Source organism: Janthinobacterium sp. GW821-FHT03C10 (assembly GCF_059420865.1).
Genome location: NZ_JBWKUN010000010.1, coordinates 1 through 115343 on the forward strand (window position 1 = coordinate 1; position 115343 = coordinate 115343).

The 115343-nt window shown below is 63.6% G+C and carries 97 protein-coding genes, 2 tRNA genes and 1 pseudogene (1 of these 100 running past the window's edge); 29 read left to right on the top strand and 71 right to left on the bottom strand.

The annotated features are described in order from the left end of the window. From AC07VH_RS26110 to xsc (AC07VH_RS26160), 11 genes are all read right to left on the bottom strand, one after another. Nucleotides 1-5883, bottom strand: a 5883-nt coding sequence (locus AC07VH_RS26110) for a YDG domain-containing protein (RefSeq protein WP_494804037.1), incomplete at its 3' end; no start/stop codon positions are given. A 34-nt stretch (nucleotides 5884-5917) separates the two neighbouring features. After that, nucleotides 5918-7576, bottom strand: coding sequence for a ShlB/FhaC/HecB family hemolysin secretion/activation protein (locus AC07VH_RS26115; RefSeq protein WP_494789498.1), 1659 nt, complete (start codon nucleotides 7574-7576; stop codon nucleotides 5918-5920). A 603-nt stretch (nucleotides 7577-8179) separates the two neighbouring features. Beyond that, complete coding sequence (gene sorB / locus AC07VH_RS26120; RefSeq protein WP_494789497.1) at nucleotides 8180-8797, bottom strand: SorB family sulfite dehydrogenase c-type cytochrome subunit; 618 nt, start codon at nucleotides 8795-8797, stop codon at nucleotides 8180-8182. A 10-nt stretch (nucleotides 8798-8807) separates the two neighbouring features. After that, nucleotides 8808-10040, bottom strand: a complete 1233-nt coding sequence (gene sorA, locus AC07VH_RS26125) for a SorA family sulfite dehydrogenase catalytic subunit (RefSeq protein ID WP_494789496.1) — start codon at nucleotides 10038-10040, stop codon at nucleotides 8808-8810. Next, complete coding sequence (locus tag AC07VH_RS26130) at nucleotides 10033-11466, bottom strand: amino acid permease (protein WP_475413608.1); 1434 nt, start codon at nucleotides 11464-11466, stop codon at nucleotides 10033-10035. The genes sorA and AC07VH_RS26130 overlap by 8 nt, the downstream gene beginning before the upstream one ends. A gap of 416 nt (nucleotides 11467-11882) precedes the next feature. Next, entirely contained in the window at nucleotides 11883-12677 is a 795-nt protein-coding gene (locus tag AC07VH_RS26135; protein WP_475413723.1) for an ABC transporter permease subunit, read from the bottom strand. Between the two features lie 79 nt (nucleotides 12678-12756). Further along, nucleotides 12757-13572: a taurine ABC transporter ATP-binding protein gene (locus AC07VH_RS26140; RefSeq protein WP_494789495.1), complete on the bottom strand. Its 816-nt coding sequence runs from the start codon at nucleotides 13570-13572 to the stop codon at nucleotides 12757-12759. A 71-nt stretch (nucleotides 13573-13643) separates the two neighbouring features. Next, complete coding sequence (gene tauA, locus AC07VH_RS26145) at nucleotides 13644-14693, bottom strand: taurine ABC transporter substrate-binding protein (RefSeq protein WP_489628185.1); 1050 nt, start codon at nucleotides 14691-14693, stop codon at nucleotides 13644-13646. 113 nt (nucleotides 14694-14806) lie between these two features. Continuing rightward, a complete protein-coding gene (locus AC07VH_RS26150) occupies nucleotides 14807-16246 on the bottom strand; it encodes an NAD(P)/FAD-dependent oxidoreductase (RefSeq protein ID WP_489628186.1) in 1440 nt (479 codons plus the stop codon). A 25-nt stretch (nucleotides 16247-16271) separates the two neighbouring features. Further along, nucleotides 16272-16679: a nuclear transport factor 2 family protein gene (locus tag AC07VH_RS26155; RefSeq protein ID WP_494789494.1), complete on the bottom strand. Its 408-nt coding sequence runs from the start codon at nucleotides 16677-16679 to the stop codon at nucleotides 16272-16274. 290 nt (nucleotides 16680-16969) lie between these two features. Continuing rightward, the gene (gene xsc, locus AC07VH_RS26160; RefSeq protein WP_494804038.1) at nucleotides 16970-18778 is read right to left on the bottom strand and encodes a sulfoacetaldehyde acetyltransferase; all 1809 of its coding nucleotides are present in this window, start codon (nucleotides 18776-18778) and stop codon (nucleotides 16970-16972) included. A 223-nt stretch (nucleotides 18779-19001) separates the two neighbouring features. Here xsc (AC07VH_RS26160) and AC07VH_RS26165 point away from each other — a divergent pair, with 223 nt between their 5' ends. From AC07VH_RS26165 to AC07VH_RS26175, 3 genes are read left to right on the top strand one after another with little or no spacing between them, the layout of a single operon-like run. Then, a complete protein-coding gene (locus AC07VH_RS26165) occupies nucleotides 19002-19838 on the top strand; it encodes an IclR family transcriptional regulator (protein ID WP_475413612.1) in 837 nt (278 codons plus the stop codon). Nucleotides 19839-19879: 41 nt separating this feature from the next. Continuing rightward, nucleotides 19880-20854, top strand: coding sequence for an AAA family ATPase (locus AC07VH_RS26170; protein ID WP_475413613.1), 975 nt, complete (start codon nucleotides 19880-19882; stop codon nucleotides 20852-20854). Next, nucleotides 20851-22584 (top strand): cobaltochelatase CobT-related protein, encoded by a 1734-nt coding sequence (locus tag AC07VH_RS26175; protein WP_494789493.1) that lies wholly within the window; start codon nucleotides 20851-20853, stop codon nucleotides 22582-22584. Before AC07VH_RS26170 ends, AC07VH_RS26175 begins: the two co-directional genes overlap by 4 nt. Here the strand turns inward: AC07VH_RS26175 and AC07VH_RS26180 are convergent, their stop codons facing one another. The 3 genes from AC07VH_RS26180 to AC07VH_RS26190 form a co-directional block, all read right to left on the bottom strand. Further along, the gene (locus tag AC07VH_RS26180; protein WP_489628189.1) at nucleotides 22585-23277 is read right to left on the bottom strand and encodes a choice-of-anchor E domain-containing protein; all 693 of its coding nucleotides are present in this window, start codon (nucleotides 23275-23277) and stop codon (nucleotides 22585-22587) included. Between the two features lie 242 nt (nucleotides 23278-23519). After that, nucleotides 23520-24662 carry an AAA family ATPase gene (locus AC07VH_RS26185; protein WP_494789492.1) on the bottom strand — a complete coding sequence of 381 codons (1143 nt, stop codon included), beginning with the start codon at nucleotides 24660-24662 and terminating at the stop codon, nucleotides 23520-23522. After that, entirely contained in the window at nucleotides 24659-25546 is an 888-nt protein-coding gene (locus AC07VH_RS26190) for an RNA ligase family protein (RefSeq protein WP_494789491.1), read from the bottom strand. Before AC07VH_RS26190 ends, AC07VH_RS26185 begins: the two co-directional genes overlap by 4 nt. Before the next feature lie 425 nt (nucleotides 25547-25971). On the opposite strand from AC07VH_RS26190, the gene AC07VH_RS26195 reads away from it, so the two are divergent. Next, nucleotides 25972-27378 carry an RtcB family protein gene (locus tag AC07VH_RS26195; RefSeq protein WP_494789490.1) on the top strand — a complete coding sequence of 469 codons (1407 nt, stop codon included), beginning with the start codon at nucleotides 25972-25974 and terminating at the stop codon, nucleotides 27376-27378. On the opposite strand, the gene AC07VH_RS26200 is transcribed toward AC07VH_RS26195, so the two are convergent. The 10 genes from AC07VH_RS26200 to hisC all read right to left on the bottom strand — a co-directional run bounded on the left by AC07VH_RS26200 (nucleotide 27375) and on the right by hisC (nucleotide 38379). Beyond that, nucleotides 27375-28148: a TSUP family transporter gene (locus AC07VH_RS26200; RefSeq protein ID WP_494789489.1), complete on the bottom strand. Its 774-nt coding sequence runs from the start codon at nucleotides 28146-28148 to the stop codon at nucleotides 27375-27377. The two genes, AC07VH_RS26195 and AC07VH_RS26200, sit on opposite strands and share 4 nt — an antisense overlap. Then, the gene (gene pta, locus AC07VH_RS26205; protein WP_494789488.1) at nucleotides 28138-29139 is read right to left on the bottom strand and encodes a phosphate acetyltransferase; all 1002 of its coding nucleotides are present in this window, start codon (nucleotides 29137-29139) and stop codon (nucleotides 28138-28140) included. Before pta ends, AC07VH_RS26200 begins: the two co-directional genes overlap by 11 nt. A gap of 257 nt (nucleotides 29140-29396) precedes the next feature. Then, the gene (xsc, locus tag AC07VH_RS26210; protein ID WP_494804039.1) at nucleotides 29397-31151 is read right to left on the bottom strand and encodes a sulfoacetaldehyde acetyltransferase; all 1755 of its coding nucleotides are present in this window, start codon (nucleotides 31149-31151) and stop codon (nucleotides 29397-29399) included. Nucleotides 31152-31451: 300 nt separating this feature from the next. Continuing rightward, a complete protein-coding gene (locus AC07VH_RS26215; RefSeq protein ID WP_494789487.1) occupies nucleotides 31452-32462 on the bottom strand; it encodes a porin in 1011 nt (336 codons plus the stop codon). An 82-nt stretch (nucleotides 32463-32544) separates the two neighbouring features. After that, nucleotides 32545-33360: a thiazole synthase gene (locus AC07VH_RS26220; RefSeq protein WP_494789486.1), complete on the bottom strand. Its 816-nt coding sequence runs from the start codon at nucleotides 33358-33360 to the stop codon at nucleotides 32545-32547. Beyond that, complete coding sequence (locus AC07VH_RS26225; RefSeq protein ID WP_494789485.1) at nucleotides 33357-34661, bottom strand: D-amino acid dehydrogenase; 1305 nt, start codon at nucleotides 34659-34661, stop codon at nucleotides 33357-33359. Before AC07VH_RS26225 ends, AC07VH_RS26220 begins: the two co-directional genes overlap by 4 nt. 16 nt (nucleotides 34662-34677) lie before the next feature. Beyond that, nucleotides 34678-35742, bottom strand: coding sequence for a YeiH family protein (locus AC07VH_RS26230; protein ID WP_083287284.1), 1065 nt, complete (start codon nucleotides 35740-35742; stop codon nucleotides 34678-34680). A gap of 206 nt (nucleotides 35743-35948) precedes the next feature. Then, nucleotides 35949-36818 carry an NAD(P)-dependent oxidoreductase gene (locus tag AC07VH_RS26235; RefSeq protein WP_494789484.1) on the bottom strand — a complete coding sequence of 290 codons (870 nt, stop codon included), beginning with the start codon at nucleotides 36816-36818 and terminating at the stop codon, nucleotides 35949-35951. Nucleotides 36819-36881: 63 nt separating this feature from the next. Further along, nucleotides 36882-37319, bottom strand: coding sequence for a GNAT family N-acetyltransferase (locus AC07VH_RS26240; protein ID WP_489628196.1), 438 nt, complete (start codon nucleotides 37317-37319; stop codon nucleotides 36882-36884). 4 nt (nucleotides 37320-37323) lie between these two features. Next, a complete protein-coding gene (gene hisC / locus AC07VH_RS26245; RefSeq protein WP_494789483.1) occupies nucleotides 37324-38379 on the bottom strand; it encodes a histidinol-phosphate transaminase in 1056 nt (351 codons plus the stop codon). A gap of 193 nt (nucleotides 38380-38572) precedes the next feature. Between hisC and AC07VH_RS26250 the strand changes: the two genes are divergently transcribed. Then, nucleotides 38573-38749, top strand: a complete 177-nt coding sequence (locus tag AC07VH_RS26250) for a hypothetical protein (RefSeq protein WP_230517721.1) — start codon at nucleotides 38573-38575, stop codon at nucleotides 38747-38749. Between the two features lie 166 nt (nucleotides 38750-38915). Here AC07VH_RS26250 and AC07VH_RS26255 read toward each other — a convergent pair. The 5 genes from AC07VH_RS26255 to AC07VH_RS26275 form a co-directional block, all read right to left on the bottom strand. Further along, nucleotides 38916-39005 (bottom strand) — tRNA-Ser (locus AC07VH_RS26255). A 346-nt stretch (nucleotides 39006-39351) separates the two neighbouring features. After that, nucleotides 39352-39442, bottom strand: a tRNA-Ser gene (locus AC07VH_RS26260). 113 nt (nucleotides 39443-39555) lie between these two features. Next, entirely contained in the window at nucleotides 39556-40845 is a 1290-nt protein-coding gene (serS, locus tag AC07VH_RS26265; protein ID WP_475413627.1) for a serine--tRNA ligase, read from the bottom strand. Between the two features lie 134 nt (nucleotides 40846-40979). Continuing rightward, on the bottom strand, nucleotides 40980-41183 hold the full coding sequence (locus AC07VH_RS26270) for a hypothetical protein (protein ID WP_475413628.1): 204 nt from the start codon (nucleotides 41181-41183) through the stop codon (nucleotides 40980-40982). 149 nt (nucleotides 41184-41332) lie between these two features. Then, nucleotides 41333-42754 carry an aminotransferase-like domain-containing protein gene (locus tag AC07VH_RS26275; protein ID WP_494789482.1) on the bottom strand — a complete coding sequence of 474 codons (1422 nt, stop codon included), beginning with the start codon at nucleotides 42752-42754 and terminating at the stop codon, nucleotides 41333-41335. 180 nt (nucleotides 42755-42934) lie between these two features. Here AC07VH_RS26275 and AC07VH_RS26280 point away from each other — a divergent pair, with 180 nt between their 5' ends. Next, on the top strand, nucleotides 42935-43225 hold the full coding sequence (locus AC07VH_RS26280; RefSeq protein WP_489628199.1) for a DUF2917 domain-containing protein: 291 nt from the start codon (nucleotides 42935-42937) through the stop codon (nucleotides 43223-43225). Beyond that, on the top strand, nucleotides 43222-43959 hold the full coding sequence (locus tag AC07VH_RS26285) for an NAD-dependent epimerase/dehydratase family protein (protein ID WP_494789481.1): 738 nt from the start codon (nucleotides 43222-43224) through the stop codon (nucleotides 43957-43959). Before AC07VH_RS26280 ends, AC07VH_RS26285 begins: the two co-directional genes overlap by 4 nt. Before the next feature lie 2 nt (nucleotides 43960-43961). Here the strand turns inward: AC07VH_RS26285 and AC07VH_RS26290 are convergent, their stop codons facing one another. The 3 genes from AC07VH_RS26290 to AC07VH_RS26300 form a co-directional block, all read right to left on the bottom strand. After that, the gene (locus tag AC07VH_RS26290; protein WP_494789480.1) at nucleotides 43962-45281 is read right to left on the bottom strand and encodes a replication-associated recombination protein A; all 1320 of its coding nucleotides are present in this window, start codon (nucleotides 45279-45281) and stop codon (nucleotides 43962-43964) included. Between the two features lie 72 nt (nucleotides 45282-45353). Next, nucleotides 45354-46010 carry an outer membrane lipoprotein chaperone LolA gene (lolA, locus tag AC07VH_RS26295; protein ID WP_475413632.1) on the bottom strand — a complete coding sequence of 219 codons (657 nt, stop codon included), beginning with the start codon at nucleotides 46008-46010 and terminating at the stop codon, nucleotides 45354-45356. Between the two features lie 6 nt (nucleotides 46011-46016). After that, nucleotides 46017-48377, bottom strand: a complete 2361-nt coding sequence (locus tag AC07VH_RS26300) for a DNA translocase FtsK (protein WP_494789479.1) — start codon at nucleotides 48375-48377, stop codon at nucleotides 46017-46019. 215 nt (nucleotides 48378-48592) lie between these two features. On the opposite strand from AC07VH_RS26300, the gene trxB reads away from it, so the two are divergent. The 3 genes from trxB (at nucleotide 48593) to AC07VH_RS26315 (ending at nucleotide 50993) form a co-directional block, all read left to right on the top strand. Beyond that, complete coding sequence (trxB, locus tag AC07VH_RS26305) at nucleotides 48593-49546, top strand: thioredoxin-disulfide reductase (RefSeq protein ID WP_034786153.1); 954 nt, start codon at nucleotides 48593-48595, stop codon at nucleotides 49544-49546. A 7-nt stretch (nucleotides 49547-49553) separates the two neighbouring features. Continuing rightward, entirely contained in the window at nucleotides 49554-50228 is a 675-nt protein-coding gene (locus AC07VH_RS26310; protein WP_494789478.1) for a Smr/MutS family protein, read from the top strand. A gap of 135 nt (nucleotides 50229-50363) precedes the next feature. Then, nucleotides 50364-50993 (top strand): trimeric intracellular cation channel family protein, encoded by a 630-nt coding sequence (locus AC07VH_RS26315; protein WP_034786156.1) that lies wholly within the window; start codon nucleotides 50364-50366, stop codon nucleotides 50991-50993. A 157-nt stretch (nucleotides 50994-51150) separates the two neighbouring features. Here the strand turns inward: AC07VH_RS26315 and AC07VH_RS26320 are convergent, their stop codons facing one another. Together AC07VH_RS26320 and AC07VH_RS26325 are read right to left on the bottom strand one after the other, a co-directional pair. Beyond that, the gene (locus AC07VH_RS26320) at nucleotides 51151-51489 is read right to left on the bottom strand and encodes a P-II family nitrogen regulator (RefSeq protein ID WP_034758685.1); all 339 of its coding nucleotides are present in this window, start codon (nucleotides 51487-51489) and stop codon (nucleotides 51151-51153) included. 173 nt (nucleotides 51490-51662) lie between these two features. Continuing rightward, nucleotides 51663-53279 carry an NAD+ synthase gene (locus AC07VH_RS26325; RefSeq protein WP_494789477.1) on the bottom strand — a complete coding sequence of 539 codons (1617 nt, stop codon included), beginning with the start codon at nucleotides 53277-53279 and terminating at the stop codon, nucleotides 51663-51665. Between the two features lie 90 nt (nucleotides 53280-53369). On the opposite strand from AC07VH_RS26325, the gene AC07VH_RS26330 reads away from it, so the two are divergent. Further along, nucleotides 53370-54503, top strand: coding sequence for a GNAT family N-acetyltransferase (locus AC07VH_RS26330; protein ID WP_494789500.1), 1134 nt, complete (start codon nucleotides 53370-53372; stop codon nucleotides 54501-54503). Nucleotides 54504-54555: 52 nt separating this feature from the next. Here AC07VH_RS26330 and ppa read toward each other — a convergent pair whose 3' ends face one another. Continuing rightward, complete coding sequence (gene ppa / locus AC07VH_RS26335) at nucleotides 54556-55098, bottom strand: inorganic diphosphatase (RefSeq protein WP_086139428.1); 543 nt, start codon at nucleotides 55096-55098, stop codon at nucleotides 54556-54558. Nucleotides 55099-55723: 625 nt separating this feature from the next. Between ppa and AC07VH_RS26340 the strand changes: the two genes are divergently transcribed. Beyond that, nucleotides 55724-58150, top strand: a complete 2427-nt coding sequence (locus AC07VH_RS26340) for a membrane-bound PQQ-dependent dehydrogenase, glucose/quinate/shikimate family (protein ID WP_494789476.1) — start codon at nucleotides 55724-55726, stop codon at nucleotides 58148-58150. A 96-nt stretch (nucleotides 58151-58246) separates the two neighbouring features. Here the strand turns inward: AC07VH_RS26340 and AC07VH_RS26345 are convergent, their stop codons facing one another. From AC07VH_RS26345 to hemC, 4 genes are read right to left on the bottom strand one after another with little or no spacing between them, the layout of a single operon-like run. After that, nucleotides 58247-59443 (bottom strand): heme biosynthesis protein HemY, encoded by a 1197-nt coding sequence (locus tag AC07VH_RS26345; RefSeq protein WP_475413637.1) that lies wholly within the window; start codon nucleotides 59441-59443, stop codon nucleotides 58247-58249. A 4-nt stretch (nucleotides 59444-59447) separates the two neighbouring features. Next, nucleotides 59448-60596, bottom strand: a complete 1149-nt coding sequence (locus tag AC07VH_RS26350) for a uroporphyrinogen-III C-methyltransferase (RefSeq protein WP_475413638.1) — start codon at nucleotides 60594-60596, stop codon at nucleotides 59448-59450. Continuing rightward, nucleotides 60593-61375 carry a uroporphyrinogen-III synthase gene (locus tag AC07VH_RS26355; protein ID WP_494789475.1) on the bottom strand — a complete coding sequence of 261 codons (783 nt, stop codon included), beginning with the start codon at nucleotides 61373-61375 and terminating at the stop codon, nucleotides 60593-60595. Before AC07VH_RS26355 ends, AC07VH_RS26350 begins: the two co-directional genes overlap by 4 nt. Continuing rightward, a complete protein-coding gene (gene hemC, locus AC07VH_RS26360) occupies nucleotides 61368-62378 on the bottom strand; it encodes a hydroxymethylbilane synthase (RefSeq protein WP_494789474.1) in 1011 nt (336 codons plus the stop codon). Before hemC ends, AC07VH_RS26355 begins: the two co-directional genes overlap by 8 nt. Before the next feature lie 243 nt (nucleotides 62379-62621). On the opposite strand from hemC, the gene ppc reads away from it, so the two are divergent. The 3 genes from ppc to AC07VH_RS26375 all read left to right on the top strand — a co-directional run bounded on the left by ppc (nucleotide 62622) and on the right by AC07VH_RS26375 (nucleotide 68629). Beyond that, nucleotides 62622-65462 carry a phosphoenolpyruvate carboxylase gene (ppc, locus tag AC07VH_RS26365; RefSeq protein ID WP_494789473.1) on the top strand — a complete coding sequence of 947 codons (2841 nt, stop codon included), beginning with the start codon at nucleotides 62622-62624 and terminating at the stop codon, nucleotides 65460-65462. A gap of 176 nt (nucleotides 65463-65638) precedes the next feature. Next, entirely contained in the window at nucleotides 65639-67426 is a 1788-nt protein-coding gene (locus AC07VH_RS26370; protein WP_494789472.1) for a PAS domain-containing sensor histidine kinase, read from the top strand. Between the two features lie 63 nt (nucleotides 67427-67489). After that, a complete protein-coding gene (locus AC07VH_RS26375) occupies nucleotides 67490-68629 on the top strand; it encodes an HAF repeat-containing protein (RefSeq protein ID WP_494789471.1) in 1140 nt (379 codons plus the stop codon). Nucleotides 68630-68693: 64 nt separating this feature from the next. Here AC07VH_RS26375 and rpoD read toward each other — a convergent pair whose 3' ends face one another. Then, a complete protein-coding gene (gene rpoD, locus AC07VH_RS26380) occupies nucleotides 68694-71246 on the bottom strand; it encodes an RNA polymerase sigma factor RpoD (RefSeq protein WP_494789470.1) in 2553 nt (850 codons plus the stop codon). 570 nt (nucleotides 71247-71816) lie between these two features. On the opposite strand from rpoD, the gene AC07VH_RS26385 reads away from it, so the two are divergent. From AC07VH_RS26385 to AC07VH_RS26395, 3 genes are read left to right on the top strand one after another with little or no spacing between them, the layout of a single operon-like run. Continuing rightward, the gene (locus AC07VH_RS26385) at nucleotides 71817-72320 is read left to right on the top strand and encodes a ProQ/FINO family protein (protein ID WP_475413645.1); all 504 of its coding nucleotides are present in this window, start codon (nucleotides 71817-71819) and stop codon (nucleotides 72318-72320) included. Between the two features lie 9 nt (nucleotides 72321-72329). Further along, the gene (locus AC07VH_RS26390; protein ID WP_494789469.1) at nucleotides 72330-72977 is read left to right on the top strand and encodes a 3'-5' exonuclease; all 648 of its coding nucleotides are present in this window, start codon (nucleotides 72330-72332) and stop codon (nucleotides 72975-72977) included. A 21-nt stretch (nucleotides 72978-72998) separates the two neighbouring features. Beyond that, nucleotides 72999-73427: an SMI1/KNR4 family protein gene (locus AC07VH_RS26395; RefSeq protein ID WP_494789468.1), complete on the top strand. Its 429-nt coding sequence runs from the start codon at nucleotides 72999-73001 to the stop codon at nucleotides 73425-73427. Between the two features lie 21 nt (nucleotides 73428-73448). Here the strand turns inward: AC07VH_RS26395 and AC07VH_RS26400 are convergent, their stop codons facing one another. Together AC07VH_RS26400 and AC07VH_RS26405 are read right to left on the bottom strand one after the other, a co-directional pair. Then, a complete protein-coding gene (locus tag AC07VH_RS26400; protein ID WP_494789467.1) occupies nucleotides 73449-73796 on the bottom strand; it encodes a DUF4870 domain-containing protein in 348 nt (115 codons plus the stop codon). Nucleotides 73797-73886: 90 nt separating this feature from the next. Further along, the gene (locus AC07VH_RS26405) at nucleotides 73887-75299 is read right to left on the bottom strand and encodes an aminotransferase-like domain-containing protein (RefSeq protein ID WP_489628213.1); all 1413 of its coding nucleotides are present in this window, start codon (nucleotides 75297-75299) and stop codon (nucleotides 73887-73889) included. Nucleotides 75300-75451: 152 nt separating this feature from the next. On the opposite strand from AC07VH_RS26405, the gene AC07VH_RS26410 reads away from it, so the two are divergent. Both AC07VH_RS26410 and AC07VH_RS26415 read left to right on the top strand, forming a co-directional pair. Beyond that, nucleotides 75452-76180: a c-type cytochrome gene (locus tag AC07VH_RS26410; RefSeq protein ID WP_494789466.1), complete on the top strand. Its 729-nt coding sequence runs from the start codon at nucleotides 75452-75454 to the stop codon at nucleotides 76178-76180. Further along, on the top strand, nucleotides 76177-77454 hold the full coding sequence (locus tag AC07VH_RS26415) for a c-type cytochrome (protein ID WP_494789465.1): 1278 nt from the start codon (nucleotides 76177-76179) through the stop codon (nucleotides 77452-77454). The genes AC07VH_RS26410 and AC07VH_RS26415 overlap by 4 nt, the downstream gene beginning before the upstream one ends. Before the next feature lie 127 nt (nucleotides 77455-77581). Here the strand turns inward: AC07VH_RS26415 and AC07VH_RS26420 are convergent. Then, a pseudogene (locus AC07VH_RS26420) lies at nucleotides 77582-78955 on the bottom strand (IS3 family transposase). 76 nt (nucleotides 78956-79031) lie between these two features. After that, nucleotides 79032-79667 carry a class I SAM-dependent rRNA methyltransferase gene (locus AC07VH_RS26425; RefSeq protein WP_475413651.1) on the bottom strand — a complete coding sequence of 212 codons (636 nt, stop codon included), beginning with the start codon at nucleotides 79665-79667 and terminating at the stop codon, nucleotides 79032-79034. Nucleotides 79668-79853: 186 nt separating this feature from the next. Between AC07VH_RS26425 and AC07VH_RS26430 the strand changes: the two genes are divergently transcribed. Beyond that, nucleotides 79854-80639 carry a head GIN domain-containing protein gene (locus tag AC07VH_RS26430; protein WP_494789229.1) on the top strand — a complete coding sequence of 262 codons (786 nt, stop codon included), beginning with the start codon at nucleotides 79854-79856 and terminating at the stop codon, nucleotides 80637-80639. A gap of 60 nt (nucleotides 80640-80699) precedes the next feature. On the opposite strand, the gene AC07VH_RS26435 is transcribed toward AC07VH_RS26430, so the two are convergent. After that, nucleotides 80700-81242, bottom strand: a complete 543-nt coding sequence (locus tag AC07VH_RS26435; protein WP_070291303.1) for a YaeQ family protein — start codon at nucleotides 81240-81242, stop codon at nucleotides 80700-80702. 39 nt (nucleotides 81243-81281) lie between these two features. Further along, nucleotides 81282-82163 (bottom strand): formyltetrahydrofolate deformylase, encoded by an 882-nt coding sequence (gene purU / locus AC07VH_RS26440; RefSeq protein WP_494789230.1) that lies wholly within the window; start codon nucleotides 82161-82163, stop codon nucleotides 81282-81284. A gap of 345 nt (nucleotides 82164-82508) precedes the next feature. Here purU and AC07VH_RS26445 point away from each other — a divergent pair, with 345 nt between their 5' ends. The 3 genes from AC07VH_RS26445 (at nucleotide 82509) to AC07VH_RS26455 (ending at nucleotide 84136) form a co-directional block, all read left to right on the top strand. Then, a complete protein-coding gene (locus AC07VH_RS26445; protein ID WP_475413654.1) occupies nucleotides 82509-83021 on the top strand; it encodes a phasin family protein in 513 nt (170 codons plus the stop codon). Between the two features lie 48 nt (nucleotides 83022-83069). Continuing rightward, a complete protein-coding gene (locus AC07VH_RS26450) occupies nucleotides 83070-83468 on the top strand; it encodes a KGG domain-containing protein (RefSeq protein WP_475413655.1) in 399 nt (132 codons plus the stop codon). 155 nt (nucleotides 83469-83623) lie between these two features. Then, nucleotides 83624-84136 (top strand): YgjP-like metallopeptidase domain-containing protein, encoded by a 513-nt coding sequence (locus AC07VH_RS26455; RefSeq protein ID WP_070304061.1) that lies wholly within the window; start codon nucleotides 83624-83626, stop codon nucleotides 84134-84136. Nucleotides 84137-84273: 137 nt separating this feature from the next. Here the strand turns inward: AC07VH_RS26455 and AC07VH_RS26460 are convergent, their stop codons facing one another. The 12 genes from AC07VH_RS26460 to AC07VH_RS26515 form a co-directional block, all read right to left on the bottom strand. Further along, a complete protein-coding gene (locus tag AC07VH_RS26460) occupies nucleotides 84274-84870 on the bottom strand; it encodes a PEP-CTERM sorting domain-containing protein (protein ID WP_475413657.1) in 597 nt (198 codons plus the stop codon). 345 nt (nucleotides 84871-85215) lie between these two features. After that, nucleotides 85216-85761, bottom strand: a complete 546-nt coding sequence (locus AC07VH_RS26465) for an LOG family protein (RefSeq protein WP_489630869.1) — start codon at nucleotides 85759-85761, stop codon at nucleotides 85216-85218. 11 nt (nucleotides 85762-85772) lie between these two features. Continuing rightward, complete coding sequence (locus AC07VH_RS26470) at nucleotides 85773-86546, bottom strand: tetratricopeptide repeat protein (protein ID WP_489628218.1); 774 nt, start codon at nucleotides 86544-86546, stop codon at nucleotides 85773-85775. A gap of 41 nt (nucleotides 86547-86587) precedes the next feature. Beyond that, nucleotides 86588-87259: a TetR/AcrR family transcriptional regulator gene (locus tag AC07VH_RS26475; RefSeq protein ID WP_034758777.1), complete on the bottom strand. Its 672-nt coding sequence runs from the start codon at nucleotides 87257-87259 to the stop codon at nucleotides 86588-86590. A gap of 137 nt (nucleotides 87260-87396) precedes the next feature. Beyond that, entirely contained in the window at nucleotides 87397-87966 is a 570-nt protein-coding gene (locus tag AC07VH_RS26480) for a phasin family protein (RefSeq protein WP_494789231.1), read from the bottom strand. 152 nt (nucleotides 87967-88118) lie between these two features. Beyond that, entirely contained in the window at nucleotides 88119-91757 is a 3639-nt protein-coding gene (locus tag AC07VH_RS26485; protein WP_494789232.1) for an EAL domain-containing protein, read from the bottom strand. Nucleotides 91758-92058: 301 nt separating this feature from the next. Next, a complete protein-coding gene (locus AC07VH_RS26490) occupies nucleotides 92059-93015 on the bottom strand; it encodes an esterase/lipase family protein (protein WP_494789233.1) in 957 nt (318 codons plus the stop codon). Beyond that, nucleotides 93012-94652 carry a GMC family oxidoreductase gene (locus AC07VH_RS26495; RefSeq protein WP_494789234.1) on the bottom strand — a complete coding sequence of 547 codons (1641 nt, stop codon included), beginning with the start codon at nucleotides 94650-94652 and terminating at the stop codon, nucleotides 93012-93014. The genes AC07VH_RS26490 and AC07VH_RS26495 overlap by 4 nt, the downstream gene beginning before the upstream one ends. Before the next feature lie 7 nt (nucleotides 94653-94659). Further along, the gene (locus AC07VH_RS26500) at nucleotides 94660-95187 is read right to left on the bottom strand and encodes a hypothetical protein (protein ID WP_494789235.1); all 528 of its coding nucleotides are present in this window, start codon (nucleotides 95185-95187) and stop codon (nucleotides 94660-94662) included. Nucleotides 95188-95259: 72 nt separating this feature from the next. Then, nucleotides 95260-96453 carry an MFS transporter gene (locus AC07VH_RS26505; protein WP_494789236.1) on the bottom strand — a complete coding sequence of 398 codons (1194 nt, stop codon included), beginning with the start codon at nucleotides 96451-96453 and terminating at the stop codon, nucleotides 95260-95262. A 90-nt stretch (nucleotides 96454-96543) separates the two neighbouring features. Beyond that, complete coding sequence (locus AC07VH_RS26510; protein ID WP_494789237.1) at nucleotides 96544-97446, bottom strand: LysR substrate-binding domain-containing protein; 903 nt, start codon at nucleotides 97444-97446, stop codon at nucleotides 96544-96546. After that, on the bottom strand, nucleotides 97443-98216 hold the full coding sequence (locus tag AC07VH_RS26515; RefSeq protein WP_475413666.1) for an RNA methyltransferase: 774 nt from the start codon (nucleotides 98214-98216) through the stop codon (nucleotides 97443-97445). The genes AC07VH_RS26510 and AC07VH_RS26515 overlap by 4 nt, the downstream gene beginning before the upstream one ends. 195 nt (nucleotides 98217-98411) lie before the next feature. Here AC07VH_RS26515 and AC07VH_RS26520 point away from each other — a divergent pair, with 195 nt between their 5' ends. Beyond that, the gene (locus AC07VH_RS26520; RefSeq protein WP_475413728.1) at nucleotides 98412-99191 is read left to right on the top strand and encodes an inositol monophosphatase family protein; all 780 of its coding nucleotides are present in this window, start codon (nucleotides 98412-98414) and stop codon (nucleotides 99189-99191) included. A 73-nt stretch (nucleotides 99192-99264) separates the two neighbouring features. Here the strand turns inward: AC07VH_RS26520 and AC07VH_RS26525 are convergent, their stop codons facing one another. The 10 genes from AC07VH_RS26525 to AC07VH_RS26570 all read right to left on the bottom strand — a co-directional run bounded on the left by AC07VH_RS26525 (nucleotide 99265) and on the right by AC07VH_RS26570 (nucleotide 108264). After that, complete coding sequence (locus AC07VH_RS26525; protein ID WP_494789318.1) at nucleotides 99265-100197, bottom strand: type II secretion system F family protein; 933 nt, start codon at nucleotides 100195-100197, stop codon at nucleotides 99265-99267. A 27-nt stretch (nucleotides 100198-100224) separates the two neighbouring features. Then, a complete protein-coding gene (locus AC07VH_RS26530; RefSeq protein ID WP_494789238.1) occupies nucleotides 100225-101193 on the bottom strand; it encodes a type II secretion system F family protein in 969 nt (322 codons plus the stop codon). A gap of 6 nt (nucleotides 101194-101199) precedes the next feature. Further along, nucleotides 101200-102546, bottom strand: coding sequence for a TadA family conjugal transfer-associated ATPase (locus AC07VH_RS26535; protein WP_494789319.1), 1347 nt, complete (start codon nucleotides 102544-102546; stop codon nucleotides 101200-101202). A gap of 63 nt (nucleotides 102547-102609) precedes the next feature. Beyond that, entirely contained in the window at nucleotides 102610-103770 is a 1161-nt protein-coding gene (locus tag AC07VH_RS26540; protein ID WP_475413668.1) for a CpaE/TadZ family protein, read from the bottom strand. Nucleotides 103771-103807: 37 nt separating this feature from the next. Beyond that, nucleotides 103808-104080: a hypothetical protein gene (locus AC07VH_RS26545; protein ID WP_494789239.1), complete on the bottom strand. Its 273-nt coding sequence runs from the start codon at nucleotides 104078-104080 to the stop codon at nucleotides 103808-103810. Nucleotides 104081-104089: 9 nt separating this feature from the next. Further along, entirely contained in the window at nucleotides 104090-105604 is a 1515-nt protein-coding gene (locus AC07VH_RS26550) for a type II and III secretion system protein family protein (RefSeq protein ID WP_494789240.1), read from the bottom strand. A gap of 25 nt (nucleotides 105605-105629) precedes the next feature. Next, on the bottom strand, nucleotides 105630-106457 hold the full coding sequence (gene cpaB, locus AC07VH_RS26555) for a Flp pilus assembly protein CpaB (RefSeq protein WP_489628230.1): 828 nt from the start codon (nucleotides 106455-106457) through the stop codon (nucleotides 105630-105632). Between the two features lie 63 nt (nucleotides 106458-106520). Beyond that, the gene (locus AC07VH_RS26560; RefSeq protein WP_494789241.1) at nucleotides 106521-107081 is read right to left on the bottom strand and encodes an A24 family peptidase; all 561 of its coding nucleotides are present in this window, start codon (nucleotides 107079-107081) and stop codon (nucleotides 106521-106523) included. A 115-nt stretch (nucleotides 107082-107196) separates the two neighbouring features. Continuing rightward, complete coding sequence (locus AC07VH_RS26565) at nucleotides 107197-107370, bottom strand: Flp family type IVb pilin (RefSeq protein WP_070304077.1); 174 nt, start codon at nucleotides 107368-107370, stop codon at nucleotides 107197-107199. A gap of 204 nt (nucleotides 107371-107574) precedes the next feature. After that, nucleotides 107575-108264: a LuxR C-terminal-related transcriptional regulator gene (locus tag AC07VH_RS26570; protein WP_494789242.1), complete on the bottom strand. Its 690-nt coding sequence runs from the start codon at nucleotides 108262-108264 to the stop codon at nucleotides 107575-107577. Nucleotides 108265-108822: 558 nt separating this feature from the next. Between AC07VH_RS26570 and AC07VH_RS26575 the strand changes: the two genes are divergently transcribed. From AC07VH_RS26575 to AC07VH_RS26585, 3 genes are read left to right on the top strand one after another with little or no spacing between them, the layout of a single operon-like run. After that, complete coding sequence (locus tag AC07VH_RS26575) at nucleotides 108823-109311, top strand: TadE family protein (protein WP_475413674.1); 489 nt, start codon at nucleotides 108823-108825, stop codon at nucleotides 109309-109311. After that, a complete protein-coding gene (locus AC07VH_RS26580; protein WP_489628233.1) occupies nucleotides 109311-109916 on the top strand; it encodes a TadE/TadG family type IV pilus assembly protein in 606 nt (201 codons plus the stop codon). The genes AC07VH_RS26575 and AC07VH_RS26580 overlap by 1 nt, the downstream gene beginning before the upstream one ends. Then, nucleotides 109916-111256 (top strand): vWA domain-containing protein, encoded by a 1341-nt coding sequence (locus AC07VH_RS26585; protein WP_494789243.1) that lies wholly within the window; start codon nucleotides 109916-109918, stop codon nucleotides 111254-111256. Before AC07VH_RS26580 ends, AC07VH_RS26585 begins: the two co-directional genes overlap by 1 nt. 14 nt (nucleotides 111257-111270) lie before the next feature. Here AC07VH_RS26585 and AC07VH_RS26590 read toward each other — a convergent pair whose 3' ends face one another. Next, nucleotides 111271-113127 (bottom strand): amidohydrolase, encoded by a 1857-nt coding sequence (locus tag AC07VH_RS26590; RefSeq protein WP_494789244.1) that lies wholly within the window; start codon nucleotides 113125-113127, stop codon nucleotides 111271-111273. Nucleotides 113128-113197: 70 nt separating this feature from the next. Then, nucleotides 113198-113851: a hydrolase gene (locus AC07VH_RS26595; RefSeq protein WP_489628236.1), complete on the bottom strand. Its 654-nt coding sequence runs from the start codon at nucleotides 113849-113851 to the stop codon at nucleotides 113198-113200. Nucleotides 113852-114067: 216 nt separating this feature from the next. Between AC07VH_RS26595 and AC07VH_RS26600 the strand changes: the two genes are divergently transcribed. Further along, complete coding sequence (locus AC07VH_RS26600) at nucleotides 114068-114322, top strand: hypothetical protein (RefSeq protein WP_489628237.1); 255 nt, start codon at nucleotides 114068-114070, stop codon at nucleotides 114320-114322. A 5-nt stretch (nucleotides 114323-114327) separates the two neighbouring features. Here the strand turns inward: AC07VH_RS26600 and AC07VH_RS26605 are convergent, their stop codons facing one another. Beyond that, a protein-coding gene (locus tag AC07VH_RS26605; RefSeq protein WP_494789245.1) for a TonB-dependent receptor plug domain-containing protein crosses the window boundary here: on the bottom strand, nucleotides 114328-115343 show its 3' end. The gene runs 1129 nt beyond the window's last position; the window shows 1016 of its 2145 coding nt (coding positions 1130-2145); its start codon lies beyond the right edge, outside the window — the gene reads right to left on this strand; it ends in the stop codon at nucleotides 114328-114330.

The following is a 115343-nucleotide window of genomic DNA, read 5'->3' on the forward strand; positions in this document are numbered from 1 at the left end:
ACCCGTCACCGTCAGGGCTTTCGGCGTGATGCTGGCCGTCAAGCCGGTCGGATTGGCCACCGTGTAGTTGCTGGCCGCACCCGAGCCGTCGAGCAAGGTGGTGCCGCTGACCGTCACGGCTTTCGCATTGCCCACGTTCTTGTCGCCGAAGGCCGCCGTCTGGCCGCCGATGGCCAGGGTCTCGTCGCCCACCAGGCCGGCCAGGCTGCCGCCGATCAGTTGCGCCACCGCATTGCCATCGTAGACCTTGTTGCCCGCCACCTGGCCCGTCACCGTCAGGGCTTTGGGCGTGATATCGGCCGTGCCGCTGGATACATTGCTAGCCAGAATGTAGTTACCGGCATCCGCACCAGCCAGCGTGAGGCCGCTGACCGAGACCACCTTGCCCGTGCCCGCATTCTTGTCGCTGAACAAGCCAGAGCCTGCAACACTCAAGCTGTCGTTGCCAACAATACCATCGAAGGTCGCCGTGCCATTCAAGGTGGCGGTTCTCAAGCCATCATAAATCTTTTTGTTGACGCCCACGTTCGACACGCTGCCGATGCTGGCCTTGGCAATGTCGGCCACGCCGCTGGCTGTCGTGCTGCCCAGGATGTAGTTGCCCGCGTCCGCGCCGCCCAGGGTGATGCCGCTGACGTTGACGCTCTTGCCCGTGCCCGCATTCTTGTCGCTGAACAAGCCATTACCGGCGACACTCAGGCTGTCGGCGCCGATGATGCCGGTGAAGGTCGCCGTGCCATTCAGCGTGGCTGTGGCGGAACCATCATAGGTCTTGTTGTTGATGCCCACGTTGGTCACGCCGGTGATGCTTGCCTTGCTGATGTCGGCAGTCACGTTGCCCGGACTGGTGAAAGTGTAGTTGCTGGCCAGGCCTGTGCCATCCTGCAAGGCCGTGCCGCTGATCGTGACCACCTTGCCCGTGCCGGCGTTCTTGTCGCTGAAGCTGCCGACACCGCCGATGAAGTTCAGCGTTTCACCCGCGACCATGCCGCTCAAGGTGCCACCCGACAAGACTGCCGCCGCCGTGCCATCGTATACTTTATTGCCCGCAGTCACACCGGAGAGCGTGACGGCCTTGGGCGTGATACTGGCCGTGGCGCTGGCCGTATTGTTGAGGAAGTCATAATTGACCAGATCGCTGCCGGACAAGGTGATATTGCTGACATTGACGGCCTTGTTGGTCCCCACGTTCTTATCCGTGAAGGCGCCATTCGCACTAAACAATTGCACGTCGTCGCCGGCAATCTTGCCATTGATCACGGCCAAGCTGGCACTGAGGCTGGCGCTGACGTTGCCGTTATAGACCTTGTCATCGGCGCTCAAGCCAGTGATGCCCGTAATCGTTGCCTTCGCGATATCACCCGTCAGGCCGCCAGGCGCGCTCAGCGTATAGTTGCCGGCCAGGCCGCTGCCATCGCTCAAGGTCACGCCGCCGATTGTGATGGTCTTGCCGGTTCCCGCGTTCTTGTCGTTGTAGCTGGCGCCCTGCACGGTAAAGCCCAGGGTTTCCGCATTGACCAGGCCATTCAAGGTGCCGCCGCTCAGGTTCGCACCGGCTGTGCCGTCGTAGACTTTATTGTTGCCGCCCAAGCCCGTCAAGGTCAGGGTCTTCGGCGTGATGCTGGCCGTTCCGGCCGACGAACTGCCGACCGTGTAGTTGCTGGCCAGGCCCGTGCCATCGCCCAGACTGGCGCCCGTGACGGTGACGGCCTTGCCATTGCCCGCGTTCTGGTTATTGAAGACGCCGCTGGCGCTGTTCAAGACCAGCGTTTCCGAACCGACCAGTCCGCTCAGGACGCCGCCCGTGAGGGCCGCCGTGGCGTTGCCGTCATAGGTCTTGTCCGCCGCCGTCGCGCCCGTCACCGTCAGCGCCTTCGGCGTGATGTTCGCCGTTCCGGCCGACGAACTGCCGACCGTGTAGTTGCTGGCCAGGCCAGTGCCATCGCCCAGGCTGGCGCCCGTGACGGTGACGGCCTTGCCATTGCCCGCGTTCTGGTTATTGAAGACGCCGCTGGCGCTGTTCAAGACCAGCGTTTCGCCATTCACCAAGCCGCTCAGCGCGCCACCTGTGATGGCCGCCGTGGCGTTGCCGTCATAGGTCTTGTCCACCGCCGTCGCGCCCGTCACCGTCAGGGCTTTCGGCGTGATCACCAGGCCGCCATCGATATAGCTGATCGCATAGCCGGCCTGGCCGCCCGACGAATACAGGCCGCTGGCCGACACGCCATACGTGCCCGCATTGACGGCGCCTGTGGCATTGCCCGCATACGCGACCGTACCGAGCAGGCTGGCGCCATCCACCGTGTTCGAGTAGGTGACGCTATTGCTGCCGCCAGCGTAGGCCACGCCGTCATACACCTTGCTGTCGTAGGAAACGCGCACGGCGACCTGCTTCATGAACGAGCGCAGGAAAGGCGCGCTCTGGCCGTCGTAGACCACCCACATCTGCGCCAGTTCCCAGCCGGCGCCCGTGTAATTCGACAGGTTCTTCAGCAGCGCCGTCGTCATGCCCGTGCCGCCCGCGCTGGCCGCCTGGCCGCTGCTCACCGTGTCCCAGTAGCTGCCCGTGACGCTGCCCGCACCGGCGCCCACCAGGCCGCCCACATTGCTGGAACCGCTCACGCTGCCGTTCGCGTAGCTGTTGGCGACGCTGCCGCCATTGCTGCCCACCAGGCCGCCGACGGCGCTCGTACCGTTCACGGCGCCGCTGGCATAGCTGTCCACCACCGTGCCTGTATTGCTGCCCACCAGGCCGCCTCCGGTGGACGTGCTCGTCACGCCGCTGGTGGCAAAGCTGCCGCTGATCGTGCCCGCATTGCTGCCGGCCAGTGCGCCCACATTGGTGCCGCCCGCCACGCTGCCGCCGGACAAGCCCACGTTCGCCACCACGCCCCCGCTGCCGATGGTGCCGAACAGGCCCACGTCGCTCACGCCCGCCTTGGCGATGTTCAGACTGGAAATGATATGGCCGGTGCCATCCAGGCTGCCCGTGAAGGCCGAAGCCGCCGTGCCGACGGGGATGAAGCCCGTGCTGCCCCAGATATCCTTGCCATTGGCCGCCGTCGTGGCGGCGCTGAAACTGCTGCCCAGCGTGTAGCTGGCAGCCTTGTTCATCGCCATCAATTGCAGCTGGTGCGTGGAATTGATGGTATTCGACCACTCCGACGCCAGCATGGGGCGCGTGCCGGCGCTTGCGCCATTGATCGCGCCATCGCCGCTGACGAGGACCCAGTTGTTGCCCGTCGCGCCGCCCGTGGTCGTGAAATTGAAGCCCACATAATTACTCGATACCAGCATCTGCGCTGTGCTCAGCCCTTGCGCATTCGAGGTGGCGCCATTGAAGCTTTGGCCGATGCCATTCAGGCCGGAATTAATCGTGCTGTCAAAATAGGCGCGGTTGACGCTACCGCCGTTATGCTCGCCGACGATGGCGCCCACGCTGGCGCCGCCCCCCGTCACCTTGCCTGTGGTGTACACATTCGTGATGGTGCCGCCCACGTTGTAGCCGACGATGCCGCCCGCCAGCGAGGTGTTCTGCACGTCGCCGGTCGCATAGCTGTTGCTCAAGGTGCCGCGCAACAGGCCCACCAGGCCGCCGACGTAGCCGCCGGTGGAGATGACCTTGCCTGTCGCATAACTGTTGCTGATGCTTGACTCAGAGCTGTCGCTCGTGCCAACCAGGCCGCCAGCACTGCCCGAGGCATTCATCGTCCCGGTGGCGTAACTGTTACTGATACTGCCCGTATTCACGCTGACCAGGCCTCCGCCGTAGTTGCCGCCAGAATTGACCGTGCCGGTGGCATAGCTGTCGCTGATCGCGCCGCGGTTAATCACAACCATGCCGGCCGCCATGTAATGCGGCGTGGTGACGGTAGCGGCGCTGGAGCTGTTCTTGACAAAGGCGCCCAAGGCATTGGTGCCCACCAGGCCGCCCGCCGCCGCATAGCCGCCGGCCGTCACCGTGCCTGCGCTGGCACTGTTGCTGATCGTGCCATTGTTAATGCCCACGAGGCCACCGAGATTGACATAACCTGAGCCGGTGACGCCGCCGCTGCTGCGCACATTATCGATCTTGCCGCTGTTGACGGCAGCCAGTGCGCCTATGCCCGCATAGGTGCTGCTATAGTTGGCGGCCGATCCGGCAACGCTGACGCCGCTAAAACCCAGATTGCGCACGGCAGCGGCAGCGCCGATATTGCCGAACATCCCGACAGGCACTTCAGGACGGTTGATCGTCAATCCCACGATTTCATGGCCCAGGCCATCGAGCGTGCCCGTGAATGGCGTCGCATCGCTGCCGATGGGCGCGAAGCCCTTGCCGCCATCCCAGCCGGAGGTGCCGCGCGCATCGATATTGCTGCCCAGCACATACTTGCCGGACAAATTGCCCTGCATGCCCTGCACGTCGCTGCCGGTCGTGCTGTTGAACGCGCCCAGGCTGTTGATCACCTGATACACGACGACGCTGCCATTGCTGCCCAGCTTGGTGCTGAAGTTATTCCCCGATGGCAAGTCCACTTCGGCCTTGACGTTGTACGTGGACAAGTTACCGGCGGCGAGCCCGCTCTGTCCGTATTCGAGGGCCAGGCTGGCCGTGCCCGCGCCGCGCATGGCCTTGTTGATATTGATATTGTTCTGTGCCGTCAGGGTCAGCTTGTTGGCCGTCCAGTTGACGTTGTCGTTGACGTTGATGTTGCCCTGCGTGCCGCTGCCGCCGGACACGCTCTGGATCTGCACATTGCCCGACTTCAAGGAGTTGCTGAGGAAAGCGCCCGTCATGTCGCCGCCGGAAACGGCGATATTGAAGTCGGTCGGGTCGATCAGCCAGGTGCCGGCCAGGCCCTTGCTCGATGCCGTCGTCACCTTCAGCCCATCGTCGATCTTCACGTGCGCGGCCGAGGTGTCGATGAAGCCGCCATTGCCTTCAGCGGGCGCGCTGGCGTCCAGCGTGCCGCCCGCGTGCACCGTGCCGCTCTGCATGTCACCGAGCAACTTGATCGTGCCGCCGCGCGTGTCGATGGTATGCGCCTCGATCACGCCCGTGTTGTTGACCACGGTTTTCAGCAAGTCGCCCGCCGCCTGCGCCGTCAGGACGACGCTGCCGCCGTCAGCCTGGATCATCCCGCCATTGTTGACCAGCGCGCCCACGGCGCCCTGGTCCACCGCCACGTTCAGCAAACCGTCACCGGCCACGTCCAGGGTGATGGCGCGGCCCGCCGCCAGGGCCACCGAGCCCAGGCGCGCCTGGATCGTGCCTTCGTTCGAGACGTTGGCGCCCAGCAAGGCCACATAGCCGCCCGGCGCGTTGATGCTGCCCTGGTTCAAGACCTTGCCGCTGCCGTTGCCGGAAAACTGGTATTTGCCCGCCATGAAGTCGCTATTCGAGATGTCCAGGGTGGAGGCCACCAGGCCCGCCGTGTTCACGGACGCGCCCTGCCCGAACAGCACGCCGTTCGGGTTGACGATGAACACCTTGCCGTTGGCCGACAAGTTGCCCAGGATGGTAGTACCGTCGCCGCCCAGCACGCGGTTCAGGGCCACCGCATTGCTGTTGGGCTGCTGGAACTGCACCGACTCGCCCTTGCCGATATTGAAACTGGCCCAGTTGATGACGGCGTTCTGGCTGCCCTGCTGGATGACGGTGGAGCCGGGCGCGCCGTTGATCGTTGCCTGGCCCGCCACCACCGTGCCGCCCGCCGGCCCCGCCAGGGCCAGCGAGCCGTAACCGAGCATCAGCGCCGCCGCCATGCTCTTCAAGGCGAAATGCGCCCCGCCCCCGCTGCATCCGGGCATCGAGCGCTTGCCTGCGGATTTGACGTTTTCGGAAACGGCGGCGTAAGCGCCGGTGGCCTGGTTCCAGATGGAGCGGTAGATGCGGTTCATGGCAATGTCCTGATGTCTTTATTGATGTAGTAATTTAGAAATATTTGATCGCTTGCAGCCAGAAGCGGCCTGCCGCATCGGGTGCCGAGGTCGCCTTGGCATTGCCCAGCTTGTGCGCGTAATACGCTTTCAGGACGAGCGCATTGGCGCCCGTCCACGTCACGCCCACGCCGGCGCCGCTGAGGGTGCGGCGGTTCTCGCCCGCACTCCAGGCGTCGCGGTTCAGCTTGACGGTGCCCGTATCGGCAAAGGCCAGCACCTGCAGCTGGCCGGGAAACGCCGTGAACGCCGTCACGTTCTGGCGCAGCTCCAGGTTCAGCACGTAACCCTGGTCGCCATACGCCTCGCCGCCCGGATAGGCGCGCACGCCGCCCACGCCGCCGATACCCATCTTTTCGGAAACATCGAGGTTTTTCGACGCCGCCTGGCCGCTGATGATGCCGAACAAGCTCGTCTCGCCGCCCAGGCTTTGCACGCGCGCCGCGTTGAAGGCAAGCTTGTTGAAGTGGCCGTTGCTTTTCACCGTCAGCTGGTCGATCAGCAAGGCTACCGGCGTCTCGATATCGATCTTGCCCGTGGTGTACGTGACGGAATAGGTGCTGACGCCACCGCCGCCCCAGCCGTCCTTGCTGTCGCCATTCAGGTTCAGCATCCACACTTTGGCCGTCTTGTCGTTGACGCTGCCCGTCGATTCCGTCCTGTCCTGGAATTTCTTGTCGTCGTAGCTCACTTGCGCATACAGATTGTTGCTGCGCGAGCGGATCAGCGGATAACTGCCATACGCGCTGGCGATCTTCGCCGTTCCCTTGGCGTCGAGCACGGCAAATTCCTTGCCCAGCTTGTAATCCATATACGTGTAGGCGCCGCCCAGACGCAACAGGCCCGCCTGTCCCTGATAGGCCAGGCGGCCGTAGTTCAAGCCGTCAGCCGAGGTAAAGGCGCGCACGGTGGCCACGTCGCCGATGCCGGCCAGTTCATTGATGTTCAGGGTGGCGCCGATGCGGTTGCGGCCCGTGTAGCGGTTGCCCTGGTTGTCCAGGTCGATGCTGCCGTTGAAGCGCGAGCCCGGCTGCACGTCGACGATCAGGTCGGACGCACCCAGGGACGCCCCCGGCGCCAGGGTCGAGCTGACCTGCACGCCCGGCAAGTCCGACAGCAGCAGCAAGCGCCGCTCCAGTGGCGGCGTGGCGATCACCTGCCCATCCAGGCCGGCCAGTATCGTGCCGGCCAGGCCGTCAGACAACTTGCTCTGATTGCGCAACTGCACCTGGCCATATTGGCCCGGCAGCACGTGGATGGCGACGATGCCATCGTGGATATCTTGCGCGGGCAGATAGGCCTGCGCAAGGAAATAACCGCGGTTCTGATAATAGCTGGCAATTTTTGACGCCATCCCGCGCAGTTCGCCCAGGGTCAGCTCGCTGCCCGGGACAAAACCCGTGGCGGCGACCAGTTCGCTCTCGGCAAAGACGGGCGGCGCCGTGATCTGCAGGCGCCGTACCGTGATGCGCGTGGTATCGCCCACCGTGGTGGCCGGCACATTACCCTGCTGCACGCGGATGGCCGGCGGCGCTTTCGGCAACTGTGGCGCGGCGGGGATCTGCTGCAATTGGCTACCGGAACTTGGCGGATCGACGGCCCAGGCGGTCTGGATCAGCGCCAGCAAGGTCAATGGAAGTAATTTGGTATTCAAGGTCATCCTTTCAGGCGGCGCGCCCGCGCCAGGCACGCCGTTTCCGGCTGCACTGGCGGGGAATACAAGAGCTTGAAGAAAAATATTCTTTTGCTACCAATGTTAAATAGAATGGCAACTAAAAAATAAAATTCTCAACGGCAACATTGCTCCATTTTAGCGCGTCATGAGACGCGAAAATACCTGTCTGAGGGAGTGATTCACTCTGTTGGTGCAGCCAAAACACGTGCGTCAGCAAAATCCGTAAAATCACCTGAAAACGCATCTTTCCGCTCAGAAATTCGTTGTCTTCATGCAACAAACTTCCCTGATGCTTACTATCGAGATGCTACTTTTCACTGCCCAAATATTGGTTTCAATGATGAATTATTGATATTGTCGCAAGATAAAACAATGTTACTATTTTGCATACACCGCTTCTATTCCAGCGACGCAATTTCTTGCGCCATCAGCGCATGTAACATTCTTGCAAAAATGAATTTCCAATGAATCAATATCGATAGTGGAAATGACTGAAAAAAACAGGCGGGACAGCCAGCTCGCATGTCGGGCACAGGGCCGACATGCGAGCTGGCTGCGGATAGGAAGAGAAGGTGAAGTGCGTTACCTGTTCAGCACGTATTTCGCCAGGGTCGCCGCATCGGCTACACTGAGCTGGCTGAATGGCGGCATGGGCACGGACCCCCATTTGCCGGCGCCGCCATTGCGGATGTTGGCCGCCACGGCGGCAACGCTGTCCTTGCCCTTGTATCTGGCCGCCACTTCCGCAAAGCCGGGCCCGACGACTTTCTGGTCGAGGGCGTGGCACGCCATGCAGCCGTTCGCCGCCAGCAAGGTTTTCACATCCTTGCCGCCGGCGGCCGGGACAGCCGCTGCGGCGGGCTTCGTTGCGACGGCAGGCGCCGCGGCGCCCCGCTCCGCGCCATAGGTTTTCACCAGGTAGTCGACCATGGCCGGCATGTCCGCATCGTCAAACTGGGCGCCGAACGGCTTCTTCATCTTCTTGACGGTCGCTTCCCAGTAGGCGCGCGGCGAAGCGGGCGGCTGGCTCGATGCATACTGGGCCGCGTGACACGTCATGCAGTTGCGCTGCACCAGCTGGTAGCCGGGCAATTCGCTGGGTTTGTAGGTGGCCGTTTCCGGCGGCAAATGAATTTCCAGCGCGCCCGCGCTGCCGGCAAGCGCCAGGGTCACGGCGGTGGCAAGTGTTCTGATCAGCATCTGGTTCTCCTCACACTGCGTCGATGCGCGTGGTTTCCACCACGTTGCGCATATAACCCATGGGATTCCACAGGGCTTTCATAGGCTGGCTCTGGCCGATGCGGTTGACGGCGCGCACCATCAGCACGTGCTTGCCCTTGCGCGGCGCCTTCATGACCATGGTCCACTCGCGAAACGAGAAGCGGCCCAGGTCCTTGCCCAGCTTCGCTTCCTGCCACGTCTGGCCGCCGTCCACCGACACCGTCACCTCGCTGATGCCCTGCCCGCCATCGAAGGCGATGCCGCGCAAGGCCAGGTCGCGCCCCGCCTTCACCCGCGCGCCATTCTGCACGCTGGTAATAAAAGAGCGCACGTTGAGGCGGCTGATCGGCGTCGTCTTGCCCACGGGGGCGCCCGGCTCGATGAAGCCGGAGCCGTTGTCGGGAATGCGGTAGCCCGTGCTCATCCAGAAGCCGTCGAAGGGCTTGTCGAGCACGGTGATGTCGCTCAGGTGCTTGACCCAGTAAGTGCCATAGTAGCCCGGCACGATCAGGCGCAGCGGATAGCCGTTGAGGAAAGGGATGTCCTCGCCATTCATGGCCCAGGCCAGCATCACGTCGCCGGCCATGATGTGCTCGACGGACAAGGCTTTCTGGAAGTCGGGACCGTCGCCCACGGGCGGCGTTTCCAGGCCATTGAAGGCCACCTGCACGGCACTGGCAGCGATGCCGGCCTTTTCCAGCACGGTTTTCAGGGGGATGCCCGTCCAGCGGGCGTTGCCCATGGCGCCATTGCCCAGCTGCCCGCCGTTGGCGCGCGGGGCGAAGAAGCCGCGGCTGTTGCCCGAACATTGGGTCACGGCCACCACGTCGACGGGGTCGGCCAGCTGTTTGAGTTCGGCCAGCGACAGTTCCAGCGGCGTCTTGACGAGGCCGCCGATGCGCAGGCGGTAGCTGCCGCCATCTATGCTGGTCGGCAAGCCGCTCCAGTGATAGCGCACGAAAAACGCGTCGTTGGGCGTGATCGCGCCTTCATTGAAGACGCTGAACGGCGTTTCCAGCTGGGGCGGACGGCTGGTCAGCAGGATCAGCGGGCGCTTTTGCGGGAAGGCCACCAGTTCGCGCTCGCCATTTTCAAACGGCAAAGTAAGGGAAGCGGAGGCAGCCAAGGCTGACCCAGGGCCCGCCACGGCGGCGGCGCCCAGGGCGGCCGTCGTGCGCAGGAAGCGGCGCCGGCCTGCAGGCAACAGGGTCGTATCAGACATGTTTGAGCTCCACTTTGGTGTCGGCCGCTTCGCCGCCGTTGCGGTCATCGTTGACCAGTTTCTTGATGTAGTACATGACGCTCATGATGACCACGCTCAACAGGCCGAACCAGAACGACACGCGCTGCTCCGTATCGGACGACACGCTCATGGCGCCCAGGATCACCAGCATGGCGATGATGGTGAAATACGTCAGGTAGGGGAACAGCCACATGCGCACCTTGATGCGTTCCGGGCATTCGCGCTCCAGGCGGCGGCGCAAACGCAATTGAGATATCGCAATCAGCAGGTAGACAAACAGGATCAGGATGCCGTAGGAGTTGACGATGAAGGGGAAGACCAGGTCGGCCGACACATACGAGACGGCAATGGCGAAGTAGGCGAACAAGGTGCTGAACAGGATGGCGCGAATGGGCACGCCATTCTTGCTCAGCTTGACCAGGCCCGTCGGTGCGTCACCGCGGCGCGTCAGCGCAAAGATCATGCGCGACGAGGCGTACAGACTGGAGTTCAGGGCCGACAGCACGGCCGTCAAAATGATGGCGTTCATGATGTGGGCCGCGTACGGAATGTTCATGACGGTCAGGGCGCTGACGAAAGGCGTGGCGATGGCCGGCGAGTCCCAGGGCACGATGCAGACGACGACGAACATGGAACCGACATAGAACATCAGCACGCGCGTGACGACGGAATTGGTGGCGCGGGCGATGGCCTTGGCCGGGTCCGACGTTTCGGCGGCGGCGATGGTGACGATTTCGGCGCCCGAATAAAAGGCCGTGGCGGCGACGGCGCCGCTCAGTACGGGGCCCCAGCCGTGGGGCATGAAGCCGCCATGGCTGGTCAAAAAGCCCAGGCTTGGGATGCTGTTAGGCAAGCTGCCCGTGATGAACAGGGCGCCGACGAACAGGAAGACGATGATGGCGACCACCTTGATCGAGGCAAACCAGAATTCGAATTCGCCGAAGGCTTTCACCGAGAACAGGTTGAGCACCGTCATCGACACGAGCAAGACCAGGCTGATGGCCCACGAAGGCACGTCGGGCAGCCAGAAGTTGACCAGCTTGGCGCCGGCGATGGCTTCCAGCGCCACCACGACGACCCAGAAATACCAGTACATCCAGCCGCTCATGAAGCCGAGGAATTTCGAGACCTTCGGCTTGTCGTCGAAGGCCAGGCGCGCATATTCGTAAAAGGAGCCGACCACGGGCAGGGACGAGGCCAGCTCGCCCAGCATGCGCATGATCAGGACGACCAGGCCGCCCGTGAGCAGGAAGGATAGGATGGCGGCCGGGCCGGCGGCCTTGGCGATGACGCCGCTGCCGACAAAGAGGCCGGCGCCGATCACGCCGCCGATGGCGATCATGCTCATGTGGCGTTGCTTCAGCGAGTGCTGCAAGCCCGTGTTGTTGTGGTTGTCGCTAATCATGTTTGTCTCCTGTTAAAACACCTGACAACGCCTACTGCGCGTCGCGATTTGCGGCCTCCGATGCTCACTGTGCATCCGCACAGCTCCGCTTCTCAGCCACAACTCACTGCCGCTCGCTACGGCGATTGTCATGTGTTGTCAATATCTGAAGCTCGGTGCGCCCTGGCCTGCTGCGGCTTGTTCTTGCCGCGCGGCTTTGTTTTATTTGAGCAACACCGTCAAGCAGCATCGATACATCATCAAATCAGTCTGGTTGGCTGCATGCCATAAGTCAATCTGGAAATGCAGCGGCCCGGCGCGGCGCCCAAGGGGCAAGCGCGCTGGAGGATACGTACGGGGTATGGCTGAGTTATTGCTGGTTAAAAAATGGGAGCGGCGGCAACACTTGTGGCATTAGCGCCACTCCCGGGAACGTCTTACACCTTGCCCTTCCATGGCACGAGAGTACGTTCGAGGTAGCGCATCATCAAATCAAACAGGAAAGCGAAGAAGCCGATCACGATGATGCCCATGATCACCACATCGCTGGCCAGGAACTCGGAAGCGCTGAGCACCATGTAGCCGAGACCGCGCGTGGCCGCCACCATCTCGCCCGCCACCAGGGTGGTCCAGCCCACGCCGATGCCGATGCGCATGCCGGTGAGGATTTCCGGAATCGCCGCGCGCAGGATCACGTGCACGATCACCTGGAAACGGGTGGCGCCCATCGAGTAGGCCGCGTGGATTTGCTCCAGCGACACGGAGCTGACGCCGGCGCGGGCCGCGATGGCCATCGGCGCGAAGATGGCCAGGAAGATCAGGTAGACCTTCGAAAACTCGCCGATGCCGAACCAGATGATGACCAGTGGCAAGTAAGCGAGCGGCGGCAACGGACGGTAGAACTCGATCAAGGGATCGAAGATGCCGCGCGCCACGCGGTTCACGCCCATCATCACGCCGATGGGAATGGCCAGCACACAGGCCAGGCCGAATGCGCCAAACACCCGCACCAGACTGGCGACAGTGTGTTCCCACAGGGTGGCGCCGCCGAAACCGGTGGTGGCCGCCATGATGAATTTTTCATAGACAGCTTGCGGCGACGGCAGGAACAGGGGTTTCACGAGGCCGCTGGCCGTCACGCCAAACCACAGCAGCAGCACGGCGATGACGGTGACGGTGGCGATGCGGCTGGAATTGCCCTGCCCCGGCGCGCCGAACGCTTCGCCGGGCATGGCGCAGCGGGGAGCGAACAGGCGGCCAAAGAAACCGGCGCGCTTGGCGCTGGCGAGAGGAAATCCCACGACGGATGGGCTATGCATGGGACACCTCCAGCTCTTTGTTGACTGCGCGCTCGTCGCCATAAATGATGTTGAGCACCGTTTCACGCATCTTGATGAAGTCCGGACTCGATTTCACGGCGCGCGCATCGCGGCATTCGAGGAAGCGCTTGTTGAAATCGAGTTCATACGTGTGCGTGATGCGGCCCGGACGGGGCGACATGACGATCAGCCGGTTCGCCAGGAACAGCGCCTCGTCGACGCTGTGGGTAATGAAGAAGAACATGGTGCTGGACTTGGCCCAGATATCGAGTAGCAACTCCTGGATGGTTTCGCGCGTCAGCGCATCGAGCGCCGCCATCGGCTCATCCATCAGCAGCATGGCGGGATTGCACGTCAGCGCGCGGGCGATGCCCACCCTTTGCTGCATGCCGCCCGACAACTGATAAATCATATTGTCGTGAAAGTCCTTCAAGCCCACGAGCGCCAGGTTCTTGGCCGCCTGTTCGCGCCGCACGGCTTTCGGCACGCCTTGCAGCTTCAGGCCGAATTCCACGTTTTCCATCACGTCCAGCCACGGCAGCAAGGCGTGTTTCTGGAACACGACGCCACGGTCGGCGCCAGGCCCTTCCACCTTATTGTCCCCGAGCATGATTTCCCCCTTGGACGGGGCAATAAAGCCCGCCATCAGGCTCAGCAAGGTTGTCTTGCCGCAACCGGAAGCACCGAGCGCGACGACGAAGTCGCCGCTATTGATGGTGAGATTGATATTATTTAAGGCATGTACGCGTTCACCGGCCGTCTTGCCCGGATAAATCACGCTGACATCCTTGACGTACAGATTTTCCATCGTGTCCCCACAGTTCTGTTCAACGCACTCTGTTCAGTCAGCGCGCCCGCAGGCGCGCCATCGCACAACGTTTACTTCAGCAGGCCGGCGGCCTGTGCATACTTGGGTGTCACATATTTGGCGTAGTCAGGGGCCAGCGTATCGATCTTGCCTTCGCCCTTCAAAAATTGCGCCGTGGCCAGCAAGGCTTGCGCCACGCCGCCCTTCGCGCCGCCACCGAGCCAGGCAGGCGAAGCCTGCTCCTGCAACGATGGATAGGCGTACAGGGCCACGGAAGCGGCCACGTCCTTGGCAGCCGCACCCGAATGCTTGACGTTGGCTTTGACTTGCGGGGAATCGATGGTCCACGCCTTCGGATTGGCGCGGTAGTCGGCGTCGGCAGCGGCCATCACCTTGACGAACTTGGCCATGAAATCGGCATTCGCCTCGCCCCAGGCGCGCTCGACGGCCATGCCGTCAAACGTGGCCTTGCCCTTCTTGCTCAGTTCGCCAGAGGTCACCAGCACCTTGCCGTTTTGCTTGAGTTTGCTCAAGGCCGGGTCCCACACGAAGGCCGCGTCGATATCGCCCCGCTCCCAGGCGGCGGCGATCTGGTTCGGCTGCATGTTGAGCAATTTCACTTCCGTGGGCTTGATGCCCCACGTTTCCAGCGCGAACATGGTGTGGAAGTGTGTGGTGGAAACAAACGGCACGGCGATCTTCTTGCCGCGCAAGTCGGTCGGTTTGCTGATGCCGGCGCCATTGCGGGCCACCATCGCTTCGGCTTCGTTGATGTCGTCGATGATCCAGAACAGCTGCAGGTCGACGCCGCGGCTGACGGCCGCCGTCAATGGGCTGGAACCGATGACGCCGATCTGCACGTCGCCGGAAGCCATGCCGGTGGCCACCTTGGCACCCGAATCGAACTTGCGCCAGTTGATTTTGTAGCCGGTGGTCTTTTCCACCTCGCCGCTGGCGATCGCCACCAGGAAGGGACCGTTGATTTCCTGATAGGCAATCGTCACTTCCTTGCCCTGCGCGAAGGCCGTGCCGCTCGATGCGACCGCCACGCCCAGCACCAGGGTGCCGAGGACGGCGCGGCGCATCGTTGAAAAAACCGTTTTGCTCGTATTTGTGTTCATGTCTCACTCCAAGTTATTGTTATGTGTGAACGTTCGGGCAATCTCATCCTTGCGGATGGCGCCGCTGGTTGCTCTTTGTCAACCATACGGCGGCTTAGTACGGCTGCTGCTATTTAAAACACTTCATCCTTCAAGTGATACCAGCGGTACAGGAAGCGCTGGCCCAGGCGGCGGAACGGGGCGAACGCCTGCGACTCGACCAGTTCCATCATGTTGGGATACGGCAATTTCGAATTAAAGATCGGCAAGCCCGTGTCGCTGGCCTTGCCCGCGATGCGCTCGGCCATGCGCCGGCCCGCCTGTGCCGAATACATGACGCCGTTGCCGCCGTAGCCGAGCGAATAGAAGATCGATTGCTTCGGGTCCGGTTGCACGATGCGCGGCATCATGTCGTGGCTGACGTCGACCCAGCCCCACCACGAGTAATCGATGGGAATACCGGTCAGCGCGGGGAACTTGCGGTGCAGATCGTTGATCAAAAACTGTTTATATCTGTCGTCCGGCGCGTCGGCGCCCGTGATGGCGCTGCGGCTGCCGATCTGCACGCGGTTGTCCGGCATCAAGCGGTAGTAGTGGCGCAGGATGCGCGTATCCGTGATCACCTGGTGGGTGCGGAAATTGCACGCCTCGATTTCCGCCGGGGTCAACGGGCGCGTGACGATGGAATTCGACAAAATCGGCAGCAGCCGGTTCTTCACTTGCGCATGCAGGTGGGGCGAGGTGTAGCCGCCCGTGGCCACGGCCACGGAGCGGGCACGCACCACGCCGCCCGGCGTTTGCAGATAATGCACGCCATTGCGCGTCTCCCAACCCATCACGGGACTCGATGGATGCACTTTGGCGCCCAGCGCGCGCGCCTTGCGCAGGTAGCCGAAGGCCAGCTTGCCCGCGTGGATGCCGATGCCTTCCGGCTCGTGCAGGGCACCCGCCGCTTCCTTGTCGTCCACATACTCGCGCTTGACGGTGTCGGCGTCGAGGATGCGCGCGTCGTACTTGAAGATGTCGCGCATGACCTTGGCTTCTTTTTCCAGCGCGGGCATGGCTTTCGCCTTGTGGGCGATGTACAGGTGGCCGCCCGGCTGCGGGTCGCAATCGATGTCGGCCGTGATCTTCTTGAAGGTTTCCATGGCGTCGCACACTTCCGTGTGCAGCTTGAGGGCCGTGTCCATGCCGTATCGCGCGATCCACTGCGAGCGCTTCAGGCGGCCCGTCGTGCATTGCGCCTGGCCGCCGTTGCGCGTGCTGCAGCCCCAGCTGACCCGGTTCGCTTCCAGCACGGTGGCCTTGATGCCGTGTTCCTGGGCCAGGAAGATGGCGCAGGAGAGACCGGTAAAACCCGAGCCGATGATCGCCACGTCGACGTCGATGTCATGCGTGATGGGACCGTCGTCGGCGGGCGGCTCGCCGGCCGTGCCGATCCAGTAGGTGGGCGCGTAGGCATTGCCGTGGCCGGGCCGCTGGGCCACCAGCGGATCGTAGGCGGGATCGTAGGCCGTGCGGGCAGCGGTGCTGTTGCCCAGTACGTCAGATGGGGTGTCGACAGGTTTGTTCATGATCATTCCTGGTGAACGTGCTGGCTTAAGCTTTGACGACGGGTGGGCGATCCTTGCGGAAGGCGTTCTTCACGGCGATCTTGCCATCGCGGAAAGTAAAGATGTCGACCATGCGCGCCTCGATGCGCGTGCCGTCCGCCTTGGTGCCGGCAAAGGTCGATTCCGTCACGCCGCGCTGGCCGCTGACGAAATGCACGGGGTTCAGCCAGGCCGCGTCGGGAAAGGTTTGCCAGACCAGCTCGAAACCGGCGCGCACGGCGTCGCGGCCGATGAAACTCTTGCCCAGCAAGTCAGGACCGGCCACAGCGTGGAATTCGCAGTCGTCGGCCATGGCGGCCATCAAGGCCTCGATATCGTGGCGGTTCCAGGCATCGCCGAACGCTTGCAGGAAGTCGATGGTGACGGCGTCGGTGTGCGGTACAGGGTGGTTCATGGTGGTCTCCGTAAATCGTTTTTGATACGCTACGTTCCGTTTTTTGTCTTTTATTGAATTTAAGCCTTAAGCATGGCCTTGTCAAATCAAATAATCCAAAAAACGGGACGCCTTGTATTCTTTAATGAAATTATGATGTTTTCGTGACAATCTGTGAGAATTTGATCACAACGCTTTGTCGGATTACGCCGGGCTTTCGCCCGGCTAATCCGACCTACACAGTCGCGTAGGTTGGGCAGGTTGGGTAGGTTGGATTAGCCTGAAAGGCGTAATCCAACAACCTCAGCGCATCAAACGTAGTCTTTATACTTATCCAGATGACGCACCGGCTTGCTCAGCGCATCGCGGCGGAACGGGTCGCCCAGCTCGCGCGTGCACATGATTTCGATGATGGTCGTCTTGCCTTCATTCATCTGCATGTCGATCGCCTTCTTCAATGCCGGACCCACGTCTTCCAGCTTGTCGACCGTGATGCCTTCGGCGCCCATGGCCCGCGCGATCTCGGCGAAGCTCTGGTTGTCGAGCTCACCGGCGACGAAACGGCGGTTGTAGAAATCGACCTGGTTCTTCTTTTCCGCGCCCCACTGGCGGTTGTGGAACACCACGGCCGTCACGGGAATGTTGTGGCGCACGCAGGTCATCGTTTCCATCAGGCTCATGCCCCAGGCGCCGTCGCCCGCATACGACACGGCCGGACGGTGCGGTGCGGCCACCTTGGCGCCGATGATGGTCGGGAAGGCATAGCCGCAGTTGCCAAAGCTCATCGCTGCAAAGAAGCTGCGCGGCTTTTCGAAGCGCAAGTAACTATTTGCCACCGAATTGATGTTGCCGATGTCGGTCGATACCATCACGTCTTCCGGCATGGCTTTTTCCAGCTCGCGCAGCACCTGGCGCGGGTGCAGATAGTTGCCCGGCTCTTTCTTCGGCTCTGCGATCATGTCCAGGCCGTAGGCATCCATTTCATGGGTCCAGTTGGTCAACTCCTCTTCCCATGCGGCCTTTTCCGCTTGCACGGTGGCATAGCGCGCGTCGCGCGTGGCATCGCAGTCGAGCGTCTTGCCATCGAGGCGGGCAATAATCGCCTTGGCGGCCGCCTTGGCGTCGCCGCAGATACCGACCGAAATCTTTTTCACCAAACCGAGCATCTTGTTGTCGGCGTCGATCTGGATGATCTTGGCGTTCTTCGGCCAGTAATCCATGCCGTGCTGCGGCAGGGTGCCGAACGGTCCCAGGCGCGAACCGAGGGCGACGACGACGTCGGCCTGGGCGATCAGTTTCATCGCCGCTTTCGAGCCTTGATAGCCGAGCGGACCGCACCACAGCGGGTGGCTGGCGGGAAACGAGTCGTTATGCAGATAGCTGTTCACCACGGGCGCGCCGAGGCGCTCGGCCAGGGCCTTGCACTCGTCGATCGCTTCGCCCATGACGACGCCGCCGCCCGAGATGATCACGGGGAACTTGGCCTTGGCCAAGAGCTCCGCCGCATCATCGAGGCTTTTCTCGCCGCCGGCGCCGCGGTCCAGGCGGTTCGGTTTCGGGATATCGGCCTTGATTTCGCCATAAAAATAGTCGCGCGGGATGTTCAGTTGCGTCGGCCCCATTTCCGACATGGCGCGGTCAAAGCAGCGGCCCGTGAATTCCGCCATGCGGGCAGGATTGGTCACGTGGCCTTGATATTTCGTGAATTCCTCGAACATCGGCAGCTGGTTCGCTTCCTGGAAGCCGCCCAGGCCCATGCTCATCGTGCCTGTTTCCGGCGTGATGATCACGACGGGGGTGTGCGCCCAGTAGGCGGCGGCAATCGCCGTGACGCAATTGCTGATGCCGGGGCCGTTCTGGCCGATGACAACGCCATGGCGGCCCGAGACGCGGGCATAGCCGTCAGCCATGTGGCCGGCGCCCTGCTCGTGCACGACGGGAATCAGGCGGATGCCGGCCGGGGCAAAGATATCCATCGGGTCCATGAAGGCCGAGCCCATGATGCCGAACATGTCGGTCACGCCATTGGCGGCCAGGGTTTCCACGAACGCTTCGGACGGCGTCATCTTTTGCGGGCCTACAGGTATCGCGGCTGCGGCGGCGGCTTTTTGCTCGGTCATGTCATTCATGGGTGTCTCCTGGTCTGTGGTAATGAACTGCAGCGTATTTATCAATTTATTTATCAAAAAACGGTATATTTTGTTCCGAAATTTGATATACAATTCAATTTAAGCGTTCGGCAATCAAAAGTCAAACAGAATTTCGAGGAAACGGTACAATTTGAGTTCGAAAATGAAATAAGCTGATGTAACACTCAGATACCCAACCGAGGCCACCATGGACATGATTTCATCCCCAAAACTTGAGCCGGAAAAACTGGAAGGCGACACGCCCACGATGCGTTTGTTTGCCTTGCTGGAAGTGATTGCCGAAAAAGACCAACTGCTGTCGCTGCAAGCGCTGGTGGAAGAAACGGGGCTGCCGAAACCCACCCTGCACCGCATGCTGCAACAGCTGGAAAGCGTGGGCGTGCTGCAGCGCGAAAGCGACGGCCGCCACTACAGCACGGGTGTGCGCCTGCGCCGCCTGGCGTCTAACCTCTTGATTAACAACACCTTCCATGGCGCCCGCCGCATGGTCTTGCGCCAGCTGGTCGAGGAAGTGGGCGAAAGCTGCAACCTGACGGCCTTCAGCGGCAGCGAAGTGGTGTACCTGGACCGCGTGGAAACGGCGGCCCCGCTGCGCTTCTACCTGCATCCCGGTTCACGGGTGCCGGCCCATTGCTCGTCCAGCGGCAAGCTGTTCCTGGCGCAGATGACGCCCGTGCAACGACGCCGCCTGCTGGGCCACATGGAATTGACGCGCTTTACGGACAAGACGGAAACGGACCCCGCCAAGCTGGAACGCGAACTGGAACTGGTGCGCCGCAACGGCTATGCGCTGGACGACGAGGAATTCCTGCCCGGCCTGCTGTGCGTGGCCGTGCTGGTGCCGAACCCGAACGGCCGCTCGAACCTGGCCGTGGCGATCCAGGCGCCCATCATCCGTTTGACGCACGACAAGGCTTTACATTTCTTGCCAGCATTGCAACGCGCCGCGCAAGCCCTGGCCGCCATCGAATCGGAAACCATGCCGACGACGGGCGGGGACGACGACGCATTGCAGACAGGTAATTCATAACCGCTGCGGCACCCATGCTGCGGCTTGACCAGGAGAACAAGGTGCCAGATTCACGCCAACATCCCCCCGCCGCCGCAGCGCAAACCTTGCAGTCCGTGCGCAGCCTGTTCCATATCGACAGCGACCTGCTCGTGCCCGTCTTCACGGAACGCGATCCGCACGTGCCCGACATCGATCCCGCCTACCGCTTCAACAAGGACGTGACCCTGGCGATACTCGCCGGTTTCACGCATAACCGCCGCGTGATGGTGCAAGGCTTGCACGGTACGGGCAAGTCCACGCATATCGAGCAGGTGGCGGCGCGCCTGAACTGGCCCTGCGTGCGCGTCAACCTCGATGGCCACATCAGCCGCCTGGATCTGGTCGGCAAGGATGCCATCGTGCTGCGCGAGCAGCAGCAGGTGACGGAATTCCAGGAAGGCATCGTGCCCTGGTCGCTGCAACGGCCCGTGGCCCTGATCTTCGACGAATACGACGCGGGGCGCCCCGACGTGATGTTCGTCATCCAGCGCATCCTCGAGCGCGACGGCAAGTTCACCCTGCTCGACCAGAACCGGGTCATCACGCCCCACCCCCACTTCCGTTTGTTCGCCACCTCGAACACGGTGGGCCTGGGCAACCTGAACGGCATGTACCACGGCACGCAAGTGCTCAATCACGCGCAGATCGACCGCTGGAACATCGTTGCCACCTTGAACTATTTGCCGCAGGACGAGGAAACGGACATCGTGCTGGCCAGGGTTCCCGCCATGAACGACGCGGCGGGCCGCCAGCTGGCAGGCAGCATGGTGGCCGTGGCCAGCCTGACGCGCCACGGCTATGCGGCGGGCGACCTGGCGTGCCTGATGTCGCCGCGCACGGTGATCACCTGGGCGGAAAACTGCCAGATCTTCCGCGACCCGGCCCTGGCCTTCCGCCTGTCCTTCCTCAACAAATGCGACGAGGCCGAGCGGCCCATGGTGGCCGAGTATTACCAGCGCTGTTTCAACGAGGAATTGCTGGCGAGCCAGGCATGAACGCCGAAGCCATAGTTCCTGCCGCCTACACGCGCGAGCAGCAGGAAACGGATGAGCTGTGCGCGGGTGCCATCCGCGCGCTCAGCGGACAGGCGGCGATCCGCTACCGCGGACGGCGCCTGCACGACGGCCACCGCCCCCTGCCCATCCACGCGGCCCATCTGCAGCCCGATGCGGCGCTCGAGGATTTGCCCTCGCTGCGCGGCGCGGCCGACAGCGTGGCCCTGCGTTTGCTGCATACGGATGCGGCCCTGCACAAGTCCTTGTGCCCGGTCGAACCCGTGGCGCGGCTCGTCTTCGAGCTGCTGGAGCAACTGCGCGTGGAAACCCTGGCGCCAGAGCGGCATGCCGGCGTCATCGCCAACCTGCGCCACCGCTTTACTGCATGGTCGCACGCGTTCTACGATTCCGGCCTGGCCGAAGGCGCGTCGGGCTTGCTCTTGTACACCGTGTTCCAGATGTGCTGGTCGCGCCTGACGGCCAGGCCCGTGCTGGAAAAGACGGAAGATTTCATCGAGGCGACGCGCTGGTCCCTGTCCTCGCAACTGAGCGGCGACCTGGCGGGCTTGCGCCGCCACCGCGCCGACCAGGCCGCCTTTGCCCGCCACGCGCTGGCCATCGCCCATGCCGTCGACGCCATGCTGAAAGAGGCGCAGGCGGCGCGCGACGGCAGCGAGGACTACGGGGGCGACGCGAAGGCGCAGGCGGCCTTCAAGCTGCTGCTCGATTTCGACAGCGATAACGACAATGTTCCCGATGCCGCCCCGCTGGGCGACAGCCGCGCCTTGCGCGACAGCGATGGCGGCTACAAGGCGTACTCCACGGCATATGACCGCGAAGACAAGGCGGGCGAGCTCGTGCGCCGCGCCCTGCTGCTCGAGTACCGCGAACGCATGGATGCGCGCATCGCCAGCCTGGGCATCAATACGGCGCGCCTGGCGCGGCGCTTCACGCAATTGCTGGCCGTGCCCCAACGCGACGGTTGGTCGTTCGGCGAAGAAGAGGGTTATATCGATGGCCGGCGCCTGGCGCAGCTGATCAGCTCGCCGTCCGAGCGCCGCTTGTTCCGCAAGGAACAATTCCTGCCGCAGGCCGATTGCCTCGTCACCTTTCTCGTCGATTGCTCCGGCTCCATGAAGACGCATGCGGAATCCGTGGCCGTGCTGCTGGACATATTGCTGCGCGCACTGGATCAGGCGGGCATCACGACGGAATTGCTGGGCTTTACGACGGGCGCCTGGAACGGGGGCCGCGTCAAGCGCGACTGGATGCGCGCCCGCTCGCCCGCCCATCCGGGCCGCTTGAATGAACTCGTGCATATGGTCTTCAAGGATGGCGAGACGAACTGGCGCCGCGCGCGGCCCGACATCGCCGCCCTGCTGAAAGCGGACCTGTACCGCGAAGGCGTCGATGGCGAAGCCGTGGATTGGGCGTGCACGCGCATGCTGGCACGCCCGGAGCGGCGGCGCATCCTGCTCGTCGTGTCAGACGGTTGCCCGATGGATACAGCTACGAATCTGGCCAACGACGAGTTTTACCTGGCGCAACATCTGAAACAGGTGGTGGCGCGCCGCGAAGCGCAGGGCGCCGTGGAAATCTGCGGGCTGGGACTGGGACTGGACCTGGGCGCTTACTACAGCCGCAGCCTGGCCACCACCCTGCCCGCCTCGCTGAACAATGAACTGTTCAGCGAGATCGCCCAGCTGGTTGCCGGGCGCAGCCGGCGCTGATCAGGCGCGGGGCTTGCGGCGCCGCATCATCACGCCGGCCAGCGCCAGCCCCGTCAGCAGCATCACATAGGTTTCCGGTTCCGGCACGGCGCTCACGTATTCATACGTCACTGCCACGCGGCCGGAAGCGGCCGTCTGGAACTGCGTCAGCAAATTGCCCGCGCCGCTGCCCGTCGAGGAACCGATGGCATTCAAGCCCAGGTAAATCAAACCGCCGCCCGCCGAGGAAAACAGGGCAAAGTCGCTGGCACTGGCGGTCGTGTAGCTATTCGACCCCGTGCTCGAGCGGGGCCCCGTGTCCGCGCCCGAAGTCCCCGCGAAATCGATGCTGCCATCAAAGGCGCTCAGGGCGAATGTCTGCGTGAACAGCGGATTGGCCACCAGCAGGGTGGAATTGTCGGGACGGTACAAGGTCAGCAGCGAGGCCAGGCTCAGGGTCACGTCGGAAGCGCCCGCATCCAGGCTTTCCGCCCTGCCGCTGCCCTGCACGCCCCCTTCCAGATGGAATTTGATCGACGTCAAGGTGCCCAGGCTGCTGTCGAACTTGCCCAGCCCCAGGGTATCTGACCAATTGGTGGCGCCCAGGGCGCGGTCGGCGCTGAAGCTGATGGTCTGGGTGGCCGCCTGCGCGGAAGATGCAGCGCCAAGGCTTAGCACGGCGGCTGCGGCCAGTGCGATGAGAGATTTTTGCATCGATGACTCCTGTTCATTCAATGAGGAAGAGTGGATCACGCAGTGATTCACGCAGGAAGCGCGAGGGAGGTCCCTCGCGCCACAGCCCGGCCATTCAGCTAACCAGACAATTCATTGTAATAAATGAAAGAGTCGCAATATACTCAGTTTGTTGCAATTTTAAAAATAAGTATTGTTATTTTGATTTCCCATGCAACGATCATGCAGCGGGACGAAGAGAGCGCCGCGCCGTTGCTGGCGCCTCATTCGACGCAGTAACGCACCGTGTGCGCCTCCATGGGCAGCGGGATTTCCCAGTTCCACAGCATCGCTTGCAGCTTCTTGTTGCTGAGCGAGGTGTCGCGCTGGCCGTTGCGTCGGAGTAATTCCTTGCGCGGCTGTTCCAGGTACACGAGCTCCACCTGCGCATGGTATTTGTACAGCAGGTTGAGCGTCTTCTCGCGCATCAGCTTGGACAGATGCGTGGCATTCCACACGAACGGTTCGTGCTTGCGCAGCAGTTCGCGCGCCCGCTCTTCCGCATAGTCGCCCACCTGCCCCTCGTTCTTGCCATGCTTCAAGCCCAAGGCCGTCCGCGCATCGTCAAACGACACGACGGGCAGGCGCGGATGGTGCTTGTCCACCCAGGTATTCTTGCCGGACGCGGGCAAGCCCGACATGACGATCACGCGCGAACCCGGCTCCTGGAACAGGGAATAATCGGGATGCGCCTCGGCGCCGCGAAAGTACTTCACGCGCGTGTGGTCGTCGACGAAGACCCTGCGCTGGCCATAGCAGCCTTCCTCGCGCGCCAGTTCGCGGAACAGCTCGATGGCGTCGAGGATGCGCTGCGGGTCCGGGCAGATGCGGCCGCGGATATCGGCCTCGGCCAGCATGGCCAGCAGGCGGATATCGACTTGCCACGACAGTTCGCGCACGGTAAATTCCGGCGTGACGCCGCGCCGCGATTGTTCCAGCGCAAAGAACGGCACCTGGTGCACGTTAATCAAGCGGCAGATTTCCTCGCGCGCGGCAAACGGCACGTCGTAGTCCCACAGGGCGATGCGCGCATCGAGCGCGCCCTTGCGCGAGTGGCCGGGCTGGCCGATGGCGCCCGTCACGGGGTCGATCACCGTCGTGCTGCACTTGGCCACGTCGTGCAGCAAGGCGGCCAGGAACACGATTTCCTGTTCCGCCCGCGTCGCTTGCTGATACTCAAGCATGCCCAGCAGGGATTCCACCACCATCATGGTATGCGTCCACACATCGCCTTCCGCGTGGTACACGGGGTTTTGCGGCGTCGTCTTCGCCAGTTCCAGTTGCGGGAAAGCGGCCAGGCAGGCGCTGAAGTCGGGCGAGTGGCCCGCTGGCGGCACCAGTTGCTGCAGGGTTTTCCAGTTCATCATTTCATACTCCTTGAGAAGGCTGCCAGTTCGTCGAGCGACTGGCAGGTATGCAAGCCCAGGCTTTCCCACGTCACCAGCGGCTGCGGCGCGTACAGGTCGACGCCGTCGGCCAGCAGGTTCGGGATCAATGGCCGCGTGCTGTGGTGCGAACCGCTGTCGAGGATGGTTTGCGTAAAGTCATGGCGCACCAACTTGTAGCGGGCCAGCACTTGCTCGTCGTCTTCCACTTTCAGGTACAGGCCTTCCGCGTGGTCGGACTTGTCCGTCTGCTTCCAGCACAGGTCCAGCGGCAAGCGCTCACGCGCCACCACGCCTTCGAAAGCGTCGCGCCACAGGCGGGACTTGGCCAGCGAATGGCGCAGCAGCTGCCACAGCTGTTTCGGCGACGCGGGCATGGTGCCCGCATACAGCACGGGGACCGACAGCACGGGCGAGCCGGCCAGCATGGCGCGGCGGCGCGCCGTCGACAAAAACATCTGGCTGCGGCGGCAATACACGTCGAACTCGTTGAAATAATGGGGCAGGCGGTCGTAAAACACGGAATGCTTGCTGTAAGACCACTCGCCAAACAGCACAAATTGATCTTCAAGCATATGCAGCAAGGCGTGCTCATGCGCATGGGCCCACGGTTTCAACAGGTTGAACTGGCGTTCGCTGCCGCCGCCCGCCAGGTAGTGGCCGCGCGACTGCAGCAGCACCTCGCCCGCATCGCTGAACGACACGGCGGAGTTGGCGCCATCGATTTTTTCCTCGATGACGACGTATCGGCCGGCCAGCTTTTTCAGGGGCATCTGGTCGGAACCGTCGTCGCCGTCCTGCAGGCGCGAGCCTTCCAGGTGCGGCGTGCGCGGGTATTTAAATAAAGGCAAAGATTGTAAAAACATAGCGTCCCACGCCGCGTTCACCGGGGCGTGTCCATACAGGGTCAGGGGTGCTGACGACGTGTTCGGGCGTGGACGATCAGGACGGTGGTCCTGGATACGTGTGCGGAAAGAGCAAAAACAGTGCCGCAGCAATCGGGGGCGTCAACGCGCCGAACGATGCTGCAGAGAGCATTTCGTCAGCGTTAGCAGGTGATGGCGAAGAAGCGAGGCACTTTTGGCTCCAATAAGGAAGAGGTTCGAGAAAGAACCGCGAATATAAAGGCAGTTTGATTATTTTGCAAGTGGCTCTTCCTATCGTGCGCATCCCTGGCTTTGCAAGCCCCGCAAAATTTGCTAAGCTGGCGGCACTTCCTGTCGCTGCTGCGTGGAAAACAAACATGGCCCTTGCAAAAGGGCCGTGCATTCGTTATTTCCGGAGCAGAATCGTGTTTCCCATATCCAGATTACAAAAAGCCCTGCGCCGCCAGGGCATCGCCGTCGCCTATGCCGACGGAATTTATACACTCAGCAATCCGCACGCCCAGGCGTCCGTGCTGCTGCCCCACAACTTTCCCCTCGAGGAAAAAGCCGTGCGCCAGCTGATGGAGTTTGCCGCCGTCGCCGTGCCGGGCCAGGATGGCCATGTGTGCAAGGCCTGCGCTACGCCCGACTTCCACCCTGGCAGCATCGCGCCCGTCGGCAGCATCGTCGCCACCAGCCCCGACATGGTGATCCCCGCCATTCCCGGCACGGACATCGCCTGCGGCATGCGCCTGATCACGACGGGCCTGACCCTGGCGCAGTTCGAGGCGCGCAAGCCGCAGCTATTGAGCAAGCTCAAACACGTGTTGCTGGAAGACGGCCGCAACGTGCCGCTGCGCTCGAAGGCGTTTGCCGCCCTGTTCGAGGTGGGGCCGGAAGCGTTCATCGACAGCCTGCACAAGGATGGCATGTGCGGCCTGTGGCCCCGCGTCGACAAGGAGCGTTTGTTGCGCGAGCTCGACGCTTGCATCGCCCTGCGCGAACTGGGCGGCGGCTTGCGCCATGCGCCCGAAGCGCTGGTGGGCACGCGCGAAGTGATACGCGATCCCAGCCTGGGCACGACGGGATCGGGCAACCATTTCGTGGAAATCCAGCTGGTCGATACGGTCATGGACCGCCACGCCGCATACCGGCACGGGCTGGTGCCCGGCGAAGTGGTCGTGATGATCCACAGCGGCAGCCGCGACGTGGGTTTTTTTGTGGGCAGCCGCTGGATGGATCGCGCCAGGGGGGCGTGGCCGAAAGGCGTGCGCCACCCGCAGTCGGGCCTGTACGGCTTGACGGGCGAACTGGCCGGCGAATACATGGACGCCATGGGCGTGGCCTCGCGCTACGCCTGGGTCAACCGCATGGTATTGGCCGAACTGGTGCGCGACAGCCTGTCGCAAGTGTTTGCGCAGGATCAATCGCGCCTGGTGGTGGACGTGCCGCATAACGTCATCCTGCGCGAGCATGGCATGAACATCCACCGCAAGGGCGCCACGCCGGCGCGCGAGGGCGACCTGGCGCTGATCCCCGGCTCCATGGGCGACTATTCCTATGTAGCAACGGGGATGGGCAACCCCGACTGGCTGTGGTCGTGCTCGCACGGCGCGGGGCGCAGCATCCGCAGGCAAGCCATGCGCGCCATCCGGCCCACGGTGGGCGGAGACGAGATGGCCTTCCAGTGCGTGACGCTGCGCGAGGAACGCCGCGTCGAGGAAGCGCCGATGGCGTATAAAAAGATCGGCCCCGTCATCGCCGCGCAGGAGGAAGCGGGCTTGCTGCAATCAGTGGCGCGCTTGAAACCTTTATTGACGTTCAAGGCCTAGCGCAGCAATTGCGGCACGGCCGCCGCCATCAGCGACAGGCCGATGGCGGTCAGCACGGCAAACGCGATGCGGCGCATGCCGCGCTGGGCGATCGGCGGCGGGTAGCGCTTGCCTGCCATGGTGGCCAGCACGCCGACGGGCAAGGCCAGCGCGCACAGCAACAAGACTTTTGCGTCGAGCTGGCCCTGGCTGCCCGCCATCAGCGAGCGCCCGCCCGCGCTGATGGCGAACAGGAAGATCAAGCTGTAGCGGATGGTGGTCAGACTCATTTCCTGGCGGTAAAACTGGTATACGAGCGGCGGGCCGGCCAGCGAAAACAGACCCGAGAACAGGCCGCCGCACACGCCGCTGATGAAAAAGCTGCGCTTGTCCGCCGCGCCCGGTCCCGGCGGCGCCTGCAGCAGGATGCTGACGCCGCCATACACGATGGCCGCGCCCAGCAACAGTTTCAGCACCGGCGCATATGCCTGATCCAGATATCCCAACAGCAACACGCCGGCCGCCATGGCCGGCAGCAAGCCGATGCTGGCGGCGCGGATGGCGCGCCAGTCCAGGTGGTGCAAGGCGCCCGGCAAGGCCACGAGGCAATTGGCCAGGGACAACAAACTGACGAGGGCCGCCAGCGCGGGCACGGGCGCCAGGCCGAGGCCGCTGGCCACGCCCATGACGATCATGCCCAGGCCAAAGCCCGTGACGGTCTGGAAATACGTGCCGGCCGCCACCACACCCAGCAACGCCAGCACGGGCAGGCTGAACAACTCAGCGACCACCCTGGGCCTGCACGGCCGTCACGGCAATGACGTTGTAGACGTCGTCTGCGCTGCAGCCGCGCGACAGATCGTTGGCGGGCTTGTTCAAGCCTTGCAGCAAGGGGCCGATGGCGACGGCGCCGCCCATGCGTTCGGCCAGCTTGTAGCCGATATTGCCCGCGTCCAGGTTCGGGAACACCAGCACGTTGGCGCGGCCGTTGACGACGGAATCCTTGACTTTTCTCTGGGAAATCTCGGCCACGATGGCAGCGTCCAGTTGCACGTCGCCATCGATGGCCAGCAGCGGACGCTGGGCCTTGACCCGGTCCGTGGCCGCATGCACCTTGTCAACGGCCGCGTGGTGGGCGCTGCCGCTGGTGGAAAACGACAGCATGGCGACCCTCGGTTCTTCCATCAGCAAGGCTTGCGCGCTGTCGGCGGCGGCCATGGCGATGTCGGCCAATTCCTCGGCCTTCGGGTCAACGACGAGGGCGCAGTCGGAAAAGATAAAACCGCCTTTGAGGCTGTGAAACGGTTCGCACAGCATCATCAGGAAAAAGCTCGACACGAGCTTGAAGGCCGGGTCGACGCCGATGATCTGGATGGCGCTGCGCACCACATCGGCCGTCGTGTGCACGGCCCCCGCCACGCAGCCGTCGGCGTCGCCCAGGCGCACCATCAGGTTGGCGTAGCACAGCGGGTCTTGCACGGCGACGCGCGCCTGCTCCACCGTCATGCCCTTGGCTTGACGCAGCACAAACAATTGCTGGGCATAGTGTTCCGACTCGTCGGACGTTGCCGGATCGACCAGGCGCACCGCGTCCAGGTCCAGTCCGTGCTCCTGCGCCAGGGCCAGGATGGCGGCCGGCTTGCCGACGAGGGTGATGTGCGCCAGGCCTTCGGCCGCCGCACGCGCGGCCGCCTGCAGCACGCGCGCATCGCCGCCCTCGCACAACACGATGTTTTTCGGCACGGCACGGGCTTGTTCGATGATGCGGTGCAGGGCTTTCATGGCGACTCCAATTCGGTAAAAAAAGTGCCGGAACCATGGAAGCATAAAGATGGTTCCGGCACATAAAACCCGGCAAGCCGGGGTCATACAAGGATCGGTCGGGGTGGTGTCGGATGACGCCGGGCCTGGCTACTGCCCGGGTGGTGTCGGATGACGCCGGGCTTTGCCCGGCTAATCCGACCTACACAGTCGCGTAGGTTGGGTAGGTTGGGTAGGTTGGATTAGCCTGAAAGGCGTAATCCAACAACCTCAGCGCATCAAACGTAGTCTTTATACTTATCCAGATGACGCACCGGCTTGCTCAGCGCATCGCGGCGGAACGGGTCGCCCAGCTCGCGCGTGCACATGATTTCGATGATGGTCGTCTTGCCTTCATTCATCTGCATGTCGATCGCCTTCTTCAATGCCGGACCCACGTCTTCCAGCTTGTCGACCGTGATGCCTTCGGCGCCCATGGCCCGCGCGATCTCGGCGAAGCTCTGGTTGTCGAGCTCACCGGCGACGAAACGGCGGTTGTAGAAATCGACCTGGTTCTTCTTTTCCGCGCCCCACTGGCGGTTGTGGAACACCACGGCCGTCACGGGAATGTTGTGGCGCACGCAGGTCATCGTTTCCATCAGGCTCATGCCCCAGGCGCCGTCGCCCGCATACGACACGGCCGGACGGTGCGGTGCGGCCACCTTGGCGCCGATGATGGTCGGGAAGGCATAGCCGCAGTTGCCAAAGCTCATCGCTGCAAAGAAGCTGCGCGGCTTTTCGAAGCGCAAGTAACTATTTGCCACCGAATTGATGTTGCCGATGTCGGTCGATACCATCACGTCTTCCGGCATGGCTTTTTCCAGCTCGCGCAGCACCTGGCGCGGGTGCAGATAGTTGCCCGGCTCTTTCTTCTGCTCTTCGATCATGTCCAGGCTGTAGGCATCCTTTTCATGGGTCCAGTTGGTCAACTCCTCTTCCCATGCGGCCTTTTCCGCTTGCACGGTGGCATAGCGCGCGTCGCGCGTGGCATCGCAGTCGAGCGTCTTGCCATCGAGGCGGGCAATAATCGCCTTGGCGGCCGCCTTGGCGTCGCCGCAGATACCGACCGAAATCTTTTTCACCAAACCGAGCATCTTGTTGTCGGCGTCGATCTGGATGATCTTGGCGTTCTTCGGCCAGTAATCCATGCCGTGCTGCGGCAGGGTGCCGAACGGTCCCTGGGGCGATCCGTGGGCGACGACGACGTCGGCCTGGGCGATCAGTTTCATCGCCGCTTTCGAGCCTTGATAGCCGAGCGGACCGCACCACAGCGGGTGGCTGGCGGGAAACGAGTCGTTATGCAGATAGCTGTTCACCACGGGCGCGCCGAGGCGCTCGGCCAGGGCCTTGCACTCGTCGATCGCTTCGCCCATGACGACGCCGCCGCCCGAGATGATCACGGGGAACTTGGCCTTGGCCAAGAGCTCCGCCGCATCATCGAGGCTTTGCTCGCCGCCGGCGCCGCGGTCCAGGCGGTTCGGTTTCGGGATATCGGCCTTGATTTCGCCATAAAAATAGTCGCGCGGGATGTTCAGTTGCGTCGGCCCCATTTCCGACATGGCGCGGTCAAAGCAGCGGCCCGTGAATTCCGCCATGCGGGCAGGATTGGTCACGTGGCCTTGATATTTCGTGAATTCCTCGAACATCGGCAGCTGGTTCGCTTCCTGGAAGCCGCCCAGGCCCATGCTCATCGTGCCTGTTTCCGGCGTGATGATCACGACGGGGGTGTGCGCCCAGTAGGCGGCGGCAATCGCCGTGACGCAATTGCTGATGCCGGGGCCGTTCTGGCCGATGACAACGCCATGGCGGCCCGAGACGCGGGCATAGCCGTCAGCCATGTGGCCGGCGCCCTGCTCGTGCACGACGGGAATCAGGCGGATGCCGGCCGGGGCAAAGATATCCATCGGGTCCATGAAGGCCGAGCCCATGATGCCGAACATGTCGGTCACGCCATTGGCGGCCAGGGTTTCCACGAACGCTTCGGACGGCGTCATCTTTTGCGGGCCTACAGGAGCGGGTGGATGCACTGCGGCGGCTGCGGCGGCTTTTTGGTCGGACAAATCGGTCATGGCTCAGTCTCCTTACGGTTTTATGAAAAATCGGTATATTTTGTTCCGATATTTGAAATACGTGTTCAATTTAACGGTTGCGAAATGCGCTGTCAATGAAAATTCATGAAAAATCGGACTGTTTCATTCCTGAATCCGGAATCCGTGACTTAGACCCATTCCTGAAACAACAATGGCGGCTTATCCGCAACAGACAAGCCGCCATCGCCACCTGCACTGCCGCGTTTAGAACTTCAGGCGCATGCCGGCCGTGAAGGCGCTCGAGTTATGCCCAGGCAAGGGCACGCTGCCGCCGCTGGAGGCGTCGCCGACGAAGTTGGTGCCCGCGCCATCGTTGCTGATGCGCCCGTATGAGGTGTACAGGTTGGTGCGCTTGGACAAGGCATAGGTGTAGCCGATGGCCAGCTGGCGCCCGCCGCGGCGCGCATTCGTGCGGTCATCCTTGCGGATGTACGAGGCCATCACGCTGCCCGCCGCGCCCACGGGGGCCGACGCGCCCAGCATGTAGTTGCGGAAATCCGTGCCCGCATCGTCCTTGTCCGTTTCATACGCGGCGTGCAGCTTGGCGGGGCCGAAGTCGTAGGTGCCGCCCAGCAAGGTGACCTTGGCCGTGTTCAGCGGCGTATCCTTGCGGTTGTCGTGCGCCAAGGTCAGCACGAGCGGGCCGTTGGCGTAGTCGATGGAAAAGTCGATGGTGCGGCCCAGGGTATTGCTGTCCGGCTTTTCACCGAGGCCATACATGATCGATGCCGACAGGCCCTTGACCTTCGGCGTCTCGTACATGATGGCGTTTTTCGTGCGCAGGCTGGCCACGCTCATCAGGTTGATCGAGGCGCCCGTCATGCCCGTCTCGAAGGGGTCGATATTGTCCAGCGCGGTGAACAGCGGGTTGTGCTGCAAGCCCAGGTTCACGGTGCCGAAGTCGCCCGACAGGCCCACGTAGGCCTTGCGCCCGAACAAGGCGCCCTGGCGGTTGGCGCCCGTGTCCACGTCGAGGCCATTTTCCAGCAGGAAGTTGGCTTTCAAGTTATTGCCCAGGTCTTCCGTGCCCTTGAAGCCGATGCGGCTGCCCGACTGCACGCCGGTGGCCAGCTTGGTGACGGAACCGTCCGCGCCGCCGTGCTCGGACGTGAAGCCCGCGTCGAGCAAGCCGTACACGGTGACGGACGACTGGGCGCCGGCGCTGCCTGCGAAGAATGTGGCGAAAATTGCTGCCGCTACGAGTGTGTGTTTCATGTCATCTCCAGGTATTGTGGTTTTTATGGGTGCTTCAAACAGAATCAACAACGGTGCTGCAAACTGCGGTAAATGCGGCAACTCAGGCGATCAGCCCGGCCATCGGCGACGAGGGCGATGCGCTCATGACGCCCGCTCTCCGGGGCATGCGCCCGGCCAGATAGGCCTCGCGTCCGCCCTGCACTGCCAGTTTCATGGCGCGCGCCATGCGTATCGGTTCGCGCGCCGCCGCAATGGCGGTATTCATCAAGATGCCGTCGCAACCGAGTTCCATGGCGATGGCAGCATCCGACGCCGTGCCGACACCGGCATCGACCAGCACGGGCACACGCGCTTGCTCGATGATCAGCGACAAGTTCCAAGGATTGAGTATGCCCATGCCCGAGCCGATCAGGGACGCCAGCGGCATGACGGCGATGCAGCCGAGGTCTTCCAGCATGCGCGCCTGGATGGGGTCGTCGCTGCAATACACCATCACCTGGAAGCCATCCTTCACCAGCTGTTCCGCCGCCTTCAACGTTTCCGGCATGTTCGGGAACAGGGTCTTTTCATCGCCCAGCACTTCCAGCTTGCACAGCTGGTGGCCGCCCAGCAGCTCGCGCGCCAGCTGCAGGGTGTAGACGGCGTCGCGCGCGTTGTAGCAGCCGCCCGTGTTGGGCAGGATCGTGTATTTCGATGGCGGAATGAAGTCGAGCAGGTTCGGCTCGCCCTTTTCCTGGCCGATATTCACGCGCCGGATGGTGACGGTGACGATCTCGGCGCCGCTTTCCTCGATGGCGAGGCGCGTTTCCTCGAAATCCTTGTATTTGCCGGTACCCACCAGCAGGCGCGACTGGTAGGTGGTGCCGGCCAGGGTCAGGCCGCCGGTTGGCTGGCGGGGGGTGGCGTCGTCTCTCATCGTGGTGCTCTCCTAAGTTGAACCAACGCGGCCTCTTGCCGGGGGGCTTCGCCGCAAAACGCAAAATCGACTTCCGGCCGCCGTCCCGACACGAGGTCGGCGATCGCCCTGCCCGCGCCGCAGCCCATGGTCCAGCCCAGGGTGCCGTGGCCCGTGTTGAGGTAGAGCTGGCGGTAGCGCGTGGCGCCGATATACGGCACGTTCGACGGCGTCAGGGGGCGCAAGCCGGCCCAATAGACGGGGTCGCTGTAATCGCAGGCGTGGGGAAACAGGGCCTGCACGCGGCGCGTGATGGCGGCGCAGCGCACGGGGTTCAGCTCGCGCGTGTAGCCGTTCAGCTCGCACGTGCCCGCCACGCGCAGGCGCGATCCCAGGCGCGAAAACACCAGCTTATGGCCGTCATCCGTCAGCGATACGCTGGGTGCGGCGGCGGAATCAAGAATCGGATAGGTGGCGGAGTAACCCTTGCCCGGATACAACATCAGGCGGATGCCCAGCGGCCGCAGCAGCGGTGCGGAAAAACTGCCCATGGCCACCACCACGGCATCCGCATGCTCGATGCGGTGGCGGCCTTGCGCATCGATGCATTCCACGCCCGTGATGCGCTCGCCGTCCGCCAGCAGCCGCGTCACCGTGGTGCCGTACTGGAAATCCACGCCGGTGACCGCCGCGCGCGCGGCCAGCGCCTTGGTAAACAGGTGCACGTCGCCCGACTCGTCGCTGGCCGTGAAGTCGCCGCCGACGATCTGCTGGCGGGCATGGGCCAAGGCCGGTTCCAGCCGGATCACTTCGTCGGCGCTGACGGTATTGCGCGGGCAGCCCAGTTCGCGCAGGAGCGCGGCGCCCGCTTGCGATTTATCAAACTCCTGCTGGTCCGTATAGAAATGCAAAATGCCCCGCTCGAGGTGGTCATAGGCGATGCCCGTCTCGTGGCGCAAGGCTTGCAGGCTCTGGCGGCTGTACTCGGCCAGGGCGACGATCTGGCGCATATTGCGCGCCACCCGCGATGGCAGGCATTCGCGCAGGTAATGCAAGGTCCACTGCCATTGCAGCGGATCGAGGCGGGGACGGAACAGCAGCGGCGCGTCGTCCTTGCCCAGCCAGCTCACGACCTTGCGCAAGGTGGCGGGATTCGCCCACGGTTCCGCATGCGAGACGGAAATCTGCCCGCCGTTGGCAAAACTGGTTTCCTGCGCCGCGCCCGCCTGGCGCTCGAGAACGCGCACGTCGTGGCCCGCCTGGCGCAAATACCAGGCCGATGCCGTGCCGACCACGCCGGCGCCGAGAACGAGGATCTTCATGGCGAATGGCCAGCGCTCAGCGCGTCAGCAGCACGGCGATGGCGACGAAGGCGGCGATCCACACCGTCTCCATCACCAGCATGATCACGGGACGCCAGCCCAGCGAGGCCAGCGACTGGAACGAGGTTTTCACGCCCAGGGCGGCAATGGCGATGACGAGACAGGCGCGCGAGGCATTGTTGATCCAGCCATTCACTTCCTGCGGAATCAGGCCCAGGCTGTTGGTGATGACGAGCCAGACAAAGCCGATCAGGAAGAACGGCACGAGCGGCGGCGCATCGACTTCGCTCTTGCCGTCCTTGCGCTTGAACATGATCGACAGGCCCAGCACGACGGGCACGAGGCACGCCACGCGCGTCAGTTTCACGAAGGTGGCGACATCGCCCGTATGGTTGCTGACCAGATAGCCGGCGCCCACCACCTGCGCCACGTCATGAATCGTGCCGCCGATGAACACGCCCGCCTCCGTCGGGTCAAAACCCAGCAGCTTGACCAGCAGCGGGTAGACGATCATCGCCAGGGTGGACAGCGAGGTCACGCCCACCACCGTCAGCAGGGTGAATTTTTCGTTCTCCTTGGTTTGCGGCAGCACGGCCGAGATGGCCAGCGCGGCCGAGGCGCCGCAGATGGCCACGGAGCCGCCCGACAAAATGCCTTCCGTGATGGGGCGTTTCAGCCATTTGGCCAGCAGGTAGCCGAAGCCCAGGGTGGCGATCAGCCCGCCGACGACGATCAGCAACGGCGTCACGCCGACCGAGGCGATCTGGTTGAAGGTGATGCGCGCCCCCAGCAGGGCCACGCCCGTGCGCAGCAGCACCTTGCTGCAAAACTCGATGCCGGGCTTGCAGGTGGGGTCGGACGCGAGGAAATGGAAAGCCAGGCCGAAAAACAGCGCATACAGCAGCTGGGGGCCGCCGTAATTGCTGGAAATAAAGGTGGCCGACAGGGCGATCACCAGCGCGATGGCCACGCCGGGCCAGCTGCGCAGCACGGCGCGGGGCCGCCAGATGGCGATGGCGGAAGACAAATAGGGGATGTTCTTGTCGACAACGCGTGTTATCGCTGAGGAGTTGGTTTTCATGCGGGTCCGCTCATAATGTTTTAAAAATTGGGACATTTCATCTCGTTTTTTAATAATACACGATGAGCTAGCGAAGTCCATGCTTTTCCATGAAAATCGAAACCGGATGTTCCGGAAACCGACATTTTAATGATGCCGGCACCATAAACGACAAGCGGCGCGGCCCTTGGCAGGGACGCGCCGCTCTTTACTTAAGCGTTAAAAAGTTACTTTTTGTTCAAGCGGGTGATCAGGCTGGACGTGTCGTAACGGTTGCCGCCCGCCTGCTGCACTTCGCCATAGAACTGGTCCGTCAAGGTCGTCACGGGCAAGTCGCTGCCGTTGCGCTTGGCTTCGGCCAGGCAGATGCCCAGGTCCTTGCGCATCAGGTCGACGGCGAAACCGAAGTCGAACTTGCGCTCGATCATGGTCTTGCCCCGGTTTTCCAGCTGCCACGACTGCGCCGCGCCCTTGGAAATCACGTCCACCACCAAGGCCGCATCGAGGCCCGCGTTTTCCGCAAAAGCGATGCCCTCGCTCAAGGCTTGCACCAGGCCCGCGATGCAGATCTGGTTGACCATTTTCGTGAGCTGGCCGGAACCGGAAGCGCCCATGTAGGTGACGGCGCGCGAGAACAGGGCGATGACGGGCTCGGCACGTGCATACGCTTCCGCATCGCCGCCCACCATCACGGTCAGCTTGCCGTTTTCCGCACCGGCCTGGCCGCCGGACACGGGCGCGTCAAGGAAGAACACGCCCTGCTCTTTCGCCGCCGCGTGGATGGTGCGCGCCGCTTCGGCGGACGCCGTCGTGTGGTCGATCAGGATGCTGCCCGGCGCCATGGCGGACAGCAAGCCGCCCTCTTCCAGGATCACTTGATACAGATCGTTATCGTTGCCGATGCAGGTGAAGACGAACTCGGCACCCGCAGCGGCGGCGGCCGGCGTGGCGGCGCTGCTGCCCTTGTATTGCTCCAGCCAGGCGGCCGCGCGGGCCGGGTTGCGGTTGTACACGGTGACGTCGTGCCCGCCCGCCGCCAGGTGACCTGCCATGGGGAAACCCATGACGCCCAAACCGATGAATGCCACTTTTGCCATTTTGTCCGTCCTGTCGATGTGTGAATCCGATTATTGTTGCACAAACAGTCGCCGCCGGCAGCATCAAGGCGCGGGGGCGCGCCGATAATACAGGTCGAACTCTTCCTCGCCGTCCGCCACGAAGCCGTGACGCACATAGAAGCGGTTCGCCTCGCTGCCGCGCAAGGCGCCCACGCGCACGCTCTTGCGGGCCGCATCGGCCTCGGCAAACACGCGCGCCAGCACGGCCGCGCCCATGCCTTGCCGCTGGCATTCCGGCGCCAGGTAGAGGTGGTCGAGCAGCAAATAATCCGCTTGCGGGCGCAACACATAGAAGCCGGCCAGCGCGCCGCCATGGCGCAACTGCCAGGTGCAATCGGGGTCGTAGGTGGACAGGAAACGCTGGCGCGCCCGCTGCGGATCATAGCGGCCGATGCGCTCCAGGCTGTCGCGCATGGCGGCCACGCGCAGGCTGGCCAGCGCCTCGCCATCGGCGATGCTGGCAGGGACGAAGGTCAGCATGGCGTCACAGCACTGCGCACAATGCCGCCATCAACGCCGCGCACTCAGCCGGATTGCCGATGCTGATGCGCAAATACTGGCTGATGCGCGGAGCGTTGAAATGGCGCACGATCACCGACTTGGCGCGCAAGCCGGCCGCCAGTTGCGCCGCATCATGCTGCGGGTGGCGGGCAAAGATGAAATTGGCCACCGACGGCAGCACTTCGAAGCCCAGCGCCGCCAGGTCCGCCGCCAGCTGTTCGCGGCTGGCGATGACGGCCTGGCGCGTCTGCTGGAAATACGCTTCATCATGCAGCGAAGCGACGGCGCCGGCCAGGGCCAGCCTATCCAGCGGATACGAGTTGAAACTGTTCTTCACCCGTTCCAGCGCCTCGATCAAATCCGCATGGCCGAAGGCGCAGCCGACGCGCAAGCCGGCCAGCGAACGCGATTTCGAGAACGTCTGCACCACCAGCAAGTTCGGATACTTGTCGATCAGGGCCACGGCGCTCTCGCCGCCGAAATCCACGTACGCTTCATCGACCACGACCACGGCGTCGGGATGGTCGCGCAGCAAGGTTTCCACGCCGGCCAGCGGCAAGTCCACGCCCGTGGGCGCGTTGGGATTCGGGAAGATGATGGCGCCGCACGGCCCCCGGTAGTCTTCAGGACGGATGCGCATGGCCTCGTCGAGCGCGACCGTGCGGTAATCGATGCCGTACAGCTTGCAATACACGGGATAGAAACTGTAGCTGATGTCCGGGAACAGCAAGGGCGCATCGTGCTTGAGCAAGGCCATGAAGGCCAGCGCCAGCACTTCGTCGGAACCGTTGCCGACGAACACTTGCGCGCTGTCGAGTCCGTGGTAGGCGGCCAGGGTTTGCTTCAGTTCGCTGGCGGTGGGATCGGGATACAGGCGCAGGCTGTCGTTGGCCGCGTCGCGCAATACTGCCAGCACCTGCGGCGACGGGCCGTAGGGGTTTTCGTTGGTGTTGAGTTTCACCAGGTCGGGCAGTTTCGGCTGCTCGCCGGGGACGTAGGGGGTCAGCTCGCTGACGATGTTGCTCCAGAATCGGCTCATTGCTTTTATGGGTGGGGTCGGGATGGGAGGGGGTAGATTAACATAGGCTGAGCGGGGTCAAGGTGGGGGGCAGCTGTTGAGGCCAGATATGCGACAGCGCAATAGCCGGACCGTGCACGATACCCTCGTGACACGGTTTGACAGCGCTGAAAGAAGCGCGGAGCATGGAGTGGGTAATGAGGAGGATACTGTCATGAGCGGATGGGGCGACACACAGGAGCGGGATACGGCGGATATGAAAATGGAGCATGCCGATTACGCGACCAAAAGCGATGTGGCTGCGGCCAGATTGGCCATGATTTTATGGTGCGTGGGGACGATGATTGCTACGTCAGCTGTAGTGTTTGCGGTGGCGAGGCTGGTGCACTAGCTTGGGTTACGTTAGTGGGGCGCTGGCTTTCAAGGCCTGAATGGAGGAAAAAACGCCTTGCGCTGCGCGCTTTGGGCGGTTTTTTCTACCTGGCCTTGATGTGTCGCAGGCTTTTTGGCATCGCTAATAAAAAAAGCTCCCTTGCGGGAGCTTCTCTTATGTATTCTGGCGGAGAGGGTGGGATTCGAACCCACGGTACGATTTAACGTACGCTTGATTTCGAGTCAAGTACATTCGACCACTCTGCCACCTCTCCGTTTACCGCGGTCTATTCGTTCAAACTGGCATGCCTGTTTGAACGAGGCGCTATTTTAGCATGGGGATTGTTGGCTTGGGTAGGGGTTTATTGGCGATTTGTAACTCAATGCTGGGTGCCAATCCGAAAAACCAATTGGACGATTCGGGGAGTCTCGCGCGAGTACGCGCTCGTCTTCGAAGCTGCCGCCTTGGCGCACGTGTAAAAACCAATTGGGCGATTCGGAGAGCCCCGCGCAAATATGCGCGGGGCTTCGAATCCCACGCGTACGCCCCGCAGGGGGCGTACTCCTCTTCGCCGCCACAAATAAAAAAAGCTCCCTTGCGGGAGCTTTCTCTATTTGTTCTGGCGGAGAGGGTGGGATTCGAACCCACGGTACGATTTAACGTACGCTTGATTTCGAGTCAAGTACATTCGACCAACTCTGCCACCTCTCCATTTTCTGCGGTCTTTTCCCGCATTGCTGCGAGAAGGCAAGATTATAGCAGCCGCCTGAAAAAATGGAAGGACTATTTTAAGCCTTCCATTGCAGCAAGCTGCCTGGTCTTTTTTACGCCTTCAGATGCGTCAGGCCGCCCATGTACGGGCGCAGCACTGGCGGGATTTCGACGCTGCCGTCCGCTTGCTGGTAGTTTTCCAGCACCGCGACCAGGGTGCGGCCCACTGCCAGGCCGGAGCCGTTCAGGGTGTGGGCCAGTTCCGGCTTGCCGGCGGCGTTGCGGAAACGTGCCTGCATGCGACGGGCCTGGAAGGCTTCCGTGTTCGACAGAGACGAGATTTCGCGGTAGGTGTTCTGCGCCGGCAGCCACACTTCCAGGTCGAAGGTCTTGCTGGCCGTAAAGCCCATGTCGCCCGTGCACAGCGACATCACGCGGTATGGCAGGCCCAGGCGTTGCAATATCGTTTCCGCGTGGCCGACCATTTCCTCCAGCACCTGGTACGAGGTGTCCGGGTGCACCACTTGCACCATTTCCACCTTGTCGAACTGGTGCTGGCGGATCATGCCGCGCGTGTCGCGGCCATAGCTGCCCGCTTCCGAACGGAAGCATGGCGTATGGGCCGTCATTTTCAGGGGCAATTGGTCGAGCGCCAGGATTTCATCGCGGGCGATGTTGGTCAGCGACACTTCCGAGGTCGGGATCAGGTAGAAGGTCTCGCCCTCGCCTTCCACGCCGCCTTTTTTCACCGAGAACAGATCGGCTTCGAATTTCGGCAGCTGGCCCGTGCCGCGCAGCGAATCCGCGTTGACCATGTACGGCGTATAGCATTCCGTGTAGCCGTGCTCGTCAACGTGCGTGTTGAGCATGAATTGCGCCAGTGCACGGTGCAAACGGGCGATGCCGCCCTTCATCACGGAGAAGCGCGAACCGGTCAGCTTGGTGGCCACTTCGAAATCGAGGCCCAGCGGGGCGCCCACGTCGACGTGATCCTTGACTTCGAAATCAAACGTGCGCGGCGTGCCGACCTTGCGCACTTCCACGTTGCCCGACTCGTCCGTGCCTACCGGTGCCGATTCGTGCGGCAGGTTCGGCACGGCCATGATGAAGTCGCTCAGCTTGGCTTGCACCAGGGTCAGGGCCGCTTCATCGGCTTTCAGTTCATCGCCCAGGCCGGCCACTTGCGCCATCACGGCCGAGGTGTCTTCCCCCTTGCCTTTCAACATGCCGATTTGCTTGGACAGCGCGTTGCGCTTGCCCTGCAGTTCCTCGGTGCGCGTCTGGATCGCCTTGCGTTCGGCTTCGAGGGCGGTAAAACCTGCCACGTCGAGCTGGAATTTGCGCGTCGCCAGGCGTTCTGCGACGTTGGCGATGTCTTTACGGAGAAGTTGGATATCTATCATGGGTGGATGGCGGTGCCGATGTATCGAAAGCACTCATTGTACCAAGACCCTGTTCACTTCGATGAGTTTTGCGCAAGGTCAACCATCGTCATGGCAGCCTGACCGGGCACTCGCGCCCGCTTTACGGCGGATACTTAAATGAAAGCGGCTTTTTCAGCGTCCGTCAGGCGGCGGGCGCTGACGGTGACGACGGGCATGCTGCTGTCGGCGGCCTGGGCGATCACGGTGTTGCTGGCGCTCACTTCCAAGGTATTCGCGCCGGCGGTGGCGAAGCTGGCGCCGATGGCGATGATGGCGGCGGCGACAAAGGTGATTTCCATGTTTTTCAGTACGTTCATGATGTGACTCCTGGTTAGTTTGTTTCGTTGACTGCTGCTGGTATGGTGCTACTTTAGCCAACGGCGGCAAACAAGGCCACCGACTTGCGACCGGCGGCGAAAAACAGGGAGCGAACGGTGAAAAACGGGGACTGAAACGCAAAGAATAGTTACAAGGCCTCATGCACCAGGCGGCCCAGCCGGCCGATGGCCTGCTCGATGCGCGGCGTCCACGCATTGCCGCAATTGAGGCGCAGATAATTGCCGAACTTGCCCGAGGCCGAGAACAGCTGGCCCGGCATGTAGGCCACGCCGCCGGCGATGGCCTGGCCATGCAGGGCCAGCGCATCGACCTGCGGCGGCATCTGCACCCACAGCACGAAACCGCCCTGCGGCTCGGACAGCATGCAGTCCGCCGGAAAGCTGGTCGCCACGGCATCGGACATGCGCGCGATGCGCTGCACCAGGGTGCGCCGCATCTTGCGCAGCTGCTGGTCGTAGCTGCTGCCTTCCAGAAAGTCGGCCAGCACGGCCTGGAAGAAATGGCTGGTGGCGCCGCTCGACACGGTTTTCAGCAGGGCCACTTCCTGCGCGTAGCGCCCGGCCAGCACGTAACCGACGCGCGACGCGGGCGTGATGGCCTTGGAAAACGAGGAACACAGCAAGACGTTGCCGCTCGTATCGTAGGCCTTCACGGGCCACGGGCGCTGCGGCGCAAAGCACAGGTCGCCATACACGTCGTCTTCCACCAGCGGAATATTGAATTCCGACAGCAGGCCCGCCAAGCGCTGCTTGTTGGCTTCCGGCATGACGCAGCCCAAGGGATTATTCGCGTTCGGCACGAACAGGCAAGCCTGCACAAGGCCGGCGCGCAGGGCCAGTTCCAGCGCGTCGAGCGACGGCCCCGTCTTCGGGTCGGTGGGAATTTCCAGCGCCTTCATGCCCAGGCTTTCGATCATCTGCAGCAGTACGAAATACGTGGCCGACTCGATGGCGATGGTGTCGCCCGGTTTGGCGACGGCGCGCAGGCACAGGCTGATCGCTTCCGTGCAGGAATTCGTCACGACGATCTCGCGCGGGTCCAGCTTGCCCCAGTCCAGCGCGCGCCGCGCGACCTGCCGCAAGAAATTGCCTTCGCTGACGTCGTAGCAGCTGACCTTGCTCAACAAGGCGGGTTCGCGCCGCGCCACGGCGCTGATGGTGCGCTGCATGCGCTTGATCGGCAAGATCTCGTCGGGCGGCCAGGCCGTGCCCAGCTGCACGATAGCGGGCGCCTCGTTTTCCTTCAGCACGCGCATCAACAGGTTGTTGATGCCGACAAAGGCCGGCTCCTTCAGATGCTGCGCGTCGGCACTGCAGGGCCGGCGCGGCGCGCGGTGGCGCACGAAATAGCCGGACTGGGGCCGCGCATCGACCTGCCCCCGGTCTTCCATCAGGCGCAAGGCTTGCATCACGGTGCTGACGGAAATGCGCTTTTGCTGCGCCAGGTGGCGGATCGACGGCAAGCGGTCGCCGGGCGCGAACACGCGCGCGTCGATCAGGGCGCCCAGCTCGTTGGCCAGGTGCTCGTACAGATTCAAATGCGCGCTCATATTCATCCCTTCAGTATGCGGCTGGCGCGCGCGGCACGCACAGATACAGTTGCCCGTTTTTTTGACAAGCACAGTGTACGACGAAGCGCACTGTGTGCATGACAATTTCGTTTTCCTGCATCTGTCATGGTTCAAGCCAAGGGCCTAAGCTGTTCCTGTCAGCACAACAGGAGCGATGCCATGCATACCGACCACGAATTACGCAGCGAACGGCCCTTGCGTCTGGAGAAAGCGCACGCCAGGGTCATCGAATGCCTGTCCGGCACGGCCTGGATCACGGCCTACGCCCAGTTCGAGGATTGCGTGCTGCGCAGCGGCGAACGCTACACGATCCCGAATGACGGCCTGGTGCTGGTCGAAGCCGTCGGCAGCGGACACATCCGCGTGCACGGGGCGGCCGCCCCGCGCCCCGCCCTGCTGCGCTGGCTGAACCTGGCACTGCCTCACACACTGAATACTAGGAATACATGACTCACAAACCATTGCGCGTCCTCGTCACGGGCGCCGCCGGCAGCATCGGCACCGCTTTCTGGAAGCGCCGGCACGGGGAATTCTCCCTGCGCCTGGCCGACCTGCGGACGGATGGACTGGTGGAAGCGCCCTGCCCGTCCATGCAGCTCGACGTCAGCAATTACGCCGCCTGCCTGGCCGCCTGCATGGATACCGACGTGGTGCTGCACCTGGCCGGCGTGCCGCACGCCAGCGCCGATTTCGATGCGCAGTTGCTGCAGCCGAACATCATCGGCACGCACAACATCTTCCGCGCGGCGCAGGCTCAGGGAGTGAAAAGAGTGGTGTTTGCCAGCAGCGCGCAAGCCATCGAAGGCTATCCGCTGGACGTGCAAGTGCACGAAACCATGCCGGCGCGCCCGGCGAACATGTATGGCGCCAGCAAGGCCTTCGGTGAAGGCGTGGCCTCCGCGTTCGCGCACCAGCATGGCATGACGGCGATCGCCGTGCGCATCGCCAACGTGGCCCGGTTTGTGCCAGGCCAAGAGCACAGCGCGCGCGACATCGCCGCCTTCATCAGCGAGCGCGACGTGGTACAGCTGCTGGCCTGCTGCATCGCGGCGGACGTGCCGCCCGGCTACCACGTCGTGCATGGAGTGTCGGACAACCGTTATAAACGGCTATCCATCGACGCGACGCGCCAGCTGGTCGGCTACGCACCGCAGGACGACGGTTTTACCTTGCTGGGCTTGTAGCCTCAGCCCTTGCCGGCCGGTTTTCCTGCTTTTCTGTCCAGCTCGCGCAGCCACGCCAATTTGTCGGCTATTTTACTTTCCAGGCCGCGCGGCACGGGCTGGTACCAGCCCGGTTCCGCCATGCCGTCCGGAAAATACGTTTCGCCAGCCGCATAGGCATCGGGCTCGTCGTGCGCGTAGCGGTAGGCGTGGCCGTAACCGAGTTCCTTCATCAGCTTCGTCGGCGCATTGCGCAAGTGCACGGGCACTTCCTTCGATTTATCCTTCTTGACGAAGGCCATGGCCGTATTGAATGCGTTGTAACCCGCATTGCTTTTCGCGGCAATCGCCAGGTAGATCACGGCCTGGCCCAGCGCCAGCTCGCCTTCGGGCGAACCGAGGCGCTCATACGTTTCCGCCGCATCATTGACCATGGTCAAGGCGCGGGGGTCGGCCAGGCCGATGTCTTCCCAGGCCATGCGCACGATGCGCCGCGACAAATAGCGCGGGTCGGCGCCGCCGTCGATCATGCGGCAAAACCAGTACAGGGCCGCGTCCGGGTTCGAGCCGCGCACGGACTTGTGCAGGGCGGAAATCTGGTCATAGAAATTGTCGCCGCCCTTGTCGAAGCGGCGCGAATTGAGGGTCAGCGCATTGTCGACGAAAGCCGCGTCGATCTTGGTCGTCCCCGTCGAGCTGGCGGCCGTCTCGGCCTGCTCCAGCAGATTGAGGAAGCGGCGCGCGTCGCCGTCCGCGTAGCCGATCAGGGTATCGGCCGCCGCCTCGTCGAAGCTCAGGTGCGTCAGCGCCGTGCTTTGCGCCTTGGCCAGCAGCTGCTTCATCTCGTCTTCGTTGAGCGATTTCAATACATACACTTGCGCGCGCGACAGCAGCGCCGAGTTCACTTCGAAGCTGGGGTTTTCGGTGGTGGCGCCAATAAACGTCACCAGACCCGACTCGACGAAGGGCAGCAAGGCATCCTGCTGCGATTTATTAAACCGGTGGATCTCGTCGACGAACAGCAAGGTGTGTTTGCCGAACTGGTCCAGGCTGTGGCAGGCCTGGTCCATGGCTGCGCGGATATCTTTCACGCCCGCGAACACGGCCGACAGGGCGATGAATTCGCTGTCGAAGGCGTTCGCCATCAGGCGCGCCAGGGTCGTCTTGCCCACGCCGGGTGGCCCCCACAAGATCATCGAATGGGCCTTGCCCGCCTCGAACGCCAGGCGCAGCGGCTTGCCCACGCCCAGCAGATGCGTCTGGCCAATGACTTCGTTGAGGGTAGCAGGCCGCAAGGCTTCGGCCAGCGGCTGGCGCGGTGCGGTGGAAAAGAGATCCGCCATAATATGTACCGGGTAAGAATGCAAAGGCCCCGCATGGTGCGAGGCCGGTCAAAAAAACAGCACGTGAAAAACTTAGTTGTTGATCACGTCCGCGCCTTTAGGCATCACGAATTTGAAATGGTTCGCGGCCAGCGCCGGATTTTTCTGGAAATTCTTGAACGCCAGCACCGACGTCTGGCCGAACGAGTCGCGCAACTCCATCGCTTCCGGCACGCCGTTGCGCAGGCCGATGCTGATTTCGTCGAAGGTCGTGTCCTTTGCTTTCGGCGTCGCTTTCAGCCATTCCAGGCCATCGCGCGTGCCCGCTTCGGCCAGGGTGAAATTCTTTTCCAGGTCGTTGCTGCCGAACAAGATGGCCGCTGGCGACGAGCCGAGCGCATCGCCCAGTTTCTTGACCGTCACCTGGCTCAAATCCTTGTCGTAGATATACAGCTTGTCGCCGTCCGCTTGCAGCAGCTGCTCGTACGGCTTCAGGTAGGTCCAGATGAACTTGCCCGGACGGGCAAACTCGAAGGTGCCGCTGGCGGGCGTCGACACTTTCGCCTTGCCGCTGGCATCGGCCTTCTTGACCTGGCGCTGCACGAACTCGCCCTTGGCCGACTTGGTGCCGGCCGCAAAGCTCTTGAATTGCTCCAGCGCGCTGGCCGAGGCGCTGGCCGCGAACAGCAGGCTGCAGGCGACGCTGGCCGCGCCGATGATCATTTTTGCTGCGAAAGTCGTGTTCTTCATACTGTTTTACCCTTGTTCGCTACTCGCCGCCGGCACCAGAATGTCCCGGTTGCCATTGGATTGCATGGTTGATACCACCCCGCTCTGCTCCATCTGCTCGAGCAGACGGGCCGCGCGGTTGTAGCCGATGCGCAAATGACGCTGCACCAGCGAAATCGAGGCGCGGCGGTTTTTCAGCACCACCGCCACCGCCTGGTCGTACAGGGCATCGGCCTCGCCGCCGCCCTCGCCCGGCGCGCCGCCTTCGGCACCGTCGCCTTCCAGGGTGCCGCCTTCGAGGATGCCCTCGATGTAATTCGGTTCGCCCTGCAGCTTCAAATGGCTGACGACGCGGTGGACTTCCTCATCGGAAACAAACGCGCCGTGCACGCGCATCGGCAAGCCGGTGCCGGGCGGCATGTACAGCATGTCGCCCATGCCCAGCAGCGTTTCCGCGCCCATCTGGTCGAGAATGGTGCGCGAGTCGATCTTCGACGAGACCTGGAAGGCGATACGCGTCGGAATGTTCGCCTTGATCAGCCCCGTGATCACGTCTACAGATGGGCGCTGCGTGGCCAGAATCAAGTGCAGACCGGCGGCGCGGGCCTTTTGCGCGATACGCGCGATCAATTCCTCGACCTTTTTACCCACCACCATCATCAGATCGGCCAGCTCGTCGATGATGATGACGATGGTCGGCAGTTTTTCCAGCGGTTCCGGCGAGTCCGGCGTCAGGCTGAACGGATTCGGGATGTGCTCTTCGCGCTTTTTCGCGTCGGCAATCTTCGCGTTGTAGCCGGCCAGGTTACGCACGCCCATCTTGCTCATCAGCTTGTAGCGGCGTTCCATCTCGTTCACGGCCCAGTTCAGTGCATGGCCCGCCTGGCGCATGTCCGTCACCACGGGCGCCAGCAAGTGCGGGATGCCTTCGTAGACGGACATTTCCAGCATCTTCGGATCGATCAGGATCAGCCGCACGTCGAGCGGGTCGGACTTGTACAGCAGCGACAAAATCGTCGCATTGATGCCGACGGACTTGCCGGAACCGGTGGTGCCGGCCACCAGCAAGTGGGGCATCTTGGCGAGATCGGCCACGACGGGCTTGCCGGCGATATCCTTGCCCAGCGCAATCGTCAGGCTGGACACGCCATCGTTGTAGACCTTGGAGCCGAGGATTTCCGTCAGGCGCACGATCTGGCGCTTGGTATTCGGCAATTCCAAGGCCATGTAATTCTTGCCGGGAATGGTTTCCACGACGCGGATCGAGGTGAGCGACAGCGAACGGGCCAGGTCGCGCGCCAGGCCCACGATCTGGCTGCCCTTGACGCCCGTGGCCGGCTCGATTTCATAGCGCGTCACGACGGGGCCGGGGTAAGCGGCCACTACCTTGGCATCCACGCCAAAGTCCGATAATTTCTTTTCGATCAGGCGGCTCGTGAATTCCAGGGTTTCCACGGATACCGTTTCCACCACGGGCGGCGCTTCGTCGAGCAAGGACAGCGGCGGCAGCTTGCCATCGCCGAGCCCCTCGAACAAATGCGCCTGGCGCTCCTTTTCCACGCGCTCCGATTTCACCACGGTCACCACTTGCGGCTCGATCTTGACGGGCGGCGCAGCCACGTGCTTTTCCACGTGCTTGGCCCGTTCGATGACCACCACTTCGTCGCGGCGCACGGCAGCCACTTCGCCCTGGCGGCGGTCTTCGCGGTCCTGATAGCGCAGCACGAACCAGTTGAAAACGTCTTCGATGGCGCCGCCGATGCGTTCGGCTACTTGCAGCCAAGAAACGTGGAAGAACAGGGAAAATCCAAGGCCGAACATCAGCAGCAGTAATAAAGTAGCGCCGGTGAAGCCGAAGGCCACGTGGGCCGAATGCCCCGCCAGCTGGCCCAGCACGCCGCCCGGGTCGCGCGGCAGCTGCACGTGCAGGCTTTTCGCCATGCGCAGGTATTCCAGGCCCATGCTGCCGATCAGCATGATGGAGAAGCCGACGATGCGGATCAGCATCTCGACATGGTGCTCGCGCTCCACCTCTTCCTCTTCCAGCAGGAAGCGCTTACTCAGCCGGCGATAGCCATTCCACACCGTGCGCAACAGCCAGACGCACCACCACCAGGCGGAAAAGCCGAAGATATACAGCAGCAGATCGGAAAAGGTCGCACCGAGCTTGCCGCCCAGGTTGGCCACCTTGTCGACATTGGTGGCATGCGACCAGCCGGGGTCGAGCTTGTTGAAGCTGGCCAGTATCAGCACGAAATACAGGGCAAACGCGGCCAGCGCGAACCAGCGCGCCTCGGACAGCAGCCGTACCAGCCGGTTGGGCAAGGGCCGGCGTTCGACCGGTTTTCGGGTGTAGCTATTTTGATTGGCCTGGGCTGGTTTAGTCATTCTGGGAAGCGCTGCAAGGTGAAAAATGTTTCTGAAAGGGAATTTCCCATAATAAGGAAGTATTCTAAGCCATATATGCCCCGGACGGCCCCACGATTCGTCGCTGCAGGCGGCTTGGTCTATAATCGAGGATTGATTGCGCAAGCGCAATGCGCCCTTGTTCTTCGCGCGTATGCCCCCAATTCGGACAGACCCCACTCATAGAGAAGCCTCCCATGACCACTACCAAACACGCCCGCGTTTTGATCCTCGGCTCCGGCCCAGCCGGCTACAGCGCCGCCGTCTACGCCGCCCGCGCTAACCTGAACCCGATGCTGGTCACCGGCGTGGAACAAGGCGGCCAGTTGATGACCACCACCGACGTGGAAAACTGGCCCGGCGACCCGATGGGCGTGCAAGGCCCGGACCTGATGCAGCGTTTGCTGCAGCATGCCGAGCGTTTCAATACGGAAATCGTGTTTGACCACATCCACACCACTTTCCTCAATGAAAAACCGATCCGCCTGAAGGGCGACAGCCACGAATACACGTGCGACACCCTGATCATCGCCACGGGCGCATCCGCGCAATACCTGGGCTTGCCGTCGGAAGCGGAATTCATGGGCAAGGGCGTGTCCGCCTGCGCCACCTGCGATGGCTTCTTCTACCGCAACCAGGAAGTGGCCGTCGTCGGCGGCGGCAACACGGCCGTCGAGGAAGCGCTGTACCTGTCGAACATCGCCAATAAGGTCACCCTGATCCACCGCCGCGACAAGTTCCGCGCCGAAGCGATCCTGATCGACCGCCTGAACGCCAAGGTTGCCGAAGGCAAGATCGTGTTGAAATATAACCACACCCTGGACGAAGTGACGGGCAACGAAGGCGGCGTGACGGGCCTGAACATCAAATCGACCATCGACGGCAAGGTCGAGGCATTGAGCGTGCACGGCGTATTCATCGCCATCGGCCACAAGCCGAACACGGGCATCTTCGAAGGCCAGCTGGAAATGCACAACGGCTACATCAAGACCAAGACGGGCCTGGAAGGCATGGCCACCGCCACCAGCGCACCTGGCGTGTTTGCCGCCGGCGACGTGCAAGACCATATCTACCGCCAGGCCATCACCAGCGCCGGTACGGGTTGCATGGCAGCACTGGACGCCCAGCGCTACCTGGAAGGCCAGGAGTAAGCGTCGCATGGCGTCGATGAAAGACTTTGCCGACCTGAAAGCGGTCAGCAAGCAGCTCAAGGAACAGGCCGATGCGCGCGCAGCCGAGCAAGCGGCGCGCGCCCAACAGGTCAAGGTGCAGGCCGTGGAGAGCAATCTCTTCAAGGCCAGCATCGGCGGCGTCAAGCGCCTGCCCGAGTCGGACCGCTACGTTCCCAGCCTGCCCAAGACGGGCGCGGCCAGCGTCCAGCAGCCCGCGCGCAAATTGTCTCCGGAAGAGGACGATGCTGCCGTGCTGCGCGAGTCGCTGTCGGACTTGTTCGAGGTCGACCATTATCTGGAAAACGATCCTGCCCTGAACTACGCCCGCCCCGGCGTGGGACCGGACGTGGTCAAGAAGATGCGCAAGGGCCACTGGCCCATCCAGGATGAGCTGGACTTGCACGGCTTGCGCCGCGACGAGGCGCGCGACGGCATCGGCGCCTTCCTGAACCAGGCGACGCGGCGCAAGCTGCGCTGCGTGCGCGTGATCCACGGCAAGGGTTTTGGCTCGAAAGGCCAGGAACCGGTCTTGAAATCGATGGTGCACAGCTGGCTCGTGCAAAAGGATGAAGTCGTCGCCTTTTGCCAGGCGCGCCGCTCCGAAGGGGGCGATGGCGCCCTCGTCGTGCTGCTCTCGGCAGCCCTGCAGCCCATCCGTTAGGCTTGCCAGCAAGGAATTACCATTCCGTCACACGTTCCACACTGCACACGGCCCCGTTTGTCACCATTCGGGGCCGTGTCATGTTAACCTGTGACAATTATTTCCTGCTTAGCGTCTCGTGCACGCGCTCCACCCATGATGCCACCCCAACTGCCGCCTGGCTCGCTGATCAAGATCATTGAGGTCATCGCCATCCTGGTGGGCGCGTTTTCCGGCTTCATCGAAGCGCGCCGCAAGCGCATGGACCTGGTCGGCGTATTCGTCGTGGCCTTCATCACGGCGTTCGGCGGCGGCACCTTGCGCGACATCCTGCTCGACAAGCGGCCCCTGTTCTGGGTCTCGCACCAGGAGTATGCGATCCTGATCTTCGTGCTGGCCCTGACGGCCGCGCCCCTGATCCAGCATTTGCGCCAGATCGTCTCGGAACGCCTGATCGTCATCGCCGACGCCATCGGCCTGGGCATGTTCGCCATCGCCGGGGTCGCCGAAGCGATGCGCGCCGGCATGCCGATCTTTATCGCGTCGATGATGGGAGTGATTACGGGGATTTTCGGCGGCGTGATGCGCGACATCGTGTGCAACGAAGTACCGATGGTGTTTCGTGACGGCAAACCCTACGCCATCTGCGCCTTCTTCGGCTGCTGGGCTTACTTATTGCAGATGCACTTCGGCGCCGAGCACGACTTCGCGCTGTGGACCAGCGCCAGCGGCATCACGATCCTGCGCCTGATCTGCTGGAAATTCGACATGCGGCTGGGGCGCTGATGCGCAATCCGGCAGCTTGGGTGGCTCAGCAGCGTCGGCTTACGCGCTGGCGCGCTAAGCCGACCTACGCGTATCGACGTATATCAGGCGTAGGTCGGATCAGGCTCGAAGAGCCGTAATCCGACAACATCGTTGGCGCAGCCTCCGGCAAGAAAACTTATACCGCGTCCGGGCCCGTCTCGCCCGTGCGGATGCGGATGACCTGCTCCACGTCGCGCACAAAGATCTTGCCGTCGCCGATCTTGCCCGTGCGGGCTGCCTTGATGATGGCGTCGACTACCAGTTCCGACACGCTGTCGTCCACCACCACTTCGACTTTAACTTTCGGCAAGAAGTCAACCACGTACTCGGCGCCACGGTACAGCTCGGTATGGCCCTTCTGGCGGCCAAAGCCCTTCACTTCCGTCACGGTCAAGCCCGTCACGTTCACGTCGGCCAGCGCCTCGCGTACTTCGTCGAGCTTGAATGGTTTGATGATGGCGGTAATCTGTTTCATGGCTTTCTCCTTATTGATAATCGTCAGTTCTTCATTAGCTGGCTTAACGGGACCCCGCAAAACCGTAGCGAGCAAGTTCAATACCGGGTTGAGTAGCGGAGCCGTACTTTAGTACGGTGAGCAACGGATGCCCGGTAGTGAGCTGCGCAGTAGGTTTGGCGGGGTTCCCCACGTTATTCGTAGAACTTGGAAGTGATGGGATAGCGCCAGTCGCGGCCGAAGCCACGGTGCGTGACGCGGATGCCCACTGGCGACTGGCGCCGCTTGTATTCATTGATCTTGATCAGGCGCGTGACCCGGGCCACATCGGCCGGCGGGTAGCCAGCCTCGATAATCTCGGCGATCGGCCGGTTTTCTTCCATGTACAGCTGCATGATGCCGTCGAGTACGTCATACGGCGGCAAGGAATCCTGGTCCAGCTGGTCGGCGCGCAGCTCGGCCGACGGTCCGCGCGTCAGTATGCGCTCGGGGATCACGTCCGACACGCTGTTACGATACGCGCATAAACGGTACACCAGCGTCTTGGCGATATCCTTGATCACGGCAAAGCCGCCCGCCATGTCGCCGTACAGCGTGCAATAACCGACCGCCATCTCGCTCTTGTTGCCCGTCGTCAAAACGATGCTGCCATGCTTGTTCGACAGGGCCATCAGCAGGGTGCCGCGGATGCGCGCCTGGATGTTTTCTTCCGTCGCGTCTTCCGCCAGTCCCGCGAACTCGTCCGCCAGGGTGGCGCGGAAGGCATCGAAGGTTTGCTTGATCGGAATTTCATCGTAGCGCACATCGAGGCGTTTTACCATGTCGCGCGAATCGATCCACGAGATATCGGCCGTGAACTGCGACGGCATCATCACGGCGCGCACCTTGTCGGCGCCCAGCGCATCGACGGCGATGGCCAGGGTCAGCGCGGAATCGACGCCGCCCGACATGCCGATCAGCACGCCAGGAAAACCGTTCTTGACTATATAGTCGCGCACGCCCAGCACCAGCGCCTGGTACACCTGCGCCTCGGTGGTCAACGGGGCGGCCAGCGGCTGCGGCACGGGCGTGGCACCGTCGAACTCGACCAGTTGCAAGTCTTCCTCGAAATGGCGCAGCTGGGCGCAGATCGTGCCGGCCGCATCCATGACGAACGAGTCGCCGTCGAAAATCAGCTCGTCCTGACCGCCGACCAGGTTGGCGTACACAAGAGCCATGCCTTGCGCGCTGACGTTCCTGCGCATGGTTTCATAACGCAGATGCTGCTTGTTCATATGGTACGGCGAGCCGTTCGGCACCAGCAGCACTTGCGCGCCGGCCGCGCGGGCACGCATCGGCGCGTGCTCGAACCACGTGTCTTCGCAGATATTGATGCCGAAACGCACGCCTTTCACGCCAAACACGAAAGCCTGGTCCGACGACGTAAAGTAGCGTTTTTCATCGAACACGGTGGTGTTCGGCAAGTCGTGCTTGCGGTAGGTGCCCAGCACTTCACCGTTCAGCAGCACGGAGGCGGCATTGTGGCGCACGCCCTTCTCGTCCTGCAGCGGCACGCCCACCACCACGTGCAAATCCTTGAACTGCGCCAGGTCGGCCGCCAGCCCCGCAAACGCTTCCTGCGTTTTTGCGTAGAATGCATTGCGCAGCAATAAGTCCTCGGGTGGATAGCCGACCAGCGACAGTTCCGGCGTCAGGACGATATCGGCGCCCGCTTCAAAGGCGCGGCGGGAAAGGTCGAAGATCTTGGCACGGTTGCCGGCCAGATCGCCGACCGTACTATTCATTTGAGCAATTGCGACTTTGACTGTCATGATGATGATGGATATTTCGTTCTATTAAACAAGACAGGGGCGCGCAGACCGACGGCGGCGCCCCGAGAGTGATGAATGCACACTACAACAATGAATTATCGCACGGCTATCGTCACTACCCTGGCTGAAATTGGCGAAGCGACCTGGTCTGAACTGCTGGCGCGCCAGGCGGATGCGAATCCCTTCCTTTCCTACGCTTTTTTGCATGCGCTGCACGAGTCCGGCTGCGCCAGCGCAGACACGGGCTGGCAGCCGAATTACCTGGTGCTGTGGCAAGGCGAGACCCTGGCCGCCGCCCTGCCCCTGTACCTGAAGATGCACTCGTATGGCGAATACGTGTTCGACTGGGCCTGGGCCGATGCCTATCAGCAGCATGGCCTCGAATATTACCCGAAACTGCTGTCCGCTATTCCCTTTACGCCCGTCAGCGGCACGCGTTTGCTGGCCCGCGATGGCGAAGCGCGCGCCGCCCTGCTGGCCTTTTTGCAAGCCCAGCAACAGGCCAGCGACGTGTCGTCCTGCCACATCCTGTTCCCGCCGGAAAGCGAGGCGCGCCAACTGGCGCAGGCCGGCTACCTGATGCGTAGTGGCGTGCAGTTTCACTGGCTCAATCCCGGCTACACGGATTTCGAGCAATTCCTCGCCACCCTGGAACACAAGAAGCGCAAGAATATCCGCGCCGAGCGGCGCAAGGTGCGGGAAGCGGGCGTGACCATGCGCCAGGTGCGCGGCATGGACGCCACGGACGCCGACTGGAAGCTGTTCCACCGCTGCTACAGCAATACCTATGCCGAGCACCGCTCCTCGCCCTATCTGAGCCTGGACTTCTTCCAGCGCATCGCCGCCAGCATGCCGCAAAACATTTTATTGGTGATCGCCGAGCGCGACGGCCGGGCCATCGCCGCCTCGCTGGTGATCCACACGGCCGACACCCTGTATGGCCGCTACTGGGGCGCGCTCGAGCACGTACCGTGCCTGCATTTCGAGACGGCTTACTATCAGCCGCTGGAATTTTGCATCGCCAACGGCATTGCCACCTTCGAGGGCGGCGCCCAGGGCGAGCACAAGATGGCGCGCGGCTTCCTGCCGCAAAAGACCTGGTCCGCCCACTGGCTGGCGCACCCGGCCTTTGCGGACGCCGTGCAGCGCTTCCTCGAACGGGAACGGGGCGGCATCGACGCCTACCTCGATGAATTGAACGAGCACAGCCCGTTTCGCGCATAAAAAAACGCTCCCGGCCATGACTGGCGGGGAGCGTTTTTTTTACTGGGTGCTCTTATGCTTTTGCGGCATCTGCCTTGTAGGCGGCGACGCCGCCCAGGATTTCTTCCTTGGCCACTTCAGGGCCATACCAGCCGTCGATCTTGACCCATTTGCCTTTTTCCAGATCTTTGTAGTGCTCGAAGAAATGCTGGATCTGGCGCAAACGCAGTTCGTTCAAGTCTTCCGGCTTTTGCCAGTGGCTGTAGATCGACAGGACCTTGTCGACTGGCACGGCCAGCACTTTCGCGTCTTCGCCCGACTCGTCGGTCATTTTCAGCACGCCGATAGGACGGCAGCGCACGACCACGCCCGGGATCAGCGGGAACGGGGTGATGACCAGCACGTCGACCGGGTCGCCGTCCGGCGACAGGGTGTTCGGCACGTAGCCGTAGTTGCACGGGTAATGCATGGCGGTACCCATGAAGCGATCGACGAAGATCGCGCCGCTTTCCTTGTCGACTTCGTACTTGATCGGATCGGCATTCATCGGGATTTCGATGACGACGTTGAAATCGTTCGGCAGGTCGCGGCCGGAAGAGACGTTATTCAAACTCATGGGGTTCCTCATTAGCGGATGGTGTTTTAACCGCGCAATTATAGCGAAGTACAGGCAGCTTGTGCGATGCAGCAGCAGCCCGGCGGCGTTTTGCGCGTCCTGCCAGCAACAGTGGCATGCATGGGCCGCTGCCCCCCGCAGCCTGCCAGAGAAAGAATAAACAGGCGGCCAAAAATAATAAGTAAAAACACGTAAGTAATACTACGCTCACGCCTGAATTAATATCTGGAATATCTGCGTATTTTCATTTCAATATCACCATGCGGAAAACATGGTTATTATAATCGGCATTGCATTTATTGCAGCCACTTCTAACAACAATTTCATTATCATGCATCCGGCGATGCCTGCACATAATGACGCGGGCGTTTCAACATGCTTCGCCAAACGCCCACCCAGCCCCGCAATCTGCTCTTCCAGCATAATATTTGCTCTTATTTGAAGAGTTTATCTGATTCAAATGGCGTCCTTGCCAAAAAATGGCGCGACCGGAAGACAATCTTCAATTCTGATAAACTGTCACATTCTGGTGATTCCAAACTTTGTATATTCTGCAATCGACGCCTTCCCTGAATTCAATATGGCGCTTTCAACGCGCCACCGATAAATCCTTGCAAAAAGGAATATGATGATTCCCTCCTTCCGGTCCGGGCCTCTATTAAAGGTCACCGGCGTTATTTTCATTCTGTTTGGCCTCGCCCTGCTGGGCGGCGGCATCTGGCTGGCCACGCTCGGCGGCTCCTGGTACTACCTGCTGGCCGGCATAGGCATGCTGATAGCAGGCGCGCTCGTCTTCAAAGGCAAGCGCAGCGCGCAACCGTTCATGGCGCTGCTGCTGCTCGCCACCCTCATCTGGTCCGTGATCGAAGTGAAATTCGACTGGTGGCAATTGCTGCCGCGCCTGGACATCTGGTTTGCCGCCGCCGTCTGGCTGCTGCTACCCTTCGTCAGCCGCCGCCTGGCGCCACCCGCCGCGGAGAAACAGGGGCAATTGGGCAAGACGGCCCTTTCCGCCGCCGTGGCCCTGACCGTCATCGCCGGCGTCATCGCCCTGTTCCAGGACTACCATGACCTGCATGGCGACGTGCCTGCCGAAAACATGGCCGCCACCGCCAGCGGCGACCTGGCGCCCGGCGTCGAGCACAACGACTGGTCCGCGTATGGCCGTTCCGGCTATGGTGACCGCTACGCGCCGGCCGCGCAGATCACGCCGGCCAATATTTCCGGCCTGAAAGAAGCCTGGACCTACCACACGGGCGACTTCAAGGGGCCGAACGATCCGGGCGAGATCGCCAATGAAGTCACGCCGCTGAAGGTCAATGACATGCTGTACCTGTGCACGCCGCACAATATCGTCATCGCGCTGAACCCGGACACGGGCAAGGAAATCTGGCGCCACGATCCGAAGATCAACCGCGACGCGGCCAGCTACCAGCACATGATCTGCCGCGGCGTCGCCTACTGGGACGTCAACGCGGGCCGCGCCAAGAACAACCCGGCCCCCGAAGCGGCCGGCATGGAATGCCCGCGCCGCATCCTGGCGCCGACCATGGACGGCACCATGATCGCCGTGAATGCCGATACGGGCGAATCGTGCAAGAGCTTTGGTAATAACGGTGTCGTCAACCTGTATAAAAACATGGCCATGATCAAGCGCGGCTTCCTGATGCCCACCTCGCCGCCGGCCGTCTCGCAGAAAATGGCCGTGATCGCCGCCAGCGTGACGGACAACCATTCGACGGAAGAGCCGTCGGGCGTAATCCGCGGCTACGATCCCGTCACCGGCAAGCTGATGTGGAACTGGGACCCGGCCACGCCGGAAGATACGCAGCCCTTCCCGGAAGGCAAGAACTACACCAACAACTCGCCCAACTCGTGGGGCGTGGCCAGCATCGATGAAAAGCTGGGCATGGTCTACATTCCGATGGGCAATGAAACCCCCGATACCTGGGGCGGCAACCGCAACAAGAATGGCGAGAAATTCAACAGCGCCATCGTCGCGCTGGACCTGGCGACGGGTAAAGTGCGCTGGGTCTACCAGACCGTGCACCACGATATCTGGGACATGGATATCGGCGGCCAGCCTTCGCTGGTCGACATCGACACGCCAAAAGGCAAAGTCCCATCGGTCGTCGCCACGACGAAACGGGGCGACATCTACGTGATCGACCGCCGCGACGGCAGCCTGGTCGTGCCGGCGCCAGAAAAACCCGTGCCAACGAGCAATCCTGCCGCCGGCGACACCCTGTCGCCCACGCAGCCGTTCTCGGCCCTGACCTTCTTGCCTGAACGCAATATCAGCGAAGCGGACATGTGGGGCACCACGCCGTTTGACCAGCTCGCCTGCCGCATCATCTTCAAGGAACGCCGCTATGAAGGCCCGTTCACGCCGCAAACGGCCGGCAAGGGCGCCGTCATCTCGCCGGGCCCGCTCGGCATCTTCGAATGGGGTGGCGCGGCCATCGACCCCGTACGCCAGTTGCTGATCGTCAACCCTGACTACATGGGCTTCCTGGAAAAACTCGTGCCGCGCGCCGAAACGACCGCCAAGGGCGGCACGGGCGGCGAAATGGGCTTGCAGCCACAGACGGGCGTCCCGTTCGCCGTGGAAATCAAGGCCTTTTTGTCGCCGCTGGGCTTCCCATGCCAGGCACCGCCGTGGGGCTATGTGGCCGCCGTCGACCTGCGCACCATGAAAAAAGTGTGGATGCACAAGAACGGCACCACGCGCGACAGCGGTCCCGTGCCGATTCCCTTGCCACTGGGCGTGCCCAGCCTGGGCGGCATGGTCACCACGGGCGGCGGCGTGACCTTCCTCAGCAGCACGCTCGACTACTACATCCGCGGCTACGACGTCAGCAACGGCAAAGTCATCTGGAAAGCCCGTTTGCCGGCCGGCGGCCAAGCCACCCCGATGAGCTATGTGTCGAACAAGTCGGGACGCCAGTTCGTCGTCGTCATGGCCGGCGGCCACGGTTCGCTGGGCACGAAGATGAGCGATACCCTGGTCGCGTATGCCTTGCCCGAAGGCACTGCGGTACCGAAGAAGTAATCAGCAACGCACTCCGCCATGGAGTGCGCGCATAAAAAAAGCCGTTCAGTCTGCACTGAACGGCTTTTTTACGTCTGGAGAAATGACCTACAAGGCTTACAGGATGGTGGCCAGTGCGCACTGCCGGTAATGGGCGGCGGCCTGTTCCGTCTGCTGCAAGGCATCGTGCATCTGTGCCAGCTTCAGGTGGGCGTCGCGCACCATCTGCGGCTCGTTCGCGTCGGACAAAGCCTGCTCCAGGTGGCGCTGGGCCTTGCCCCACAATTTTTGCTTGAGACACAGGGTGCCCAGGGTCAGCGCCAGTTCCGCATCGAGCGGACGCTGTTTCAGCCATTGCTCGCAATGCTCGATCTGCAGCAGCAGGGCCGGCGTGCCGGCGGGCGCCGCCGCTTCGCGGTAGGCGCGCACGACGCGCTCGTCCCAGTCGGCGGCCAGCGACTCTTCGCACACGAGGCGCGCTTCGTCATGCAGGCCGCGCGCATTCAGGGCGGTGGCGGCGCGGCAGGCGATATACGGCTTGACCCGGTCCGTGCTCGGCACGGTGGACCACACGCGCATCAGCGATTCGGCATCGTGCGACGGGTCGGACAGCAAATGGTCGTAGGCCAGCTCGCGCAGGCGCGACGACAGGGCCGGATGCAGGGCGCGGTGCTTGTCGAGCGAACGCACGAGGCGCAGCACTTCCGGCCAGTTCTTCGCCTGCTGCTCGGCTTTCAGCGACCATTGCAGCGCGTGGATATGGCGCGTGCCGCTGGCATTGAGTTCGCGCACGGCGGCCAGCGCCGCTTCCGGCTGGTGGTCGTCGACCAGCAATTCCGTCACCGTCATCAGACGGGCCGTCTTCAGGCTGGCGTCGCCTTCGACGCGGGCCAGCCAGCTGTCGCGGCGCTCGGACTGGCGCATGCGGTGCGCGGCGCGCGCGCCGATCAGCGCGGCCAGGCCGGCGTTCTCATCCAGCTCGGCGGCGCGCAGGGCGGCCTTTTCCGCATGGCCGAAACGGCCTTCGAACAGGGCTTTCAAGGCTTCGCGCAAGCCCTTGTTGCCATCGCGCTCGCGCTTGCGCTGGCGGTAGGCCGCCACCTGGGCCGGCATGCGCACGGTGGCGCGCACGGCGCGCACCAGCAGATACAGCAGCACGAACAGCACGACCTGCAGCAGCAGGAAGAAGTTCAGCGACAAGTCGATGCGGTAAGGCGGATAGAACAACACCACGTTGCCGGGGTTGAAACGGGCCGTCACGGCGATACCGATCGCCGCGGCCATCAGGGCGAGTAACCAGAGAAATAGACGCATGGGCTCAGGACTTCGCTTTGTAGTTGCGCACAGCCGCCAGGCTGTCGGACAAGGTTGGCATTTCGATGGCCAGGTTGCTGCCCTGCACCTGGCGCAGCAAGGCTTGCGCCGTCTGCGTGCCCTTGGCGCGGGTGTCGAAATACTTGGCCAGCGCATCCTGGGCGGCGATCAAGTCGTTGCGGAAAGCCGTTTCATTGCGCGACAACAAGGCCATGCGGGCATTGAGCAGGCGCAGCTTGACGTTTTCGCGCAAGAAATACGACTGCGTCGGCGACAGCATCAGCGCTTCCGGCGTGTCGACGCGGCGGATACGGATCAGCTGGCGCACGTCGGCCCACATGTCGCCGCTCCAGGTATTGAAGCCGTCGCGCACTTTTTGCAGCAGCGGTTCCGGCGCCGGCGGCCCCACCAGCTTGCCGGCGGCATCGCGCACGGCCTTGGCCTTGCCCGGTTTTTCCGGCGCGGCCGGCAAGGCCGGCGTCTCGTCGGACAGCATCGGCAGAGAATCGATCTGGGCGATCACGGCGTCGAGGCGCAGGGCCACGCCCGTCGAATCGACGCTGGGCAGGGCCTTGAGTTTTTCCATGTCGCGCCCGATGGCGCGGCGGATGGTGATGAATTGCGGCTTGTCGGAGCGCGACAGGCTGCGGTCCGCGTTTTGCAGGGCGATCAGCGCACCTGGCACGTTGCCGGCCAGCTGCAGCTGCTGGCTGGCCGTCGACAGCACTTGCTCGATTTCCGTCAGCGCCCACTCGTCGCGGTTCTTCGACAAGTCGTTATACAGTTGTTCCAGCGCCAGCTGCTGGCTCTGCGTTTCGCTCTGGCGGTTTTCCAGCGCGCCCACCTTGATTTGCAGCTCTTTCGTGCCTTCTTGCACGTTGCGCGCCAGCACACCCGTTTCGGCATTGCTGACATCGCCCTTTTGCAGGCGCTTGGCCACTTCTTCGCGCAGGTTGCGGATCTGCTTGCTGGTCGACCAGCTTTGCGCCGCCAGCAGCACGGCCAGCACGATGACGGCGATGCTCATCGGCTTTTGCAGCTGTTCCAGCAGGGTCGGCGCGCGGCCGGCAGGTTGGTCGGCCGCCTGCGGCGCCGTCTTCACGGCGCTGCCAGGCGTTGCATTCGGTTCGGAGAGTGTAGGCATTTCGTTCATGGTCGTGATTGTAACGCGGCGAGCACTCCTGCGTCGCCTGATCCTGTCAGGGTGACACGGGCAAAACCCAGGGCCGCCGCCGTTTGTGCAATGCGCGCGTGCGGCACGATCAGATGCTGCTGTTGCATTTTTGCAACAGCCGTCTTTTCAGCATCCAATTCCTCAAGAAGCGCCAGCAAACCGCGCAGCGCTTCCGAGCTGGTGATGATCCAGTCATTATTATGCTGCAACAGCTTTTCCAGGGTCGCCCGCAAGGCCGGCGTCAGTCTTGGCACCTGGCGGCGGTAGGCCGTGACGAACTCGACTTCGGCGCCTGCCGCGCGCAAGCCGTCGGCCAGGTAATCGCGTCCGCCGTCGCCGCGCACGATCAGCACGCGCTTGCCACGCAGGGCCGGCAAGTCCAGCGCCAGCAACAGATGTTCGGAATCGCTGCGCGCCGTGTCGAGCGGACTGGTGATGGCCGCGTTGGCTTCCGTGACGCCATGCGCCGCCAGCGCCAGCCGGCTGCCCTCGCCCACCACGGCAAGCGGCACGCCTGGCGGCCAGGCGGGCAGGTGCGCAAAGACGCAATCGATGGCGTTGGGCGAGACGAAGGCCACCAGGTCGTAATCCGCCAGGCGCGCCAGCACGGCTTGCAGCTGCGCGCATTCATCTGCGCCATCGAGCGCGTGGATTTCCAGCAGCGGCAGCAGTGTCACGGGCCAGCCCAGCGCCGCGATCCTGGCGGCCAGCGGCCCCGCTTGCGCCGCGGGCCGCGTGATCACCACGGTGTCAGGCATGCGGCGCCAGGCCTTCATGGTTGTCGGGCGTAACGGCGCACGAGGCGAGGATGCCGGCGGCGTCCTGGCCGCGCAGCAATTCGGCCACCTGTTCGCCCAGCAGTTCCGGCGCAGCGGCCGGACCTTCGAGCTCGGCGCTGGCCATGCGCGCGCCGTCCGGCGTGGCGACCATGGCGCGCAGGCGCATCCGTTCGCCCTCGACGGTGGCGAAGGCGGCCAGCGGAATCTGGCAGCTGCCGCCGAAAATCTTCGACACCTTGCGCTCGGCCGTGACGGCTTGCGCCGTATCAGCATGGTTCAGCGGCGCCAGCAGGGCCGTCATGTCGACGCCGTCGGCGCGCCCGGCGCGCACCTCGATCGCCATGGCGCCCTGGCCGGCGGCCGGCAGGCTGTCTTCCGGCGCCAGCACGGCGCGGATGCGCGCCTCAAGCCCCAGGCGTTTCAGGCCGGCGGCGGCCAGGATGATGGCGGCGTAGTCGCCACGGTCCAGCTTGCCCAAGCGCGTGTCGAGGTTGCCGCGCAGGGGCAAGATCGTCAGGTGCGGATAGCGCGCGGCGATCAGCGACTGGCGGCGCAGGCTGCTGGTGCCGACGACGGCGCCATGCGGCAGCTCGGCCAGGCTGGCGTAATCGTTCGACACGAACGCGTCGCGCGGGTCTTCGCGCTCGAGGATGGCGGCCAGGGCAAAGCCTTCCGGCAACTCCATCGGCACGTCCTTCAGCGAATGCACGGCCAGGTCGGCGCGACCTTCTTCCATCGCCACTTCCAGCTCCTTGACGAACAGGCCCTTGCCGCCTACCTTGGACAGGGCGCGGTCCAGAATCTGGTCGCCGCGTGTGGTCATGCCGAGAATTTCAACGCTACACTGCGGATACAGGGCGGCCAGGCGCGCACGCACGTGCTCAGCTTGCCACATGGCAAGACGGCTCTCGCGCGTGGCGATCACCAGGCGGGCGGGAATCTTCGGGGTCAATTCGTTCGGGGTCAATTCGGATGCTTTCAAAACAAGTTCTTTCGCTGTGGCTGTCGTTGTCATTATCGTTGCCAATTCGCCCGTCCGATATCAATTTGTATCGGAATGGCGCCCGGCGTCGCTATAATCGTTATCCCTTAGCCTAGAAGGCCAAGTCAGGCTAGCGTCCATGTTGAAGACCACAAATTTTATCATGCGCCCCCTCCCCTCTGCGGCCAAACGCCCGGTGCGATCCACATTCCCTTGCTTTTACACTTACTTTGGTTCTTTATTATGCTCAATGACGCAGTAGCACCAGAAATAGTCCCGGCGGCCGGCTCCGACAAGGACGCGCCGCTGAAAGAAGATATCCGCCTGCTGGGCCGCCTGCTGGGCGACGTGCTGCGCGAACAGGAAGGCGACGCCGTCTTCAACGTGGTGGAAACGATACGCCAGACGTCCGTGCGCTTCCGCCGCGAAGCGGACGCGGGCGCGGCGCTGGAACTCGACGCCATGCTCAAGGAACTGAGCCGCGAACAGACGATTTCCGTCGTGCGCGCCTTTTCCTACTTTTCGCACCTGGCCAACATCGCGGAAGACCAGCACCACATCCGACGCCGCCGCGCCCACCTGCTGGCCGGCTCGCCCGCGCAAAAGGGCAGCGTCAGCTTCGCGCTGAAAAAACTGCGCGCCGCCGGCGTGCCGCGCAAGACCGTCGATACCTTTTTCCAGGACGCCCTGATCGCCCCCGTGCTGACGGCCCACCCGACGGAAGTGCAGCGCAAGAGCATCCTCGACGCCGAGCACGACATCGCCCGCCTGCTGGCCGAGCGCGACCTGCCGCAGACGCCGAAGGAACGGCATGCCAACATGCAGCTGCTGCGCTCGCGCGTGGCCACCTTGTGGCAGACGCGCATGCTGCGCTACTCGAAGCTGACGGTGGCCGACGAAATCGAAAACGCCCTGTCCTATTACCGCATCACCTTCCTGCGCGAACTGCCGGGCCTGTATGACGACATCGAGGACGATATCGCCGCCGAGTACCCGAACGGCGACGGCACCATCGAACCGATCAACGCCGCCTACGTGCAGATGGGCAGCTGGATCGGCGGCGACCGCGACGGCAACCCGAACGTCAACGCGGGCACCATGCAGCATGCGCTGGCGCGCCACGCCACCACCATCCTCGATTTCTACCTCGACGAAGTGCATGCGCTGGGCGCGGAACTGTCCGTCTCGACCCTGATGGTGGGCGTGAGCGCGGAACTGCAAGCGCTGGCCGACCAGTCGCCGGACGCCTCGCCGCACCGCAGCGACGAACCGTACCGCCGCGCCCTGATCGGCATCTATGCGCGCCTGGCCGCCACGGCCCGCGCCCTGGGCGCCACCAACATCCTGCGCAAGGAAGTGGGCGCGGCGGCACCCTATCCGGACGCGGCCGCCTTTGTCGCCGACCTGCGCACCATCGTCGCCTCGCTCGAGTCGCACCATGGCGCGGCCCTCGTGCGCCCGCGCCTGGCCACCCTGGCGCGCGCGGCCGACATCTTCGGCTTCCACCTGGCGTCGCTCGACATGCGCCAGACGTCCGACGTGCACGAGCGCGTGCTGGCCGACCTGTTCGCGAAAAGCGGCGTGGCCGCCGATTACGCAGCCCTGTCCGAGGAAGACAAGCAGGCGCTGCTGCTGAACGAACTGGCCCAGCCGCGCCTGCTGTACTCGCCCTACATCAGCTACGCCACGGAAACGGATTCCGAGCTGGCGATTTTGCGCGCGGCGCGCGACATCCGCCAGCGCTACGGCGCGCGGGCCATCCGCAACTACATCATCTCGCACACGGAAACCGTGTCCGACCTGCTGGAAGTGTTGCTGCTGCAAAAGGAAACAGGCTTGCTGCGCACCGACTGGCAAGCTGGCGACAGCACGTGCGAGCTGATGGTCATCCCCCTGTTCGAGACGATCCCCGACCTGCAGCGCGCGGCCGGCATCATGAGCCAGCTCATGGCCTTGCCTTTGGTCAAACAATTGATCGCCAAGCAGGGACGGCTGCAGGAAGTCATGCTCGGCTACTCCGATTCGAACAAGGATGGCGGTTTCCTCACCTCGAACTGGGAACTGTACAAGGCGGAACTGGCGCTGGTGTCCGACTTCCAGAAGGCCGGCGTCAAGCTGCGCCTGTTCCACGGCCGCGGCGGCACGGTGGGCCGTGGCGGCGGACCCAGCTACGAAGCCATCCTGGCCCAGCCGCCGGGCACCGTCAACGGCCAGATCCGCCTGACGGAACAGGGCGAGATCATCGCCTCGAAGTTTTCCAACGCGGAAATCGGCCGGCGCAACCTGGAATTGCTGGTCGCCGCCACCCTGGAAGCGAGCCTGGCGCCGCAGGCCGCCAGCCCGGCCCATGCGAGCGAGCTGGCGCAGTTCGAAGCCGTGATGGCGCAGCTGTCGGACCGCGCCTATCGCGCCTACCGCCACCTCGTGTATGAAACGCCGGGCTTTACGGAGTATTTCTTCTCGGCCACGCCGATTGCGGAAATCGCCGAGCTGAACCTCGGTTCGCGCCCCGCCTCGCGCAAGGCCAACCAGCGCATCGAAGACTTGCGCGCCATTCCCTGGGGCTTTTCCTGGGGCCAGTGCCGCTTGCTGCTGCCGGGCTGGTTCGGTTTCGGCAGCGCCATCGAGGCCTGGATCAACACTGGCGAGCCAGCGTCGAAGGATGACAGGATCGCCACCCTGCGCGCCATGTACGCCCGATGGCCCTTCTTTGCCACCCTGCTGTCGAACATGGACATGGTGCTGGCCAAGACGGACCTGGCGATTGCCTCGCGCTATGCGGAACTGGTGGCGGACCAGGATTTGCGCGAACGCATCTACAAGCGCATCACGGACGAGCATGGCAACACCCTGCGCTGCCTGGAGCTGATCACCGGCAATACCGAGCGCCTGGCGGGCAATCCGCTGCTGGCCCGTTCGATCCAGAACCGCTTCGCCTACCTCGACCCGCTGAACCACTTGCAAGTGGAATTGATCAAGCGCAACCGCGCCCTGTCCAGCGCCAGTAAAGTCGATGAACGGGTGCACCGCGGCATCCAGCTGTCGATCAACGGCGTGGCGGCCGGCCTGCGCAACACGGGCTGATAGCGTCGCACTGCATCGGCATGCAGGGGCCGGCACCGCAAGGGCCGGCCCTTTTGCTTTCCTGATGGAAAAATATTCTCAAGAAAACAACATTTGGTATTACACTAGCGTCGGATACTTTTCCCACTCCGGCGCCATGCGCACCGCAGCGGCCAACCATGACGCCAGGGACGCGGATGAGCAAATGGTCGATTGAAACCTTGAGTACGGCATGTGCCGCCCTCACCCTGATCATGCTGGGCTGGCTGGCCGGTGCGGCCTGGCAGGAACTCGACGTCTGGGAACATATCTGGCTGTCGCTGCTGCTGGCGGCCGTCGCCGGCACGGCCATGTGGCTGCTGCGCGCGCTGCGCGCCCACCTTGCCAGCACGCGCAAGCAGCTCGACGCCAGCGCCATGCGCTACCGCCACTTGAGCGAAGCGGCGCAGGACGGCATGTGGCAAACGGATGCGCACGGCCGCATCCTGCACGTCAACCAGCGCCTGTGCGACATGCTGGGCGTGCCCGCCGAGCGGCTGCTGAACCATTCGATGGAGGAATTCCACGACGAGGCGACCTTGCTGCGCCTGTGTCCGCTGCGCCAGACGGCCACGGATAGCTGCATGGGAGAACTGCGTTACCAGCATAGCAACGGCTCGGAACGCTGGGCCATGATCAGCGGCCGCTGCCTGTACGACCAGCAGGGCACGCTGACGGGCGCCCTCGTGCTGGCCAGCGACATCACCGAACACAAGCGGGCCGAACACGCGTTGAGCGTCGCCCATGCGGAACTGGAAAGCCGCGTGGCCCTGCGCACGGCCCAGCTGCTCGACGTCAATCTCCAGCTGTCCGCGGAAATCGCCATGCGCGCGCAGACGGAAGCGGCCCTGGCGCGCAGCGAAGAACGGCTGCAGGACATCATTTCCATGATGCCCCTGTCGCTGTTCCTGAAAGATGCCGATTCGCGCATCCTGCTGATGAACCAGGCTTGCGAACAGCAATGGGGCGTGCGCCAGGAAGACATCGCCGAGGGGCGCGACCTGCAGCATTTTCCCAGCGACCAGAGCGTGGGCTTCCACGCGGCGGACCAGGAGGCGTTTGCCAGCCGCAAGGTGGTGATACGCGAAGAACTGATATGGAATGCGCAGTTGCAGGAAAATCGCCGGGTGCAGACGCACAAGAAACCCATCTTCGACGCCGAAGGCCGGCCGCAGATGATCATCGCCATGGCCATCGACATCACCGACAGCAAGCGCAACGAGGAAAACCTGGAGCGCACCCTGGCCCAGCTGCGCGAACTGACCGACCACCAGCAAACCATCAAGGAAGAGGAACGCCGGCGCATCGCGCTCGACATTCATGACGATCTGGGCCAGAACCTGATGGTGCTGCGCATCGATGTGTCGCTGCTGCACGCGCGCACGGCCAGGACCCACCCGCGCCTGCACCGCCACGCCCAGCGCGTGCTCGACACCATCGACGCCACCATCCGCTCCGTGCGCACCATCATCAATGACTTGCATCCCAGCACCCTGGAGCTGGGACTGGGCCCCGCCGCCGAATGGCTGATCCGCCAGATGGAAGGCCGCGGCGCCATCCGCTACCGGCTCACGCTCGACAGCGAGGCGCCGGATCTGGGCCTCGATCAGCGCCAGACGTCGGCCATCTTCCGCGTGCTGCAGGAATCGCTGTCGAACATCGTGCGCCATGCCCAGGCCAGCGAAGTGGAAGTGGCGCTGGAGCAAGATGCGGATTCCATCGTGCTGCGCATCAGCGACAACGGCATCGGCATGCAGCCGGGCGACGACGGCAAGCGGGCCGCCTTCGGCCTGAAGAGCATACGCGAACGTGTCCACGCGCTGGGCGGCGAACTGCGCATCGACAGCCAGGCGGGCCAGGGCACGGCGCTGGTCATCTACCTGCCTCACGCGGGCAGGCGCGCCATGCCGGCCATGCCAAAACACAAAAATTACCAAAAACAGTAGCTAATTAAATATGCATTTTTGATAAATAAAAGTATAGTAGGTTTTTTCCTTGAGGAAACTATCATGCCGCCACGGTCCGCCCGCTTCCCCGCCCTGCTGCTCGGCCTGCTCCTGCTGGCTGCCGCCCCCATCGCCAGCGCCACCATTTATGCCGAACGGGGCTTTGGAGAAAAGGATGGCAATGGCAGCATCGCGTCCGACCTGAACCCGGCAGGGCTGGTGGCCGGCATCATCATGGAAGAGGAAGGACGGCGCCGCGCCGTGACCTACCAGCATGGCCGCCTCCGCGAACTGGGCACCCTGGGCGGCGATGAAGGTTTTACCAAGGCCATCAATATGCATGGCGTGGTGGTGGGGTCGGCGCAGACGGCCGCCGGCGCCTGGCACGCCTTCCGCTACGACGCGGCGGGCGGCATGCGCGACCTGGGCACCCTGGGCGGCACCAGCAGCTATGCCACGGCCATCGCGCGCGACGGCCAGGTGGCCGGCTATGCCGATACCAGCGGCGGCGATTTCCACGCCTTCGTGACGAAAGCCGACCACAGCCTGCAAGACCTGGGCACCCTGGGCGGCGCCAGCAGCTATGCCAGCGGCCTGAACAGCCATGGCGTGGCGGTGGGCACGGCGCAGCGCGGCGATGGCTACCGCCGCGCCTTCGTCTACCGGCCCGGCGCGGGCATGCAGGAAATCGGCACCCTGCCCGGCGGACGCATCAGCTCGGCTACCGCCATCAACGACGCGGGCCTGATCGTGGGCGCCTCGGAAACGGAGAAGCGCCGCTGGCACGCGTTTGCCTGGGACGGCAAGCGCATGCTCGACCTGGGCGCCATGATCGGCCAGGGCGACAGCTACGCCACGGCAGTCAACGCGGCCGGACACGTCGTCGGCAGCGTCAACATCAACGGCTTTGAACCGATGACCTTTGTCTACAAGGAAGGCGTGATGACGGTGCGCCGCCGCGACGACGGTCTGTACCTGACCAACAAGATCACGGACGCCGGCCTGGTGGTGGGCGCCATCTACACGGGGCATAAATTCCAGGCCTTCGCCGTGCCGTCGCAAGCGTCGCCGGCACCGCCGCGCCGCAACCCGCTGGACTGGCTCTTCCTGAGCGTCATCGCCGCCGCCTGCGGCGCGGCCCTGTACCGCGCACAGCGCCACCTGCGCGCCGGCCTGCTGGGACAGCGCCGGCATTTGCTGTAAATCAATACGGGTACGGACGAAAAAAAAGAGGCTTGCGCCTCTTTTTTTATTGCCTGCTGACCGCTTAGTTCTGCGTCAGGAAAGTCTTCAGCTTGTCCGAACGCGAAGGCTGGCGCAGCTTGCTCATGGCTTTCGCTTCGATCTGGCGGATGCGCTCGCGCGTCACGTCGAACTGCTTGCCCACTTCTTCCAGCGTGTGGTCGTTCGACATTTCCACGCCGTAACGCATGCGCAGCACTTTCGCTTCGCGCGGCGTCAGGGAATCGAGTACTTCCTTGATCACGTTGCGCATCGATGCGTGCAGCGCGGCGTCCAGCGGCGCCAACGTCGTGTTGTCTTCGATGAAGTCGCCCAGTTGCGAATCGCCATCTTCGCCCATCGGCGTTTCCATGGAAATCGGCTCTTTCGCGATCTTCATGATTTCGCGCACCTTGTTTTCCGGCATTTCCATCTTGACGGCCAAGGTCGCCAGGTCCGGCTCGCTGCCCGTTTCCTGCATGATCTGGCGCGAGATGCGGTTCATCTTGTTGATCGTTTCGATCATGTGCACCGGCACGCGGATGGTGCGGGCCATGTCGGCGATCGAACGCGTGATCGCCTGGCGGATCCACCAGGTGGCGTAGGTCGAGAACTTGTAGCCGCGGCGGTATTCGAATTTATCGACCGCCTTCAGCAAGCCGATGTTGCCTTCCTGGATCAAGTCGAGGAATTGCAAGCCGCGGTTGATGTATTTCTTGGCGATCGAAATGACCAGGCGCAAGTTGGCGACCGTCATTTCGCGTTTCGCGTGACGCGCACGCTTTTCGCCGGCCGCCATCTGCTTGTTGATCTTGCGCAAGTCCGCCAGCGGCAGGGCCACGCGCGCTTGCAGGTCGATCATCTTCTTTTGCAGTTCCTTGACGGCAGGCACGTTGCGGCTGAGGATGGCGCTGTACGGATACTTGCAATCGACTTCGCGGTCGACCCATTCCAGGTCGCATTCATTGCCCGGGAATACCTTGATGAAGTGGGCGCGCGGCATGCCGCATTTGTTCACGCACAGTTCCAGCACGGCGCGCTCGATGTGGCGCACTTCTTCCATCTGGCCGCGCAGGGTGTCGCACAGCTTTTCGACGACCTTGGCCGTGAAGCGGATGCCCAGCAATTCCTGCGAAATGGCTTCCTGCGCCTTGATGTAGGCTTTCGAGTTGTAACCCTCGGGCGCCTTGCGCATCTTGTCGTACTGCGTCGAGATGACGTTGAATTTCTCCAACGCATTCTTTTTCAGCTGGGCCAGTTGCTCGCTGGAGAAACCGGCCGCGCCGCCATTGGCGTCGCCGTCTTCTTCCTCGGCTTCTTCTTCCTCTTCCTCGTCGTCACCGCTGGCGGCGGCGGGAGCGGGAGCGGCAGCTGGTGCCGGGGCATTGCTTTCGTTCAGATCGACAAAGCCGTCGACCACTTCATCGACCTTGATCTCGTCGCGCGCGATCTTCTGCGACAGGGCGACGATTTCGCCGATGGTGGTCGGGCAGGCGGAGATGGCCTGGATCATGTCCTTCAGGCCGCCTTCGATGCGCTTGGCGATCTCGATCTCGCCTTCGCGCGTCAGCAACGCCACGGCGCCCATTTCACGCATATACATGCGCACGGGGTCGGTGGTGCGGCCGAAGTCGGAGTCGACGGTCGACAAGGCGGTCGCGGCAGCCGCTTCCACTTCATCGTCGCTGGTGACGGTGGCGACGTTGTCGGTCAACAACAGGCTTTCCGCGTCAGGGGCGCGCTCGTAGACGGCGATGCCCATGTCGTTGAAGGTGGCGATGATGCCTTCGATCGCTTCCGGATCGATGATGTTTTCCGGCAATTGGTCATTGATCTCGGCATAGGTGAGGAAACCGCGTTCCTTGCCCATGTTGATCAAGCCCGTGATCTGCTTGCGGCGGCGTTCCAGGTCCGCTGCCGACGCTTCCGGATCGCCCAGCGCGTCCGCCAGGCCGCCCTTGGCCTTGCGGTCGCGCGCTTTCGACACGGCCTTCAGTTCGGCGCGCTCGACGGCGTTGAGTGCTGCCACTTCATCGTTTTCCGGCGTGAATTCGCTCGGCTTGCGGCCGCGGCGGCCTGGTACCTTGACGGTCGGCAAGAAGTAATTCGAGGTGTCGATGGCGGCCAGGGCATCGGCGTCCGTGGTCTTGCTGACCACTTGCGCGCCGGTGATGATGGTCACGGGTGCCGCCTCAGGCTTGGCGCGCACGACCTTCGAACGGGCTGCCGTCACCACCTTGTTCGTGGCGGCGCTTTCGCTGACCTTGCGCGGCGCGGCCGGGGCCTTGGCGCCGGGGGCGATCTTCACGCTCGGCGTCTTGACCGGCGCGGCGTCGGCCACCTCGGCCACGTCGGCAACGGCTTCGACAGCCGCCGCTGGCGCTTCGGCAGCTGGCTCGGCCGGCGGCACGGCGGCCAGGCGCGAACGGCTTTTCTTCACCACGGTGACGACGGTCGGCGCCGTCGTGACGGTGGCTTCCGGATTCGCTTGCGCATTATCGATGAAGTAAGATAAAGTCGTTTTGGGTACGGCAAGTGGTGCCGCGGCTGGGCGTGGCGCCTTGGCGGACAACGTTAAAGTTTTTGGCGTATTCTTCATGAGATATCTCTTAATGCGAGACCAGATGGTGTCGGCGCGAAGTGAATGATTCCACCTAAGCCTGCGAAACCGGACTCGATGGAGCGTATTGTTGCGGCTGCCGTCAAGGGCAGCGGCGCCTGTCTATCGGGACGTTCAAAGCCCGCGCATCCAGCGGCGGCGGGGCCGAAGCCGGGTCAGATAAATAAGCGATGTACATTGCGGAATGAAAAAAAGCCCGTACCAGAACGGGCTTGAATCTATTGTTGTTCAGTGAAGACACAGCGGAGAGCAAGATTATGCACGAAGGCCAGTTATCTGGATAATTGATAAGCAAAATACCCGATATCAAAAATATCAATAATGATGGCCCTGCACCGCACTGCTCCTATCCCCTGCACACCTGAGCCAGACCGTCAAATACGGGGTCCAGTCATCAGCGCAAGCCGACATTATACACATTTCCCGCATTTCGCGCTGCATCCGCTGTAGGGCGGACCCGCTTGTTACAGCGCAAGTTGCCAAAAAAGACAATGCACTTGCCTGTGGCGCGTGCTATGCTCCCCTTTTATAGCCCAACCAATGATGTCGATGACCAGCTCCACGCCAGACCAGCAAGCCACCACTCCTGACACGCCAGTCGATGCAGCCCCAGCGGCGGCACCGGCCGCAGCGGCAACCACGCCGGCGCCTGCCGGCCTGACCGCGCGCGCCCTGCTGAAGCAGTTCCAGGAGCAATTCCCGCCATTCCGCGATTGCCTGCCCTTGTCGATCGGTATCGACAAGCAGATCCTGGCGCGCCTGCCGGACCTGGACCGCAAGCTGATGCGCACGGCGCTGGGCATCCACACGGGTTCGCTGCGCTACCTGCGCGTGATGGAAAAAGCCAAGATCCGCTACGACCTCGACGGCACCGCCGGCGCGGAAGTGACGCAAACGCACCGCGACCATGCCACGCAAGTCTTGCAGCAACGCTTCAAGAAGGAAGCCGAGCGCAAGAAAGCCGAGCGCGACGCGGCCGCCGCCGAAGAAGCGAACCGCTTGCGCCTGGAAAAACTGAATCAGCTGACCGCGAAATTCTCGCGCAAAGGCTGATCCGGTTTCATGGACACAGCTGCCGCACCGCCACTGCCCCCCTATCAAGGCATTGCCCTCGACCACGTCAGGCTGGTACGCACCAGCGATGAGGCAAAAGCGGCCATGGCTGCCCTGCTGGCAGCGGACGCCATCGGCTTCGATACGGAATCGAAGCCTACTTTTGTGAAGGGCGAGTCCTCCACGGGCCCCCATCTGATCCAGCTGGCCACCGACGACATCGCCTACCTGTTCCAGGTAGGCAGCACGCCGGCACCGGCCCTGGCCGAACTCAAAGCCATCCTCGAATCGACCACCACCCTGAAAGTGGGTTTTGGCCTGTCCGACGACGTCAAGCGCCTGCGCAACAAGCTGGGCATCGCGCCGGCCCAGGTGCTCGACCTGTCCGTCGCCCTGCGCGGCGGCCAGCGCAACGACCTGGGCGCGAAGACGGCCGTGGCCAAGTTCTTCGGCCTGCACCTGCAGAAATCGAAAAAGATCTCCACCACCAACTGGGCCACCTCGCGCCTGACGGAAAAGCAGATCCTGTACGCGGCCGACGATGCGCAAGTGGCCCTGCGCGTGTACCGCCGCTGGATCGCCGACGGCGGCAAGGTCGTGCCGCAAAAGGCCCCGCGCGCCAGCACGCCGCCCGTCCCGCCGCCGGTCGCCGCCTGAGGCGGCACGCCTTCCAGCCACATGAGCAAGAACAAGTCCATCGGCACCACGCCTGACGCGATCGCCGCCGCCGAACAGGCGCTGGGGCGATCCCTGCCCCCGTCCTACGTACAATGGTTATTGGTCAACAATGGCCGCGCGCTGGGCGCCTTGAGCGTGTTTCCCGTCTACGACGCGGCCAATGCGCGCAAGACGTGGGAATCGATAGAACGCCATTACCGCACGAGCTGGCAGGAATGGCTGGAGAATACGGGCGCGAACGGTGACGATGCCAGCGCCCTGCTGCCCTTTGCCCAGTTTGGCACGGGCGATTACTATTGTTTTGATTATGCGCAAACGGGACCCACGGGCGAGCCGGTGGTCGTGCTGTGGTCGCACGAAACGGGGACCGCCACCGCGGTGGCGCCCGACTTTGCATCATTCCTGATACTGCCCGGCCGCCCGGGATAAAACCCGGCGGCCGGCGCCAGCTTATTTGACGGGACGCCAGGTCAGCGGATAGCGGTAGACGACGCCATTGCTGGCCTTGACTGCGGCAATGATGGAAAACACCAGATTGCCCAGCGCCACCAGCCAGAACATGAAAATGCCGATGATGACGAAAGTCAGGATGAAGCAGACGATGTACCAGAGAATCAGGGTGATCTGGAAATTGAGCGCTTCGCGGGCATTCTCGGCCGAGAACCTGTCCGCATCGTCCTTCTTGATCAAGTAAATGATCAGCGGCGCCACCCAGCTGGTGAACAGGCCGCCAATATGGGACAGGATGGCGATCGTCGTATCTTGCGTACGACCCACTTCCGGCTGCGTGTTATCCATTATCATTCCCATCATTAGTTATAGATACATCAATATAACAGTAATATTTCTTTTTGGAATGAAACACTTGCTGCCGCAAGGGACTTTTTTTCATGCCGCCGCCAGCGCCAGCCGGCCCAGGGTGGCGATGGCCGCTTCCAGCTGCGGGCTCCACGGGTGGCCGTAATTGAGGCGGATGCAGTGGCGAAACGCGCGCGTGGCGGAAAAGATGGGGCCGGGCGCGATGCTGATGCCGGCCGCCAGCGCGCTGCGGTGCAAGGCCAGCGCATCGATGCCCACCGGCATCTCGACCCAGACGAAATAGCCGCCCTGCGGCCGCGTGACCCGCGTGCCGGGCGGAAAATGCACGGCAATCGCTTGCAGCATGGTGTTTTGCTGCGCCGCCAGGGTCAGCCGCAGCTGGCGCAAATGCCGGTCGTAGCCGCCCTGCGCCAGGTAGTCGGCCAGCGCCATCTGCAGCGGGATCGGCGCCGACAGGCTCGTCGTCAGCTTCAGGCGCTCGACCTGGCGCGCGTAGCGGCCTGCAACGGCCCAGCCCAGCCGGAAACCGGGCGCCAGGGTCTTCGAAAACGAGCTGCAATGCATGACGAGGCCCGCGCCGTCGTGGCTTTTCGTCAGGCCCGGGCGCTGCTTGCCGAAATACAGCTCGCCATACACGTCATCCTCGATCAGCGGCACGCCATGGCGCGCCAGCAGTTCCACCAGCGCGCGCTTCTTTTCCGGCGGCATCAGGCTGCCCAGCGGGTTCTGGAAACTCGTCATCAGCCAGCATGCCTTGGGCTGGTGGCGCTGCAGCAACTCTTCCAGCGCCGCCAGGTCGACGCCGTCGCGGGGGCTGGTGGCAATTTCCACCGCCTTGAGTTCCAGCCGCTGCAACGCCTGCAGGCAGGCATAGAAGCTGGGCGACTCGATCAGCACCGTGTCGCCGGGCCGCGTGACGGCTTGCAGGCACAGGTTCAGCGCTTCCAGCGCTCCATTCGTGATGACGATATCGTCGCTGGAAACGGGCACGCCGTCGAGCTGGTAGCGCAGGGCGATCTGGCGGCGCAGTTCCGCATTGCCCAGGGATAAATCGGTGACGGTGCTCCACGGGTCGAGGCGGCGCATGCTGGCCGAGACGGCCCGCGCCAGCCTTTCCATCGGAAACAGGTGCGGGCTGGGAAAGGCCGAGCCGAACGGGACGATATCGCGCGCGCCCACGGCGCCCAGCACCTCGAACACGAGGTCGCTGACGTCGACGGTGGTGCTGGCGTCGAGCGGGTGGGAACTGTCCGGCTCGGGTGCCAGCGCGGCGCGCTGCGGCGCCACGTAATAGCCGGAGCGGGGACGCGAGACGATCATGCCGCGCGCTTCGAGCAAATAATACGCCTGGAACACCGTCGACGGGCTCACGCCCCTGCGCGCATGCTGCTGGCGCACGGACGGCAATTTATCGCCAGGCAGCAACAGCTGCGTGGCTATCATGGCGGCGACTTCTTCCGCCATTTCCTCGTATCGTTTCAACCCTGCTCCTCAAACTGATCCGTAGTTTTTTTGCACAACTGATCCTGTCACAGTGACAGCACCCGGTATATGCTAGGGTAACAACATCCGGGCAGCAACACCGGCACGCCATATCGACCGACGAGACAGGTTATTTTCCCATGCAACGTTCCATGCTACTGCATTCCCCTCCCGTGCTGGTGCTGGCCCTGGCTATCGCCTGGCCCGGCATGGCGCTGGCCGCGCCGGCCACCGTTTCCGCCAGCCACGACAGCCTGGAGCAGCGCATCAAGGCGTGCACGGCCTGCCATGCGCCGAAGGAACGCCACGACGCCTTCTTTCCCCGCATCGCCGGCAAGCCTTCAGGCTACCTGTACAACCAGCTGCTGAACTTTCGCGAGGGACGGCGCCAGTATCCGATGATGAACTACATGGTCGAGCACTTGCCCGACGATTACCTGCGCGAAATCGCCGAGTATTTTGCGGCGCAGCACCCGGCCCCGCCGCCGGCCCAGCCCAGCAGCGCCGGCACGATGGCCCTGGCGCGCGGCAAGCAGCTGGTGCTGCATGGCGATGCGAGTAAGAAGATTCCCGCCTGCATCGCCTGCCACGGCGAGAAGCTGGCCGGCGTGGCGCCCGCCATCCCCGGCTTGCTGGGCTTGCCGCGCGACTATATCAACGCCCAGCTGGGCGCCTGGAAGAACGGCATCCGCCGCGCCCACGCGCCCGACTGCATGGCGCACGTGGCGCAGCGCCTGTCCGACGCGGACGTGGGCGCCGTCTCCGCCTGGCTGGGCACACAGGTGGCCAGCGCCGACGCCCGCCCCGCCAGCGCTATCGCCCTGCCCTTGCCCCTGCATTGCGGCGGCGTGCCCGGCTCCAGCGCGCAGGTGGCTCCATGAAAAAATGGATGATCGCGGCTGCCGGCCTGGTACTGATCGCCGGCGGCAGCGCCAAATTCCTGCTGTGGCCAGACGACGACATGGGCCCGCCCGCCGTTGCCAGCACCCTGAGCCAGGAACAGCTGGTCGCGCGCGGCGCCTACCTGGCCAAGGCGGGCGACTGCATGGCCTGCCACACGACGCGCGGCGGCGTGCCGTACGCGGGCGGACGGGCCTTGCAGACGCCGTTCGGCAAGGTGCTCTCGCCCAACATCACGGCGGACAAGGAAACGGGCATCGGCAGCTGGACGGCCGACGATTTCTGGCGCGCCATCCACAACGGCAAGTCGAAGGACGGCCGCCTGCTGTATCCGGCCTTTCCCTACACCAGCTACACCAAGGTGCGGCGCGAAGACAGCGACGCCCTGTATGCGTATTTCCAGAGCGTGCCGCCGCACAAACAGACGAACGCGCCGCACGCGCTGCGCTTCCCCTACAACCAGCAGATCGCGCTGGCCGCCTGGCGCGCCTTGTATTTCAAGCCTGGCGTGTACCAGCCGCTGACGGGCAAAAGCATGGAATGGAACCGGGGCGCCTACCTGGTGCAGGGCCTGGGCCACTGCAGCGCCTGCCATAGCAGCCGCACCACCCTGGGCGGCAGCGACGACGGCCTGTCGGGCGGCCTGATCCCCGTGCTGGGCTGGTATGCGCCCTCGCTGACGTCGGACGCGGAAGCGGGCCTGGGCGACTGGGACACGGCGCATATCGTGGAATTGCTGCAAACGGGTGTCTCGCCGCGCGCCACCGTCTTCGGCCCGATGGCCGAGGTGGTGCGGCAAAGCCTGCAGCACATGAGCGGCGCCGACGTGCAGGCGATGGCCGTGTACCTGAAAAGCCTGCCCGGCCCGGCGCAACCCGCACCACGGACGCCGCGCGACACGTCGGAGCAAGCCCGGCAGCAACTGGCGCTGGGCGCAAAACTGTATGAAGCGCAATGCGCAAGCTGCCACCAGGCCGACGGCAAGGGCCTGCCGCCCGGCTACCCGCCGCTGGCCGGCAACCGCGCGCTGACGACGCAGTCGGCCGTCAACGCCATCCGCCTCGTGCTGAACGGCGGCTTCGCGCCCGGAACCTCCGGCAACCCGCGCCCCTACGGCATGCCGCCGTTCGGCCCCGTCATGGATGATACGGAAGTGGCGGCCGTGGTGACGTATCTGCGGGCCTCGTGGGGCAACGATGCGCCGGCGGTTTCTGCACTGGAAGTGAATAAATACCGCAGCGTGCCGCTGGAATAATCGAGTAACGCAGCGGAAATCCGGGGTCAGACCCGCCGGGTCTGACCCCAGCACTCATTTAACGGGTGAGCTCGTAAAAAAACCGGCAAAGCTGAACTGACCCCACATAGTTGGACGGTTTAGTTTGCTAGGTTGCCCAGGGCTGAGTTCTGTATTGCACGGGACTCAGCCCTTTTAGCTTGAGCTTGATGCGGTCGTGATTATAGTAGTGGATGTACTTTTTGATGCCGCGTTGTAGTTCATCGACGCTGCCGAACTTGTTCAGATAGAAGAACTCTGTCTTGAGCACAGCGAAGAAGCTTTCCATGGCCGCGTTGTCAAGACAGTTCCCTTTACGCGACATGCTCTGCACCACTTTTTTTTCTTGTAAGGCACGCTGATAAGCCGGCATTCGGTATTGCCAGCCTTGATCCGAATGCACGATGGGCCTCTCATCGTGCGTGAGCTTTTTCAAAGCCTTCCTGAGCATGCTGCCAACCAATGCGAACTCTGGATGCCTTGAGGTCTCAAATGCAATGATTTCACCGTTGTACAAATCCATGACCGGCGAGAGGTACAGCTTCTCGCCGCGCACCTTGAACTCCGTCACATCCGTCACCCATTTTTGATTGGCGCCATTGGCCTCGAAGCATCGCTTCAGGATATGCGGCGCTGCTTGTCCGACCTCTCCTTTGTACGACCGATACTTTTTGGGCCGGACCAGCGACTTGAGGCCGAGCTTGCGCATCAGGCTTTGAACGGTCTTGTGGTTGACCTTCTCGCCCAATTGTCTGATGGCCAAAGTGATGCGCCGGTAGCCATACCGCCCCTTGTGGCGAGCATAGATGGCAGCGATCTGCTTCTTCAGTCCTGCATATTTGTCACATGCCTGAGCTGCTTTCTGCTGATAGTAGAAGGTACTGCGTGGTATGCCAGCGAGCTCAAGCAATGCGCTCAACGGGAAATACTGCCTTAGCTCAGTAACTACTTGCGTTTTTTGCGCATTGTCGTACTTTGCCGCTTCTGCGCTTGAGCTAAGGCTTCTAACTTTTTTAGGTAAGCTACCTCCATGCGCAATTGGTTGACCTCAGCGACCAATTCGTCGTGGGTGCGTTCTGCGGGATCCGGAAGGGATTCGGACGGCTCTGTAGGTGGTAGTAAGGGCATTTGCTTGGGCTTTCCACGTGTGCGTGGAATCAGGGCTTCTAGACCACCGCTATGATAGCAGCGCTCCCAATGACTGATGATGCCGCGATTGCGGATATTGAATACGGCAGCGACTTGCCAGCAAGACAAATCAGCGGACCACATATGCTGCAACACGGAGAGCTTGAACTCTGCAGTGTAATGGCTGAACTTTTTTACCAGACCGTCAATGCCATGCGCTGCATGCAATTTAATCCACAATCTCACAGTTGAATGATGAAGATTGTGCTTGTCGGCAATCTGTTTATACCCCCACAGAACCGGACAAATATTGCTCGATAATGCTGAGTTTAAATTGCTCACTGTACTTCGACATGAAAAACCCCAAAAGTTGGTGTCCAACTTTTGGGGTTCAGTTCAAGCGCCGGTTTTTTCATCGCAAGCAGCAATCCTCAGCGGAACTTGCTCTTGTGCCCAGTCTTGAGGTCCAGCGCATAGCGCACGCCGTTGTCCGTCAGCATGACTTCATCGGGCGGCTCCTCGCCGGCCAGGGCGCCGTCGATCAGGGGCAAGCCTTCGCCTTTGCGCATCAGGTCGTCGCAGCGCTCGTACACGTTGACGCAGCCGGTGGACGCCATCAGCGATTGTACGATGGCTACTTTCCACGCATCGACGCCGCCGGCGTTGAATTCGCAGATCAGGTAACCTGGCACGCCGCCGAACAGCTGCACCACCAGGCCGGGCAAACCCTCGTCCTCGCCCTTGATCAGCGTCAGCAGCTGGTTGTCGCCCGCCTTCTTGATGGCGGGCAGTTTTTTCTCGATGGCGGCCTTGACCCTGCGCTTGATCAGCGCGTGGTCGACCGGTTCGTCTTCCTTGAAGCTCCAGATGCGCGCGCGGATCTGCGACTTCGAATTGTAGGCGGCGCGGGCGATGAATTGTTTCGAAGAACTCTGCACGATGGCCGTCGAGCCGGGCTTCATTTTTTCCTGCGGCTTGCCTTCGACTTTTTCAATCGCGGACGCGTAAATCCACGATTGGCCCAGCAAGCTCTTTTCCTTGCCCTGTTTGATGGTGATGATCAGCATGTAATTCCAGTAGTGTGAGCGGCGCGTGCCGCTCGTCGTATGTCCCACCGACATCATACCTCATGCCATCCTGTCGCATCCTCCTGCATTCCATGCCGCTGCCGGCGCAGTCTGTCGCAGCGCGCTACGCTGGCGCGGCCGGCTGGCATACCATGCACGCAGTCCAATTCAAAACAGGGAGCAAGAATGACACAGCCACTTTTCCACCGCCGTCACGCCAGCGCCGCGGCCGCCCTGCTGCTGGCCGCCTGCGCGCTGGCCATCCCGGCCGCGCCGGCGCTGGCCTCGCCGCTCGACTGGATTGCCGGCAACAGCATCCAGGGCAGCGGCAAGCTGCAAAAGCAGACGCGCGAAGTGGGCAGTTTCCATGCCGTGGCGCTGAACGTGCCGGGCACGGTCGAGCTGCGCATCGGCAACACGGACAGCGTCACCATCGAAGCCGACGACAATATCCTGCCGCTGATCGACACGGCCGTGGAAAACGGCACCCTGCGCATCCGCCCCGCCAAGCGCAACGCCAGCTTCCGCCAGAGCAGCCTGACCATCGTCATCCAGGCGCGCCAGGTGGAACGCGTCAGCGTGGGCGGCTCGGGCAACATCACGGCAACGGGCTTGCGCGCCGAGAATCTGCGCTTCGACGTGGGCGGCTCCGGCTCCATCAACGCGCGCGACCTCGACAGCCGCCAGGTTTCCATCGCCATCGGCGGCAGCGGCAGCTTCAAGGCCAGCGGCAGGACGGAGCAGCTGACGGCCTCGATCGGCGGCTCGGGCAATATCCAGGCGGGCCGCCTGGCCGCGCGCGCGGTGCAGGTAAGCATCGGCGGCTCGGGGGAGGCGCAAGTGTGGGCCAAGGATGAGCTGACCATCAGCATCGGCGGCTCGGGCGAAGTCAGCTACTACGGCGACCCGCGCATCAGCCGCAGCATGCAGCGGTCGAGCAGCATCAAGCACCTCGGCAGCGCGCCGAATTGATCAATCACAATGCAAAAAGCCCGGAGCGATCCGGGCTTTTTGCGTTTCAGACAGTCAACATCAGCGTGCCGGCTTGACCGGTTCGCGGTCGATCAGCACGGTGTTGACGCTGTCCGTCAGCCAGATCTGGCCATCCTGGATCGTGCATTGCAGCTGCATGGTGCGCTGCGCCAGCTTGCTCATGTCTTGCGCCGCCTCGGATGGCAGGTTGATCACGGTCAAGTTCTTCGCCCGTTCCAGCTTGTTCGCGATCTGCTTCCACCAGATGTGGCTGGTTGCGCCATAGCTGTAGACGATGACCTGCTCCGAACGGCCGCAGGCCTTCAGGATGCGCTTTTCGTCCGGCTGGCCCACTTCGATCCACAGCTGGATGGCGCCCGTCAAATCCTTCTGCCACAGGTCGGGCTCTTCCGTATCGAACAGGCCCTTGGTGAAGGTCAGCGCCTCGTCGGCGTGGATGGCGAACGCCAGCAGGCGCACCATCATGCGCTCATCCGTCTCGGACGGGTGGCGCGCCAGGGTCAGCGCGTGATCCTGGTAGTAATTGCGGTCCATGTCGGCGATCTGCAGATCGGCTTTGAAAATTGTTGCTTTGAGGGCCATCGTGTTTCTGTCTCGGTAAAGTGAATAATGAAGCCGGTATCAGCGGAAAACCACCGTCTTGTCGCCATTTTTCAGGATGCGGTGCTCGACGAACCATTTCACGGCGCGCGCCAGCACCACGCACTCGACGTCGCGGCCGATGGCCGTCAGGGTTTCCGCATCCATCGCATGGTCGACGCGCTCGACGTCCTGCTCGATGATCGGGCCTTCGTCCAGGTCGCCCGTGACGAAATGCGCCGTCGCGCCGATCAGCTTGACGCCGCGGTGATGCGCCTGCGCATACGGTTTGGCGCCCTTGAAGCTGGGCAGGAAGGAATGGTGGATATTGATGGCGCGGCCGTCAAGCGCCTGGCACAGGCCGGGCGACAGGATCTGCATGTAACGCGCCAGCACCACCAGGTCGATCTTGTGCGTGTCCATCAGCTCGATGATCTTCGCTTCCTGCGCCAGCTTGGCCGCTTCCGGCGCGCCGGCCGCCAGCGGCAGATGATGGAAGGGAATATTGTAGCTGGCCGCCAGCTGGTAGAACTCCATGTGGTTCGACACGATGGCGGGAATTTCCACGTTCAGCAAGCCGCTCTTGTAGCGGAACAGCAAATCGTTCAGGCAATGGCCGATCTTCGACACCATCAGCATGACGCGCGGCTTGACGCGCGCATCGTGCAGTTGGCCATTGAATTGGCCATTGCGCTGCATGACTTGCGACAAGGCGGCGAAGTCGCTGCGCAACTGGGCGTCGCTGACGGCGCCGTCTTCCAGCGCGAAATGCACGCGCATGAAGAACAGCTGGGATTCCTGGTCGCCGAACTGGGCGGAATCGAGGATGTTGCAGCCGTGATCGGCCAGGAAGCCGGAGACGCGGTGCACGATGCCGCGCTGGTCCAGGCAGGACAGGGTCAGGATGTATTCGGGATGCGTCATGGTCGCGGAATAAGGCAAAAAATTAGGGCTATGCTCGGCTCAGCCACGCGCGCCGGCCATCGGCTGCGCTGCCGCGAGCCGGCTATTGTCGCACGGCCGGGCCTGTAAACCTGCATTTTCCGCACAAGCAGCATGGCTGCCGGCGACGCCAAGCGGATTGACGTTCATTTGATCTGGCGCAAAGTCATCGCATTTTTCCTTCTGCCAGGCCTTATTCTCGCGCCAAACCGGTACCTGGCGTGGAACCTGGCACGCCATCCGGCGTCTATCTCTTTGCTTGTTTCACCATACGCCGCATCCGGTGCACCGGATGTTTTCTGGATCCGCTTTTCATTGAGGTAGAACATGTTCACAAACAGTATTTTTCCCAGTCTCAGCCCGGCCCTGAAGTCCCATCTCGAGGCCCAGTGCAATTTCGCCACGGAATTATCGCGCAAGATGTTCGATACGGCGCAGCAATTGAGCGAGCTGCATCTGCGGCTGGCGCAAGACTTGCTGCACGAGTGGAGCAACGCCAGCCAGCAACTGCTGGGCGCGCGCGACACGGGCGAGTTCATGTCGCTGGCCGCCGGCCAGTTGCAGCCCGGCAGCCACAAGCTGCGCCAGTACCAGCAGCAGCTCGGCAATCTCGTCGCCAACGCCAATGTCGAGATGAACCGCACGGCAGAGAACCACTTGCCCGAAACGAGCCGCACGGCCGTGGCCTTCGCTGACGAAGTGGTGCGCAAGACGGCGGAGGAAACGGAAAAAGCCACGCAGCGCCAGCGTGAAATGATCGAAAAAATGCACGCCACGGGCCACCGCGACGGCGCGGGCCGCAGCCACGATACCAACAGGCAATCCGATCAGGCGCGTTGAGCGCCTGCATAGACCACTTGACCCCCACTCGACAGCAAGGAGAGCGACATGGCTAGCAATCAAGGTAATGAACAGGGCAAAGGCGCTGGCAGCAGCCAGAAGGCCGGCGAATCGGGCAGCGCCAAAGGCACGAGCAAGCGCGGTTTCGCCGCCATGAATGAGGAACAGCAACGCGAAATTGCCAGCAAGGGCGGCCAGGCAGCCCATCAAAAGGGCACGGCGCATGAATTCGACTCGGAAGAAGCACGCCGGGCCGGGCAGAAAGGCGGCGAAGCCGTCAGCCGCAACCGCGAACACATGGCGGAAATCGGCAGGAAAGGCGGCGAAAGCCGGCAATCGGCCCAGCGCGCCAATGAAAACCGCAGCAGCACGGCGGCGCGCAGCGGCGGCAGCGAGCAGGGCCGCACCGGCCGGCAGGGCGGCAAGGACGAGGACGACAAGGGCTGACGGGGCAGGCAGGGCCCAGCGCGGCTTGACGCACAAGGCGCAGGAAGGCACGGGGCTTGGCGGCCCCGTGCAGGGGATGGCGCAGCGCCGGGCACGGCGGTATGGTACATTCTCGCCTTACCGACACCGCCGCGCCCCGCCCCGCCCTTCCCCGCATGCAGCCATCCCTGAAATACCTGAGCGCCTATTCCGAACAAACGCAAGCGCAAGTGCAGCAACTGATCGCCCAAGACAAACTGGGCGAGGTCCTGTTAAAACGCTATCCGAACGCGCACGACGTGCGCAACGACAAATCGCTGTACCAGTATGTGCAGGACTTGAAGAATGAATTCCTGCGTAATGCCGAGCCCATCAACAAAGTGGCGTTCGACAGCAAGATCCACGTGATCCAGCATGCGCTGGGCCTGCACACCTCGATTTCGCGCGTGCAGGGAGGCAAGCTCAAGGCCAAGCATGAAATCCGCGTGGCCACCATGTTCAAGGAAGTGCCGCTGGAATTCCTGCGCATGATCGCCGTGCACGAACTGGCGCACGTCAAGGAAAAACAGCACGACAAGGCCTTCTACAAGCTGTGCACATATATGGAACCGCAATACCACCAGTACGAATTCGACGTGCGCCTGTACCTGACCCAGCTCGACCTGTCTGGCCAGCGCCTGTGGTCGTGAAATCCTGGTCGTGAAATCCTGTTCGTGAAGTCCTGGTCATGACGTCCTGGTCATGACGTCCACGTAAAAATGCCGCCCGGCATACACAGGGCGGCATTTTTCCTGATGCGTCGGCATGGCCGGCGCCATGTTCAGGCTCAGGCGGCGTTCTTGCGGCGAAGCATGAAGCCCAGCAGGCCCAGCCCGCCCAGCAGCATGCCATAGGTCGCCGGTTCCGGCACGGCGCTGACAGTGGCGGCGATATTATCGACCTGGAAGGTGTGCAAGGCGCCTTCGCGCCACGTGGCCGACAGCAGATTGCTGAAACCCGTGAACGTGTAGTCGGCGAAGGTGTGGCCGCCACCGAGGGTGAAGGTCTGGGTCACCGTGCCGCCGCCCACCTGGTGGCCGACGAAGGTCACGTCAAAGGAACCGGGCAAGCTGACGAAGTCGGCCAGGCTGATCGAGCTCAGCGAGAATGCGGCGCCATCGGCACGGCTCAGGGTGGTCGTCGACAGGGGCGTCGCACCGAGACCGGCCGAGCCGGCATAGGCGAAACTGTCCTGGTGTGCCGAACTCAGCAAGCCTAACCAGCTGCTGTCGAAATTGTAGCCGCCTTCGGAATAGGATTTGAAGGTGGAAGCAAAGTAGCCGGCTTGCTCCAGCGGATCGAAGGTGATCGTGGTGGTCTGTGCCTGGGCACCAGCGGAGGCGGCGAGAATGGCGGCGACAGCGGTCGCTCGCAAGAGGGTCATAGGTTTCAAAATAGCATCCTTTCGAGATGATGAAGTAGCGTGGCTGTGGCAACTTGAAACGGGTCGGCACCTTTTTTGGGGAGTCTGTACAACGCTCGTCGGTGTCCGATATTCCTAACTTTTGAACCCTGCCAGTAGACCACACCCATGCCTGAAAAGCATCTTCATTTTCAAAAAAACATGCCAACATAGTAATTTTTTTGCCATATTTTTATTAATTAAATCACCAAGCCCGATCAGTTTTCCCGTGCGGAAATAAAAAAGCCATGCAGTGCGCATGGCCTTCTTCAAGCGGCAGGAAAACTAGTTGGCCGGCAAGGATCGCGGTGCCAGGCAAAAACGGAATTACGGCGCACACTCCTTCAGACGCAGCACCAGCGCTGCAGGATCGGCGTCGGCATTCAGGAACGCCGCGTGCTGCGGGCGGATGAAGCCCTGCTCCTTGCCGTTTTGCACAAAGGCGATCAAGCCGTCATAAAAACGGTCGACATTGAGCAAGCCGATGGGCTTGGCGTGCAAGCCCAGCTGGGCCCACGTGAGCATCTCGAACAGCTCTTCCAGCGTGCCATAGCCGCCGGGCATGGCGATGAAGGCATCGGACAGGCTGGCCATCATCGCCTTGCGCTCATGCATATCCTTCACGATGAACTGGCGCGTCAAGCCCATGTGGCCCACTTCGCGCTCCACCAGCTGGGTGGGAATCACGCCCGTCACCTCGCCGCCCAGGCGCAGTACTTCATCGGCGATCACGCCCATCAAACCCACCTTGCCGCCGCCATACACGAGCGAGATATTTTCCGCCACCAGCACGCGCGCCAGTTCGCGCGCCGCCACGGCATAGTCCGGCGAGACGCCCGCGTTGGCGCCACAGTACACACATAAAGCCTTGATCACAGTAATCCCTAGCCTTTCAATTCATCGATCGCCGCCTCGACCTCGAGGCGTTCCTTGGCGTCCAGTGCCACGCACTGGGCCGCCTTTTCATACAGGGCCAGCGCTTCCGCCAGCTTTTTCTTTCCATCGAGCATATTCAACGCGCGCGCATATTCGCTGTGCGCCAGCGCCGAATGGGGCGTCAGGGCCAGCGCCGTCTTGAAGTGCTGGTAGCCGTCTTCCTTGTTGGCGCCGTAGGTCAGGCTGCCGATCATGGCGCCGACCTTGTCGATAATTTCCGTATGATAAATCCCAAACGCGATATGCGCTTCCGCATGCATGGGCGCCACCGTCATCGTGCGGTCCAGGCTGTTGCGCACGCGCGCCCCCATGCCCTGCGCCAGGGCCTTGACGACGGACGTGCCCAGCGCGTAGCGGCCCAGGCTGTAGGCATGCCAGTAGTAGCCGGCCGGATTGTCCGGCTGCTCGCTCTGCTGGCGCTCGCAGCGCTCGGCCACTTCTTCGTACATGTCGAGTTTCTGGCTGTCGTCCACTTCCAGGTGCGTGGCATAGATGCAGGTGGCCTTGTGCGCGACCGCATAGCCGGGCACGCCGACGGCCAGGCCCAGCTTCACGGCACGCTCGAAGTCGCCCGCATGGAAGGCCAGCCAGGCCTGCAGCAGCGCCGGGTGCGTGGGAAACGGTTCCACGTCGCCCGCATGCAGGCGCGACCAGGCCGCTTCCAGGGATTGCGGCGTGTAGACATATGCAGCGTCCGGATAGGGAAATTGTTGCCAAGCCATATCTCTCTCCTGTAAATGACGACGCGGCGCCAGCAGCCGTGTCAGTCGTTCTTGAGTTTGGTCACATACTCTTCCGACAGTTTGCGAAACAGCAAATGCGTTTCATTGCGCAAATAGGGCCCGATCAGGGACAGCACCTGGTAGCAGCCGCGCGCCAGCGCATCGGACATCGATTGCTGCTCGCTGTACTTGCGCGGGTTGCGCACGTACTCGTACGACAGCCAGTAGGTGGCGACGACGACCATATTCGTCGCCATGGCAGCCACTTCCATGTCCGACGCCTCGAGCGACTGTTCGCTGCGCAAATCTTCGCACAGCTGCGTGGCCACCTTGATCTTGTGGGCCAGGATCAGCTTGAAGTGCAATTCCAGCTTGCGGTTGCGCGACAACAAATCGTTGAGGTCGCGATAGAAAAAGCGGTAGCGCCAGATCAGTTCGAACATCAGGTGCAGGTACAGCCAGACGTCCTCGATATTCGAGCGGCGCCCGTCGGGCACGGTGAGGATGCGTTCGATTTCCGCCTCGAACTGGACGAAGATCGAGTTGACGATGTCGTCCTTGTTACGGAAGTGGTAATACAGGTTTCCCGGCGAAATGTTCATCTCTTCCGCAATCACGGTCGTCGTGATATTCGGCTCACCAAACTCATTGAACAGGCGCAGCGACAACTCCAGGATGCGTTCGCGGGTACGGCGTGGTGCTTTTTGTAGCATGGCGGGCAATCTCTCTGTGTTCTGCCTCAAGCATACCACCTAAGATAGCCGTAATGAAACACTCCGCCCCATGGCGCCGGCGAATAAGGCAGACAAAAAAAGCCTGCGCAAGCAGGCTGGAGGAATGCTGCGCCAGCTCAGGCGGCCGGCGCTTTTTTCTTCGCCGCCGGCCTGGCGGCGAGTTTGCCAGCGGGTTTGTTCACCGGCTTGCTCGCGGGCTTGGCCGGGGCCTTGGCGACGGCTGTTTTCGGCGCTGTTTTCGGCGCCGCCTTCACGGCGGGCTTGGCCACGGCCTTCGGCTTGGCCGCCGGCGCGGCCTTGGCCGACAGCGCCGCCACCTGCACGTTCAAGGCATCGATCCTCGCGTGCAGCGCGGCGATATCGTGTTGCATGGGCACGCCGATGGTGGCCAGCGCCCGCGCCACGCGCTCTTCGAACACCTGTTCCAGCTTGTCCCAGGAACCGCTGGCCTGCTTGCCCACGCCGTCGGCCAGCTTGCCGACGCTGCCGCTGACATCGGCCACCTTGTCTTCGGCCCGCTTCTGGAATTCCGTGCCCTCCTTCACCAGCCGGGAAAACACGCGTCCGCCCTCTTCCTGCGCCTTGGCGAAGGCGCCCAGGCCCGCCTGCCAGATCTGCTGCGCGGACGAGCGCACGGCGCTCGCCAATTCCGTGTCTTCCGCCAGTTCCTTCAATTTCTTCACCATCGCCAGCTCCCGTCATGTGAAAGGCCATGCCACTTCATGGATATTTTTATTCTAGTGAGCAAAACTAGAGACGGGAGTCTAATTCGATAGCGAACTGCGCCCCAAGGTGCGCCAGCGCACGCGGCGGCCGGTCGCTTGCACGCGGCCAGCGCCTAGGCCGCCGCTTTCACGGGGCCATGCAGCAGCTTGTGCAGGCGGAAGCCTTCGCGGATATTCTCGCGCAGCACGGCGCCCTTCCACGGCTTGGTATAGAAGCGGTCGACGGCGCCGCGGTTGATGGCCGCCATGATGGGCGTCAGGTCGGCAAAGGCGGACAGCATGATGCGGAAGGTGTCGGGACACAGGTGCTTGACCCGCTCCATGAACTCGGTGCCGCTCATGAGCGGCATGCACTGGTCGCACAGGATCACCTGCACCTTGTGGCGCGCCAGGATATCGAAGCCCTCGGCGGCCGTCTGCGCCGTCAGGATGCGGTAGCCGTCCTGCGCCAGGAAGTCGCTGAGCACGTCGAGCATGAAGACGTCGTCGTCGACGATCAGCAAGGTTTGCTGCTCGTCGCCGCCATCATCCTGCGGCGCCTGCAGCTGCTTGCCTTTCATCAGCATCTGCTCGAATTCTTCCTGCGGCACGGGGCGGCTGAAATAATAGCCCTGCATCTCGTCGCAGCCGTGGCGCCGCAGATAGGCCAGCTGCGCATCGTTTTCCACGCCTTCGGCGATCACTTCCAGCTTCATGCTGTGCGCCATGCTGATGATGGCCAGCACGATGGCCGCGTCGTCCGGATTGCTGGTCACTTCGCGCACGAAGGCGATGTCGATCTTCAGCTTGTCGATGGGGAAGCGCTTCAGGTAGGCCAGGCTGGAATAGCCGGTGCCGAAATCATCGATGGAAATCTGGATGCCCAGCGCCTTCAGGTTGCGCAGCACGGCGATGGTTTCCTCGGCGTTCGACATCAGCGAACTTTCCGTCAGCTCCAGCTCCAGCAGGTCGGGCGCGATATCGTGCTTGCGGATGGCCTTGAGCACCTCTTCTTCCAGACCGCCGACGAAGAACTGGATGCCCGACACGTTGACCGACAGGTGCACGGGGCCGATGCTGCTGGCGCCCCACTCGCTGATCTTCTTGCAGGCCTCGTCGAGCACCCAGTTACCGACGCGCACGATGAGCCCCGTCTCTTCCAGCAGGGGGATGAACAGGGCCGGCGAGACCATGCCGTGGCCGGGACGGCGCCAGCGGATCAGCGCCTCGGCGCCGCTGATGCGCCCCGAGATGATATTCACCTTGGGCTGGAAGAACAGCACGAATTCCTCGTTGTCGATGGCGCGCCGCAGGGCATTTTCCATGTCCAGCCGCGCCATTGATTGCGCGTTCATTTCCGCCGTGAAGAAGCGAAAGGCGTCGCGCCCCGCTTCCTTGGCGCGGTACATGGCCGTGTCGGCATATTGGATCAGGGTATCCGCATCGGCCGCGTCATCGGGGAACACGGAAATGCCGATGCTGACCGTCACCGTCACCTCGTGGCCCTGCAGCTCGAAGGGCTTGCGCATCGCCTCGCGGATCTTGTCGACCACGCCCACGGCATGCTGGGCGCCTTCGGGCAGCAGCAGGATGGTGGCAAATTCATCGCCGCCAAAGCGGCCGATGGTATCGCGCACGCGCAGGCAATCGACGAGGCGGCTGGAAAACTGGCGCAGCAGGTCGTCGCCGATGGTGTGGCCCAGGGTATCGTTGATATTCTTGAAGCGGTCGATGTCCATGAACAGCACGGCCACAGCCCACTGGTGCTCGGCCGCCTGGGCCAGCGAATGGGTCAGCGAGGCGTAGAACTGGCCGCGGTTCGGCAAGCCCGTCAAGGTATCGAAATGGGCCAGCTTCATCAGGCGCTGCTCGGCATCCTTGCGCTCGGTGATGTCGCGCGCCACGGCCACCAGGATCCAGCTCTGCCCAGAGCGCAGGGTGCGCCGCTGCACTTCCACCGACAGGGGCGAGCCGTCCTTGCGCTGCAGCTGCAATTCCGTCATCGGGCCGCCCTGGTCGCCGGCCAGCAGCTTGTTGTACAGTTCTTCCAGCTGGGCTTCGCCCTCGTGCGCGCGGCCCGGCCCCACGCGCAGGAAATCCTCGCGCTCGAAACCGAGCATGCGGCAAGCCGTCTGGTTGACGTCGACGAAGCACATGCCGGCGCGGTCGACGAGGAAAATCGCATCGGCCGTGGCGTCCATCGCCAGGCGGAAGCGGCGCAAGTCTTCATCGAGGCGGATGCGCGCCGCCATGTCCAGGGTCAGCTGCTCGTGGTGGCGCTTGATCTCGTCGTACAGCAGCAGGTTGTCGTAGGCGACGGCGATCTGCGCCGCCACCGTGGCGGCGACGCGCTCGTCGACCTCGGAAAACTCGTTCGCCCCCAGCTTGTCGACCAGGTACAGCCAGCCGTGGCTGCGCTCGCGCGAAGCGATGGCCACGCCCAGGAAGGAATGCACGGGCGGATGCGTGTCGGGCAAGCCCAGCGCGCCAGGATCGCCCTTCAAGCCATTGACCCGGTAGGGCTGGCGCTGCTCCAGCAAGCGGTTCAAAATGCCCGTGCGCGGCGCGCTGGCGATGCGCTCGAGGTTTTTCTCGGCGCCGCACGAGGAAAAATAGCTGAGCTTTTCGGCGCCCTCTTCCAGCACGCCGATGCAGGCGTACTTGGAGACGCAGATATTCTGCGCCACCTTGCAGCCCGCCTCGATCAGGGCGCGCGGATCGCGTTCGGCGCCCAGCTCGATGCCGAGCTCGATCAGGGCCGTCAGGCGCAGGCTCACCGCCTGCAGGCTAGACAGCGAGCGCGACAGGCGCTCCGTCATGACGCCCAGGTCTTCGGGAAGGGCGGCCTGGCCCTCGCGCTGGCTGGCCAGCTGCGAAATCTGCTGGCTGCTCGATTCGAGTTCGTCGAGGTAGCCGCTGACCTGGTGCTCGATGCCGGCCAGCTTGCCCGTGGCGGGCAGGGCCGCACCGCCGCCGGCCTCCGGCGCCGCCGGCACCTGGACCACCGCCGGCATCAGTCCCAGCGCCTCGTTGACGGTGCGCACGATGACTTCCGGGTCGGACGGCTTGGGCAGCACCCAGCGCACGCCGCACGCCTGCGCGAGCAGGATCGCCTCCTGCTCGCGGTAGGTGGCCGTATAAAAGATGATGGGCACGTCGGTCAGCGCCGGGTCGGCATGCACGCGCGTGACGAATTCGTAGCCGTCCATGTTCGGCATGAGGATGTCGGAGATGATCAGGTCCGGCCGCTCGGTGCGCAGGATTTCCAGCGCGTCGGCGCCATTGGCCGCCTCCAGCAGGCGGTGGCCGCCGTAGCCCAGCAGCGCGGTGAGGAATTCGCGGTTCAGCACATGATCATCGACGATCAGGATGGTGGCTATGTCGTTTTTAACTGGCGTCGACGGCGCCCCGGGTAAAAAAGACTCCAGCTCCGCCACGAACAGGTCGGGCTCGATCGGCTTGCCGATGTAGCCGTTGAAACCGGCTTCGAGCAGGCGTTCGCGGTCGCCCACCATGGCCAGCGCCGTCACGGCCAGGGCCGGGATCTTGCGCAGCAGCGGGTCTTTTTTCAGTTCCGCCACCACGCCATAGCCATCGAGCTTGGGCAAATGCACGTCGCAGATGATCAAGTCCGGCAATTCGCTGCGCGCCATGCGCACGCCCTCTTCGCCGTCGTAGGCGGCCAGCGGCGTGTACCCGAAGGCACGCAGCAGGTACACCATCAATTCCATATTGGTGGCGTTATCTTCGATAATCAGTATACGTGCGGACAATTAGCGCCCCCAATAAAAACTGCATGGACTCATTTTCTGCCTGCGTTCAACTTTCCGCTTGCGCGGCCAACATAACAATCCTACAACATCTTGCCATATATCCAGAGAAATAGGTGGCCACCGGATGTCTGCGGAACGGGGCAAGCGGCCTCAAGAACAAATTTCCACGCCTGTCTTCCGGCATTAGCTTAATACAGTACGCCAGTGGAAAACAGCATTTTCTGTGCCTTGCTCTGTTAAACAAGAGCAACAGCAGAGTCAAAAGAGACAGTCTTGCCATGCAGACAAAACACAACAGGGCTCAGGCGAAATGGGAGGCCGAAGGGGGCTGCGCGACTTCGTCCTTGATAGTGATTTCCGCCAGCAGCTGGCGCAGCACGCGCGCATCGCTGGCCAGCGCCACGTGGCCGATGCCGCCGAAGGGCAGATTGCGCGCGCCGGGCAGCTGCGCGGACGCTTGCGGCGCGACGATATTGTCGTGATGCGAATACATCGACGTGATCAGCGCGCGCAGCGCCGGCGTCTCGCCGGCGGCCAGCTGCGCCAGCCAGGCGTCCGGCGCGCCATCGACGCGGCTCATCTGGCGGGCATTCGCGCCCGCCGCCAGATTGGCCAGCGCCGTACCGTGGTGCGGCGTGCCGATGGTGATGATGCGCGCCACGCGGGCCGCGCCATGGCGGCGCAGCCAGGCGCGCGCCACCAGGCCGCCCATGCTGTGGGCAACGAGAATCACGCGGTCGCTGCCCGTGCGCGCGCACAGCGCCTCGATGGCTTGCTCGACCTGCGGCACGAATTCTTCGATGTCGGCGCCTATCGGTTCCAGGTCGACGCCGTCGTGCGCGATGCCGGCCCGCGCCAGCTGCCGGCTCAGTTTTGTCCAGTAGCCGCGGTTGCACACATAGCCGTGGATCAGCAGCACGGGCGGCCCCTGGCCAGCGACGTTGTCGGCCACATGCAGGCGCGGACGCAGCATGCCCCACGACGAGGTCCACAGGGTGGCGCGCAGCTCGCCGAAAAACAGGCGCGCGGCGCCCCCGGCACCCAACTGGTGTTGCGCCGGCACGGGGCTGCCGGCACGCCGGCTTTCCCAGAAATTGCGCGCCACGATCAGCGCGCGCACGGCCAGCAGCATGGCGGCCCCCAGCAGCACGGCCAGCACAGGGGAAGCGACGCCCCACGCCTGCATGGCCAGGTACGCCAGACCCAGCACAGCCAGCACCTGCAGCAGCATCAACCACTTGAGGATGCGCGCGATCATGCCGTGGCCGAGGCGGGCATGGGAACGGGCGCGGGTTTACCCGTCAGCTCCCGCGCCAGGCCGCTGGCCAGGCGCGCGGCCAGCGCATAGATCGTCAGTTGCGGATTGGCGCCGATCGAGGTGGGAAACAGCGAGCCGTCGTGCACGGACAGGTTGCGCACGCCGTGGTAGCGGCCGTCGGCGCCCGTCACGCCCAGGCGCGCATCGTCCGACATGGCGCAGCCGCCCATCACGTGGGCCGAGACAACCCTGGCGAGCAGCGCCTGCATCGGCAAGGCGCCGATGGCCTGCTTCGCTTGCGTCCAGCTGGTGTAATGACTGGCCATCTCGTGCACGGGATACACGCTCCTGGCGCCGGCGGCGAACTGGATTTCCGCCATCGACAGCAGCGCGCGCCGCACGCCATCCCAGATGAACGGCGTGAGCGGATAGTCGAGCACGGGCGCGCCGAAGCTGTCGATGGAGACGCTGCCGCCGACCGACTCATGGTGAAAGCCGTCGCGCAGCAGGGCCAGCAAGGCATGCGCATGGGGGAATGCGCGCATGGTGCGCGCGTGCTCGTCGCCGAAGCCGCCCATGGTGGTGGCCATCAGCAGCGGGTGCAAAGGCGGCGCCTCGAGCTTGTAGCCGATGGGGCCGTCGATGGGCGCCGTGTGCAGGAAATGGTCGGAATAAATCGTCTGCGGCGCGCCCGCGTAGGCGTCGACGCGCTGCGGGAACAGGCCCGCCGACACCACCGTCGGATGCAAGAAGGTGCGCCGGCCCAGCAAGCCGTGCGGATCGGGCGCCTGCGAGCGCAGCAGCAGGGCCGGCGAATTGATGGCGCCGCCGGCCAGCACAAAGTGTTTGGCGCGCAGCGTCAGGCGCACGCCCGTGGGCGCCTGCCCGGCCGCGTCCAGCGCCGTCACCTGCAGGCTGTCGATGCGCTCGCCCTTGAAGATGAAACGCTCGGCGCGCGCATGCACGAGCAGGCCGGCGCCCAGCGCCAGCGCCGACGGAATCGTCGTCACCAGCATCGACTGCTTGGCATTCGTCGGGCAGCCCATGCCGCAGTAGCCGAGGTTCCAGCAGCCGTTCACGTTGCGCCGGATGGCGGCCGTAGGGATACCCAGCGCCGTGGCGCCACGGCGCAATAAATCGTTGTTTTCATTGGGCGGCGCGGCCCAGTCGCTCACGTGCAGGCGTTTTTCCATCATGGCGAACCACGGCGCCATGGCGTCCACCGAATAGCCGGACAAGCCAAAGTGCCGGCGCCAGTAATCGAGGGTGCCGGGCGGCGTGCGAAAACTCGAGGTCCAGTTGACGGTGGTCGAACCGCCCACCGTGCGCCCTTGCAGGATATTGATCGCCTTGTCGCGCGTCTTGCGCGCGGCCGATTCCTGGTACAGCGCGGGATAGGCGTCCGCTTCGCGCATCTTGAAGTCCTGCGAGGACTTCAAGCCGCCCTCTTCGACGATCAGGACGGTCAAGCCGGCCAGCGCGAGGATTTCCGCCGTCACGCCGCCGCCGGCACCGCTGCCGATGACGACGACGTCCGCCTCCAGGGTGCGGTCGGTGCTCAGGGTGCTGGCGTCGGTGACGTTCCAGCCGGCGGCAAGGCCGGCGGCGATGGGATCAGGAATGGGGGATGTGCTCATGGATGCCTTATGCGCTCAATTCGGGCAGCGGTCCCGGATAGCCGATGGCGGCCCACTGGGCGGCATCGGCATACCAGGCGCCGAGGATCAGGTCGTGCAGCGCCAGGTAGGCCGTCTGCAGGGTGGCCAGGCGGTGCGTGCGCCACGATTGCAGAAAGGCGGCCACCTGGGCCGGGTCGGCCCCGGGCCAGCCGCCTTTTACGCCGGCGACGAAGCGCCGCGCGGGCGCCAGCGCCAGCAAGCCGAACAGGTCCTGCACTTCCTGCTGCGCCGTCAGGGGCAAGCCATGGATGGCCGTGTCCACGCCGGCGATGGCGCCATCGAGCGCCGCGGCCCGCGCGGAGGCTTCCTGCGGCAGCGCGCTGCCCAGCATGGCCGGCACGATGGCCGCCAGCGCCGCGCGCGCCCCGCCGTCAAGCACGAAGCGCCCCGGCGGCGCCGGTCCGCGCACCAGGCGGTAGGCGGCGCCGCCGGCCGCCAGCGCACAGGCCCCAAACACGCCCAGCTTCAAAAACGATCTGCGTCGCATTCCCATGTCTCCCCTTGTCTTGTACCGCCTTTTGCAGGCCAGTGTACGCCAAAGGCAGCGCCGCTCCGCGCGCAAAAACTAGAGCGGGCCGTCTAGTTTGCGCGGCTGGAAGCACAGCAGCAGCATGGCCAGCAGCGCCGCCAGCGCCCCGCCGATGGCGATGCCGGACAAGCCGAAGGCGACGATCAGCACACCGCCCAGCGCCCCGCCGGCAGCCGTGCCCGCATTGAAGGCGGCGATATTCAAGCCCGCCGCCACCGCGTCGCTGCCCGGGCAATGCTGCTGCGCCAGGCGTAGCAGCCGCATGGTCGACAGGGTCACGAGGGCAAAGAACAGCAAGCCCAGGGTACCGCACAGGGCCAGCATGGCCAGGGGATGCGTGCGCAGCGCATAAAACCCCAGCAGGTTGAGCGCCAGCGCGGCCAGGGCAAGCACGGTGCAGCGCAGGGCGTGGGGGCGGTCCGCGCACCAGCCGCCCAGCAGGTTGCCGCCGATGGCGCACGCGCCAAAGCACAGCATGGCGGCACTGAGCCAGCCCGCATCGAGCCCGCACAGCTGCAGCAGGAACGGCGAGACATACGTGAAAAAGCTGAAGGTGGCCACGCTGACCAGCGCCGCCACGCCGGCCGCCAGCAGCAGGGGCGGCTGCAGGATGGCGCGCAGGCTGGCCAGGGCCGAGGTGGCGGCGGCCGGCCGGCGCGCGGCCGGCATAGCGTAGCGCAAGCCGGCACCGCCGCACAGGGCCAGCACGCCGATGGCCATAAATACCCAGCGCCACGACGAGACGGCGCCCAGCCACGTCCCCAGCGGCACGCCGCCGGCCAGCGCCAGGGTCAGGCCCAGCCAGACGATGGACAGCGCCCGTCCCGCGCGGGACGGGTCGACCAGGCTGGTGGCCGCATGCGAGGCGACGGCCATGAACACGCCATGCGCGAGGCCGACGGCAAAGCGCACACCCAGCAGCGCACCCAGCGCCGGCGCGGCCGCCATGGCCATGCTGCCGGCCGCCAGCACGAGCATGGTGGCCACCAGCACCTGGCGCACGGGCCGGCGCGCCAGCAGGGCCGTCAGCACGGGCGCGCCGATGGCCGCCCCCAGCGCATACGCGGCGATGGCGCCGCCGGCCGCCGCCGCGCTGGCGTGCAAGTCGCGCGCCATGGGCGACAGCAGGCCGGCGGCGATGAATTCAGACAAGCCGAAGGCAAAGCTGCACAAGGACAGCCAATAAATGGAAGGAGGCAGCGCGCGGCTGCGCGGCGAAACGTTGGACATGGCATTCCCGACAATCAAAAACGCCATGCTGGCCCCTGGACCATCATCTGTAAAATATCTTATTTATCTTGAAATGAGACTATCTACGTCTCATTGAGCAGCGGACAGCCGCAGCTGCGCCAGCAGCCGCTCGCGCACGGCAGACGTGCGCCGCGGGTCCCACGCCATGTACAGGTCGAGCTGGCGCAAGGCCTCGGGCGCGCTGCTTGCCAGCGGCAGCATGACGACGCCGGCAGGCCTGGACGCCGCCAGGCTGGCCGGCAGCAGGGCCACGCCGAAGCCTGCCGCCACCAGCCCCAGCACCGTCTGCAAGCGGCGCGCCTGCTGCACCACGCGCGGCACGAAACCCGCATGCAGGCACAGGCTGGCCAGCTGGTCGTGGAAACCCTGGCCCAGCTCGCGCGGCGAGGCGACGAAGTCGTCACCGGCCAGGTCAAGCAGGTCCACGCGCGCCTGGCCCGCGCAGCGGTGGTCCGACGGCAGCGCGATCACGATGTCTTCGCCGGACAGGCGCTCGAAGCGCAAGCCGGGCGTGCCGCGCCCGGGCGCGCGCAGCACAGCGATATCGACCTCGCCCCGTTCCAGCCACTCGACCTGCTGCTGCGTCGACGCTTCGCGCAAGGTGAATTGCACGGCGGGCGAGGCGGCGCGGAAGGCGCGCAAGGCGTTCAATACGTGGGCGTAGGGCGTGATGTGGATGAAACTGAGGCGCAAGTGCCCCTCGATGCCTTGGGCCACCCGGCGCGTGGCGGCCACGCCCTCTTCCAGGCTGGCCAGCACCTGGCGCGCCGTGGCCAGGAAAGCATCCCCCGCCGAGGTCAGGCTGACCTTGCGGTTGGTGCGCTCGAATACGGGGTAGCCCAGCGCGTCTTCCAGGCGCAGGATCGCCTGCGACAGGGGCGGCTGCGCCATGTGCAGCCGTTCGGCCGCGCGGCGGAAATTGAGTTCCTCGGCGACGGCGATGAACTGGCGCAGCAGCCGCGTCTCGATCATGGGCCTTTTTTGGCGACCGCCAGGATATGCCGCGCGATGCCGCGCAGGATATTGACTTCTTCCGTCTCCAGCCCCGTGCGCGAAAACAGGCGTTTTAAACGGGGCATCAGCTTTTTCGGGTTGTCGGCGTCGAGGAAATCGATGGCCACCAGCGCCTGTTCCAGGTGCGCATACATGCCGTCGACCTGCGCCAGGCTGGCCGCGTCGCCATGGAAACCGACGGGGCTGGCCGCCCGGGCCTCGTCCGACGCATCGAGGGCCGCCACGCGGCATTCATAGGCGACGACCTGCGCCGCCTGCGACAGGTTCAGCGAGGAGTACGCGGGATTGGCGGGAATGTTGATCAGCACATTGCACTGCTCGACGATCTCGTTGGGCAAACCGAAGCGCTCGTTGCCGAAGATGACGGCCGCGTGCAGGTCCGTGCCGGCGGCCAGCTGGCCGGCGATGGCGCGCGGGGTGGTGACGGGCGGCGAGAACTCGCGCAGCCGGGCCGATACGGCCGCCGCGTAATTGCAGCCTTCGAGCGCCTCGGCGATCGAGCCGACGATGCGCGCGCCGGACAGGATATCCTGCGCGCCGCTGGCGAAGGCCACCGCTTCCGCATCCGTCAAGGCGTCGGGAAAGCGGGGATTGACCAGCACCAGATCGGAAAAACCCATCGTTTTCATGGCGCGCGCGACGGCGCCAATGTTGCCAGAGCGACTAGTTTCGACAAGAATAAATCGCAGGCGTGTGAAAAGAGACGTGTTGATTTCGGGCAGATTCATTTAAAATAGCGCTATTGCGCGGTATCGATACAGGAAATTTCGGGAAACGGAGTCACAAAACGCTGACGCCAGGCCGGGATTTTAACCACTTCGGCACCGCTCCGCTCTTTAATTCATTCTTGCACTCTATCGTACCGGCGCCGCAAGGCGGCCATGGGCGGTCGCGTGCTTTTAACGGAAGCTCACATGCACCCAATGCTCAACACGGCGATCAAAGCCGCCCGCCGCGGCGCCGCCGTCATCAATCGCGCCTCTTTTGACCTCGACCGCGTCGTCGTCACGGAAAAACAACATAACGATTTCGTCACCGACGTCGACCAGGCGGCCGAACAAGCCATCATCGAGGTGCTGTCCAAAGCCTACCCGGACCACGCGTTCCTGGCCGAGGAATCGGGAGCTTCCGCCAACTCGCACGACGAGAATGAATATCAGTGGATCATCGACCCGATCGATGGCACCACCAACTTTATCCACGGCTTCCCGCAATACTGCATCTCGATCGCCCTCGCGCATCGCGGCGTCGTCACGCAAGCCGTCATCTACGATCCGGTCCGCAACGACCTGTTTACGGCCACCAAGGGCGCCGGCGCCTACCTGAACGAAAAACGCATCCGCGTCACCAAGCTCGACCGCATCTCGAATGCCATGCTGGGCACCGGCCACGGCGCCGGCCCGCGCGCGCTCGACGAATACCTGAAGATGTACCAGATCATGGCCGAACGCAGCCAGGGCGTGCGCAGTGCCGGCTCGGCCGCGCTGGACCTGGCCAACGTCGCTTGCGGCCGCCTGGACGGCTTCTACGAAAAAGGCTTGAAGCCTTGGGATATCGCCGCCGGCGCCCTGATGATCACGGAATCGGGCGGCATCGTCGGTGAATTTTCCGGCGAATCCGAATACCTGTACAAGGGCGACGTCATCGCCGCCAGCCCGAAGATCTTCGGCCAGATGATCACCCTGCTGGCGCCATTCGCCTGATCGCCAGGCGCGCCCTGATGTAGAAAAGCTGCCGGAGGAAACTCCGGCAGCTTTTTTTTGCCCTGGCCAGCCCTCAACCGCCCCGCATGGCCGGCAGCAGCACGCGGTAAATCTGCAGGAACGCCGGTCCCATCAGCACCACCATCAGCGACGGGAAGATAAAAAAGATCAGCGGGAACAGCAGCTTGAGGGCGATCCTGGCCGCCGTTTCCTCGGCGCGCTGGCGCCGCTTGGTGCGCAGCTGGTCGGACTGCACGCGCAGCGACGCAGCGATGCTCGTGCCGAAGCGCTCGGCCTGGATCAGCAGAGTCACCAGCGCGTCCACATCTTCCACCCCGGTGCGCAGGGCCAGGTTGCGCAAGGCCTTGTCCTTGGCGCTGCCGGCGCGCAGCTCCAGCGTCACCAGTTGCAGCTCTTCGGCCAGGACCGCGCTTTTCAAGCCGATCTCCTGCGCCACGCGCGCCAGCGCCGCATCCATGGCCAGCCCCGCTTCGACGCACACCGTCATCAGGTCCAGCGCATCGGGAAAGGTCTCGAATACTTCGCGCTGGCGCTGTTTCAGGCACTGCGACAGCCAGAGATTGGGCAGGTAATAGCCGAGGGCCGCCGCCGCGACCAGCCACAACAGCATATTGTGCCCGCCGTGGCGCAGCAGGAAGTACGCCAGCAGCGGCAAGCCCACGGACAAGGCCGTCTTGGCCGCGTAAAACAGCGCGGGCGCGGCCTGGCTGCGCCAGCCGGCATGGACGAAGCAGCTGCGGATGGGCGAACTTTCCCAGCCCTCGTCGGGCAGCGACAGCCTGGCCAGCGGGCGCGTCAGGCTGACGGCATGCGCCAGCCAGCGCCGCCTGGCATGGCGCCCACTATCGCCAGCGGCGCCGGCGTCGCCCAGCGCCTGCAGCCGCTCCTGCACGGCGCTGCCGGCGACCATGCGCAGCACCAGCAAGGCCAGCGCGAAAACGATCAGGAACAGCAGGCCCAGCAAAGCCAGCTGCGCCGCGCTCATGCCGCTCATCGTGTTTTTTCTTTCATGTCACACCCGGATATGGATAATTTTTCTGATGCAGAGCACGCCAACCATCAGCAAGCCCAGCGCCACGCCGACCATCTTGCGCCCGCCCCCATCCGTGTACAGCACGGCGATAAACTGCGGATTCATCACGTGCATCATCAGCGCCGCGCCGAACGGCAGCAGGCCCAGGACCCAGGCCGACATGCGCCCTTCGGCCGACAGCACGCGCACATGGCCCAGCAATTTCAGGCGGTCGCGGATGATGGCGCTGATGCTGCTCAGCAATTCAGTCAGGTTGCCGCCCGTTTCGCGCTGGATCAGCACGGCGATGACGACATAGCGCAAGTCCGTGCTGGGCACGCGCGCGGCCAGGTTGCCCAGCGCATCGGCCATCGCGACGCCGAAACTGACTTCGTCGAACACGGCGCGAAATTCCTCGGCCAGCGGCCCCGTCATCTCCTCGCCCACCATTTTCAGCGCGGTGGGAAAGGCATGGCCGGCGCGCATGGCGCGGCCCATCAGGTCGAGCGCATCCGGCAACTGCTGCTCGATGCGCACCAGCCGCCGGCTCCTGGCGCGGCGCACCAGCAGATACGGCAGCATGGCGCCGCCCGCGCCCAGGCCCAGGCGCACATACCAGGGCAGGGACAGCGCGCCGGCCAGCAGCAGGCCGGCCAGCGCGCCGAGTGCGCAATAGCCGAGGAAACCGGCCACCAGCCAGCGCATGCCCGCCTGCAGCAGCAACTGCTCGATGCGCCGCGCGCCGGGTAAACCTTCCAGCACGCCTTGCAGAAACGGATGGACGCTCAGCGGGCGCTGCTTGGTGATCGACAGCGCCTGTTCGCCATCGCTGGCCGTATACATGGCTTGCAGGCGCCGCGCCACGCGCGCCGCGCGCGGCCCCCGTGCCGCCTGCCACGCCAGCCAGGCGCCAGCCACCAGCAGCAGGACGGCCAGGAAAATCAACAGATAGACCAGGTAGGAAAGCATGGCGGGTCAGCGTCCCGCCGCCGTGGGTTCGAACAGCGAGGCCGGCACGCCGATGCCAAAGCTGTTCAGGCGCTCGAGAAAGCGCGGGCGGATGCCGCTGGCCGAAAAATGCCCGACCACCGCGCCGCCCTCGGCCACGCCCGTCTGCCGGAAACTGAAGATTTCCTGCATCGTGATGACCTCCCCTTCCATGCCCGTGATTTCCTGGATCGACGTCACCTTGCGCTTGCCGTCGATCAGGCGCGACACTTGCACCACCACCGACACGGCCGAGCTGATCTGCTGCCGGATAGCCTTGCTGGGCAGGTTGGCCGCCGCCATGCTGATCATGTTTTCCAGCCGCGTCAGCGCGTCGCGCGGGGTGTTGGCGTGGATGGTGGCCATCGAGCCTTCGTGGCCCGTGTTCATGGCGCCCAGCATGTCGAGCGCCTCGGCGCCGCGCACCTCGCCCAGGATGATGCGGTCGGGCCGCATGCGCAGCGCATTGCGCACCAGCGCGCGCTGGCTCACTTCGCCCTTGCCTTCGATATTCGCGGGCCGCGTTTCCAGCCGCACCACGTGCGGCTGCTGTAATTGCAGTTCGGCCGCGTCTTCCACCGTGACGATGCGTTCGGTATTGCCGATAAAGCCGGAAATCACGTTGAGCATGGTGGTCTTGCCGCTGCCCGTGCCGCCGGAAATGAGGATGTTCATCTTCGCCTTGCCCAGGCCCTGCAGCACCTCGGCCATCTCCGCCGTCATGCTGCGGTAGGCGACCAGGTCGGCCAGGCGCAGCGGATCGACGGAAAAGCGCCGGATCGACATCACGGGGCCGTCGATGGCCAGCGGCGGGATGATGGCGTTGACGCGCGAACCGTCGGGCAGGCGCGCATCGACCATGGGGCTCGATTCGTCGATGCGCCGGCCCACGCGCGAGACGATCTTGTCGATGATCTTCATCAGGTGGGCGTCATCGTCGAAGCAGACGTCGGTCAGCTCCAGCCGGCCGCCGCGCTCCACGTAGACCTGCTGGTGGCCGTTGACGAGGATGTCCGACACGCTGGCGTCCGACAGCAGGGTTTCCAGCGGGCCGAAGCCCAGCATCTCGTGCTGGATGTCGCGCGTCAGGCTCCTGCGCTCGGCCTCGTTGATGACCACCGCCTCCTCGTCCAGCAGGCGCTCGACCAGGGCGCGCAATTCTTCGCGGATGCGCTCCTGCGACAGGCGCTGCATGCTTTCCAGGTCGACCCGTTCGAGCAGCAGCCCATGGATGCGCAGCTTGAGGTCGCGGTAGCCGCGGTTGTCGATGGCCGCCATGCGTTGCGGCGCGAGCGCGGCGATCTTGGCGCTGCCGAGCCGTTCGCGGATGGACAAGGCGGCGATGGGAGAACCAGCCATGAAATGCTCCTGTTCTATGATGTGGATCAAGCGCGTGAATCAGGCGCGCCGCAGGACGCGGCCCAGCCAGCCCTGGCGCGCCGTGCCGGCCGCGCCGCCAGCCAGGCTGGCGGCGAATTCCTGCAGCGAGCGGGTGATCGGGCTGGCTTTGTCGAGCTGTAAAATCGGCACGCCCTGGTTGACCGAGGCGGCCGCCGAGGCGTAGTGATTCGGCACCGTGCGGTAGACGGCCGTGCCATACGCCGCTTCCAGGTCGCGCAGGCGGATCTCGCCGCCCTTGTCGTGGCGGTTGACGATGATATGCACCTTGTCACTGGCGTATTCGAGCGAGCGGAACATGCCCAGCAGGCGCTTGCCGTCGCGGATGTAGGGCAAGGTCGCCTGCAGCACGGGAAAGATCATGTCGGCGTGGTCCAGCGCGCGCACGCTGACGGCATCGAGGTTGCGGCCCACGTCGAGCACGATGAAATCGTACTGGCGCCTGGCCTGCCGGATGATGGCGTCGATGTGTTCGGGCGCCACTTCGCTGGCGTGGGCCGGGTCCTCGGGCGCGGCCAGCACGCTGTAGTTGGGCAGGATGTGCAGCATGCTCGATCCCAGGAACGAGGAATCGAGCCGGTGGATGTCGCGCGTGACGTCCGACAGCGTGGCCAGCGGCTTGTGCTCGGAGACGAACAGCGAGGCGTCGCCAAAATGCAGGTTCATGTCGATCAGGGCAACGCGCTGCTGGCCGCCGGCGGCCAGCGCGTAACCGAGGTTGCTGGCGATGAAGGTGGCGCCGCTGCCGCCCTTGCACGAGATGAAGGCCAGCACCTTGCCATGGCCATGCTCGCGCCGTTCCAACTTTTCCTCGATGCGTTCGAGCGCCGCATACAGGCTGGCCGGCGCGGCGGGAAACGGCAGCACGTCGCGCACGCCCGCGCGCATGGCCTGCAGCAGGAATTCGGGCGGCTGCTGGTGGCACAGCACGATGAGGGCCATGCGCGGATGCAGGTTGCTGAGGCGCTCGATGGCGGCCAGGTCGGCGCCGTCGTTCGACGGGCGGTCGAAGATCAGCACGTCGGGTGGCGACGGCGCCGCCTGCAACGGTTCGAGCGTTTCGCCGCCCGCGCTGATCTCGTCGAGCCGGTTGCGGCCGCGCAGCAGCTGGCCCAGCGCGGACAGCGTTTTTTCATCCCTGGAATTGATGGCGATTTTCACGATAGGCCTTGCTGGTTCTGTGATGACGGTGCCAGGCTCACTTGCGCGCCCCGACGCCGATGGTGAAGGCGGCCGCTTGCGGCGCGGGCGCGGCAAAGCTTTTCTGGTATGCCGCATAGGCGGCCTGGGCGGCCTTGCCGTCCATGCCGGCCACGGGGTCGCGGTTCGCGCCCGCCTGCGGCGACAGCACTTGCCGCTGGCGCAGTTGCTCAACGCTGTGGCCGAACTGGCGGTCCAGATTCGGGGTGGCGGCGCAGCCGCTGGCGGCCAGGGCGGCCAGCAGTAGGGGAAGGAAAACGGCATGCTGCATGATGGGCTCCTATTGAATGTCCGCGCCGGCCGGCGCTGTCTGCGTGGCCGCTTCCTGCCGCGGCCGTGGCGCGGCGGCGCCTTCCATTTTTCCTTGCAAGAAGAACTCGCCGCGGCTGGGCGCCACGTAGGCGTCGGTCGGCAACACAATTTCACTATCGAGCGGCTTGACCAGGTGCGGCGTGATGATGAAGACGAGCTCCGTGCGGTCCGTCTGGAAATCGCTGCTGCGGAACAGCGCGCCCAGCACGGGTATCTCGCCCAGGAAGGGCAAGGCCTTGATATTGGTCGTCACGTTATTCTTGATCAAGCCGCCGACGGCAAAACTCTGGCCGTCGAACAGCTGCACCGTCGTGGTGGTGCGCCGCGTGGTAAAGGCCGGCAGCACCGCGTTGGCGGCGGCGCCCCCGCCGGTGGTGATGCCGATGCCTTCGCGGTTCAGCTCCGACACTTCCGGCGCCACCTTCAGGTTGATGCGTCCGCCTTCCAGCACGGTGGGCGTGAACTTGACGGCAATGCCGAATTCCTTTTCTTCCAGCGTGATCTTGTTGGTGGTGCTGTCTTGCGCGACCGGAATGAAAATCTTGCCGCCCGCCAAGAAACTGGCTTCCTGGCCACTGATGGCCATGATGTTCGGTTCGGCCAGCACCTTGACCAGGCCGTCGCGCTTTTGCGCATCGAGCGTGAGACCGTTGCCATTCTTGCCGTTGACGGCGCCCAGCTGGCTGGGGTGGCCGCTGAGCAGGTTCGACAGCAGGCCGTAGCTCCAGTTGCCGCGCGTGCCGCTGATGCCCACGCTCGCGCCCAGCTGGTCGACCAGGGTCTTCGACACTTCGGCGATCTTCACTTCCAGCATGACCTGCTGCGGCGCCGCGACCGTCAGCATATTGATGACCTTGACGCCGCCGGCGGCATTGGCAGTGCTGGCGGCGCCGTCGGCCGGCGCCGCCGCTTCGCCCGCGCCGCGCTGGGCATAGGCTTGCGCCATCTCAAGGATCTGGCTGGCCTTGACGCTGTCGCTGACCTGCCCCGACAGCACGATGCTGCCGCCGGCCGCGCCCGCCTTGACGGCATGCTCGCTGGGGAAGACATAGGCCAGCTGCGCCTGCAAGCCCTCGACGTCGATCTCGACTTCAATATCGACGATCACGGGGCGCTGCTGCCGGTCCCACAGGATCAGGTTGGTGCTGCCCGGGGCCAGGCCCCAGACGAACAGCTGGCTGGACGAGCCCAGCATCCTGGCGCCGGCCACGCGGGGATCGTTGACGGCGATCTGCGACACCGGCAGGCTCAGACTGCGCAAGGTGGACTTGCCCACAGCGATGCGCACCGGCGCGCCCAGGCGGGCGATATCGGCGCCCAGCGACATGGGCGGCGCCGCGACGGGCGTCATGACGGCCTGCCGGGAAGGCGCCGCCGCGCCGGCGCCGCCGGGCCAGGCCGGGCCCGCCGCCGCGCCGCCCAAGGCCAGGGTCAAGGCCAGGCGCATGCCCGCACCCGGGGCGTGCTTACGAAATGTGTTCATCGATCATCCTTGCTTGCCTGCTGATTTAAAATTGCTGGACGCTGGTATCCATGCCCTTGATGACGGTGACGCTGTCGCGCGCGGCAGCGCGTGCCGGGGCCGCCGGGCGCCGCGCCGCGCGCACGGGCGCTGCCGCCGGCGCCTTCAATTCCAGCAGCGACTCCTTGGTGGCGCCGCCCGTGTCGGCGGGCGCCGGATCGACCTGGTTGCGCAGCACCAGCGACAGGCTGCCCACGCTGCGCGCCAGGTCCAGCTTTTCCACCTGCTCCGGCGTCAGCTCCAGGGTCACGGCATTGACCACCTTGGGCTTGTTGTCGTCGCGGCCGGATTCCTGCGCCACGGCCAGCACCAGGATGCGTTCCAGCACGATCTTCGAAATGGCCAGCGGCCCGCCGCCCGCCGGCCTGGCGCGGTCATCCTGCGTATGCACGAGAATGTCGACGAAGTTGCCCGGCAGCGCGAAGCCGGCCACGCCCACCACGTCGTTGACGCGCACGGTCATGGCGCGCTTGCCGGCAGCGACGATGGCCGACAGGCCACCGGTGGCGCCAGGCGGCGCGAGCTTGCTTTCCAGCACAGGCTCGCCCCTGCTGACGGCGCTGCGCGTGATGCGCCCGTCCAGCGCGCCGGCCTCGCCAAACGCCCCCGGCGGCAGGGCGCCCGCCGGCCAGTCCATGCCGCGCAGCATGGCCGGCGTCACCTTCGCGCCCACGCCGATGTCAACCAGCGCGACCATTACCGTCTGGCTGGCCGGCGCGCCCTGCCCTGACATCCAGCGCGCCGCCGCCAGCACGGCGCCGCCCGCCATCAGCAGCGCCAGCAACAGCACGATCGCAACGCGGCTATTTCTCATGATTTGTCCTCTTGGTAAAACTTGGGTTTCCGCGCGCACGCGGCCATATCGCTGCCCGGCGCGTCATGCATGGCCGCCGGCCGCCAGGGCCAGGCTGATGGCGGTGCCGGCGGCAATGGCGATCGCGTACGGCAGGCTGCCGCTTGGCAGCGCGGGCGCGCCGACCTGCGGCGCCTCGCCTGCCGCGGCGCGCAGCCAGCCTTGCAACAGCAATTGCCGGGCATTGGCCAACGTCTGGCGCAGCGTGCCCTGGCACAGGGCGACGGCCAGCGCCAGCACGCCGCCAGCAAGCAGGCTGCACAGCACGACAGACACGGCGGGGCGCGGACCGACAAAGGCGCCCACCATTGCCATCAGCTTGACGTCGCCCGCGCCCAGCGCCTTCAGCGCATACATGGGCAGCAGCAAGCCCAGGCCGACGGCCAGGCCGCCCAAGGCCAGCCACGGCCCGGCCGGCGTCAGCCCGGGCAAGGCCAGGCTGTTGAGCAGCACGCCGAGCAAGGCGCCGGAAAATACCAGCCGATTGGGAATGCGCCGGCGGCGCGCGTCATGCCAGACAGCGGCGGCCAGCAGCCCCCACAAGACTATGGCGGGGCTGAACGTCCAGAAAGAATGAGGGTCCATCGTGTACCTGATGCAAGCCGAGCGCATGACGGCATGCGCATCGTTGGGCGGGAGCCGGCAGGCCGGGGCGCGTGGGCAACCGGCCTGCCGGGGTGCGACGCGGTGGGCAGGGGTGTTAGATCGCCGCGCCCGTCAACTTGGTGCCGATGGCCTTGAAGGCGCCATCGAGGCCGGTGGTGAAATAGCCGACGGCCGTGACCAGCGCCGCCGCCACCAGCGCGGCGATCAGCGCATATTCGATGGCGGTCACGCCATCTTCTTCGGCGATAAAGTTTTTAATGCAATTCATATTATTCCCTTTCAGGTCAAGTTTCAAACATGATAAAAACTGAAAACACAGTCTGAAAATAAAAACATTCACCTTGTTTTTATTTGCCAATTTCTGATGCGTGTATTTTATATAAACAAACATTAAATCGAATCAGAGAAAAGTCATTTTATATGCAGTACAAACCATCTTAATTTTTTGTCTATAATCAGGACATATGTACTGTCATTCCGCAGACAGGGACTCGGCCAGCCGGTTGCGGGTGGCGTACACATATAATTCCAGGCGGTTGGTGACATCGAGCTTGCTGTAGATCGATGTCAGATGATTGCGCAAGGTTTGCTCCGAGATAAAAGCGCGCTGGGCTATCGCGCGGTTCAGCGCGCCATTTCCCTCCACCATCATGGCGACGATCTTGCGCTCCTTCAGCGTCAGCCTGGCGATCCGCTGTTCTTCCGGATCGGGCGCCGCTTCCGGCTTGTTCAGCACGCCCAGCATGCTGTCGAGCAACGCCGGATCCAGGCACAACTCGCCCTGATGCAGGCGGACGATGGCGTCGACCATTTGCTTGACGGGCGTCTCCTTGCCCACCACCGCGCGCGCGCCGCTGCGCACGGCGCGCCCGCATGCGGCCTGGTCCTGCGTGCCGCGAAACAGCAATGCCCGCGAGACGCCATTGCCGAGCAGCTGCGGCAGATAATCGATGGCGCAGGCGTCGCCGCAGCCCAGATCGGCGTCGAGCACGATGACGTCGGGACACAGGGTCCGCGCCAGCAGCAGCGCGCCGTCGATCTCGGTGGCGCTGGCCACCACCTGCATTGCCGGCTGGGCGCCGGCGAGCAGCTGCTCCAGGCCCCACAGCCAGGTCTTGTGGTCCGACACCAGCATGACGCGTATGACATTTTTTGTTGACATGCTTTACCTCTTAACGTGTAGCCCATTCCCTTTGGGGAATGTTGTTGATCCGAATCGGGTTGCCTACGTCGTCCGCGCGCGCCTCCGCAGCCGCGCGCAGGGGAGGAAGTCATGGGGGCACGAAGGAAGAGGCGCTGGGCCGGCACGCGCAAACGCGGTGCGTGACCCACGCCGGCGGTCGCCGCACGCCGGGCGCGTGCCGATGGATGGTCAGCGCGGCCAGTGCGGGCGGGCCGCCGGCGCGCCATCGCTGCTGCCACCGCTGCTGTTGCTTACATTGCAGCATGTTTATTGCTTCACCTTGCACAACAAGTCCTTGCCTGCACGCAGGACAATCCTGACACCAGGCCTGTTTTCATACCCGCGCATATTACTCCCGGCCCTGTAGGGACGGGACCCGCACACTTGAAATAAGGCAGTTAATTTCGATTATCTTGACCTGTAATAATTTAAATGGCGGCCATGCCATTGAAAATCGATATAGAATAATCGCCAGTCAAATGGCGCAATGCCAGCCACCCGGCATTCTTCATCGCGGCACTTAACCGGATTACTCCCATGCGTTTAAAACAGGCCGACTCCCCCATATTCCGCAAGCCCGGCGCACAGGGCGGCGCCACCTTGCTGGAATTGGCCCTGATAACACCGGCCTTTCTCATGCTGATAATCGGCATCATCGAATTGAGCATGGCGTATTTTGCCAATATGACCATGCAGCACGCGGTGCGCGAAGGCGCGCGCTATGCCGTCACGGGGGCCAAGGACCTCGACCCCGACAGCGCCAACCAGCAGCGCTACCAGGCCGTGATGCAAAAAATACGCGACAGTTCCATGGGCATGTATGACAAGGTCAGCCCCGTGATCTCCGTCAACGGCAGCGATGCGGTCGGCGCCGCCATGTTCGGCCAGGCCGGCGATATCGTCGTCATCTCCGTCGATTGCCGCTGGGCGTTTGCCACGCCGATGATCCGTGCCCTGTTCCGCGACGGGCAGGCGCATTTCGTCGTGGCCGCCACCATGCGCAATGAAAGCTTTGGCGGCCTGTGATGCGCGCCCGCCCTCCTGCGCCGCGCGCCGCGCGCGGCATCGCCGCCGTGGAACTGGCCATCGTGCTGCCGCTGCTGGCGCTGCTGCTGTTCATGCTGGCCGACCTGTCGCGCGCCATCCAGGCCAAGACCATCCTGCTCAACATCAGCCGCGAAGGCGCCAACCTGGCCTCGCGCTCCACGTCCGACCTGGGCGGCTCGGGCCAGGCCATCATGAATGCGCTGGCCGCCAGCACGCCGCCGCTGGACATGAAGAGGCGCGGCATGATCTACATCACCAAGATCATGGGCTACACGGCGAAAAGCGGCTTGCGCAATATCGTGCTGGAACAATACCGCTGGGAGGCCGGCGCCAGGGCCAGCGGCTACCTGCCCGCCAGCCAGGTGTGGCAGTGCGGCAGCTGGAGCGACGGCACGTGCACCGGCATCGCCAGGGACGAGCATGCCCCCACGGTGGCATTGATGCAGAACCAGTTGGCCGATGGCGAACTGATCTACGCCGTGGAAACGTTCTACGATTTCGACATGCTGTTCGGCACCTTGAAATTTGGCAACAGCACGACGCCCGTGCTGGGCCCCGATCTCACTTCGATGACGGTATTCTGATGCGCACTCCACACACACGGCAAGGCGGCCAAGTGCTGATCATGGTGGCGCTGTCGGCCGTCGTCCTCATCGCCTCGGTGGGCCTGGCCGTCGATTCCGCCCTCGGCTACTTCGTCAAGGCCAAGCTCAATGCGGCCGTCGACTCGGCCAGCCTGGCGGCGGCGCGCGGCATCACGGCGGGCAATTCGGAAGCGGAACAGCGGGCCAGCGCGCGCCAGTCGGCCAGGGAGTTTTTCGACATTAATTATCCGGACAACTTCCTGCTCTCGACGCCGGTCCTCAATCCCGTCGACGTCACGTTCGACAGAGGCACCGTCACCATCGACGTCTCGGCCACCGCCTCGCTGCCCGTCTCGCTGATGGGCATACTCGGCTTCAAGACCCTGAACGTGGCGGCCAGCGCGCAAACCATCCGCAAGGACCTGGACATGGTGCTGGTGATGGATACGTCCGGTTCGCTGAAAAACAATGCGGACGCCGTGCGGGCGGCGGGCAAGTCCTTCCTGGACAAATTCAATTCCACGGTCGACCGGGTCGGCTTGCTGCACTTCGCTTCGGAGGCGCAGATCGATGTCCCGATCAGGCAGGTCGAGCGCGGTTTCGACCGCGGCAGCATGACCATGAAAAATGGAAAGATCGATCAATTCACGTTTGTCGGCGGCACCAATTCTTCCGCCGGCATGTTCCAGGCGCGCAAACAGCTGAACGATATCGAGCAACTGAACCGCTCCAGCCTGCGCGTCATCGTGTTTTTTTCCGATGGCTCGCCGGCGGCATTTTCCGCTTACTTTCCCAACAAGGACAACAAATGCAAGGACGCAGGCGGCCTCGCCACCTTTCCGAAACTGCAAAACCCGGCATTGGCGGGCCTGTACAGGATGAAAGTGAGCGACTCGCTCCAATACGGCGATTGCGCCGCCAGTCAGATCACCGGGCTTCCCGCATGGTATAACGCGAATAATGACGCGGCGCTGCGCGAGTTTCCCATCGTCACCAATACGCCCCGCGTCGTGACCGCTTCCACCGCAACGGCGCAAGCGCAATGGACGAATGTGCACCGCGCCTCGCGCAACCTGGTCGAAGCGATGGCGGCAAAAGCGCGCCAGGAGGGCATTTTCGTCTTTACCCTGGGCATGGGCGCCTCGCTGAAAACCAAGGAAGGGCCGGACAACGAGCTGGGCGAAGACTTGCTGCGCTGCCTGGCCAACACCACCGATGCAAAGGCGGCTTGCCGCAAGCCGGCCGAACCCGCGGGCCTGTACTGCTATGCGGCCACCGAAAGCGAGCTGAGCCCATGTTTCACGCGGCTCGCTTCGGCCATCCTGCGCATTTCCAGATAAGGCCCGGCCGCCCTCTAGAAGGCAAAGCAGCTGCAGCCCAGGGTGCCCCAGAAGCCGGAAAAGTCACTGATCGGCACGGCCGACTTGCGCGCCCGGTCGTGCGCATGCGCATGCACGCCGCAGGCGCCCGCGCACTGGTGCGGCAGCATGGCTTGCGCCTGCGCCGGCCTGGCCACGGGGCGGTAATGGCCGGGCACCGTGCGCACGGGCGACCATTCGGGCAGCACAGGGATCGCCGGCGGCGCCAGCGAGGAAAATGGCCCCTGGCCGTAGACGACCTTGCCGCCCACCATGGTCAGCACGGATTCGATGGACTTGATCGCCTCTTCCGGCACCGCGAAATAATCAGCCGACAGCACGGCAAGGTCGGCCAGCATGCCTTCGCGGATGCGCCCCTTCTTGCCCTGCTCGCTCGAGAACCAGGCGCTGCCCGCCGTCCACAGCTCCAGCGCCGTGTCGCGCGAGAGCCTGCCCGCCGCATCCGTCAGGGCCAGGCCGCCCACGGTGCGCCCCGATACGAGCCAGTACAGCGCCGTCCACGGGTTGTAGCTGGCGACCCTGGTCGCATCCGTGCCGCCGCCCACGGGCACGCCCGCGTCCAGCATGCGCTGCACGGGCGGCGTGGCCTTGGCCGCCTCAAAACCGTAGCGCTCGACAAAGTATTCGCCCTGGAAAGCCATGCGGTGCTGGATGGCCAGGCCGCCGCCCAGCGCCTTCACGCGGTCGATATTTTCCGGACTGATGGTTTCAGCGTGGTCGAACAGCCAGTGCAAGCCGCCGAACGGCGTGTCGCGGTTGACCTTTTCAAACACGTCGAGCATGCGGCCGATCGATTCGTCATAGGTGGCGTGCAGGCGGAACGGCCAGCGCTGCTCGACCAGGTGGCGCACGACCTTTTCCAGCTCGTCTTCCATGCCGGCCGCCAGCTCGGGACGCGGCTCGAGGAAATCCTCGAAGTCGGCGGCGGAAAACACCAGCATTTCGCCGGCGCCGTTGTGCCGGTAGTAATCCGTGCCGTCGCCGTGCTTGATCATGCCCGTCCACTTCTGGAAGTCCTGCAATTCCGCGCCCTTGTTTTGCGTGAACAGGTTGTAGGCGATGCGGATCGTCAGCTGCTCCTTTTGCGCCAGTTCGTCGACGACGGCGTAATCCTCGGGATAATTCTGGAAGCCGCCGCCCGCGTCGATGGCGCTGGTGATGCCGAGACGGTTGAGTTCGCGCATGAACTGGCGCGTGGAATTGACCTGCAATTCCAGCGGCAGCTTCGGGCCTTTCGCCAGGGTCGCATACAGGATCATGGCGTTCGGCCGGGCGATCAGCAAGCCGGTGGGGTTGCCCGATGCATCGCGCACGATTTCGCCGCCCGGCGGGTTCGGCGTGTTCTTGTCGTAGCCGACGGCGCGCAGGGCGGCGCGATTCAGCAGGGCGCGGTCGTACAGGTGCAGGATGAAGACGGGCGTGTCGGGCGCGGCCGCGTTGATTTCGTCCAGCGTCGGCATGCGCTTTTCCGCGAACTGGAATTCCGTCCAGCCGCCCACCACGCGCACCCACTGCGGATTCGGCGTGCGCAGCGCCTGCTCCTTGAGCATGCGCAGGGCGTCGGCCAGCGAGGGCACGCCTTCCCAGCGCAATTCCAGGTTATAGTTCAAACCGCCCCGTATCAGGTGCAGGTGCGAGTCGTTCAGGCCGGGAATCACGGTGCGGCCGCCCAGGTCGATCAGCTGCGTGGCGGGGCCGCGATGACGCATCACGTCTTCAAGGTCGCCGACGGCGAGGAATTTGCCATCGGCGATGGCGACGGCGGACGCCAGCGGCTGCGTCCTGTCGACCGTGTGGAAACGGCCATTGAGCAAGATCGTGCTTGCGTGCATGGAAACTCCCGGTTCAGGTGAAGAATACCGCCCCGCCGGCGGGCGGCGGTGGCGCGATATCAATGAAAGCTCAATGGCCTTCGCTGGCGTTGAACATGGATTTGGCGTAGATCAAGCCCAGGCCATAGCCGCCGCCGTGCGCCACGGCCGTCGCCACCGTCTCGTTGTAGGTCTCGCCGCGGGCCCAGTCGCGCTGCAGTTCCAGCAGGTATTGCACGGACGTCATCGGCTGCGCGCCCGCCTGTATCATGCGCTGCATGGCCATCGCATGCGCTTCGTCGGACACGTCGCCGCTGGCGTCGGCGATCACGTAGACCTCGAAACCCTGCTCCAGCGCCGACAGCGCAGGGCCCACGATGCAGACGGAGGTCCACAGGCCGGCCAGCACGATCTTGCCCTTGCCGTAGCCATTCACCTTGTCGGCGATGCGCGCGTCTTCCCAGGTATTCATGCTGGTGCGGTCGATCGGCGCCTGCTCGGGGAAGACGGACTGGATCTCGTCAAAGATGGGGCCGGAGAACGATTTGGCGGCCACCGTCGTCAGAATCGCCGGCACCTTGAACTCCGCCGCCGCCTTGGCCACCAGGGCCGCATTGTTGCGCAGCAAGGCCAGGTCGATCGAGCGGGTGGCGAACGCCATCTGCGACTGGTGGTCGATCATGATCAGGGTATGATCGTTTGGAGTCAGCAGTTTGTGGGCGGCTTGGGCGGTGGCGATAGGCATGATGTTTTCCTTAGTGAAAATAATTGAATATGAAAAAAGAGAGGTCCTTGTACGGCGCTTCTGCTCCTGCCCTTGCGTCACGCTGTGTGTGCCGGGCCAGTGCTGTGCAGTATGGACGAGATACTTTGAAAACAAAAACGGAAAGAATGCCAAGCTATGTGCAATTTTTTCGATGATATAAAATAAGCACACCGGCAGACGCACAAGGGGAAGAACATGGGATTTGAATTCAGGATCGCGGCCAGCCTGGCGCCGCGCCAGCGCCAGCACCTCGAACAGCTGCTGGCGGCGCTGCCGCAGGCGCCGCGCGCGACCAGCGGCGCCATGCCCGACACCGACGCCAGGCTGACGGACGCCGGTCTGTATATATGCCAGCACCTGCGCCCCGACCCGTGGCATGGCCTGGACGCCGTGCGCGGCTACCTCGAGGCGCAGGGCGTCAGCTACACCGTCGACGAGATCGACGACTAGGCCGGCTACAGGGTCCCCTCCAGCATCAGCCGCCAGCTGCGGTAGCTGCCCGTATCGAGCGTGCGCAGCAGGCTGCGCGCGCCATCCGCATACAGGCTGCGCGTGCGGTAATCCTGCCCCAGCAGGTTGGCGCCCGACAGGCGCAGGCGCAGCCTGTCGCTGACTTTCCACAACGCGTACATATCGAGTTCGCGCTTGGCGCCCTGCCAGGCCAGCAGCTGGCCGGACTCGCGCGAGCGCCCGCCCGCCTGGTAATTCAGGTCTGCGCCCAGGCTCAGGGGCAGGCGGGCCAGCTGGTAGTCCCCTCCCACGTTGGCGCTCCACGGCAGCTGGCTGTCGAGGCGGCTATCGGGGCCGGGCACGGCATCGAGCCTCGACCAGTTGCGCGCCACGTTGGCCCGCAAATCCAGCGCGGGGGCGCCCGCCCACAGCGCCGTCAAGGGCAGCTTCGCTTCCAGCGCGATCGAGCGCACGCCGGCATGTCCCTGGTTGACGGGCGTGCTCACCCAGCGCCCGTTGTCCTGATACAGGCGCTCCAGCATCACGTCGCTGATGCGCCGCAGCGAGGCGCTGGCGCCCAGCATGGCGCCCGCGCCCGGATAGTATTCATAGGCGGCATCGAGGCCCCACGCCAGTTCCGGGCGCAGCGCCGGATTGCCCTGGGTGTCGGGATTCGTGGGACTGTTGCCATTGTCGACCGTGTACGGGCGCGGGATCAGCTCGAAAATCTGCGGCGCCTTGTAGGTGCGCGTGACGGCTAGGCGCACCTGCTGCTTGCCGCCGGACTTCCACAGGCTTTGCAGCAAGGGGCTCCATACCTGCGCGCGCACGTCGACCGGCTCGCCGCCGCCCGTGGCGCTGGCCGTGCGCCAGGTTTCCCAGCGCAAGCCCAGGTACAGCGACCAATGCGCGGAAAGTTCCCATTCATCCTGCGCGAACAGGGCCAGGCGCCGCACCGTGGCCGCATAATCTTCGTCGCTGAGCACGGGAAGGCCACCCGGCTCCAGCTGGCGTTCGCGGC

Coding starts and splice junctions, on each gene's coding strand:
- AC07VH_RS26400 (WP_494789467.1), bottom strand. CDS start 73,796: ATGGATAACACGCAGCCGGAAGTGGGTCGTACGCAAGATACGACGATC.
- cpaB (WP_489628230.1), bottom strand. CDS start 106,457: ATGAGAAATAGCCGCGTTGCGATCGTGCTGTTGCTGGCGCTGCTGATG.
- AC07VH_RS26395 (WP_494789468.1), top strand. CDS start 72,999: ATGAGCAAGAACAAGTCCATCGGCACCACGCCTGACGCGATCGCCGCC.
- AC07VH_RS26390 (WP_494789469.1), top strand. CDS start 72,330: ATGGACACAGCTGCCGCACCGCCACTGCCCCCCTATCAAGGCATTGCC.
- AC07VH_RS26130 (WP_475413608.1), bottom strand. CDS start 11,466: ATGATTAGCGACAACCACAACAACACGGGCTTGCAGCACTCGCTGAAG.
- AC07VH_RS26500 (WP_494789235.1), bottom strand. CDS start 95,187: ATGGGAATGCGACGCAGATCGTTTTTGAAGCTGGGCGTGTTTGGGGCC.
- lolA (WP_475413632.1), bottom strand. CDS start 46,010: ATGAAGAACACGACTTTCGCAGCAAAAATGATCATCGGCGCGGCCAGC.
- AC07VH_RS26565 (WP_070304077.1), bottom strand. CDS start 107,370: ATGAATTGCATTAAAAACTTTATCGCCGAAGAAGATGGCGTGACCGCC.
- AC07VH_RS26570 (WP_494789242.1), bottom strand. CDS start 108,264: ATGTCAACAAAAAATGTCATACGCGTCATGCTGGTGTCGGACCACAAG.
- AC07VH_RS26430 (WP_494789229.1), top strand. CDS start 79,854: ATGACACAGCCACTTTTCCACCGCCGTCACGCCAGCGCCGCGGCCGCC.
- sorB (WP_494789497.1), bottom strand. CDS start 8,797: ATGCTGATCAGAACACTTGCCACCGCCGTGACCCTGGCGCTTGCCGGC.
- serS (WP_475413627.1), bottom strand. CDS start 40,845: ATGATAGATATCCAACTTCTCCGTAAAGACATCGCCAACGTCGCAGAA.
- AC07VH_RS26250 (WP_230517721.1), top strand. CDS start 38,573: ATGAGCGGATGGGGCGACACACAGGAGCGGGATACGGCGGATATGAAA.
- AC07VH_RS26385 (WP_475413645.1), top strand. CDS start 71,817: ATGACCAGCTCCACGCCAGACCAGCAAGCCACCACTCCTGACACGCCA.
- tauA (WP_489628185.1), bottom strand. CDS start 14,693: ATGAACACAAATACGAGCAAAACGGTTTTTTCAACGATGCGCCGCGCC.
- AC07VH_RS26445 (WP_475413654.1), top strand. CDS start 82,509: ATGTTCACAAACAGTATTTTTCCCAGTCTCAGCCCGGCCCTGAAGTCC.
- AC07VH_RS26455 (WP_070304061.1), top strand. CDS start 83,624: ATGCAGCCATCCCTGAAATACCTGAGCGCCTATTCCGAACAAACGCAA.
- AC07VH_RS26505 (WP_494789236.1), bottom strand. CDS start 96,453: ATGTCCAACGTTTCGCCGCGCAGCCGCGCGCTGCCTCCTTCCATTTAT.
- AC07VH_RS26425 (WP_475413651.1), bottom strand. CDS start 79,667: ATGCTGATCATCACCATCAAACAGGGCAAGGAAAAGAGCTTGCTGGGC.
- AC07VH_RS26450 (WP_475413655.1), top strand. CDS start 83,070: ATGGCTAGCAATCAAGGTAATGAACAGGGCAAAGGCGCTGGCAGCAGC.
- AC07VH_RS26435 (WP_070291303.1), bottom strand. CDS start 81,242: ATGGCCCTCAAAGCAACAATTTTCAAAGCCGATCTGCAGATCGCCGAC.
- ppc (WP_494789473.1), top strand. CDS start 62,622: ATGCTCAATGACGCAGTAGCACCAGAAATAGTCCCGGCGGCCGGCTCC.
- AC07VH_RS26560 (WP_494789241.1), bottom strand. CDS start 107,081: ATGGACCCTCATTCTTTCTGGACGTTCAGCCCCGCCATAGTCTTGTGG.
- AC07VH_RS26590 (WP_494789244.1), bottom strand. CDS start 113,127: ATGCACGCAAGCACGATCTTGCTCAATGGCCGTTTCCACACGGTCGAC.
- AC07VH_RS26495 (WP_494789234.1), bottom strand. CDS start 94,652: ATGAGCACATCCCCCATTCCTGATCCCATCGCCGCCGGCCTTGCCGCC.
- AC07VH_RS26135 (WP_475413723.1), bottom strand. CDS start 12,677: ATGCCCGGCGAAGCGTTCGGCGCGCCGGGGCAGGGCAATTCCAGCCGC.
- AC07VH_RS26310 (WP_494789478.1), top strand. CDS start 49,554: ATGGCGTCGATGAAAGACTTTGCCGACCTGAAAGCGGTCAGCAAGCAG.
- AC07VH_RS26490 (WP_494789233.1), bottom strand. CDS start 93,015: ATGATCGCGCGCATCCTCAAGTGGTTGATGCTGCTGCAGGTGCTGGCT.
- rpoD (WP_494789470.1), bottom strand. CDS start 71,246: ATGAAGAATACGCCAAAAACTTTAACGTTGTCCGCCAAGGCGCCACGC.
- AC07VH_RS26550 (WP_494789240.1), bottom strand. CDS start 105,604: ATGAACACATTTCGTAAGCACGCCCCGGGTGCGGGCATGCGCCTGGCC.
- AC07VH_RS26330 (WP_494789500.1), top strand. CDS start 53,370: ATGAATTATCGCACGGCTATCGTCACTACCCTGGCTGAAATTGGCGAA.
- AC07VH_RS26355 (WP_494789475.1), bottom strand. CDS start 61,375: ATGCCTGACACCGTGGTGATCACGCGGCCCGCGGCGCAAGCGGGGCCG.
- AC07VH_RS26600 (WP_489628237.1), top strand. CDS start 114,068: ATGGGATTTGAATTCAGGATCGCGGCCAGCCTGGCGCCGCGCCAGCGC.
- AC07VH_RS26545 (WP_494789239.1), bottom strand. CDS start 104,080: ATGCAGCATGCCGTTTTCCTTCCCCTACTGCTGGCCGCCCTGGCCGCC.
- AC07VH_RS26225 (WP_494789485.1), bottom strand. CDS start 34,661: ATGAAGATCCTCGTTCTCGGCGCCGGCGTGGTCGGCACGGCATCGGCC.
- AC07VH_RS26150 (WP_489628186.1), bottom strand. CDS start 16,246: ATGAACAAACCTGTCGACACCCCATCTGACGTACTGGGCAACAGCACC.
- AC07VH_RS26350 (WP_475413638.1), bottom strand. CDS start 60,596: ATGAACGAAATGCCTACACTCTCCGAACCGAATGCAACGCCTGGCAGC.
- AC07VH_RS26230 (WP_083287284.1), bottom strand. CDS start 35,742: ATGAAAACCAACTCCTCAGCGATAACACGCGTTGTCGACAAGAACATC.
- AC07VH_RS26285 (WP_494789481.1), top strand. CDS start 43,222: ATGACTCACAAACCATTGCGCGTCCTCGTCACGGGCGCCGCCGGCAGC.
- AC07VH_RS26510 (WP_494789237.1), bottom strand. CDS start 97,446: ATGATCGAGACGCGGCTGCTGCGCCAGTTCATCGCCGTCGCCGAGGAA.
- AC07VH_RS26325 (WP_494789477.1), bottom strand. CDS start 53,279: ATGACAGTCAAAGTCGCAATTGCTCAAATGAATAGTACGGTCGGCGAT.
- AC07VH_RS26220 (WP_494789486.1), bottom strand. CDS start 33,360: ATGAGAGACGACGCCACCCCCCGCCAGCCAACCGGCGGCCTGACCCTG.
- AC07VH_RS26165 (WP_475413612.1), top strand. CDS start 19,002: ATGATTTCATCCCCAAAACTTGAGCCGGAAAAACTGGAAGGCGACACG.
- sorA (WP_494789496.1), bottom strand. CDS start 10,040: ATGTCTGATACGACCCTGTTGCCTGCAGGCCGGCGCCGCTTCCTGCGC.
- AC07VH_RS26190 (WP_494789491.1), bottom strand. CDS start 25,546: ATGTTTTTACAATCTTTGCCTTTATTTAAATACCCGCGCACGCCGCAC.
- AC07VH_RS26595 (WP_489628236.1), bottom strand. CDS start 113,851: ATGCCTATCGCCACCGCCCAAGCCGCCCACAAACTGCTGACTCCAAAC.
- AC07VH_RS26370 (WP_494789472.1), top strand. CDS start 65,639: ATGAGCAAATGGTCGATTGAAACCTTGAGTACGGCATGTGCCGCCCTC.
- AC07VH_RS26180 (WP_489628189.1), bottom strand. CDS start 23,277: ATGCAAAAATCTCTCATCGCACTGGCCGCAGCCGCCGTGCTAAGCCTT.
- AC07VH_RS26340 (WP_494789476.1), top strand. CDS start 55,724: ATGATGATTCCCTCCTTCCGGTCCGGGCCTCTATTAAAGGTCACCGGC.
- hisC (WP_494789483.1), bottom strand. CDS start 38,379: ATGAGCCGATTCTGGAGCAACATCGTCAGCGAGCTGACCCCCTACGTC.
- AC07VH_RS26575 (WP_475413674.1), top strand. CDS start 108,823: ATGCGTTTAAAACAGGCCGACTCCCCCATATTCCGCAAGCCCGGCGCA.
- pta (WP_494789488.1), bottom strand. CDS start 29,139: ATGAAAGCCCTGCACCGCATCATCGAACAAGCCCGTGCCGTGCCGAAA.
- AC07VH_RS26410 (WP_494789466.1), top strand. CDS start 75,452: ATGCTACTGCATTCCCCTCCCGTGCTGGTGCTGGCCCTGGCTATCGCC.
- AC07VH_RS26275 (WP_494789482.1), bottom strand. CDS start 42,754: ATGAGCGCGCATTTGAATCTGTACGAGCACCTGGCCAACGAGCTGGGC.
- AC07VH_RS26580 (WP_489628233.1), top strand. CDS start 109,311: ATGCGCGCCCGCCCTCCTGCGCCGCGCGCCGCGCGCGGCATCGCCGCC.
- purU (WP_494789230.1), bottom strand. CDS start 82,163: ATGACGCATCCCGAATACATCCTGACCCTGTCCTGCCTGGACCAGCGC.
- AC07VH_RS26175 (WP_494789493.1), top strand. CDS start 20,851: ATGAACGCCGAAGCCATAGTTCCTGCCGCCTACACGCGCGAGCAGCAG.
- xsc (WP_494804039.1), bottom strand. CDS start 31,151: ATGACGCCGTCCGAAGCGTTCGTGGAAACCCTGGCCGCCAATGGCGTG.
- AC07VH_RS26235 (WP_494789484.1), bottom strand. CDS start 36,818: ATGGCAAAAGTGGCATTCATCGGTTTGGGCGTCATGGGTTTCCCCATG.
- AC07VH_RS26375 (WP_494789471.1), top strand. CDS start 67,490: ATGCCGCCACGGTCCGCCCGCTTCCCCGCCCTGCTGCTCGGCCTGCTC.
- AC07VH_RS26215 (WP_494789487.1), bottom strand. CDS start 32,462: ATGAAACACACACTCGTAGCGGCAGCAATTTTCGCCACATTCTTCGCA.
- AC07VH_RS26320 (WP_034758685.1), bottom strand. CDS start 51,489: ATGAAACAGATTACCGCCATCATCAAACCATTCAAGCTCGACGAAGTA.
- AC07VH_RS26290 (WP_494789480.1), bottom strand. CDS start 45,281: ATGGCGGATCTCTTTTCCACCGCACCGCGCCAGCCGCTGGCCGAAGCC.
- AC07VH_RS26240 (WP_489628196.1), bottom strand. CDS start 37,319: ATGCTGACCTTCGTCCCTGCCAGCATCGCCGATGGCGAGGCGCTGGCC.
- AC07VH_RS26270 (WP_475413628.1), bottom strand. CDS start 41,183: ATGAACGTACTGAAAAACATGGAAATCACCTTTGTCGCCGCCGCCATC.
- AC07VH_RS26480 (WP_494789231.1), bottom strand. CDS start 87,966: ATGGTGAAGAAATTGAAGGAACTGGCGGAAGACACGGAATTGGCGAGC.
- AC07VH_RS26515 (WP_475413666.1), bottom strand. CDS start 98,216: ATGAATCTGCCCGAAATCAACACGTCTCTTTTCACACGCCTGCGATTT.
- AC07VH_RS26280 (WP_489628199.1), top strand. CDS start 42,935: ATGCATACCGACCACGAATTACGCAGCGAACGGCCCTTGCGTCTGGAG.
- AC07VH_RS26345 (WP_475413637.1), bottom strand. CDS start 59,443: ATGCGTCTATTTCTCTGGTTACTCGCCCTGATGGCCGCGGCGATCGGT.
- trxB (WP_034786153.1), top strand. CDS start 48,593: ATGACCACTACCAAACACGCCCGCGTTTTGATCCTCGGCTCCGGCCCA.
- AC07VH_RS26520 (WP_475413728.1), top strand. CDS start 98,412: ATGCTCAACACGGCGATCAAAGCCGCCCGCCGCGGCGCCGCCGTCATC.
- AC07VH_RS26140 (WP_494789495.1), bottom strand. CDS start 13,572: ATGGAAAATCTGTACGTCAAGGATGTCAGCGTGATTTATCCGGGCAAG.
- ppa (WP_086139428.1), bottom strand. CDS start 55,098: ATGAGTTTGAATAACGTCTCTTCCGGCCGCGACCTGCCGAACGATTTC.
- AC07VH_RS26470 (WP_489628218.1), bottom strand. CDS start 86,546: ATGGCTTGGCAACAATTTCCCTATCCGGACGCTGCATATGTCTACACG.
- AC07VH_RS26155 (WP_494789494.1), bottom strand. CDS start 16,679: ATGAACCACCCTGTACCGCACACCGACGCCGTCACCATCGACTTCCTG.
- AC07VH_RS26475 (WP_034758777.1), bottom strand. CDS start 87,259: ATGCTACAAAAAGCACCACGCCGTACCCGCGAACGCATCCTGGAGTTG.
- AC07VH_RS26585 (WP_494789243.1), top strand. CDS start 109,916: ATGCGCACTCCACACACACGGCAAGGCGGCCAAGTGCTGATCATGGTG.
- xsc (WP_494804038.1), bottom strand. CDS start 18,778: ATGACCGAGCAAAAAGCCGCCGCCGCAGCCGCGATACCTGTAGGCCCG.
- AC07VH_RS26300 (WP_494789479.1), bottom strand. CDS start 48,377: ATGACTAAACCAGCCCAGGCCAATCAAAATAGCTACACCCGAAAACCG.
- AC07VH_RS26315 (WP_034786156.1), top strand. CDS start 50,364: ATGATGCCACCCCAACTGCCGCCTGGCTCGCTGATCAAGATCATTGAG.
- AC07VH_RS26185 (WP_494789492.1), bottom strand. CDS start 24,662: ATGATGAACTGGAAAACCCTGCAGCAACTGGTGCCGCCAGCGGGCCAC.
- AC07VH_RS26525 (WP_494789318.1), bottom strand. CDS start 100,197: ATGAGCGCGGCGCAGCTGGCTTTGCTGGGCCTGCTGTTCCTGATCGTT.
- AC07VH_RS26415 (WP_494789465.1), top strand. CDS start 76,177: ATGAAAAAATGGATGATCGCGGCTGCCGGCCTGGTACTGATCGCCGGC.
- AC07VH_RS26530 (WP_494789238.1), bottom strand. CDS start 101,193: ATGCTTTCCTACCTGGTCTATCTGTTGATTTTCCTGGCCGTCCTGCTG.
- AC07VH_RS26460 (WP_475413657.1), bottom strand. CDS start 84,870: ATGACCCTCTTGCGAGCGACCGCTGTCGCCGCCATTCTCGCCGCCTCC.